This window comes from Mesorhizobium caraganae, assembly GCF_016836705.1.
Lineage (GTDB): Bacteria > Pseudomonadota > Alphaproteobacteria > Rhizobiales > Rhizobiaceae > Mesorhizobium > Mesorhizobium caraganae.
Genome location: NZ_JAFCGY010000011.1, coordinates 1 through 110,567 on the forward strand (window position 1 = coordinate 1; position 110,567 = coordinate 110,567).

111 protein-coding genes, 1 tRNA gene and 1 riboswitch (1 of these 113 running past the window's edge) are annotated in these 110,567 nt (G+C 63.4%); of the genes, 58 read left to right on the forward strand and 54 right to left on the reverse strand.

Features of this window, described 5'->3' with window-relative positions; all coding sequences use genetic code 11:
• Nucleotides 1–222 precede the first annotated feature (222 nt).
• Together JQK88_RS19210 and JQK88_RS19215 are read right to left on the reverse strand one after the other, a co-directional pair.
• Nucleotides 223–2,310, reverse strand: a complete 2,088-nt coding sequence (locus tag JQK88_RS19210; RefSeq protein WP_203279115.1) for a hybrid sensor histidine kinase/response regulator — start codon at nt 2,308–2,310, stop codon at nt 223–225.
• 116 nt (nt 2,311–2,426) lie between these two features.
• On the reverse strand, nt 2,427–3,203 hold the full coding sequence (locus JQK88_RS19215) for a response regulator (RefSeq protein WP_203279116.1): 777 nt from the start codon (nt 3,201–3,203) through the stop codon (nt 2,427–2,429).
• Nucleotides 3,204–3,248: 45 nt separating this feature from the next.
• Here JQK88_RS19215 and JQK88_RS19220 point away from each other — a divergent pair, with 45 nt between their 5' ends.
• Complete coding sequence (locus JQK88_RS19220; protein ID WP_192258351.1) at nt 3,249–3,953, forward strand: response regulator transcription factor; 705 nt, start codon at nt 3,249–3,251, stop codon at nt 3,951–3,953.
• Nucleotides 3,954–4,024: 71 nt separating this feature from the next.
• Here the strand turns inward: JQK88_RS19220 and JQK88_RS19225 are convergent, their stop codons facing one another.
• A complete protein-coding gene (locus JQK88_RS19225; protein WP_192258350.1) occupies nt 4,025–4,195 on the reverse strand; it encodes a hypothetical protein in 171 nt (56 codons plus the stop codon).
• Between JQK88_RS19225 and JQK88_RS19230 the strand changes: the two genes are divergently transcribed.
• Both JQK88_RS19230 and JQK88_RS19235 read left to right on the forward strand, forming a co-directional pair.
• The gene (locus JQK88_RS19230; RefSeq protein ID WP_192258349.1) at nt 4,173–4,595 is read left to right on the forward strand and encodes a hypothetical protein; all 423 of its coding nucleotides are present in this window, start codon (nt 4,173–4,175) and stop codon (nt 4,593–4,595) included. The genes JQK88_RS19225 and JQK88_RS19230 overlap by 23 nt on opposite strands.
• 310 nt (nt 4,596–4,905) lie before the next feature.
• Complete coding sequence (locus JQK88_RS19235; RefSeq protein ID WP_192258348.1) at nt 4,906–5,367, forward strand: L,D-transpeptidase; 462 nt, start codon at nt 4,906–4,908, stop codon at nt 5,365–5,367.
• Between the two features lie 146 nt (nt 5,368–5,513).
• On the opposite strand, the gene JQK88_RS19240 is transcribed toward JQK88_RS19235, so the two are convergent.
• Together JQK88_RS19240 and JQK88_RS19245 are read right to left on the reverse strand one after the other, a co-directional pair.
• Nucleotides 5,514–8,597, reverse strand: a complete 3,084-nt coding sequence (locus JQK88_RS19240) for an efflux RND transporter permease subunit (RefSeq protein ID WP_203279117.1) — start codon at nt 8,595–8,597, stop codon at nt 5,514–5,516.
• Nucleotides 8,594–9,910 (reverse strand): efflux RND transporter periplasmic adaptor subunit, encoded by a 1,317-nt coding sequence (locus JQK88_RS19245; RefSeq protein ID WP_203279118.1) that lies wholly within the window; start codon nt 9,908–9,910, stop codon nt 8,594–8,596. The genes JQK88_RS19240 and JQK88_RS19245 overlap by 4 nt, the downstream gene beginning before the upstream one ends.
• A 150-nt stretch (nt 9,911–10,060) precedes the next feature.
• Here JQK88_RS19245 and JQK88_RS19250 point away from each other — a divergent pair, with 150 nt between their 5' ends.
• The 3 genes from JQK88_RS19250 (at nt 10,061) to JQK88_RS19260 (ending at nt 13,469) form a co-directional block, all read left to right on the forward strand.
• Nucleotides 10,061–10,597 carry a TetR/AcrR family transcriptional regulator gene (locus tag JQK88_RS19250; RefSeq protein WP_192258345.1) on the forward strand — a complete coding sequence of 179 codons (537 nt, stop codon included), beginning with the start codon at nt 10,061–10,063 and terminating at the stop codon, nt 10,595–10,597.
• Nucleotides 10,598–10,747: 150 nt separating this feature from the next.
• Nucleotides 10,748–12,349 carry an inorganic phosphate transporter gene (locus JQK88_RS19255; RefSeq protein WP_203279119.1) on the forward strand — a complete coding sequence of 534 codons (1,602 nt, stop codon included), beginning with the start codon at nt 10,748–10,750 and terminating at the stop codon, nt 12,347–12,349.
• 94 nt (nt 12,350–12,443) lie between these two features.
• On the forward strand, nt 12,444–13,469 hold the full coding sequence (locus JQK88_RS19260) for a CorA family divalent cation transporter (RefSeq protein WP_203279120.1): 1,026 nt from the start codon (nt 12,444–12,446) through the stop codon (nt 13,467–13,469).
• Nucleotides 13,470–13,531: 62 nt separating this feature from the next.
• On the opposite strand, the gene JQK88_RS19265 is transcribed toward JQK88_RS19260, so the two are convergent.
• Together JQK88_RS19265 and JQK88_RS19270 are read right to left on the reverse strand one after the other, a co-directional pair.
• Nucleotides 13,532–14,692 (reverse strand): patatin-like phospholipase family protein, encoded by a 1,161-nt coding sequence (locus tag JQK88_RS19265; RefSeq protein ID WP_192258342.1) that lies wholly within the window; start codon nt 14,690–14,692, stop codon nt 13,532–13,534.
• The gene (locus JQK88_RS19270) at nt 14,685–15,473 is read right to left on the reverse strand and encodes an acetoacetate decarboxylase (protein WP_192258358.1); all 789 of its coding nucleotides are present in this window, start codon (nt 15,471–15,473) and stop codon (nt 14,685–14,687) included. Before JQK88_RS19270 ends, JQK88_RS19265 begins: the two co-directional genes overlap by 8 nt.
• A gap of 220 nt (nt 15,474–15,693) precedes the next feature.
• Between JQK88_RS19270 and JQK88_RS19275 the strand changes: the two genes are divergently transcribed.
• The 8 genes from JQK88_RS19275 (at nt 15,694) to JQK88_RS19310 (ending at nt 22,379) form a co-directional block, all read left to right on the forward strand.
• Nucleotides 15,694–16,482, forward strand: a complete 789-nt coding sequence (locus JQK88_RS19275; protein ID WP_112559470.1) for a 3-hydroxybutyrate dehydrogenase — start codon at nt 15,694–15,696, stop codon at nt 16,480–16,482.
• 74 nt (nt 16,483–16,556) lie between these two features.
• Nucleotides 16,557–16,823 (forward strand): metal-sensing transcriptional repressor, encoded by a 267-nt coding sequence (locus JQK88_RS19280; RefSeq protein ID WP_203279121.1) that lies wholly within the window; start codon nt 16,557–16,559, stop codon nt 16,821–16,823.
• The gene (locus tag JQK88_RS19285; protein WP_376740434.1) at nt 16,820–17,854 is read left to right on the forward strand and encodes a cation diffusion facilitator family transporter; all 1,035 of its coding nucleotides are present in this window, start codon (nt 16,820–16,822) and stop codon (nt 17,852–17,854) included. The genes JQK88_RS19280 and JQK88_RS19285 overlap by 4 nt, the downstream gene beginning before the upstream one ends.
• Before the next feature lie 39 nt (nt 17,855–17,893).
• The gene (locus JQK88_RS19290; protein WP_192258340.1) at nt 17,894–18,607 is read left to right on the forward strand and encodes a nickel/cobalt transporter; all 714 of its coding nucleotides are present in this window, start codon (nt 17,894–17,896) and stop codon (nt 18,605–18,607) included.
• A 144-nt stretch (nt 18,608–18,751) separates the two neighbouring features.
• Entirely contained in the window at nt 18,752–19,567 is an 816-nt protein-coding gene (locus JQK88_RS19295) for a chromate resistance protein ChrB domain-containing protein (RefSeq protein ID WP_203279122.1), read from the forward strand.
• A complete protein-coding gene (gene chrA, locus JQK88_RS19300) occupies nt 19,564–20,955 on the forward strand; it encodes a chromate efflux transporter (protein WP_203279123.1) in 1,392 nt (463 codons plus the stop codon). Before JQK88_RS19295 ends, chrA begins: the two co-directional genes overlap by 4 nt.
• Before the next feature lie 45 nt (nt 20,956–21,000).
• Nucleotides 21,001–21,291: a TOBE domain-containing protein gene (locus tag JQK88_RS19305; protein ID WP_203279124.1), complete on the forward strand. Its 291-nt coding sequence runs from the start codon at nt 21,001–21,003 to the stop codon at nt 21,289–21,291.
• 101 nt (nt 21,292–21,392) lie between these two features.
• Nucleotides 21,393–22,379 (forward strand): methyltransferase, encoded by a 987-nt coding sequence (locus JQK88_RS19310; protein WP_203279125.1) that lies wholly within the window; start codon nt 21,393–21,395, stop codon nt 22,377–22,379.
• A gap of 64 nt (nt 22,380–22,443) precedes the next feature.
• Here the strand turns inward: JQK88_RS19310 and JQK88_RS19315 are convergent, their stop codons facing one another.
• Entirely contained in the window at nt 22,444–23,283 is an 840-nt protein-coding gene (locus JQK88_RS19315; RefSeq protein ID WP_203279126.1) for a class I SAM-dependent methyltransferase, read from the reverse strand.
• Nucleotides 23,284–23,426: 143 nt separating this feature from the next.
• Here JQK88_RS19315 and JQK88_RS19320 point away from each other — a divergent pair, with 143 nt between their 5' ends.
• Genes JQK88_RS19320 through JQK88_RS19330 form a run of 3 tightly spaced genes read left to right on the forward strand, consistent with a single transcriptional unit; the run spans nt 23,427 to nt 25,537 of the window.
• A complete protein-coding gene (locus JQK88_RS19320; RefSeq protein WP_203279127.1) occupies nt 23,427–24,680 on the forward strand; it encodes a pilus assembly protein TadG-related protein in 1,254 nt (417 codons plus the stop codon).
• Between the two features lie 55 nt (nt 24,681–24,735).
• Nucleotides 24,736–25,137 carry a TadE/TadG family type IV pilus assembly protein gene (locus tag JQK88_RS19325; protein ID WP_312037305.1) on the forward strand — a complete coding sequence of 134 codons (402 nt, stop codon included), beginning with the start codon at nt 24,736–24,738 and terminating at the stop codon, nt 25,135–25,137.
• Nucleotides 25,138–25,195: 58 nt separating this feature from the next.
• The gene (locus tag JQK88_RS19330; RefSeq protein WP_246749923.1) at nt 25,196–25,537 is read left to right on the forward strand and encodes a TadE/TadG family type IV pilus assembly protein; all 342 of its coding nucleotides are present in this window, start codon (nt 25,196–25,198) and stop codon (nt 25,535–25,537) included.
• A 735-nt stretch (nt 25,538–26,272) separates the two neighbouring features.
• Here the strand turns inward: JQK88_RS19330 and JQK88_RS19335 are convergent.
• Nucleotides 26,273–26,349 (reverse strand) — tRNA-Arg (locus tag JQK88_RS19335).
• Nucleotides 26,350–26,456: 107 nt separating this feature from the next.
• Nucleotides 26,457–27,620, reverse strand: a complete 1,164-nt coding sequence (locus JQK88_RS19340; RefSeq protein WP_192258332.1) for a M20 aminoacylase family protein — start codon at nt 27,618–27,620, stop codon at nt 26,457–26,459.
• Nucleotides 27,621–27,837: 217 nt separating this feature from the next.
• Between JQK88_RS19340 and JQK88_RS19345 the strand changes: the two genes are divergently transcribed.
• A complete protein-coding gene (locus JQK88_RS19345; protein ID WP_203279188.1) occupies nt 27,838–29,016 on the forward strand; it encodes a D-alanyl-D-alanine carboxypeptidase family protein in 1,179 nt (392 codons plus the stop codon).
• Between the two features lie 4 nt (nt 29,017–29,020).
• Nucleotides 29,021–30,148, forward strand: coding sequence for a CobW family GTP-binding protein (locus JQK88_RS19350; protein WP_203279129.1), 1,128 nt, complete (start codon nt 29,021–29,023; stop codon nt 30,146–30,148).
• A 4-nt stretch (nt 30,149–30,152) separates the two neighbouring features.
• On the opposite strand, the gene JQK88_RS19355 is transcribed toward JQK88_RS19350, so the two are convergent.
• From JQK88_RS19355 to JQK88_RS19375, 5 genes are all read right to left on the reverse strand, one after another.
• Complete coding sequence (locus JQK88_RS19355; RefSeq protein WP_203279130.1) at nt 30,153–30,377, reverse strand: sulfurtransferase TusA family protein; 225 nt, start codon at nt 30,375–30,377, stop codon at nt 30,153–30,155.
• A 9-nt stretch (nt 30,378–30,386) separates the two neighbouring features.
• Nucleotides 30,387–31,682: a L,D-transpeptidase family protein gene (locus tag JQK88_RS19360; RefSeq protein WP_203279131.1), complete on the reverse strand. Its 1,296-nt coding sequence runs from the start codon at nt 31,680–31,682 to the stop codon at nt 30,387–30,389.
• Nucleotides 31,683–31,918: 236 nt separating this feature from the next.
• Nucleotides 31,919–32,869, reverse strand: coding sequence for an acetyl-CoA carboxylase carboxyltransferase subunit alpha (locus JQK88_RS19365; protein ID WP_192258328.1), 951 nt, complete (start codon nt 32,867–32,869; stop codon nt 31,919–31,921).
• 98 nt (nt 32,870–32,967) lie between these two features.
• Nucleotides 32,968–33,879 (reverse strand): site-specific tyrosine recombinase XerD, encoded by a 912-nt coding sequence (locus JQK88_RS19370; RefSeq protein WP_192258327.1) that lies wholly within the window; start codon nt 33,877–33,879, stop codon nt 32,968–32,970.
• A gap of 24 nt (nt 33,880–33,903) precedes the next feature.
• Nucleotides 33,904–34,056, reverse strand: coding sequence for a histidine kinase (locus tag JQK88_RS19375; protein WP_192258326.1), 153 nt, complete (start codon nt 34,054–34,056; stop codon nt 33,904–33,906).
• A gap of 215 nt (nt 34,057–34,271) precedes the next feature.
• Between JQK88_RS19375 and JQK88_RS19380 the strand changes: the two genes are divergently transcribed.
• The 3 genes from JQK88_RS19380 to JQK88_RS19390 are packed head-to-tail and all read left to right on the forward strand — an operon-like array spanning nt 34,272 to nt 36,905.
• Nucleotides 34,272–34,883 carry a shikimate kinase gene (locus tag JQK88_RS19380; RefSeq protein ID WP_203279132.1) on the forward strand — a complete coding sequence of 204 codons (612 nt, stop codon included), beginning with the start codon at nt 34,272–34,274 and terminating at the stop codon, nt 34,881–34,883.
• Complete coding sequence (gene aroB, locus JQK88_RS19385; RefSeq protein ID WP_203279133.1) at nt 34,880–36,010, forward strand: 3-dehydroquinate synthase; 1,131 nt, start codon at nt 34,880–34,882, stop codon at nt 36,008–36,010. The genes JQK88_RS19380 and aroB overlap by 4 nt, the downstream gene beginning before the upstream one ends.
• Before the next feature lies 1 nt (nt 36,011).
• The gene (locus JQK88_RS19390) at nt 36,012–36,905 is read left to right on the forward strand and encodes an HlyC/CorC family transporter (RefSeq protein ID WP_192258323.1); all 894 of its coding nucleotides are present in this window, start codon (nt 36,012–36,014) and stop codon (nt 36,903–36,905) included.
• A gap of 15 nt (nt 36,906–36,920) precedes the next feature.
• Here the strand turns inward: JQK88_RS19390 and JQK88_RS19395 are convergent, their stop codons facing one another.
• Genes JQK88_RS19395 through JQK88_RS19405 form a run of 3 tightly spaced genes read right to left on the reverse strand, consistent with a single transcriptional unit; the run spans nt 36,921 to nt 41,756 of the window.
• Complete coding sequence (locus JQK88_RS19395; RefSeq protein ID WP_112562198.1) at nt 36,921–38,465, reverse strand: SpoVR family protein; 1,545 nt, start codon at nt 38,463–38,465, stop codon at nt 36,921–36,923.
• Between the two features lie 11 nt (nt 38,466–38,476).
• On the reverse strand, nt 38,477–39,787 hold the full coding sequence (locus JQK88_RS19400) for a YeaH/YhbH family protein (protein WP_203279134.1): 1,311 nt from the start codon (nt 39,785–39,787) through the stop codon (nt 38,477–38,479).
• Nucleotides 39,788–39,806: 19 nt separating this feature from the next.
• The gene (locus tag JQK88_RS19405; protein WP_112562200.1) at nt 39,807–41,756 is read right to left on the reverse strand and encodes a PrkA family serine protein kinase; all 1,950 of its coding nucleotides are present in this window, start codon (nt 41,754–41,756) and stop codon (nt 39,807–39,809) included.
• A gap of 290 nt (nt 41,757–42,046) precedes the next feature.
• Between JQK88_RS19405 and JQK88_RS19410 the strand changes: the two genes are divergently transcribed.
• Entirely contained in the window at nt 42,047–42,853 is an 807-nt protein-coding gene (locus JQK88_RS19410; RefSeq protein ID WP_203279135.1) for an alpha/beta hydrolase, read from the forward strand.
• Between the two features lie 124 nt (nt 42,854–42,977).
• Nucleotides 42,978–44,531 (forward strand): acetolactate synthase large subunit, encoded by a 1,554-nt coding sequence (locus JQK88_RS19415; protein WP_203279136.1) that lies wholly within the window; start codon nt 42,978–42,980, stop codon nt 44,529–44,531.
• Between the two features lie 5 nt (nt 44,532–44,536).
• On the opposite strand, the gene JQK88_RS19420 is transcribed toward JQK88_RS19415, so the two are convergent.
• A complete protein-coding gene (locus JQK88_RS19420) occupies nt 44,537–44,839 on the reverse strand; it encodes a BolA family protein (RefSeq protein ID WP_192258319.1) in 303 nt (100 codons plus the stop codon).
• Nucleotides 44,840–45,007: 168 nt separating this feature from the next.
• Between JQK88_RS19420 and JQK88_RS19425 the strand changes: the two genes are divergently transcribed.
• The 7 genes from JQK88_RS19425 to JQK88_RS19455 all read left to right on the forward strand — a co-directional run bounded on the left by JQK88_RS19425 (nt 45,008) and on the right by JQK88_RS19455 (nt 51,225).
• Nucleotides 45,008–45,637 (forward strand): J domain-containing protein, encoded by a 630-nt coding sequence (locus tag JQK88_RS19425; protein ID WP_112562202.1) that lies wholly within the window; start codon nt 45,008–45,010, stop codon nt 45,635–45,637.
• Between the two features lie 123 nt (nt 45,638–45,760).
• A complete protein-coding gene (gene cobS / locus JQK88_RS19430; RefSeq protein ID WP_112393311.1) occupies nt 45,761–46,747 on the forward strand; it encodes a cobaltochelatase subunit CobS in 987 nt (328 codons plus the stop codon).
• 75 nt (nt 46,748–46,822) lie between these two features.
• Entirely contained in the window at nt 46,823–47,209 is a 387-nt protein-coding gene (locus JQK88_RS19435) for a hypothetical protein (RefSeq protein WP_246749925.1), read from the forward strand.
• Between the two features lie 9 nt (nt 47,210–47,218).
• Nucleotides 47,219–49,117 carry a cobaltochelatase subunit CobT gene (cobT, locus tag JQK88_RS19440; RefSeq protein ID WP_203279138.1) on the forward strand — a complete coding sequence of 633 codons (1,899 nt, stop codon included), beginning with the start codon at nt 47,219–47,221 and terminating at the stop codon, nt 49,115–49,117.
• Nucleotides 49,114–50,136: an esterase-like activity of phytase family protein gene (locus JQK88_RS19445; RefSeq protein ID WP_203279139.1), complete on the forward strand. Its 1,023-nt coding sequence runs from the start codon at nt 49,114–49,116 to the stop codon at nt 50,134–50,136. Before cobT ends, JQK88_RS19445 begins: the two co-directional genes overlap by 4 nt.
• Before the next feature lie 244 nt (nt 50,137–50,380).
• Nucleotides 50,381–50,752 (forward strand): ArsR/SmtB family transcription factor, encoded by a 372-nt coding sequence (locus tag JQK88_RS19450; RefSeq protein ID WP_203279140.1) that lies wholly within the window; start codon nt 50,381–50,383, stop codon nt 50,750–50,752.
• Nucleotides 50,749–51,225, forward strand: coding sequence for an SRPBCC family protein (locus JQK88_RS19455; RefSeq protein ID WP_203279141.1), 477 nt, complete (start codon nt 50,749–50,751; stop codon nt 51,223–51,225). Before JQK88_RS19450 ends, JQK88_RS19455 begins: the two co-directional genes overlap by 4 nt.
• A 57-nt stretch (nt 51,226–51,282) precedes the next feature.
• On the opposite strand, the gene JQK88_RS19460 is transcribed toward JQK88_RS19455, so the two are convergent.
• The 3 genes from JQK88_RS19460 to rpmB form a co-directional block, all read right to left on the reverse strand.
• Entirely contained in the window at nt 51,283–51,957 is a 675-nt protein-coding gene (locus JQK88_RS19460; protein WP_203279142.1) for a spermidine synthase, read from the reverse strand.
• 3 nt (nt 51,958–51,960) lie between these two features.
• Nucleotides 51,961–52,641, reverse strand: coding sequence for a queuosine precursor transporter (locus tag JQK88_RS19465; protein ID WP_203279143.1), 681 nt, complete (start codon nt 52,639–52,641; stop codon nt 51,961–51,963).
• A gap of 122 nt (nt 52,642–52,763) precedes the next feature.
• A complete protein-coding gene (rpmB, locus tag JQK88_RS19470; RefSeq protein WP_023670682.1) occupies nt 52,764–53,060 on the reverse strand; it encodes a 50S ribosomal protein L28 in 297 nt (98 codons plus the stop codon).
• 261 nt (nt 53,061–53,321) lie between these two features.
• On the opposite strand from rpmB, the gene JQK88_RS19475 reads away from it, so the two are divergent.
• The 3 genes from JQK88_RS19475 to JQK88_RS19485 are packed head-to-tail and all read left to right on the forward strand — an operon-like array spanning nt 53,322 to nt 55,708.
• The gene (locus JQK88_RS19475; protein WP_203279144.1) at nt 53,322–54,122 is read left to right on the forward strand and encodes a DUF3108 domain-containing protein; all 801 of its coding nucleotides are present in this window, start codon (nt 53,322–53,324) and stop codon (nt 54,120–54,122) included.
• A gap of 27 nt (nt 54,123–54,149) precedes the next feature.
• Nucleotides 54,150–55,037, forward strand: a complete 888-nt coding sequence (gene yddG, locus JQK88_RS19480) for an aromatic amino acid exporter YddG (RefSeq protein WP_203279145.1) — start codon at nt 54,150–54,152, stop codon at nt 55,035–55,037.
• On the forward strand, nt 55,034–55,708 hold the full coding sequence (locus JQK88_RS19485; protein WP_203279146.1) for a lysoplasmalogenase: 675 nt from the start codon (nt 55,034–55,036) through the stop codon (nt 55,706–55,708). Before yddG ends, JQK88_RS19485 begins: the two co-directional genes overlap by 4 nt.
• On the opposite strand, the gene JQK88_RS19490 is transcribed toward JQK88_RS19485, so the two are convergent.
• A complete protein-coding gene (locus JQK88_RS19490; protein ID WP_192258310.1) occupies nt 55,683–56,123 on the reverse strand; it encodes a cupin domain-containing protein in 441 nt (146 codons plus the stop codon). The two genes, JQK88_RS19485 and JQK88_RS19490, sit on opposite strands and share 26 nt — an antisense overlap.
• Nucleotides 56,124–56,148: 25 nt before the next feature.
• Nucleotides 56,149–56,916: a hydroxyacylglutathione hydrolase gene (gene gloB / locus JQK88_RS19495; protein ID WP_192258309.1), complete on the reverse strand. Its 768-nt coding sequence runs from the start codon at nt 56,914–56,916 to the stop codon at nt 56,149–56,151.
• A 109-nt stretch (nt 56,917–57,025) separates the two neighbouring features.
• Between gloB and JQK88_RS19500 the strand changes: the two genes are divergently transcribed.
• The 3 genes from JQK88_RS19500 to JQK88_RS19510 all read left to right on the forward strand — a co-directional run bounded on the left by JQK88_RS19500 (nt 57,026) and on the right by JQK88_RS19510 (nt 60,737).
• On the forward strand, nt 57,026–57,808 hold the full coding sequence (locus tag JQK88_RS19500; RefSeq protein WP_192258356.1) for a class I SAM-dependent methyltransferase: 783 nt from the start codon (nt 57,026–57,028) through the stop codon (nt 57,806–57,808).
• Between the two features lie 138 nt (nt 57,809–57,946).
• Nucleotides 57,947–59,770: an ABC transporter ATP-binding protein/permease gene (locus JQK88_RS19505; protein ID WP_203279147.1), complete on the forward strand. Its 1,824-nt coding sequence runs from the start codon at nt 57,947–57,949 to the stop codon at nt 59,768–59,770.
• A 166-nt stretch (nt 59,771–59,936) separates the two neighbouring features.
• Nucleotides 59,937–60,737 (forward strand): DUF1194 domain-containing protein, encoded by an 801-nt coding sequence (locus JQK88_RS19510; protein ID WP_192258307.1) that lies wholly within the window; start codon nt 59,937–59,939, stop codon nt 60,735–60,737.
• 28 nt (nt 60,738–60,765) lie between these two features.
• Here JQK88_RS19510 and JQK88_RS19515 read toward each other — a convergent pair whose 3' ends face one another.
• Entirely contained in the window at nt 60,766–61,701 is a 936-nt protein-coding gene (locus tag JQK88_RS19515) for a glycosyltransferase family 2 protein (RefSeq protein ID WP_112562217.1), read from the reverse strand.
• A gap of 250 nt (nt 61,702–61,951) precedes the next feature.
• Here JQK88_RS19515 and JQK88_RS19520 point away from each other — a divergent pair, with 250 nt between their 5' ends.
• Entirely contained in the window at nt 61,952–62,272 is a 321-nt protein-coding gene (locus JQK88_RS19520; protein ID WP_192258306.1) for a DUF1330 domain-containing protein, read from the forward strand.
• 24 nt (nt 62,273–62,296) lie between these two features.
• On the opposite strand, the gene JQK88_RS19525 is transcribed toward JQK88_RS19520, so the two are convergent.
• From JQK88_RS19525 to metX, 3 genes are read right to left on the reverse strand one after another with little or no spacing between them, the layout of a single operon-like run.
• Nucleotides 62,297–63,283 carry a glycosyltransferase family 2 protein gene (locus tag JQK88_RS19525; protein WP_192258305.1) on the reverse strand — a complete coding sequence of 329 codons (987 nt, stop codon included), beginning with the start codon at nt 63,281–63,283 and terminating at the stop codon, nt 62,297–62,299.
• A 54-nt stretch (nt 63,284–63,337) separates the two neighbouring features.
• Nucleotides 63,338–63,952 carry a methionine biosynthesis protein MetW gene (gene metW, locus JQK88_RS19530; protein ID WP_112562220.1) on the reverse strand — a complete coding sequence of 205 codons (615 nt, stop codon included), beginning with the start codon at nt 63,950–63,952 and terminating at the stop codon, nt 63,338–63,340.
• 58 nt (nt 63,953–64,010) lie between these two features.
• On the reverse strand, nt 64,011–65,180 hold the full coding sequence (metX, locus tag JQK88_RS19535; RefSeq protein WP_192258304.1) for a homoserine O-acetyltransferase MetX: 1,170 nt from the start codon (nt 65,178–65,180) through the stop codon (nt 64,011–64,013).
• Nucleotides 65,181–65,240: 60 nt separating this feature from the next.
• Nucleotides 65,241–65,318: riboswitch (SAM riboswitch) on the reverse strand.
• Nucleotides 65,319–65,437: 119 nt separating this feature from the next.
• On the opposite strand from metX, the gene hisC reads away from it, so the two are divergent.
• A complete protein-coding gene (hisC, locus tag JQK88_RS19540; RefSeq protein ID WP_512699814.1) occupies nt 65,438–66,556 on the forward strand; it encodes a histidinol-phosphate transaminase in 1,119 nt (372 codons plus the stop codon).
• 5 nt (nt 66,557–66,561) lie between these two features.
• Entirely contained in the window at nt 66,562–67,497 is a 936-nt protein-coding gene (locus JQK88_RS19545; protein ID WP_203279148.1) for a prephenate/arogenate dehydrogenase family protein, read from the forward strand.
• Nucleotides 67,498–67,505: 8 nt separating this feature from the next.
• On the opposite strand, the gene JQK88_RS19550 is transcribed toward JQK88_RS19545, so the two are convergent.
• Nucleotides 67,506–68,429, reverse strand: coding sequence for a sugar kinase (locus JQK88_RS19550; protein WP_203279149.1), 924 nt, complete (start codon nt 68,427–68,429; stop codon nt 67,506–67,508).
• 61 nt (nt 68,430–68,490) lie between these two features.
• Entirely contained in the window at nt 68,491–69,489 is a 999-nt protein-coding gene (locus JQK88_RS19555; RefSeq protein ID WP_192258300.1) for a DUF2125 domain-containing protein, read from the reverse strand.
• Nucleotides 69,490–69,611: 122 nt separating this feature from the next.
• On the opposite strand from JQK88_RS19555, the gene JQK88_RS19560 reads away from it, so the two are divergent.
• The 3 genes from JQK88_RS19560 (at nt 69,612) to JQK88_RS19570 (ending at nt 71,915) form a co-directional block, all read left to right on the forward strand.
• Nucleotides 69,612–70,133, forward strand: coding sequence for a gamma-glutamylcyclotransferase (locus JQK88_RS19560; RefSeq protein WP_192258299.1), 522 nt, complete (start codon nt 69,612–69,614; stop codon nt 70,131–70,133).
• Between the two features lie 119 nt (nt 70,134–70,252).
• Nucleotides 70,253–71,200, forward strand: coding sequence for an aldo/keto reductase (locus JQK88_RS19565; RefSeq protein ID WP_192258298.1), 948 nt, complete (start codon nt 70,253–70,255; stop codon nt 71,198–71,200).
• A gap of 163 nt (nt 71,201–71,363) precedes the next feature.
• Nucleotides 71,364–71,915 carry a LysE family translocator gene (locus JQK88_RS19570; protein ID WP_203279189.1) on the forward strand — a complete coding sequence of 184 codons (552 nt, stop codon included), beginning with the start codon at nt 71,364–71,366 and terminating at the stop codon, nt 71,913–71,915.
• A gap of 18 nt (nt 71,916–71,933) precedes the next feature.
• Here JQK88_RS19570 and JQK88_RS19575 read toward each other — a convergent pair whose 3' ends face one another.
• Together JQK88_RS19575 and JQK88_RS19580 are read right to left on the reverse strand one after the other, a co-directional pair.
• Nucleotides 71,934–72,734, reverse strand: a complete 801-nt coding sequence (locus JQK88_RS19575) for a lysophospholipid acyltransferase family protein (protein WP_203279150.1) — start codon at nt 72,732–72,734, stop codon at nt 71,934–71,936.
• Between the two features lie 90 nt (nt 72,735–72,824).
• Complete coding sequence (locus JQK88_RS19580; RefSeq protein WP_203279151.1) at nt 72,825–73,730, reverse strand: LysR family transcriptional regulator; 906 nt, start codon at nt 73,728–73,730, stop codon at nt 72,825–72,827.
• Between the two features lie 115 nt (nt 73,731–73,845).
• Between JQK88_RS19580 and JQK88_RS19585 the strand changes: the two genes are divergently transcribed.
• Nucleotides 73,846–74,478, forward strand: a complete 633-nt coding sequence (locus JQK88_RS19585; RefSeq protein ID WP_203279152.1) for a pyridoxamine 5'-phosphate oxidase family protein — start codon at nt 73,846–73,848, stop codon at nt 74,476–74,478.
• A gap of 5 nt (nt 74,479–74,483) precedes the next feature.
• Here the strand turns inward: JQK88_RS19585 and JQK88_RS19590 are convergent, their stop codons facing one another.
• From JQK88_RS19590 to ftsE, 3 genes are all read right to left on the reverse strand, one after another.
• A complete protein-coding gene (locus JQK88_RS19590; RefSeq protein ID WP_203279153.1) occupies nt 74,484–75,209 on the reverse strand; it encodes a YdcF family protein in 726 nt (241 codons plus the stop codon).
• A 134-nt stretch (nt 75,210–75,343) separates the two neighbouring features.
• Nucleotides 75,344–76,333: a cell division protein FtsX gene (locus JQK88_RS19595; protein ID WP_192258292.1), complete on the reverse strand. Its 990-nt coding sequence runs from the start codon at nt 76,331–76,333 to the stop codon at nt 75,344–75,346.
• A complete protein-coding gene (gene ftsE, locus JQK88_RS19600; protein ID WP_023685344.1) occupies nt 76,326–76,985 on the reverse strand; it encodes a cell division ATP-binding protein FtsE in 660 nt (219 codons plus the stop codon). The genes JQK88_RS19595 and ftsE overlap by 8 nt, the downstream gene beginning before the upstream one ends.
• A 180-nt stretch (nt 76,986–77,165) precedes the next feature.
• On the opposite strand from ftsE, the gene JQK88_RS19605 reads away from it, so the two are divergent.
• The 3 genes from JQK88_RS19605 (at nt 77,166) to JQK88_RS19615 (ending at nt 78,809) form a co-directional block, all read left to right on the forward strand.
• Complete coding sequence (locus JQK88_RS19605) at nt 77,166–77,804, forward strand: hypothetical protein (protein WP_203279154.1); 639 nt, start codon at nt 77,166–77,168, stop codon at nt 77,802–77,804.
• A gap of 26 nt (nt 77,805–77,830) precedes the next feature.
• Nucleotides 77,831–78,373 (forward strand): hypoxanthine phosphoribosyltransferase, encoded by a 543-nt coding sequence (gene hpt / locus JQK88_RS19610; RefSeq protein WP_192258290.1) that lies wholly within the window; start codon nt 77,831–77,833, stop codon nt 78,371–78,373.
• 64 nt (nt 78,374–78,437) lie between these two features.
• Nucleotides 78,438–78,809, forward strand: a complete 372-nt coding sequence (locus JQK88_RS19615) for a response regulator (protein WP_112562237.1) — start codon at nt 78,438–78,440, stop codon at nt 78,807–78,809.
• Nucleotides 78,810–78,815: 6 nt separating this feature from the next.
• Here the strand turns inward: JQK88_RS19615 and JQK88_RS19620 are convergent, their stop codons facing one another.
• On the reverse strand, nt 78,816–79,766 hold the full coding sequence (locus JQK88_RS19620) for a DMT family transporter (protein ID WP_192258289.1): 951 nt from the start codon (nt 79,764–79,766) through the stop codon (nt 78,816–78,818).
• A gap of 228 nt (nt 79,767–79,994) precedes the next feature.
• Here JQK88_RS19620 and JQK88_RS19625 point away from each other — a divergent pair, with 228 nt between their 5' ends.
• Nucleotides 79,995–80,858 (forward strand): LysR substrate-binding domain-containing protein, encoded by an 864-nt coding sequence (locus tag JQK88_RS19625; protein WP_112562313.1) that lies wholly within the window; start codon nt 79,995–79,997, stop codon nt 80,856–80,858.
• 23 nt (nt 80,859–80,881) lie between these two features.
• On the opposite strand, the gene JQK88_RS19630 is transcribed toward JQK88_RS19625, so the two are convergent.
• The 3 genes from JQK88_RS19630 to JQK88_RS19640 form a co-directional block, all read right to left on the reverse strand.
• Nucleotides 80,882–81,253 carry a glyoxalase superfamily protein gene (locus tag JQK88_RS19630; RefSeq protein WP_192258288.1) on the reverse strand — a complete coding sequence of 124 codons (372 nt, stop codon included), beginning with the start codon at nt 81,251–81,253 and terminating at the stop codon, nt 80,882–80,884.
• 41 nt (nt 81,254–81,294) lie between these two features.
• Entirely contained in the window at nt 81,295–83,910 is a 2,616-nt protein-coding gene (locus tag JQK88_RS19635; RefSeq protein ID WP_203279155.1) for a TIGR02302 family protein, read from the reverse strand.
• Nucleotides 83,911–84,047: 137 nt separating this feature from the next.
• Nucleotides 84,048–84,989: a threonine/serine dehydratase gene (locus JQK88_RS19640; RefSeq protein WP_203279156.1), complete on the reverse strand. Its 942-nt coding sequence runs from the start codon at nt 84,987–84,989 to the stop codon at nt 84,048–84,050.
• Between the two features lie 50 nt (nt 84,990–85,039).
• Here JQK88_RS19640 and JQK88_RS19645 point away from each other — a divergent pair, with 50 nt between their 5' ends.
• The gene (locus JQK88_RS19645; protein ID WP_203279157.1) at nt 85,040–85,342 is read left to right on the forward strand and encodes an ArsR/SmtB family transcription factor; all 303 of its coding nucleotides are present in this window, start codon (nt 85,040–85,042) and stop codon (nt 85,340–85,342) included.
• Between the two features lie 20 nt (nt 85,343–85,362).
• On the opposite strand, the gene lysA is transcribed toward JQK88_RS19645, so the two are convergent.
• From lysA to argH, 3 genes are all read right to left on the reverse strand, one after another.
• Nucleotides 85,363–86,631: a diaminopimelate decarboxylase gene (gene lysA, locus JQK88_RS19650; protein WP_203279158.1), complete on the reverse strand. Its 1,269-nt coding sequence runs from the start codon at nt 86,629–86,631 to the stop codon at nt 85,363–85,365.
• Nucleotides 86,632–86,690: 59 nt separating this feature from the next.
• Nucleotides 86,691–86,897 (reverse strand): hypothetical protein, encoded by a 207-nt coding sequence (locus JQK88_RS19655; RefSeq protein WP_112562243.1) that lies wholly within the window; start codon nt 86,895–86,897, stop codon nt 86,691–86,693.
• 69 nt (nt 86,898–86,966) lie between these two features.
• Nucleotides 86,967–88,367, reverse strand: coding sequence for an argininosuccinate lyase (gene argH / locus JQK88_RS19660; protein ID WP_203279159.1), 1,401 nt, complete (start codon nt 88,365–88,367; stop codon nt 86,967–86,969).
• 35 nt (nt 88,368–88,402) lie between these two features.
• Between argH and tlpA the strand changes: the two genes are divergently transcribed.
• Nucleotides 88,403–89,098 (forward strand): thiol:disulfide interchange protein TlpA, encoded by a 696-nt coding sequence (gene tlpA, locus JQK88_RS19665; RefSeq protein WP_203279160.1) that lies wholly within the window; start codon nt 88,403–88,405, stop codon nt 89,096–89,098.
• Here the strand turns inward: tlpA and JQK88_RS19670 are convergent.
• Nucleotides 89,095–91,539 (reverse strand): bifunctional diguanylate cyclase/phosphodiesterase, encoded by a 2,445-nt coding sequence (locus JQK88_RS19670; protein ID WP_203279161.1) that lies wholly within the window; start codon nt 91,537–91,539, stop codon nt 89,095–89,097. The genes tlpA and JQK88_RS19670 overlap by 4 nt on opposite strands.
• A gap of 127 nt (nt 91,540–91,666) precedes the next feature.
• The gene (locus JQK88_RS19675) at nt 91,667–92,710 is read right to left on the reverse strand and encodes an endonuclease/exonuclease/phosphatase family protein (RefSeq protein WP_203279162.1); all 1,044 of its coding nucleotides are present in this window, start codon (nt 92,708–92,710) and stop codon (nt 91,667–91,669) included.
• A 281-nt stretch (nt 92,711–92,991) separates the two neighbouring features.
• Here JQK88_RS19675 and JQK88_RS19680 point away from each other — a divergent pair, with 281 nt between their 5' ends.
• The 5 genes from JQK88_RS19680 to JQK88_RS19700 all read left to right on the forward strand — a co-directional run bounded on the left by JQK88_RS19680 (nt 92,992) and on the right by JQK88_RS19700 (nt 98,247).
• On the forward strand, nt 92,992–94,344 hold the full coding sequence (locus tag JQK88_RS19680) for an extracellular solute-binding protein (RefSeq protein WP_192258283.1): 1,353 nt from the start codon (nt 92,992–92,994) through the stop codon (nt 94,342–94,344).
• Nucleotides 94,345–94,450: 106 nt separating this feature from the next.
• Nucleotides 94,451–95,335: a carbohydrate ABC transporter permease gene (locus tag JQK88_RS19685; RefSeq protein ID WP_203279163.1), complete on the forward strand. Its 885-nt coding sequence runs from the start codon at nt 94,451–94,453 to the stop codon at nt 95,333–95,335.
• Between the two features lie 7 nt (nt 95,336–95,342).
• On the forward strand, nt 95,343–96,257 hold the full coding sequence (locus JQK88_RS19690; RefSeq protein ID WP_192258281.1) for an ABC transporter permease subunit: 915 nt from the start codon (nt 95,343–95,345) through the stop codon (nt 96,255–96,257).
• A 10-nt stretch (nt 96,258–96,267) separates the two neighbouring features.
• On the forward strand, nt 96,268–97,368 hold the full coding sequence (gene ugpC, locus JQK88_RS19695; RefSeq protein WP_192258280.1) for a sn-glycerol-3-phosphate ABC transporter ATP-binding protein UgpC: 1,101 nt from the start codon (nt 96,268–96,270) through the stop codon (nt 97,366–97,368).
• A gap of 75 nt (nt 97,369–97,443) precedes the next feature.
• Nucleotides 97,444–98,247, forward strand: coding sequence for a phosphodiesterase (locus tag JQK88_RS19700; protein ID WP_203279164.1), 804 nt, complete (start codon nt 97,444–97,446; stop codon nt 98,245–98,247).
• A gap of 12 nt (nt 98,248–98,259) precedes the next feature.
• On the opposite strand, the gene JQK88_RS19705 is transcribed toward JQK88_RS19700, so the two are convergent.
• The 3 genes from JQK88_RS19705 to JQK88_RS19715 form a co-directional block, all read right to left on the reverse strand.
• Nucleotides 98,260–99,342: an ABC transporter ATP-binding protein gene (locus JQK88_RS19705; RefSeq protein WP_203279165.1), complete on the reverse strand. Its 1,083-nt coding sequence runs from the start codon at nt 99,340–99,342 to the stop codon at nt 98,260–98,262.
• Nucleotides 99,339–100,910, reverse strand: a complete 1,572-nt coding sequence (locus tag JQK88_RS19710; RefSeq protein WP_203279166.1) for an ABC transporter permease — start codon at nt 100,908–100,910, stop codon at nt 99,339–99,341. The genes JQK88_RS19705 and JQK88_RS19710 overlap by 4 nt, the downstream gene beginning before the upstream one ends.
• Before the next feature lie 154 nt (nt 100,911–101,064).
• On the reverse strand, nt 101,065–102,072 hold the full coding sequence (locus tag JQK88_RS19715) for an iron ABC transporter substrate-binding protein (protein ID WP_203279167.1): 1,008 nt from the start codon (nt 102,070–102,072) through the stop codon (nt 101,065–101,067).
• A 204-nt stretch (nt 102,073–102,276) separates the two neighbouring features.
• Between JQK88_RS19715 and JQK88_RS19720 the strand changes: the two genes are divergently transcribed.
• The 3 genes from JQK88_RS19720 to JQK88_RS19730 all read left to right on the forward strand — a co-directional run bounded on the left by JQK88_RS19720 (nt 102,277) and on the right by JQK88_RS19730 (nt 105,586).
• Nucleotides 102,277–102,813, forward strand: a complete 537-nt coding sequence (locus tag JQK88_RS19720) for a sigma-70 family RNA polymerase sigma factor (protein WP_112562252.1) — start codon at nt 102,277–102,279, stop codon at nt 102,811–102,813.
• A gap of 1 nt (nt 102,814) precedes the next feature.
• Complete coding sequence (locus JQK88_RS19725; RefSeq protein ID WP_192258275.1) at nt 102,815–103,453, forward strand: NrsF family protein; 639 nt, start codon at nt 102,815–102,817, stop codon at nt 103,451–103,453.
• A 252-nt stretch (nt 103,454–103,705) separates the two neighbouring features.
• The gene (locus JQK88_RS19730) at nt 103,706–105,586 is read left to right on the forward strand and encodes a PAS domain S-box protein (RefSeq protein WP_203279190.1); all 1,881 of its coding nucleotides are present in this window, start codon (nt 103,706–103,708) and stop codon (nt 105,584–105,586) included.
• 86 nt (nt 105,587–105,672) lie between these two features.
• On the opposite strand, the gene JQK88_RS19735 is transcribed toward JQK88_RS19730, so the two are convergent.
• The 7 genes from JQK88_RS19735 to JQK88_RS19765 all read right to left on the reverse strand — a co-directional run.
• A complete protein-coding gene (locus JQK88_RS19735; RefSeq protein ID WP_203279168.1) occupies nt 105,673–106,551 on the reverse strand; it encodes a 3-hydroxybutyryl-CoA dehydrogenase in 879 nt (292 codons plus the stop codon).
• 119 nt (nt 106,552–106,670) lie between these two features.
• Complete coding sequence (locus JQK88_RS19740) at nt 106,671–107,600, reverse strand: electron transfer flavoprotein subunit alpha/FixB family protein (RefSeq protein WP_192258273.1); 930 nt, start codon at nt 107,598–107,600, stop codon at nt 106,671–106,673.
• 23 nt (nt 107,601–107,623) lie between these two features.
• Nucleotides 107,624–108,373 carry an electron transfer flavoprotein subunit beta/FixA family protein gene (locus JQK88_RS19745; protein ID WP_192258272.1) on the reverse strand — a complete coding sequence of 250 codons (750 nt, stop codon included), beginning with the start codon at nt 108,371–108,373 and terminating at the stop codon, nt 107,624–107,626.
• A gap of 216 nt (nt 108,374–108,589) precedes the next feature.
• Entirely contained in the window at nt 108,590–109,390 is an 801-nt protein-coding gene (locus JQK88_RS19750) for a rhomboid family intramembrane serine protease (protein WP_203279169.1), read from the reverse strand.
• Between the two features lie 31 nt (nt 109,391–109,421).
• Nucleotides 109,422–110,003 (reverse strand): cob(I)yrinic acid a,c-diamide adenosyltransferase, encoded by a 582-nt coding sequence (locus JQK88_RS19755; protein ID WP_192258270.1) that lies wholly within the window; start codon nt 110,001–110,003, stop codon nt 109,422–109,424.
• A 19-nt stretch (nt 110,004–110,022) separates the two neighbouring features.
• Nucleotides 110,023–110,214, reverse strand: coding sequence for a twin transmembrane helix small protein (locus tag JQK88_RS19760; RefSeq protein ID WP_192258269.1), 192 nt, complete (start codon nt 110,212–110,214; stop codon nt 110,023–110,025).
• A gap of 23 nt (nt 110,215–110,237) precedes the next feature.
• Nucleotides 110,238–110,567: the 3' portion of an SDR family oxidoreductase gene (locus JQK88_RS19765; RefSeq protein ID WP_192258268.1), read on the reverse strand. Its footprint extends 555 nt past the window's final position; 330 of the gene's 885 nt are visible here — the last part of the coding sequence; the start codon falls outside the window, past its right edge; the stop codon is at nt 110,238–110,240.

Here is a 110,567-nt window from a genome sequence, read left to right on the forward strand (position 1 = left end):
CGCTCTTTGACGTATCCATGCCAATGCGAATAAGTTTATCCACGGACGGTCTCCCTTGATGAGATCTGCAACGACCTCATTCTGGCACATCACGATGCCGTCGGGGGCCGTCCACCCCAACACGTACCCAAAAGTACGCTCCGTTCCGGTTCTCAGACCCCATCATTCTCGGTTCGGCCTGACCTGAATCTCAACAGATCCGGGGACAGCCCAGAAAGAAATTCAACCGGCGGCGGCGACCTGGTCAGCGATGGCGGAGAGGACGCCGCGGACGTCGAGCGTCGAGAACGGCTTTTCCAGGATCTGCGGCCGCTGTTGCGCCGGCAAGGCTTCGATCTCGGCCTTGGCGCCGATCAGGTCGCCGGTGACCAGCACGAAGCGTTTGGCGAGCGCCGATTGCTCGGCCAACAGCTCGCGGTAGATGGCGATGCCGCTGATGCCGGGCATGCGCAGGTCGGAAAAGACGATGTCGGGTGGCATGTGGCCGGTCAGGGTTGCCGCTGCGGACGTCCAGGCCGGCACGACTCGCGACTTGATGCCCATCAATTCCAGAATGTCGGAGAGCGAGCCGGCGACGTCGGGCTCGTCGTCGATGATCAGTGCGTGGCGCAAGCCGCTCGAACGGGCCGGGCTGTCGCCGACCGTGGCCGCACCGCTGCTGATCGCTGGCAGCTGGACGACAAAGCGCGCGCCGCGCGGCAGCACCTCCTCGAACCAGACATTGCCATTGTGCCGCTCGATGATCGACTTCGAGATCGACAGGCCGATGCCGGTGCCGACGCCAACCGGCTTGGTGGTGAAATAGGATTCGAAGATGCGGCCGCGGATCGCCTCCGGAATGCCCGGTCCATTGTCCTCGACCGAAAAGCCGGGATTGCCGCGGTCGCTGCGGAATGTCCGCACCTTGATCAGGCGGTCGCCGCCAATGCCAGCCAGAGCATGCTGGGAGTTGATCAGGAAATTGGCGGCCACCTGCGTCACGTGGTCGGCATCGGCCATCGCCAGCAGCGGGCCGGGCGCGAAATCGGTGTCGATGATGATGCCGCTCGAGCGCGCGCCATAGGCTGTCACTTCGAGTGCGGCGCGGATCACCTGGTTGAGATCGGTCTCGGCCTGGGCCGCCGGATGCAGGCGCACCATCGACAGGAAGCTCTTGACGATGCGGCCACAGCGCTCGGCGGCGGCGCGTACTTTTTCGGCGCGCACCTTGGTCTGCGGGTCGGTGGCGAATTCATGCAGCAGCGTCGACTGCGCGACGACCACGGCGAGCGGGTTGTTGAGCTCGTGCGAAACGCCGGCCAGCAGCGAACCCATCGCCGCCATCTTCTCGTTCTGGTGCAGTTTCTCGCGTTGGCGGTTGATCTCTTCCTCGGCGCGCAGTTTGTCGCGCAGGTCGCGGATCGAGCCGAAGATGAGGTGGCGGTCGGCAACCCGCATCTCGGTCGCGGTCAGCTCGATGGGAAACACCTCGCCGGCCGCATTCTGGGTTACCGTCTCCAGTCGCTGGCCGACCATCGGCGCGCCGCGGCCAGACATGTACTCGGCCCCCGAGACATAGCCCTTGCGATAATATTCCGGCACCACCGTGTCGAGCAGGTCCTTGCCGAGAATGTCGCTGCGCTGGAAGCCGAACATCTTTTCAGCGGCCGGATTGAATTCGATGATCGAGCCGGTCTCGTCGATGACGATGATGGCGTCGAGCGATGCCTGCAGCATGGTGCGGCGGATGACTTCGCTGGCGTGGGCATCCGACGGCGACCGCTCGATGGCGTCGCCGATGGCAAGCGCGATGATGTGCAGCGCCGCCTCTTCCTCATCGGTCCACTCACGCTCATTGACGCAGTCATTGACCGCAAGCGTCCCCCACAGATGGCCGTGGGCGAACACCGACACCGACAGAAACGATTTGATGTGCTGCTTTTCGAAATCGGTCCTGAGGAAACCGTCGAGGTTGCGCGTGTGGCCGGCGAAGACCTTGCCTTGCCGCTCGTCCTCGGCAATCCGCTCCAGCAGCGGGTCGTTATCGACGATCGATTGCATGATCACCGTCGGCGAGGCCAGTTCGCCACCGAAGCGCGGGTCGATCCAGTAGGCGGCGACCGACTGGGCAAAACCCTGGCCGGGCAGCTCGCGCAGCCTGAACAGAATACCGCGCTGGCAGTGCATGGCGACGCACAGGGTCTCCAGGATGGTGTCCATCTCGCGCTGCCAGTCGCCGGCTTCGCGCAGCCGGCGCACGACACGCACGGCCGCCATCGCGGCGCCCTGACGAACGCCCTTCAGGTCCATGCGTGCTGGGTCAGCGGTCATGTCAGCCATCTATACAGGGCCGTGGGCGATAGGGCTCTAGAACGGTGCACCCGTTCCATCTCTTTGTTCCGACGCAGTTCCGGACGGAAAACCGCTACGCACTTTTCCTGGAATTGCTAGTGTCCGTCGCCGGTCGGCAGCGAGAAGATATAGCCTTCGCCGCGCACCGTGCGCAAAAATTTTGGATTGGCCGGGTCGGCTTCGATCTTCTTGCGCAGCCGCATGATGCGGATGTCGACCGCACGCGAAGATTCCGGGTCTTCGACGAAGCCGATCGCCTCGGAGATCGCCGCCCGCGTCAACAGCCGGTTGGCACGGGTCAGGAAAACCTCCAGCACGTCGAACTCGCTCTTGGCCATGTCGATGACGGTGCCGTTGGCGCCGGTGACAAGCCTACCGTCGAGGTCAGCCTGGAATTGACCGAAGCTCAGCCGGCGCCCGCCATCGGCTTGCGCCTTCGCGGCCTGCGGCGGGCTCGGTTGCGGAACCCGGCGCAGCACGGAGCGGACACGGGCCAGCACCTCACGCAATTCATAGGGCTTGACGATGTAGTCGTCGGCGCCAAGCTCCAGCCCGACAATGCGGTCGAGCGCGGTGCCGGCAGCCGTGGCATAGATGATGCCGATCGGCATTTTCGAGCGCAGCCAGCGGCCGAGCGACAGGCCATCCTCGCCCGGCATGGCGATGTCGAGGATGGCCAGGTTGAACGCTTCGGTCTCCAGCAAGGTGCGCGCCTCGGCAGCGCTTCCGACCTGGGTCACATCGTAACCATTGGCGCCGAGATACTCGGCGACCGCGTCCCTGAGATCGGGCTCGTCCTCGACGATGACAATTCGTGCCCGCACTATGGCCTCGCTCCCGCTTTCAGCAGAAAGTAGATTGGGTATAAACATGATGTCCAGCACTCATATCCGGTTGCAGGGGCAGGGGAAGAAAATATGGCTGCACGATCCGTCATCGCGCTGGTTTCCGTCGCCGATGTGGTGGCCGGCGATCTCGCCGACCATCTCGACCGGCGTGGCCATGACGTGCGCGAGGCGCGGCAGCCCTGGGAAGCCGAATCCCTGCTCTCGGCCGGAGGCATAGACGTCGTCATCGTTGGTGACAGCGTCAGCCAGGCGGATGGGCGGGACCTGCTCAGGCGTTATGGCGGCGGCAAGAGCGTGGACGGGAAGGCCGGGCCCGATTTCATCCTGATCTGCCGACCGGCCGATCTGGTCGACAAGGTGCTGGCGCTCGAGCTTGGCGCCGCCGACGTCGTTGAAAGCCCGCTCAATGTCCGGGAGCTTGCCGCGCGCATTGGCGGCCTGCTGACGCGACGCGGCAGGTCTGCTCAGGAACTGATCGTGCTGGAAAATGCCACCGTCGATTTGCGGTCGGCCATCGTCATGCACCGCTCGGGTGCGGAAGAGCAGCTGTCGCCGGGCCAGGTGGCGTTGCTCAGGCTGTTTCTGGCCAGCCCGCGCAAGGTGCTGACGCGCGACGACATCATTGCGGCGGCGCCGGCCGAAAATGCCGATGCCTTCGACCGCTCGATCGATTCGCGCATCGTGCGGCTGCGCCGCAAGCTCGACACCGAAACCATCATCACCATACGCGGCGCCGGTTACCGGTTCGATCCGCCGACGCAGCGCGCCGACTGAGAGCAGTAAGGCTGGATTGTTACGCGGCTCGCCCAAAACCGCTGCGCAATTTTGGGCGGCATGCATAGGCGTCAGCGCACCACCAGAAGCGATGGTCCCGACGGCAATTCGCTGGCGACCACAATGTCGCTGGAAGCCTGCGCGCGGGCCTTCAGGAGAACTGTGGCGAGACCGGCAAAGCCGAGCAAGCCCTGTGCGTAGAGCAGTGCCGAAAGCACCGTGGCAGCAGATTTCGTCTTCATCGGTATCCCCAAAAATCAAAAACCGCGGGTGCTTCAGGATAAACCCGAAGTGCCCGCGCCGCCCACGGAGCCCCCCGCTGCGGCGCGGGCCTTCGGTCCTCTCGGCAGCAAGTTGCCGGAGGGGCCGCGCATCCACTTCAACCCAAGGCCGACCCGCCAGAAGGCCCTGAGGCGGTTGATGCGCAGACTGGAGACAATCCAGACCAAGGCTATGAACAGCGCGGCATGCAGCGTCGAAACCTCACCCGAATTCATGACCGCCAGTTTCGTCATCGGGGTGCCGGCTACTGTGCCGATGCCGCCGACAACAAATGCGGCAATGCTGATCCTGAAAAGCCAGGACAGGGTGGTCGATCTGATGCTCATTTTCGTTTGGCGCCGGCTGTTCTCGTTGGGATGACTGTGCGGTTGGCCTGTAACCAGATCATGCCGCCCGGGCCGCACTTTGTTGCAAGTGGGTTTCGAGCGAAGTCAAGCCTCTTTCATATAAGGATATCCGCGCCTTCGTTTGGCGGCATGGCCACAGCCGGAGTGCGCAGGACGGACGAGACGCTCCTCGTTGGCTTCTCCCTTGCCCGCCTTGCTTGTTAACCAGAGGAAACAGATTCGAAACACAAACGAGCATCAAGCGAATTCAGCCTGAAACATGACGCAGGGATAAGGCGGTCATCGAATTGACGCCGGCCGGGCCGGCAAAAAGGGGAGCCATCATGTACAGAGCCATTTCCGCCAAACTCATCAACGTCACCGTCGCCGCTGCCGGCGCCGCGCTCCTGCTTGGCGCCGCCAACAACGCCGCCCATGCTGCGGCAAACCAGATCGTGGCGCGTGTTTCGCTTTCGCAGCAGACCATGGAAGTGCTGGTCGACGGCCGGCCGACCTTCGCCTGGAAGGTCTCGACCGGCGACAGGGCGCATGTCACGCCGACCGGCTCGTTCAAGCCGACCCGCATGCATGAGATGTGGTACTCGAAGAAATACGATAACGCGCCGATGCCGCATTCGGTGTTCTTCAGCGGCGGCTACGCCGTGCATGCGACCAACGCCATCAAGCGCCTCGGGCAGCCGGCGTCGCATGGCTGCGTGCGGCTGCATCCCGACAATGCCGCCGACTTCTACCAGCTGGTTGAAACCTTCGGCCCGACCAACACCAGCATCGTCATCGTCAAGTAGCAGACTGCGGTTGGAGCGGTCGTGCAGCGCGGCTGCACAGCGAGCTCCCGCCTGAAGCTTCACTGAGCTTCGCGGTAATCAATCCAGTCAAAAAAAGAGGCCGGAATTTTCCGGCCTCTTTTGCTGTTCGGCGGGGCCGTCGCAGTTCAGTCGACAGGCACCGGCATCAGCTTCGGGTCCGGCTTCTCGGCGTGATGCGGCAGGTCCTTGCTGGCGATGAAGGTGTAGAACATCGGCACCACGAACAGGGTGAACATGGTTCCGACCAGGATGCCGGTGAAGATCACCAGGCCCATCGAATAACGCGCCGCCGCACCCGCGCCGCTGGACACGATCAGCGGCACGACGCCGAGCGCCATTGCCGCCGTCGTCATCAGGATCGGCCGCAGGCGCACCTTGGCCGAGGCGATGATGGCCTCCCTTCGCGACATCTTGTGCTTCTCGCGTTGCTGGTTGGCGAACTCGACCAGGAGAATGCCGTGCTTGGTGATCAGGCCGATCAGCGTGATCAGGCCGACCTGCGTGTAGATGTTAAGCGTTCCAAGCCCCAGATTGAGCGGCACGATGGCGCCGAAGATCGACAGCGGCACCGCCATCATGATGATCAGCGGATCGCGGAAGCTTTCGAACTGCGCCGCCAGCACCAGGTAGATGACGATCACGGCGGCCGCGAACGCGATCAGGATCGTGTTGCCCTGTTCCTTCTCCTGCCGGGACTGGCCGGAATAATCGATGAAAAAGCCTTCGGGCAAGCTCTCCTTGGCAAGGTTCTCCAGGGTCTGCAGCCCGTCGCCCGTGGTGACGCCTGGAAGCGGCAGCGCTGATATCGTCGCCGAGTTCAGCTGGTTGAACTGCTCGATCGCGGCCGGCGAGGCGTTGGTCGAAATCTTCACCACTGCCGAAAGCGGCACCATCTCGCCGGTCACGCTGCGCACGAAATATTCGCCGAGCTTGTCGGGATTGTCGCGGAATTCCTGCGGCACCTGCGGGATGATGTCATAGCTGTTGGAGTCGCGGTCGAACTGCGCCACTTCGGCGCCGCCGACCAACAGCGTCAGCGTCTGGCCGATGTCGGCGATCGGCAGGTTGAGGGCGGCGGCGCGGTCGCGGTCGATGGTCACCGTCACCTGCGGCGCGTCAAAGGACATCGAGTTCTGCACGACGATGAAGCGGCCGGAGGCCTGCGCCTTGTTCTTGATCTGCTCGGCCGCCTCGTAGACCTCGGCCGAACCGCCGGTCGAGCGAACCACCATGGAGATCGGCAGGCCGCCGCCGGAGCCGGGCAGCGTCGGCGGCGCGAAGACGAAAGCCTCGACGCCGGCGACCTTGGCGAGACGTCCCTGGATGTCTGCCTGAAGCTCCTTTGAACTGCGCTGACGCTCGGCCCAATCCTTGAAGGCGAAGCCGACAAAGGCGCCGTTGGTCGCGCCGCCAAAGGCAACGGCGGAGAATTGCGCCCTGGTTTCAGGAATGTCCTTCACCAGGCCGAGGATCTGGTTGACATAGGTCTCGGTGTAGTCGGATGTCGCATAGCGCGGTGCCGTCACGATCGACAGCAGGAAGCCCTGGTCCTCTTCCGGCGCCAGTTCGCTTGAAGTCTTGGTGAACATGAAGCCGGTGAGCGCGACCAGCGCCACGACCATCAGCAGCGTCACCGGCCGATTTCTCAACGAGGCGGTGACCGCCCGCTCGTAGACATGCTCGACACGGCTGAAGGTGCCGTCGACGATGCGCTGGAAGCGGCCGGGGGCGCCGGCCTTCAGCAGGCGCGCCGCCATCATCGGCGTGATGGTGACGGCAATGACGCCGGACAGCACCACCGATCCGGCCAGCGTCACCGCGAACTCGCGGAACAGCGCACCGGTCAGGCCGCCGGTGAAGGCCAGCGGCGCGAACACGGCGGCCAGCGTAATGGTCATGGCCACGATGGCGGAGAAAATCTCGCGCATGCCGTTGAAGGCCGCCTGCATCGGCGACATGTGGTCTTCCTCCATGTGGCGATGGATATTCTCCACCACTACGATGGCGTCATCGACGACAAGGCCGATGGCCAGCACCATGGCCAGCAGCGACAGAAGGTTGATCGAATATCCGACCGCAAACAAAAGGAAGCAGACGCCGACCAGTGACAGCGGGATGGTCACGATCGGCATCATCACCGAGCGGAACGAGCCGAGGAACAACAGGATGACCACGATGACGATGGCGACGGCCTCGGCGATCGTCTTGAACACCTCGTCGATCGAGGCGCTGATCTGCTCGGTGGAATCGTAGACGATCTCGATGGTCATGCCTTTCGGCAGCGTGTCCTGGATCAAAGGCACGATCTTGTGGATCGCTTCCGCCGTCGTCAGCGGGTTGGCGGCCGGCGTCGGGAAGATGGCGAGGAAGGTGCCGGGCTTGCCGTTGAAGCTCACCCTGGTGTCGGTGCTCTCGGCGGCAAGCTCGACGCGCGCCACGTCGCGCAACCGCACCACCTGGCCGTCGGTCGAACGCAGCGGAAGCTCGGCAAAGGCCTCTGGTGTCTGCAGCGTCGAGCGAACGGTGATCGAGGACACAACATACTCGTTCTCGGTGTTGCCGGGCGCCGACAGGAAGTTGGAGTTGTTGATGGCGGTCAGCACTTCGGCCGCGGTCACGCCGCGCGCGGCAAGCTTGACCGGGTCGATCCAGACGCGCATCGAATATTCTTCGGCACCGAAGATCTGCACATCGGCGACGCCTTCCACCGTCGATACGCGCGGCCGCACCACGCGTTCGATATATTCGGTGAGCTGCTCCTTCGTCATGTTCGGATTCTGCATCGAGATGTACATCATCGCGAATTCTTGGCCGGTACCCTTGACGATGACAGGGTCCTTCGAGGCGTCAGGCAAGGTGCCGCGCACGCCCTGCACCTTCGACAGCACCTCGGTCAGCGCGACATCCGGGTTGGAGCCGAGCTTCATCTGCACAACCACGGTGCTGGAAGAGGGCCGGCTCGACGAGGTGACGTAGTCGATGTTCTCGGTCGATGCGACGGCACGCGCGATCGGGGCGGAGATGAAGCCCTGGATCAGGTCGGCACTGGCGCCGGGGTAGGCGGTCGTGATGGTTATCGCCGTCTCGTCGACCTTCGGATACTGCCGGATCGACAGGTTGAAGATGCCCTGGAAACCCAGGAGCAGGATCATGCAGGCCAGCACGGTGGAGAGCACCGGCCGGCGAATGAAGATATCGGAAACGTTCATTGCTGAGCCTGCTGGTTAGCCGACTTGCTGGGGTCAATGGTGTTGTCGACAGCAACGGACATGCCGTTGAAGAGACGGTTCTGGCCGGCGGTGACGACCTCGTCGCCGGCCTTGATGCCCTCGATGATCTCGACCATACCGTCGTTGCGGCGGCCGGGCTTCACGAACACCTGCGACAGGACAAGCGCCGGCTTCTCCTCGTCAGCGCCGGGTTTGCCGGCGTCAGCAGGAGCGGGCTTTTCGGCGGCCTTGTCCGTGGACTTCGCCGCGTCGGCGGCGGGCTTGACGGCCTCGGCCTGCGGCTTTGCGGCGTCGTCGGCTGGCTTGTCAGCGGCCGGCTTCTGGTCCTCTGCCTTTGCCGGCGGAGCCGCGCCCGCCTCGGCGGGGGCCGGAACGACCACGAAGACGAAGTCGCCATAGAGGCTCGACGTCAATGCGGTCTGCGGCAAGGACAGGATATTTTTTTCCTGCGGCAGCTCGACGCGAACCTGGACGAACTGGCCGGGCGTCAGCTTGCCATCAGGGTTGGCGACTTCGCCCCGGACGGACACCAGGCGGCTAGAAGCGTCGATCTTGGGGTCGATGCCGCGAATGGCGCCGGCAAATGGCATGTCGGCGCCGCCGCCGCTGCCGCCGATGCCGAGCCGCACGGTCTGGCCGATCTTGAGCAGCGGCAGCTGCTGTTCGGGCACCGTGAAATCGACCCGCATGGTGTCCAGATCCTGCAAGGTCACCACCGCGCTGCCGGGCGAGAGATATTGGCCAAGGTCGATCTTGGGGATGCCGACGGTGCCGCTGAAAGGCGCCGTCAGCTGCTTCTGGTCGAGCACCGCCTGCAGTTTGGCCACTTGGGCTTCGGTGGCTGCTGCGGTTGCACGTGCCGTGTCGAGCGTAGCCTCCGGATTAACGCCGCGCTTCTGCAGTTCGATGGCGCGCTCCAGCGCCGTCTGGACGACCGTGACTTGCGCCTTCGTTGCTTCGAGATCGGCGCGCTCGACGGCGTCGTCGAGCTGCAGCAGGACTGCGCCGTCCGCAACCTTCTGATTGGCGTGAAACAGGATCTCCTTGACAACACCGCTGGTCTCGACGGTCAGGTCGACGCCGCGCACGGCGCGCACCGTGCCGATCGCCTCGACGCCCGGCGTCCAGTCGGAAGGCTTGACGACAACCGTCGACACGGTCGTCGCCGGCGGCTTCATGGTGGCAAAATACTGTTTGATGGCGCTGTCACGGAACAGGTTGAAGCCGACGACGCCGACGCACACCAGAGCGAGCAGAAGCAGAATTGCTGTGATAGAGATGAAGCGCTTCACGAACTGTCCCCTCGGCCGGTGTCCGGCAAAATAGCCGAATTTCGGGACACCTATCCACGGGCAGGTCCCGATTACAAATGACGGCGAACTTACTGTACCGTCTGGACGGTCTTGTCAATTCCGCCTAGGCTCATGTGGGGGAAGGGATCGATGAAGACCCGAAGGGCAAATTCGCGCGACAAGATACTCGCCGCCGCTGCCGACGTAGCACGCGAGGCCGGCCCCGGCAGCCTGTCGCTGGATGCCGTCGCCAGCCGCGCCGGCGTGTCGAAAGGCGGCTTGCTTTACAATTTTCCGACCAAGGCCAAATTGATGCAGGGCCTGGTGGAGAATTACCTGCGCGCCTTCGAACTGGCGCTGGAATCGGGCCGCGTCGCCGGCGCCAGCGGCGAGAGCCTGCTTGCCACCTATATCCGGCTCTCCGCGGCTGATTGCGACGAGCCGAAGCCGACGGCCTCGTGGATATTCTCGGCGATCGCCGAGGATCCGGATTTCCTGACGCCGATAAAAGCCTTCAAGTCGCAGCTTCTGCAGCGGCTGAAGAGCGAGACACCGGACCTCAAGACGCTGCTGGTCTGCTTTCTGGCAATCGAAGGGATGCGCAGCATGAACCTCTTCGATTCCGACGTGCTTTCTGCCGACGAACGCCGCTTGCTCGTATCGGCGCTGCTCGAGATTGCGGGATAGTTCCATCGGGGCGATGCAAGCGGGCGGGTCAAATCCCGGCGCTGCTGCGCCCCTTGCGCGATCAAAAAGACCATAGCCGTCACATCAGCTTCATCGTCCAGCCATAGCGTCACCCGTGGTTCTTTGCTGCAGTGCAAACGGAGTGGGACGATGGTGGACGTTGTTTCTAGCGAGGCGGGTATTCCGAGACCGGACCATCCGCTCAATCAATCAGGCGGCGCGAAGTGGTTCCTGCCGGCCTTCGGCGTGCTGGTGCTCGTCGGTGTCATTTATGTCGGCTACGCGCTCAGCCAGGATCTGGCGGTGGCCAAGACCGTGCCGTGGATCCTGCTTGGCATTGCCTTGCTGATTGCGCTGGGTTTCGAATTCGTCAACGGCTTCCACGACACCGCCAATGCGGTGGCGACCGTCATCTACACCCGCTCCATGCCGGCTGAATTCGCCGTCATGTGGTCGGGTGTCTTCAACTTCCTTGGCGTTTTGACCTCGAGCGGCGCGGTTGCGTTCGGCATCCTATCGCTGCTGCCGGTCGAGCTCATCCTTCAGGTTGGTTCTTCCTCGGGCTTCGCCATGGTGTTCGCACTGCTCGTTGCGGCGATCCTGTGGAACCTCGGCACCTGGTTCCTCGGTCTGCCGGCTTCCAGCTCGCACACGATGGTCGGCTCGATCATCGGCGTTGGCCTCGCCAATCAGTTCATGGCGCCGGCCGGCAGCGCCACCAGCGGCGTCGACTGGGGGCAGGCGACCAATGTCGGCATCACGCTTCTGGTGTCGCCGATCGTCGGCTTCTTCGCCGCCTTCATCCTGCTCTATGTGATGAAGCTTCTGGTGCGCAATCCGGCCCTTTACGAAGCGCCGAAGGGCAACACGCCGCCGCCATGGTGGATCCGTGGCCTGCTGATCTTCACCTGCACCGGCGTCAGCTTCGCGCACGGTTCCAATGACGGCCAGAAAGGCATGGGCCTGATCATGCTGATCCTGATCGGCGTTGTGCCGACGGCCTATGCGCTCAACCGCACGCCCGACATCAACTATCTCGAGGCCTACAAGGCGGCTTCGGTCGGCGTCGAGACGGCGCTCGGCAATTACGTCAAGCCGGGCATCACCGTCACCGATGCCAAGGCAGCGGTGCAGGAGGCGGTGCGCACCAAGACCTGGAGCGACCAGACTACCGTGGCGCTGCAGACATACATCCACGACACCACGGCTTCGTTGCAGCCTTACGCTTCGGTCAACAATGTGCCGACTGACCTCGTCAGCAATGCGCGCAACGACATCTATCTGATCGGCGAGGCGCTGAAGCTGATCGACAAGAAGAAGCTGCTGCCGATGGAAGCCGCCGACCTGAAGGCGGTGACCGACTATCACAAGGCTGTCGACAACGCGACGAAGTTCATCCCGCTATGGGTCAAGATCGCGGTGGCGTTGGCGCTCGGCCTCGGCACGATGGTCGGCTGGAAGCGTATCGTCGTCACCGTCGGAGAGAAGATCGGCAAGAGCCACTTGACCTATGGCCAGGGTGCCGCCGCCGAACTGGTTGCCATGATCACCATCGGCATGGCCGACCGTTTCGGCCTGCCGGTTTCGACCACCCATGTGCTGTCGTCGGGCGTTGCCGGCACCATGGCAGCCAACGGGTCGGGCCTGCAATGGTCGACGGTGCGCAACCTGTTGCTGGCCTGGGTGCTGACGCTGCCGTGCTCGATCACCCTCGCCTTCGTGCTGTTCATCATCTTCCGCCAAGTGTTCTGAGCGGGTGACGTGAGTAACGACACTACCGACGGCGCCAAAGTTTGGCGCCGTCTCGTTTTCAGGATCATGATAAGGGCGATCTCGGGCAGCAGTCATGAATGACGCATCGCATCTGACATTGCTTGCCGCTGACGATCAGCATCATGCTCCCGGGCTGGTCTGGGCGTATCACGCTGCTCCCGGACAAAATCCGGCGCCGCTTGCGCCACGCGAGATCAATGCCGCACTCGCGGCACGCGACGGCTGGGTGTGGTTGCATGTCGATCTCGTCGACCGGCGCGCCCATTCGTGGATCAGCCATGCCTGCGCCTTGCCGGAATCGGCGCATGCCATCCTCGAGGGCCATGAGGACAGCATGGCGCTGGTGCATGAGGATGGCGTCGTCCATGGCATTGCCGCCGATCTGCACGGTGAAATCGCCCGCCTGTCGACCACCATCGGCCGACTGCACTTCGCTGTAACGGACCGACTGCTGGTAACGGGCCGTCGCCATTCTCTGGCCGCCGTCGAAGAGGTGCATGCGCAGCTCGCGGCCGGATTGCGACCTGCCACGGCCTTCGAGCTGTTCGGCGCAATCATCCTGGCCTTCTGCAGGAACACCAGCCAGCGGTTAGCTGCGGCCACGAAACAGCTCGATGAGGTCGAGGATCATCTGGTCACCGAACATCTAGCCGACGAAAGGCGCCGGCTGAAGGATGTGCGCCGCCTTGCAGTCTCGCTGCACCGGCCGATCTCGGCGCTGGCAGCACTGTTCCAGGATGAGGACCGTTCCGACTGGAAGCTGTCGGCCGGCGCGCATGAGGTGCTGCACCGGCTTGCCGCCAGGCTGCAGCGGCTCGACCGCGAAGTCGTCACCGTCAACGACCGCGCTCGGCTGTTGCAGGAAGAGGTGGCTGCCGAGCTTGCGGACGAATCGAACCGCAGCTTGAAGGCGCTGGCGGTGATGAGTGCGCTGCTGTTGCCGGGTTCGCTGATCGTCGGTATTTTCGGCATGAACACTGCCGGCCTGCCGCTGACGCAGACGTCGGGGGGATTCGAGCTGGCCCTGATGGTCGCGGCGGCCGCGACCGGCCTGTTTTACTGGCTGCTGCTGCGCGCCGGCGCCAATCTCAGGTTCTGAGGCAACTCAGGCACTGACGAAGTCGGCTTCTGACCGGCAGCTTCTGCCAGGACAGGCAACCGTCAGGTTGGATCCTCGCGATGCAGGTCGTGTATGGTGACGCCGTCGGCATTGGTCGGCAGCATCAGCCACTTCTTGTGGCGCAGCGTGCGTTCCGTATCCTCCAGGCCCATCTCCCAATGCTCGCGCATCGACGTGCCGGAGAATTCATAATCCTTGGCGTGGCCCTCGTAGCCTTTGTGCTGATAGATCAGGTGGACGATGTTGACCACGCCGGCATCCGAATAATCGGCGATCAATTCCTTCTCGCCGTCCTTAAGCTGCTCCGGTGGCACGCGCTTCAGCGCATCGAGCAACTTCATCTTGAGCGCATGGATGCGCTGGAAATTGTCGGTGTTCTGGCGTGTGCGGCTGGAATACATGATGTCCTTGTGGCGCGACAGCACGTCAGCCATGCCGCGCGGCAGCACGCCGCGGGCGCTGAACAGGTCGACCTGGAACACCAGCGAGGAGCGGTCCTCTTCCTGGTCGAGCAGATATTGCAGCGGCGTGTTGGAGACGATGCCGCCGTCCCAATAATATTCACCCTCGATGCGAATCGACGGGAAGGCCGGCGGCAGTGCGCCGCTGGCCATGATGTGCTCCGGCTCGATGCGCACCTTCTCGGTGTCGAAATAGACGAAATTGCCGGTCCTGACATTGACGGCGCCGACGCTCAGCCGCTTCTTGCCGTCGTTCAGCACATCGAACTCGATCAGGCTCTCCAGCGTGTCCTTGAGCTCAGCGGTGTCATAGAAGGAGGTAGCGCCTTCGGCGCCCGACAGCTGGAGCCAGGGATTGGGCGAGCGCGGCTTGAAGAAGCCGGGCTGGCCCATCGCCATCGTCATGAATGACGAGGTCTGGTTGCGGATATCGCGATAGATGTCGCCTTCCGGCGTGTAGGGCCAGATCTTGCGGCCCGAGACCGTCTGCCAGAACTGTTCCAGCCGCTGCAGCCGGCGGCTCGGCTCGTTGCCGGCGATGATGGCGGCATTGATGGCGCCGATCGAGACGCCGGACAGCCAGGTCGGCTCGCAACCGGCGTCAGCCAGCGCCTGATAGACGCCGGCCTGGTAGGCGCCGAGCGCGCCGCCGCCCTGGAACACCAGAGCGATGCGATCGTACTGCGCGGTGATTTCCGCGATCGTTGCTGCAGCTGCCTTGCTGCGGTTACGCTCAAGCACTGACTTTCTCCAGTCTGGTCGCGCCGGCAGCAGACTGGCTGTTTTCGGCGAGGTAATCATGCACGACTTCGCCGAGGCCAAGCGTCAGATCTGCTTTGAAGTGGACGGCCGAGACGATGTCGAGCACCGGCAATTTCGCCACGTCGGCCATCACGTGCGGGCGAAGATCGAGCGCGGCCGGCGCTGTCCAGGCTTCCTTCAGCATGATGTCGGTCAGGTAATAGCGCACCAGCTCGCAGATGCGCGGGCTGCCGTCGACATGCGGGATGATCTTGATCAGGAAGTTCGGCGCGGCAAGCGAGGCGAGCACCTGATCGTGGTCGGCCTCGCGATGCTTGTAACCCATCGTACCGGTGGCGCAGAGAACGCTGCCATAATGCAGCGTGCCGACCACCACTTCGCCCTCATGCACGATCTTGGGGTTGGCGAGCTTTTTGGGAAACCCCCAGAGTTCACGGCCGCCCGCGATCGGCGCATCGTCGTCGAGATACATGGAATGGACATAGCCACCATGCTGGCCCTTGTAGCGGACGGGGATGACCTGGCCGGTCTCGGTGTAGTCGCCGAAGCCGGTTGAGTCAGGCATGCGGATGAATTCGTATTTGACCAGCGGCTCGTCGATCTCCAGCGGCGCCGGCACCACGGCTTCGAGCGCCTCGCGCGTCGTGCGGTAGGTGATGATGACGTATTCGCGATCGAAGAAACGGTATGGGCCGGGCGGGAAGGAAGGGTTGGTCAGCGGCATCGCATAGGCACGCTTCACGACATCGGCGATTTCCAAATTGCTCACCCATCGGTTCAGGAACGATCTTGCGGACGTGCAGGACGATTATGTTGCACGGCAGCATGACAGTGCCATGTCGTGTCAATTCGATGCCAGCGCAAGGCGCGCGTGAAGGATCACAACATTGTAATCGCAATGACATATGGTCATGCCATTGTTATGTTGCGATGCACAAACCATCTGCGTCAAAGCTCCTCCCACCAGTCGCGAGATCTCCATGGGTTCCCTGTCTTCGAAGAATGCGCTCGTCACCGGCTCGACCAGCGGCATCGGCCTGGCCATTGCCCGCGCCTTTGCCGCCGAAGGCGCCAACGTCACCATCAACGGACTCGGCGATGCCGCAGCGATCGAGCAGGAGCGCGCCGGCATCGAGAAGGATTTCGGCGTCAAGTGCCGCTACTCCGGCGCCAACATGATGGACGGCGCGGCTGTGACCGCCATGGTGCACGAGGCTGAAGCGGCCTTCGGCAGCCTCGACATTCTGGTCAACAATGCCGGCATCCAGCATGTAGCGCCGATCGAAGAGTTTCCCGACGACAAGTGGGAAGCCATCATCCGCATCAATCTGCTCGCTGCCTTCTATGCGATCAAGGCCGTGGTGCCGGGCATGAAGGCGCGCAAATGGGGGCGCATCATCAACACCGCCTCGGCGCATGCGCTGGTCGCCTCGCCGTTCAAGTCGGCTTATGTCTCGGCCAAACACGGCATTGCCGGCCTGACCAAGACGGTGGCGCTCGAAGTCGCTCAGGACGGCATCACCGTCAACGCCATCGCGCCTGGCTATGTCTGGACGCCGCTGGTCGAAAAGCAGATCCCCGACACGATGAAGGCGCGCGGCATGACCGAGGAGCAGGTCAAGCACGACGTGCTCCTGGCGGCGCAGCCGACCAAGGAATTCGTAACCGTCGAGGAGCTTGCCGCGCTGACGCTTTTCCTGTGCTCGGATTCGGCCAAACAGATCACCGGCACGACCTTGCCGATGGATGGCGGCTGGACGGCGCAATAGGGCCGTCCCCGAGATCAACTCGCCACCACAGACTGCAGATTGACTCATCCCCCCGGGGAGGATAGTCGACTGGCATGACAGACAACACGCATCGGTCGCATCCCGCTATCGTGAAGCGTCTAAAGCGCGCGCAAGGCCACCTTGCGGCAGTGCTCTCCATGTTCGAAGCTCATCGTTCCTGTGTTGACCTCGCACAGCAACTCCATGCCGTGGAAAGCGCCATAAGCAGCGCCAAGCGAGAACTGATCCACGACCATATCGAACATTGCCTGACCGACACCGCCGAGAGCGGAGCGCACGGCTCGCTGACGGAACTCAAGCAGTTGGCCAAGTATCTATGAGCGATCTCGGCAGGCGCACCCTCGACTGGTTCGGCTTCGGTTCGCATGCCGGCCACGATCACGACCACCACGGTCCGCATGGTCATACACACGGCGTCATCGATGCAACCATCGCGACGACCGATCGGGGCATCTGGGCCATAAAATGGTCTTTTGTGATCCTGGCGGTCACGGCAGCAATGCAGATGGCCGTGGTGGTTGTCTCGGGCAGTGTGGCGCTTCTTGCCGACACCATTCACAATATTGGAGACGCAACCACTGCCATCCCCTTGTGGGTCGCCTTTATGCTGGCGAGGCGCAAGCCGTCATCAACCTTCACCTATGGACTGGGTCGGGTCGAAGACCTCGCCGGTATCGTCATCGTCCTGATCATTCTGTTCAGCGCCATCGTCGCGGGGTACCAGGCTATCGAGCGCCTGATCCATCCGCAGGCAGTGACGCATCTCGGTTGGCTGACGGCAGCAGGCATCGTTGGTTTCCTCGGCAATGAGGCCGTCGCGGTCTTTCGCATCCGCATCGGCAGGGAAATCAACAGTGCGGCGCTCGTCGCTGACGGCTACCATGCCCGTACCGACGGGCTCACCAGCCTTGCCGTGGTCATTGGCGCTATCGGCGTCTGGCTCGGATTTCCGCTGGCCGACCCGATTATCGGGTTCCTCATCACGGTCGCCATTTTTGCTATCGTCTGGCAGTCGGCGCGCTCGGTGCTCACCCGTATGCTCGACGGCGTCGAGCCGGGTGTGATGGCCGAAATTCATCATGCTGGCGAGCATGTGCCAGGTGCTCACATCGTCGATGCCAAGGCCCGCTGGATTGGCCACAAGTTGCACGCCGACATCGCCATCGCTGCGGACGAAACGTTGCGGCTCGCGGAAGCAAACAAGATCACGACAGCGCTGGAGAATGAACTATTCGAACACATGCCTGCGCTCGCGACTGCCAACATCCGGTTTTCGAGCGAACATGGCGCGCACGAGCATCCACATCCTCACGACCACAATCATGGCGAACACCGCGACCACCAACACTGACGTGCGCAGAAAACCACCCGCTTCTGCCGGTCCAGGCTGATGCTCCAGACGCTTGTCGAATTCCAGCGTACCATCTACCTGGCGCTCGCCGATCAGATAAAGCTGCTCTCGGCTGGCGGTGGCTGGCTTGCGTTCCTTGCCTTTCTGCCGATGGGCGTGCTGTTTGGTGCGGCGCATGCCCTGACGCCAGGACATAGCAAGGCCGTCCTGGCCACGTATCTGGCCGGTTCGGACGCGAAGGTTTCACGCGGCCTTCTGGTGTCACTGACGCTCTCCTTCACGCATGTGACGATCGCGGTGCTAATCGCGGCATTCTCGTTACCGCTGGTGTCGATTGCATTGGGAAGCGTCGGCCGAGCGCCGCTGCTGGAAGACGTCAGCCGTGGGTTGCTTGGCCTGATCGGCGTCTGGATGTTGTGGCGCGCATTGAGCCACGGCCAGCATCACAAGCATGAGGGCGAAGCCGTTGGGGTCATGGCCGGCCTTATTCCATGCCCGCTGACCCTGTTCGTGATGACCTTCGCGATATCCAGAGGCGTTCCGCTTGCCGGGGTTCTGTTTGCGGTCACCATGATGGCCGGCGTGGCGCTGACCTTGTCCTGCGTGGCGGTGTTGTCGATCCTGTTTCGGGAACGGCTGGTGCATTTTTTCGACAGCCGGCCACGCTTGTTCGACATAGTGTCCAGAAGCATCGAAGGTTTCGCCGGCCTCATTCTTGCTGGCGTGGCGGTTTGGCAAATTTCTTCACGCTGAAGACGTTGAAACGAAGAGCCGGGTTATGGATTGACAAGCACGAAGGATCATTCCAGCATAGTGACAAGGGGTTCCCTTCGCGACGACCCCGTGAGGCGTCAGCCCAACGATCGCGTCCAAACTCTCACTCTGGAGGTGGACGCCATGCCGTCAACAACCGCAATCACCGTAGCGCAGCTCTCCCGTCTCGTCGGCCTGCCGGACGCGCCTGTCCTTGTCGATGTCCGCATCGACGAGGATTACGACGCCGACCCGCGCTTGCTTCCGGCCTCATCCCGGCGCGACTTCAAGACGGTTTCCACCTGGGCGGCCGAGTTCGCCGGATGCCACGTCGTCGTCATCTGTCAAAGGGGCCAAAAACTCTCGCAAGGCGTCGCTGCCTGGCTGCGCCATGAGGGCATCGCTGCTGAATCCCTGGAAGGCGGTTTCGAGGCCTGGCTGGCGGCCAAGGGGGTTCTGGTCCAGGCCGAGAAGATGCCGCGCCGCGAAGACAGGGGCCGCACGGTCTGGGTGACGCGGGCCCGCCCCAAGGTCGACCGCATTGCTTGCCCATGGCTGATCCGCCGCTTCGTCGACCCCTCTGCGGTGTTCCTGTTCGTCGAACCGGCCGAAGTGCTGGCTGCCGCCGACCGTTTCGCGGCGATCCCCTTCGACATCGACGATGTGTTCTGGAGCCATCGCGGCGAGCGCTGCACCTTCGACACCATGATCGAGGAATTCGGGTTGCGATCCGAAGCGCTCGACCGTCTTGCCTTGATCGTGCGTGCGGCCGACACGGCGCGCCTCGATCTTATTCCGCAGGCGGCGGGGTTCCTCGCGGCATCGCTCGGCCTGTCGCGCATGTTCCGCGACGATCTGGAACAGCTCGAGGCCGGCATGCTGCTCTATGACGCGTTTTTCAGGTGGTGCCGCGACGCCACCGACGAAACCCACAACTGGCCGAGCGGGGGCAAAACATGAGCGCCGTTGCCGCCGGCGAAAAGGCTCATGGTGTCGAGGCGCCCCCAGCGCCGACCTTCGGGCAAGCCACAAAACTGTGGGCGAAGATCGGTCTGCTCTCCTTCGGCGGGCCGGCCGGACAGATCGCGCTGATGCACAAGGAACTGGTCGAGGAGCGGCGCTGGATCGGCGAGCAGCGTTTTTTGCATGCGCTCAATTATTGCATGCTGTTGCCCGGACCCGAGGCACAGCAGCTGGCGATTTATATCGGCTGGCTGCTGCACCGGACCGCCGGCGGCCTCGTTGCCGGCATCCTGTTCGTGCTGCCCGGCGCCCTGGTCATGCTGGGTCTCAGCATCTTCTACGTGCTCTACAATGATGCCCCTGTCATCGATGCGCTGTTCTTCGGCATCAAGGCAGCGGTGCTGGCCGTCGTCGTCGAGGCGGTCATCCGCATCGGCAAACGGGCGCTCAAGAACCGGGTGATGGTGGCGATCGCGGTGATCGCCTTCCTTGCCATCTATGTCGTCAGGCTGCCGTTCCCGCTCATCATCCTGTTTGCAGGGCTGACCGGCTGGATCGGCAGTCGCCTGGCGCCCGCGCGTTTTTCCGGAGCCGCACACGGCAAGGACAATTCGCCTGATGTCAGAGGCGCGGTCGACCTGATGTTCGAGCGCGGCGAACTTACCCATACCAGGCCGACGAAATGGCACGCGCCGCGCACCATCGCGATCTGGCTGCCGATCTGGCTCGGACCGGTCGTGCTGATCCTGGCGCTGACCGGCCCTGCCAGTGTGTGGACACAGCTCGGCGGCTTCTTCAGCCTGATGGCGGTGGTCACCTTCGGCGGCGCCTATGCAGCGCTCTCTTATGTCGCACAGGCGGCCGTAACGTCATTCGGCTGGCTGGCCCCCGGCGAAATGGTCGACGGCCTTGGCCTTGCCGAGACGACGCCGGGCCCGCTGATCCTCGTGCTGCAGTTCGTCGGCTTCGTCGCCGCCTACCGGCATGCTGGTGCGCTGAGCCCGCTCGTCGCCGGATCGCTCGGCGCATTGCTGACCCTCTGGGTGACGTTCGTGCCCTGCTTCTTCTGGATCTTTCTCGGCGCGCCCTACATCGAGGCGCTGCGCGGCAACAAGGCGCTGTCGGCGGCGCTGACCGCGATCACGGCGGCTGTCGTCGGCGTGGTAATGAACCTTGCTCTGTGGTTTGCGCTGCATGTCGTTTTCGGCGTGGTGCACCGTGTCGGCCTCGGGATGGAGGTGCCGGTGCTGTCGTCGCTGGACTGGCGCGCCGCACTGCTGGCGGCAGCCGCGATGGTCGCCATGCTGAAACTGAAGATCGGCATGCTGCCGACATTAGCCGGCTCGGCACTGGCCGGACTGGCGCTGCTGGCCTTGCCTGCGTAGCGCTCGGCATCATCCTGCTCTATGCCGTCCAGCTCGCGCAGCGCGGTGGACGGTAAGAGCGCGGTGCGGGCGCGTGACAGCACGCTTTTGCCGATCGGCCCGGGGTTTAGCGCGGCGGAGGGAAAGCAGGTGCGCTACGGCTTCCGGCCGGAGCATCTCAGTCTCTCTGCCTCCGGCAAGGGGATTGTCGCAGCGATCGACGTGGTCGCGCCGACGGGTTCCGAAACCCAGGTCCATCTGACGATGGCCGGCGTGCCGGCGGTTGCCGTGTTTCGCGAAAGGATCAGCGTGCGTCCGGGCGAAACGCTTTATGTCGAACCCGAACCGCCAAGCTGAACTTGTTCGACGCGGAGAGCGGGCGAGCGCTGGTAAGCTGATTTGACGAGGTTAGCCGAGCTGTTTCAAAGTCGGTCCCGGATCGCGCAACGGGATATGACATGGTGGATTTTGATCGGATCGACAAGCTGATCGCAGGGGTGCCCCCGGCCTTGGCGCTTCGCGCCGGGCTGGATCTTGGCATCTTCACCCGGCTCGGCGGCAACGCGATGACTGCCGACAGCCTTGGGGCGGCGCTCAAGGTCGAGCCCGATCGTCTGTCGCGGCTCCTCTACGCGCTCGCCAGCATCGCTCTCCTCGAAGTCGAGGATGGTCAATTTCGCAACGGAGCCGAAGCGTCGGAATTCCTCGACGCGTCCAAGCCGACCTATCGCGGCGGCGACCATGCGCTGCTGCGCGAGCTCTGGGGAGCCGACCTTTTGACCGCCGAGTCGTTGCGACAGAACCGGCCGGCTGCGCTGCACGACTTTTCCGAAGCGGGGCCTGAGTCCGCGGCGGCCTTCAGCCGGATGCTTGCCCCGGGCGGGGTGATTTTCGGCCGACATCTGGCCCGCGCGTTGGACCTCTCGGCGATCGGTTCGGTGATCGACATTGGCGGCGGCGCCGGGACCATTCTCGTCGGACTTCGCGAGCGGTGGCCGCACATTGCGGCGACGCTGATGGAACTGCCAACGGTCGCAGCGGTCGCGCCAGCCATCCTGTCGGAATATGGTGCCGACGACGTGGTCGTAGAAGAAGGCGACATAACTGTCGCGCCATCGATCGGTCGGCACGATCTGGCGATCCTGAAGGCCGTCGTCCAGGTCCTGCCGCCGGATCAGGCGCGCAGTTCGATTCTGAACGCCGCGCGTTGCCTCACACAAGGAGGCGAGATCGCAATTGCGGGGTGGGGTGTCGTCGATGACGACCGCCTCGGCCCGCCCGAGGGTGTCTTTCTCAATCTCACGTTCCTGAACCTCTATCGCGCAGGCGAATCGTACACGGAAGGTCAGTATCGGACGTGGATGACCGAGGCTGGATTCCAGGATATCTCCAGGTCGCGCCTGGCGGACGGCTGCACGTTGTTTCGTGCGCGCCTCGCGGGCTGATCGTGACGGAATGGCTGGTTTCGGACGGAAAGTCTGTCCGAGGCGGGTCCCGTCGCCGTGGCTCTCAAAGCCAGCCCTGGATGGATTGCACAAAGGTCCTGAGGCGGCGGGAGCCGATCTTTCCCCTTACCGGGCAGCGCGGGGTATCAGCAGTCTTCTTCACGATGAGTTGTTTGGTACGCGAGATCTCTTGAAACTCTTGCGCGTAGGCGACCAGGAAGCCATCGACGGCGGACGTGGGACGCTCCCAATTTGCCTTGTCGTCCTTATAGTCGGTGTAGTCGTCCCAAATGAGCATGCCGCCAAGCTTGAGCATCCCCCATGCCAGGACGCTATCCATCATGACGCTTTCGCGCTCATGACAACCATCGATATAGACCAGGTCAAATTCCGCCCCTGCCTGGCGCAGCCTGATCAGCGCCGGCAGCGAGAAGTCGCGAATCTTCGTCACCCGATCGGCGTAGCGCTTCAAATTCCTGTCGAACCGTTTTCCCCGTTTGTGGAAGGGATCGACGCAGGTGATGACGGCCTTTCGCAAATAGCTGGCAAAGAAGAGCGCGGAGCGACCTTCCATGGAGCCAATTTCCAGAATCGAAAGCGGCGTGTCCCTTAGCGGTTCAAGAATGGGCATCCACGTCGACAGCTTGTTCGTCACGTAGTCGCGCTCGGCAAACGAAGCTGAAGCGTTGATGCTTTGCCAATCAAAATCCATTCCTGTCAGGCGCCCCTTCAGTGTACCCGTGATTGTCGTTCCGGCCTCGCCGCACATTTGAACAATTTTGCGTCTTGAAACCATCCCCCCTGTCTTCCTCGATAGCTTCGTCTCAGACAGGTAAAATGTCATTTCGGCAACAAAGTTCGCGATAGCGGCATATGACCTCTCCATGAAAACGATGTTTCGCATTCATCGTTTCTGGGGCGATACCTCCGACGTCAAGCGGCGGCATGAGGCGCGATCGCGGCAATTGCGCCCAGCCCGTCGGACTACGTCGAATCGGAATGGAGTTTTTAGACATTCGTTTATCTATTCGTGGTTTCTAATAATGCATGGCATTCAATGCGTTCACCTGGATGTGGTTTGTTGTCGGCCGCCTAAAACGCGCCGCGAACGGTAACGTTGCCGTCACCTTTGCCTTCACCTTGCCGGTCGTTGTCGGTGGCGCGGGACTTGGTGTCGAGACCTCCCTCTGGTACTACAACAGTCTGAAGCTGCAGGCGGTGGCCGATGCCGCGGCCTATGCCGGCGCGCTCGAGAAGGTCGCGGGTTCCGACAACCCGACCATCATCGCCGCCGCGACGCAGTCGGCGACCTCGAACAATTTTGCCACGCCGGGCACGATCGAGGTCAACACGCCGCCATTGTCCGGCCCGAACACCGCGAAGAAGGCGGTGGAGGTCATCGTCAAGCAGAACCTCGATCGCTACTTCACGGCGATTTTCAACCAGGCGCCCGTTGCCGAACAGGCAAGGGCGGTGGCGCTGATCACCGACGCCTCCAAGGCCTGCGTGCTGGCGCTCAGTCCGTCGGCCCCCCAAGCTGCGCTCTTTTCCGGCAACACCACCGTCAACCTCACCGGCTGCTCGGTCATGTCGGACTCGATTGCCTCGGACGCGATAAAGACGCAGGGCTCGGCGGTGCTCAAGGCCGACTGCCTGATCACGGTCGGCGGCATGGTGCTGAACAATCCAGCGACCACGGTCTGCAAGTCCAACATCACCCAGGCCCTGCCCGCATCCGATCCCTACTCCAGCCTGCCGACGCCCGCGGCCACGAACCCGTGCAGGAACGTCAACGGCAACAAAACGTCGCAAACGCTCCAGGCCGGCACCTATTGCAGCGGCATGGATCTGAAGGGCAATGTCGCGCTTACTTCCGGCACCTATGTCGTGCAGGGCGGTTTCAAGATCAACGCCAACGCGGTCGTCACCTGCGCCGCGCCCTGCACCGGGGTGACCATCTTCATGGCCGGCAGCAACACCGTCAGCATGAACGGCAACGCCAAGGTGACGCTGAGCGCACCGACATCCGGAGCCTATTCCGGCGTGCTGTTCTACGGCGACAGGACGGGGACTGCGGCGCAGAGCACCTTCAATGGCACCGCGGACTCGCTTTTGACCGGCGCCATCTATTTCCCCAGGCAGCAGGTCAACTACCTCGGCAACTTCTCCGGGAACGGCGGCTGCACTCAGGTCGTCGCCAACACCATCCAGTGGTCCGGCAGTACGACCATCAAGCAGGACTGCACCAGCCTCGGAATGAAGAACATTCCGGCGACGCAGTCCGTTCAGCTCGTCGAGTAGCGGGATGGGCAGGCGGGCCTTGCGCATTGTCCGGGACAAATCCGGGATAGCTGCCGTGGAATTTGCCATGGTGCTGCCCGTCCTGCTGCTCGTATGTTTCGGCATCGCCGACGGCTGGTCCTACGTGACGAGCTACCTGCAGATGCGCGCCAGCGTCAAAACCGCGGCCAATCTGGTGATGGCCGGGGCGGGCAGTGACGCGGCCAAAGACACGGGAACGCAGGCGGTTGCGCTTTCGAGCTGGAACAACAAGCCCGATGACGCCGCGGTCGTGCTGGTCCGCTCCTATTTGTGCGGCACCACGGTCGTGGATGAGACCACCGTCTGCGGCGGAACGAAGCTGCCGACCATCTTCGTCCAGATAACTGCGACAGGCACCTGGGTGCCCCCGTTCAACTTCGGCGTCTTCCCGGACCCGCGCGCGATCAGTCATCAACAGGTGATCCGTGTCCGCTGAAAGGATCGGGTCCAGATGGCGCCGTGACTGTTCCGGCGGAGCAGGGCTGGAATTCGCCTTGATCGCGCCGATCCTGGTGATGCTTTTGTTCGGAATCTTCGCCTTCGGCTGGGCCATGAACGCTGTGTCGACCGTCCGCTATACGCTGGAGACCTCTTCTCGGGCGCTGCAACTGAACAACACGCTTTCGGAGAGCGACATCCAGGCCATCGCTACGGAGAAATTGGCGAACCTGGGTCTGCAGAACGTCGTTGTGACGATCGCGATCGACCCTGCCAGCGGCGGCTTCAAGATGGCGCATCTGACCGCCAGCTATGCCTTCGTCATCGCCTTCCCGTATTTCGACCAGTATCCGATAAATTACGCTACGACCGTCACCGTTCCGCTGGTTGCCAGCTAGGCTACGGCCGGCTTTCGTTGAGTTGGCGGCGCCCAACTCAGACCGTAACGGAACCACCGGGAGCCATAGCCGCCCCATCCGAGTTTGTACTTGCAAGGCGGTCGATTCCCTTCGTGGATGTAGCCGCTTAAAAGCCCGCTGCTGAAACCTCGGTGGTGGGCTTTTCTCTATCGGACTAAAGTCTTGCTGCTTGCTTTCGAAGGTCTGATGTAACCGCTTTGGTTCTGTTCCTGTCCATTTGATGTTCCGAACTTTTTAGTGAATCCTCATACATTTTCGTCGGTCTGGATAATGCTACCCAGCCTTAGGTCCAAGTGGCCCGAAGTCTCTGGGAGATGCTTCGCAACTTTCCGCACGTCGAACCGTACAGGTTGGAGGTCGCTCCGTTGTAGCCTCATGCCGGGGTGGCTGGCTCGCTGGGAATTCGGGGTGGGGTGTTCTCGGTGAGCCTGCAGGGACAGAACCCACGGAAGACCGGGGACTTCAGTCTTAGTTGAGCAATGGCTGACGTGCCAATAAGTTGGGCGTTGCGGCCCGAACCCCGTCCTCTAAACCATCCGCAAATGGCCCGACGCGCGTCCAGGTTCTGTCGACCTGCGTCGAGCGCGTCGGGCTGTTTCCTTCGCGACGATGCAGGTCTATCAGGTGAGATCCAAGGAGATCACGCCGACATCGAAGAAGCGTTTGCAGATACGCCAGCGCGGGTCACCGAACATTAAGCAAGCGTGATTTCGTTGGTGATCCCGACAGGAATCGAACCTGTGACCTACAGATTAGGAATCTGCCGCTCTATCCTACTGAGCTACGGGACCACGCGGCCAGACACATAGCCGCTTCGGATCGTTTCGCCAAGAGGCTCGCCGAAGGCAAATCAAGAGGCCGGCCGAAGGCAAATCGGCCGGCCTTTCGGCGGCATAGGTCAGGCGGCGAGCGCCGTTTCGGCCAGTTTCACCCAGTAGCTCATGCCGTGCGGGATGACTTCGTCGTTGAAGTCGTAGGCCGGGTGGTGGAGGCCGGCGGTCTCGCCATTGCCGATGAAGATGAAGGCGCCGGGCCGGGCTTCCAGCATGTAGGAGAAATCCTCGCCGCCCATCACCGGCTGGATGGCGCGGTGGACCTGGGTGTCGCCGGCCACACTTGCCGCGACATCGCTGGCAAAGACGGTTTCTTCCGGATTGTTGAAGGTGACGGGGTAGTTGGCGTCATAGTCGACAGTGATCGTCGCGCCGAAGGCGGTGGCGATGCCGTCGCAAATGGCGCGGATGCGCTCCTCCGACTTCTTGGCGATCTCCTTTTTCAGCGTGCGCACCGTGCCGGCGATCTCGGCGGTCTCGGGAATGACGTTGTAGGCGTCGCCGGCGTGGAATTTGGTCACCGACACCACCACCGCCTCGACCGGATCGGTGCTGCGCGAGGCAACCGTCTGCAAGGCGCCGACGAGTTGGCTGGCGATGACGATCGGGTCGATCGTGCCGTGCGGCATAGCCGCATGGCCGCCGCGGCCCTTGACGGTGATGGTGAACTCGGCCGTCGCCGCCATGATCGGGCCCGGCCGGATGGCGAACTGGCCGACCGGCAGGCCCGGCATGTTGTGCATGCCGAACACCCTGGAGATGTCGAAGCGGTCCATCATGCCGTCCTTGACCATCTCGTTGCCGCCGCCGCCGCCTTCTTCGGCCGGCTGGAAGATGACCGCCACCGAGCCGGCGAAATTGCGCGTTTCGGTCAGATATTTGGCGGCGCCCAAAAGCATTGCGGTGTGGCCGTCATGGCCGCAGGCGTGCATCTTGCCGGGGACGGTCGAGGCATAGGGCTTGCCGGTGATCTCGTTGATCGGCAGCGCGTCCATGTCGGCGCGCAAGCCAATGGTCGCGCCTTCGCCCTTGCGGCCATGGATGATGCCGACGACGCCGGTCTTGCCGAGGCCTGTCACCACGTCGTCGCAGCCGAACTCCTTCAGCTTCTCGGTGACGAAGGCGGCGGTCTTGAAGACATCGAAATTCAGTTCTGGCGTCTGGTGCAGATGACGTCGCCAGCCGGCAACTTCATCCTGCATCTCGGCGGCGCGGTTGAGAATCGGCATAATGGTTCCATCTCGCTGTTGGAGCAGACGGTCTGGCCTGCTGCTTTGCAATTGTGATTGCCAGGCACTTTGCCATCTTGGCGTCACATAGGGTAAATAGCACCGCAAACAACGTGATCCGGAAATTGAGGGCCGGATCTCATCATGCTGGCCATCGCGTAACGAAATCTTACGGAGCCAGGGGCGACTACGGCAAGAGGCGATTTCGGATTCCATGATGCGGCACAGCCATATCCTCAAATTACTGCTAACGGGCGCCTTGGCGCTGCCGATGCTGGCTGGGCCGGCTTCGGCCAATCCGATTGTCCTGTTCGACCTGAACAGCGGCAAGGTGCTGCAGCATCAAGACGCCTTCAGTCGGTGGTATCCGGCTTCGCTGAGCAAGCTGATGACCGCCTATGTCACCTTCCGGGCGATTGCGGCCGGCGAGGTCCAGCTCGATTCACCAATCAAGGTGACCAAGCATTCGGCCGGCGAACCGCCGAGCAAGATGGGCTTCAAGCCTGGTTCGGTGATGCGGCTCGACAATGCGCTGAAGATGATGCTGGTCAAATCGGCCAATGACATCGCCATGGCCGTCGGCGAAAACATAGGCGGCTCGCAGGCCGGCTTCGCCATCCGCATGAACGCTGAAGCCGCGCGACTCGGCATGACCGGGACGCATTTCGTCAACCCGAACGGGTTGTTTTCGCCGGACCAGTATACGACGGCGCGTGACCTTGCCTTGCTGGTGATAGCGATCCGCAAGGAATTTCCGCAATACGCGCCCTGGTTTTCGATCGAAGGCCTTGCCGTCGGCAAGAAGGCGATCCCCAACTACAATCTCCTGATCGGCCGCTATCCCGGCGCCGACGGCATGAAAACCGGCTTCGTCTGTCCCTCGGGCTTCAACATGATCGGCTCTGCGACGCGCAATGGCCGCACGCTGGTCGCCGTCGTGCTTGGCGAAAAATCGGCGGTCAGCCGCGCCGAGACCACCGCCAGGCTGCTCGACCAGGGCTTTGCCATGTCGGACCCGAACTGGCTCACGGTCGCGGCCATGCCTTCCTATGGCGACACCATGTCACCCAACGATATGCATGACGAGATCTGCAGGAAGAAGGCGCCGCAAGAACAGTCCGAGGCAGCGCCGCCGGTCGTCGCAAAGGGCGCCGACGTGCCGAAATCACCCTATCAGAAAAAGCTGGACCACGTGCCGACGCTGGTTGCTGTCGGCCTTGGCGGCGCCACCGGGCCGGCGCCGAAGGCGATGCTCGACCAGGGCGGCCAGGACTATGCCGACGTACCGTTGCCGAGCTGGCGGCCCGACGTCCCGGCGCCAAAGGGCTCGGAACCGGCCGTGGTTGGCTCCGCAACCGCCGTGCAGGGCGACCAGCCGGTCAAGGTCGCGAACTAGGGAGATGGCGGGCTTTCCGATACCCGTCACGGTGCTCACCGGCTTCCTCGGCGCCGGCAAGACGACATTGCTCAACCGGCTGCTCAAAGACCCGGCGCTCGTCGATACCGCCGTCATCATCAACGAATTCGGCGAGGTGGCGATCGACCATCTCTTGGTCGAGCAGGCCTCGGACGGCATCATCCAGCTATCCGATGGCTGCCTGTGCTGCACGGTGCGTGGCGAACTGGTCGACACGCTGGCCGACCTCGTCGACCGGCTGCAGACCGGCCGCATCGCAAAGCTAGCCCGTGTCGTCGTCGAGACCACCGGGCTCGCCGATCCGGCGCCGGTGCTGCAGTCGATCATGGCGCATCCGGCCCTTGTCCAGGCGTTCAGGCTCGATGGCGTCATCACGCTGGTCGACGCGGTCAACGGCAATGCCACGCTCGATGGTCATGTCGAGGCGGTCAAACAGGTGGCGGTGGCCGACCGTATCGTGCTGACCAAGGTCGATCTGGCCGGCGACACTGGCGATCTCGAAGCTTTGCGGGCGCGGCTCCGTCAGGTCAATCCGGGTGCCAAAGTGCTGGAGGCCGGTGACAGCCAAACCGGCGTCGCGGCGCTGTTCGATTGCGGCCTCTACAATCCGGCGACAAAATCCGCCGATGTCCAGCGTTGGCTCGGCGAACAAGCCGCGCATGAACATCATCATGATCATGGCGGTCACCATCACCATGGGCACGGCGATCATGATCACGCCGAGCACCGCCACGATTCCCGTGTGCGTTCTTATTCGCTGGTCCATGACGGGCCGGTGCCGTTTTCGGCGATCGAGATGTTCCTCGACCTGTTGCGCTCGGCGCATGGCGATAAGCTGTTGCGCATGAAGGGCGTCATCGAGCTGGCGGAAGATCCGTCACGGCCGCTGGTCGTCCACGGCGTGCAGAGGATCCTGCATCCGCCGGCGCGGCTGCCGTCCTGGCCGGACGGCCAGCGCGGCACCAGGCTGGTGCTGATCACGCTCGACATGCCGGAGGACTATGTGCGCCGGCTGTTTGCCGCCTTCACCAACCGTCCGTCAATCGACACTCCGGATCGTGCGGCGCTGGAGAGCAATCCGCTGGCGATTGCCGGGGGCCAGAGCCGTTAAAGCGCTACGTGCCGCGCTCGACCAGAAAACGATGACCGCCGGATACCGCTGCGGTTTCAATCAGTTGATGGCCGGCGTCGGCGCAAAAGGCGGGAATGTCGATGACGGCCAGCGGATCGGTGGTCTCCAGCCACAGCCGGCTGCCTGGCTGCATCGCCGAGAGGCGCTTTTTTGCCTTGAGAACGGGCAAGGGGCAGTTCAGCCCCTTGAGATCATAGATCGCGGCCAAGGTGAAACCTCAGCCGCCGAACATGCCGAGCAACTTGTTCTTGATCTTTGACAGCCGGCTTTCGTCGGCCTGCGGCTCGGCCGGGGCTGCCTCAACGCTAGCGGTGGCGACCGGCTGCTGGGCGGCCTGCTTGGCTGCTTCCTTTTCGGCCAGCGCCTGGGCCTTGGCCGCTTCCTTTTCAGCCAATGCCTGGGCCTTGGCGGCTTTCGCGGCCTCGATGGCCGCAACCCGCTGTTCCTCGGCCTTGCGCTTGGCTTCTTTCTCGGCGTCGAGCGCGGCCATCTTGCGGCCGGCCGGCGAATCGATGCGGCCCATGCGCGCCGTCTCGGTCACCGTGCCGTCGGGATTGAGCGACGGCGGATCGATCGGCACGCGCTCGCCGCGGGCGCGCCGCTTCGACCAGTCGGAAACGATGCTGGCTTCCTTGATGCCGGCAATGGTCGGCTTGGGCGCCGGCACGCTGGCCTTGACCGCGCCGGTGAAAGCCGCGTCATAGCTGCTCTGATAGGCATTGTAGGCGCTCTTCAGCGAATCCGGCTGCGTGGTGGCGGGGCAGGGGCCGGTCGGATCGAAGGTGGTGCCTTCGGGCGCCACCTGGTTGAAGACATAGCGCTTCTCGCAGACATCGACCTTCGGCGGCACCTTGGTGATCTCGAAATTGTCGTAGCCGACCTTCAGCATCTTCCAGAACTCGTAGTTCGGGTCGTTGCGATAGCGCGCCATGTTGGCGGCGGTCATGCGGAACGGAAAGGCCTGGATCTGGAACTCGGTCTGGCCGCCCTGGAAGGCGTCGCGGCCGAAGGCGTAGATCTGCTCGATCTGCGGATCGGTCATCGAATAGCAGCCCGATGACGAGCAGGCGCCGTGCACCATCAGATTGGCGCCGGTGCGGCCATTGGCACGGTCATAGGCGTTGGGATAGCCGATGTTGAAGGACAGGTGATAGTTCGAGCGCGGATTCATCTGCGACGGGCGAACCGTGTAGAAGCCTTCCGGCGCCTGACGGTCGCCCTCGGTGTATTTCGGGCCGAGCTTGCCCGACCATTTGCAGATGTCGTAGCTGGCGACCATCTCGTAGCGGCCGGTGGTCTTGGCCTTCCAGATCTCGAGTTTGCCTTCTTCCTTGAAGATGCGGGCCATCACCGACGAGGTGCGGACCATGCCCTTGGCCTTCATGTCGGCGAGGATCTTGTCCGGCAGCGGCTTGTTGGCCTCCGGAGCGAAATCCTTCATCGAGGAATCGTTGCAGCCGGCAACGCCAAGGGCGGCGATCAGGATTCCGGTGCGGGCAAGCTTGGCAAACATGGTTACGGCTATGTCTTTTTCCCGGGGCGTGGGCTTCGCAGCCGCAGGCCAACACACTAAACCTTCACGGACCCTAAGCCCGTTAACCTTGAAAATTCCTTACCGCAAGCTCCGGACGGCTGCCCCCACGGCAATTCGCTCGATGTCACGGACTTTTCATTGAACCGAATGCGGCGGCAATTTTGTGGCGAAATTGCTCACTGACGCCACATTGCGGCGCCCGGCCGGCCTTGAAATCAGAGGCTGCGGCCCATCGCCAGGTATTTTTCCCGGCGCTGCTCGCGAAAATCGGTGTTGGCGCCGGCAAAATCCTTCATCGTCTTGGCGATGAGGTCGCCGGTGGCGGCGATCACCGTTTCGGGCGCGCGCTGGGCGCCGCCGAGCGGCTCGGGAATGATGGCGTCGATGATCTTCATTTCCAGAAGATCCTGCGCGGTGATCTTCATGTTGGTCGCCGCATCCTTCGAACGCGTGGTGTCGCGCCACAGGATCGAGGCGGCGCCCTCCGGCGAGATCACCGAATAGATGGCGTGTTCCAGCATGTAGACGCGGTTGGCGGTGGCAATGGCAATGGCGCCGCCCGAGCCGCCTTCGCCGATGACGACCGAGATCGACGGCACTTTGAGGCCGAGGCAGGCCGAGGTCGAACGGGCGATGGCTTCGGCCTGGCCGCGTTCCTCGGCGCCGACACCGGGATAGGCGCCGGCGGTGTCGACCAGCGTCAGAAGCGGGATCTTGAAGCGATCGGCAAGCTCCATCAGCCGCACCGCCTTGCGGTAGCCTTCAGGGCGGACCGAACCGAAATTGTGCTTGAGCCGGCTCGCCGTGTCCGAGCCTTTTTCCTGGCCGATGACGGCCACCGGTTCGCCGCGGAAGCGGGCGAAGCCGCCGATGATCGCTTGGTCCTCGCCGAAATTGCGGTCGCCGGCGAGCGGCGTGAAATCGCTGAACAGGCCCTTGATGTAGTCGACGCAATGCGGCCTGTCGGTGTGGCGCGCCACCTGCACCTTCTGCCACGGCGTCAGCGCCTTGTAGATATCGCGCAGCGCGTCGCGCACGCGCTTCTCGAGCCGGCTGATTTCGTCGCCGACATCGACCGCCTCGCCATTCTCGGCAAGCTTCTTCAGCTCGAGGATCTTGAGTTCAAGGTCCTGCACCGGCTTTTCGAAATCGAGGTAATTGTACATTCTTGAGCGGACCGATGCGTCGGAAGGCAAAGACTGACGGAACCCTGAAAAGCGGGGCGCCGCGCGGTGGAACGTGCCCTCACATAGCGATATGAGGCCTAGTCGGCAAGCGGATGATGATCGTTGACCAGCCGCACCAGCCGCTCTTCCAGCACATGGGTGTAAATCTGCGTGGTCGAGATATCGGCGTGGCCGAGCAACTGCTGCACCGCCCTGAGATCGGCGCCGTTTTGCAGGAGGTGGCTGGCAAAAGCATGACGCAGCACATGCGGCGATATTTTCGCCGCCGCTATGCCGGCCCGCGCGGCAAGGCCCTTGAGGTCGCGGGCAAAGACCTGCCGGGAGAGATAGCCGCTGTCGCCGGCGGCCGGAAACAGGAACGGGCTGTCGGCGAAAGCCGGCACCGTGGCCCGGGCCGTGAGCCATGCCCGCATCGCCGTGCGCGCCTTGGCCGACAGCGGCACCATGCGCTCCTTGTCGCCCTTGCCACGCACCATGAAGAAGCGGTCGTCGCGCTGGGCGACGGTCACCGGCAGGCCGACCAGTTCGGAGACGCGCAGGCCGGTGGCATAGAGCACCTCCACCAGCGCGTGGAGGCGCAGCGCCGCCAGCCGGTCGCCATTGACGCCATCACCTGCTTCCAGGGCCGCGCGGTCGAGCAGCCTGCCGGTATCGGCCTCGCTCATCGTCTTGGGCAGCGGCCGGCCCTTTTTCGGACTGTCCAGCGTGCCGGTCGGGTCGTCGCCGCGCAGGCCCTCGGCGTAGAGAAACTTGAAGAACTGGCGGATCGCCGACAGTTTGCGCGCCTGCGACGTCGGCGCAAAGCCACGCGCGGCGATGTCGTCGAGATAGGCGCGTATGTCGGCCGCGGTGGCGGCGGCAAGCCCGCCGCCAATCTGCTGCGAGGCGTCTTCGAGATCGCGACGATAGGAGGACAGCGTGTTTTCGGCGGCACCGCGTTCGGCGCTCATCATTTCGAGAAAGGCTTCGATGCGAGCCGCGCTGTTCATGTCCCTGCGGTCAGTTTCTTCGGGTCAGTTTTTCTTGGGGTTCAGCTTTTCCGGCGGAATGCGCACGGTGATTTCCGCCTTTTTCGGCTCGACGAACATCGCCAGCGCCACCATCATACCATAGGCAATGCCGGCAAGAATCATCATCGTCACGACAAAGCGGAACAGTGTCGGCATCAATTTTCGCCCGTCTTCTTGTTCTGCGATTCCAAACCCTGTGCCCTTATGGGACGCCAATCCGGCCAATTCAAGGACGAAGGGTTTTGCCTAACGCAGGTCGATGCGGGAAAACCACTGCACTTTCCGAGGCCTGCTCAGGGCGCGATGCTTGACGCAAACCGGCTTTTGATGTCGATACGCCGGCAAAGACGGCTTAGAAACAGCATGGTCTCATGAACGCGTTACCAGCTAATCCTCCTGGCGAGAGCCATGCCGCGCTGCTCGACAGGCTGGGCAGTCGTTCGATTGTCTTTGTCGGCCTGATGGGCGCCGGCAAGACAGCGATCGGCCGCAAGGTAGCGGCCATGCTGTCGCTGCCGTTCATCGACAGCGACCAGGAGATCGAAAGCGTGTCGCGCATGACCGTGCCGGAGCTGTTCGAACGCTATGGCGAGACCGAATTCCGGGCGCTCGAGCAGCGCGTCATCCTGCGCCTCCTGGAAAACGGCCCGCAGGTGCTGTCGACCGGCGGCGGCGCCTTCATGAATGCGCAGACGCGCGACGCGATCGCGTCGCATGGTGTCTCGGTGTGGCTGAAGGCCGAGCTCGATCTGTTGATGGAGCGCGTCTCCAAGAAGCAGAACCGGCCCTTGCTCAAAAACCCCGATCCGCGCGCCGTGCTCGAGCGATTGATGGGCGAACGATATCCGGTCTATGCGACCTCCGACGTCACCGTGGCGACACGCGACGACCGCAAGGAGGTCATTGCGACCGAGGTCGTCGACGCATTGTGCGGGCATTTCGGCATTCCGGCCACCACGGCGCCGGACGAGGTGAGGTCATGAGCGAGCCGGTCACTGTCGAGGTCGGCCTTGGCGAGCGCGCCTATGACATCCTGATCGGCCCCGGCCTTCTGGCGCGCGCCGGCGCCGAGATATCGCGCCGCCTGCCCGGCACGAGGGCGGCGGTGGTCACCGACGAAAATGTCGCGGCGACACATCTCGACGCGCTGAAGGCCGGTCTGGAAACAGGCGGCATCCAGCCTGCTGTCATCACCTTGCCGGCCGGCGAAAAGACCAAGAGCTTTGCCCATCTCGAAGAGGTGGTCGACGGCGTGCTGGCCGCCAGACTGGAGCGTGGCGATGTCGTCATCGCGCTCGGCGGCGGGGTCATCGGCGACCTCACCGGCTTTGCCTCCGGGATCGTGCGCCGCGGCATGAATTTCGTCCAGATTCCGACGTCGCTCTTGGCGCAGGTCGATTCCTCCGTCGGCGGCAAGACCGGCATCAACAGCCCGCGCGGCAAGAATCTGGTTGGCGTCTTCCACCAGCCGAAGCTGGTGCTGGCCGACACCGAGGTGCTCGACACGCTGCCGATCCGCGAATTCCGCGCCGGCTATGCCGAGCTCGCCAAATACGGGCTGATCGACCGGCCAGCGTTTTTCGCCTGGCTGGAAGAGAACTGGACAAACGTATTCGCCGGCGGTGCGGAGCGGGCCGAGGCGATTGCCGAAGCCTGCCGCGCCAAGGCCGATGTCGTTGCCCGCGACGAGTTCGAAACCGGCGACCGCGCGCTGCTCAATCTTGGGCACACATTCGGCCATGCGCTGGAAGGGGCAACACAGTATGACGGCGCCCGTCTCGTCCACGGCGAAGGCGTCGCCATCGGTATGGCGCTGGCGCATCGCTTTTCCGCACGGCTCAACCTGGCCAGTCCGGACGACGCGGCAAGGGTCGAGGCGCATCTGCGCGCCGTCGGCCTGCCTTGGCGCATGTCCGACATCCCTGGCGAACTGCCCGACGCCGAGGCGCTGCTTGGCTTCATCACCCAGGACAAGAAAGTGTCGCGCGGCGCGTTGACCTTCATCCTGACGCGCGGCATCGGCCAGGCTTTTATCGCCAAGGATGTGCCGGCGTCCGAAGTGCTGTCGTTCCTCAGGGAAAACCATCCGGCCAACGGGAAAGCCGGCTGAGATGGACACCGGCTGGATCGTTGTCGCCGTCCTCGCCATCCTCATCCTGTTTTTCATTGCCGTGCGCACGCGCCTGCTTGCCATGTTCGGCTATGAGCTGTCACGCATCGAGCCGCAGCGCTCCACCCAGGATGAGTTGCGCGGTGCGGTCGACGATTTCCGCCGTGACGGCCAGATGGTGCGCGAGGACCGCGACCGTGTCGGCGGCCTGTTCGACCTTGACGAGCTCGAAGTCTCCGACATCATGGTCCACCGCACCAATATGCGCTCGGTCAATGCCGACAATGCGCCGGAAGCGGTGGTGCGCGAGATCCTGCAGAGCCCGCACACTCGCATGCCGCTGTGGAAGGGCTCGCTCGACAACATTGTCGGTGTGCTGCACGCCAAGGACCTGCTGAGATCGCTGAACGAGGTCGGCAACGACTTTACCAAGATCGACGTGATGAAGATCGCGTCCAAGCCGTGGTTCGTGCCCGACACCACGACCTTGCAGGAACAGCTCAACGCCTTCCTGCGTGCCAAGGCGCATTTCGCCATCGTCGTCGACGAGTATGGCGAGGTCGAAGGTCTGGTGACACTGGAGGACATCATCGAGGAGATCGTCGGCGAGATCGCCGACGAGCACGATGTCGACATCCAGGGTGTGAAGCAGGAGGCCGACGGCTCCGTCGTCGTCGACGGCACGGTGCCGATCAGGGATCTCAACCGGGCGCTCGACTGGAACCTGCCGGATGAGGAAGCCACCACCATTGCCGGGCTGGTCATCCACGAGACGCAGTCGATCCCCGAGGAAAAGCAGGCCTTTACCTTCCACGGCAAGCGCTTCGTGGTGATGAAGCGCGACAAGAACCGGATCGCCAAGATCAGGATCCGGCCCGCGGGGGAAGTTAGCTAAGTTCGGCCGTGGATATCACAATTCCCTAGTCGAGCGCTGGCTTAGCGTCGCGCCGGTTTCAGCATCGATCGCAGCCAAGCTGACATCATAACCCCAGAGGCTTCGGATATGGCGAAGCGTCGCGTCACGGCTCTTGCCGTCGAGCATGATGCCGTTCTTGACATTGTGCTGCAGCCGCAGATGCCGGTCGCCCAGCAGATCGACGTCGACGACCTGGATGTCGGGACGGCTGGCGCCGATATCGTAGCTTTGCGCGAGCGCCGACCGTATCCTGGCATAGCCGCGCTCATTGTGGATCGAGGCCACCTCATAGTGTGGCTCGTCGGCACCGTCGGCGAGCACGAAGAGCCGCCATTTGCGGATCAGCGTCGGGCTTAGATATTGGCGGATGAAGGATTCGTCGCGGTGGTTTGCCCAGGCGTCGAGCAAGGTGTCGCGCCAGTCGCCGCGGCCGGCGATGTCGGGAAACCAGTCGCGGTCCTCGGCGGTCGGCGCGGTCGAGATGCGCTGGATGTCCTGCATCATGTCGAGACCCAGCGCATAGGGATTGATGCCGGAAAAGCGCGGGTCGTCATAGGCCGGCTGGAAGATGACGTTGGAGTGGTTGCGCAGGATCTCCAGCATGGCGCCTTCGTTGATGCGGCCGCGATCGAACAGCGTGTTCATGAGCGTGTAATGCACGAAGGTGGCGCAGCCTTCGTTCATCACCTGGGTTTGCCGCTGCGGGTAGAAATATTGAGCGACGACACGCACGATCCTGACGATCTCGCGCTGCCAGGGCTCGAGGACGAGGCTGTTCTTCTCGAGGAAATAGAGCAGGTTTTCCTCCGGCAGATTGAGCGATTTCTTCCGCTCGGCAAGGATTTCGTCCCCTGCTTCCGGCTTGCTCTTGCCCTGCGAGGGCGGCAGTGTCCGCCACAGATCGTTGAAGGAGCGCTCCTCGTATTCGAGACGTTCGCGCAGTCCCTCGCGCTGTTGCTCCGACGACAGTTTCGGCGGCCGGCGGTAACGGAACACACCTTGCTCCATCAGCGCATGCGCGGAATCCAGGATCGCCTCCACGGCGGCCATGCCATGCCGTTCCTCGCACCGGGCTATGTAGCTCTTGGCGAAGTCCAGATAGCTCAGGATGCCGCCGGCATCCGTCCATTGCCGGAAGAGATGATTGTTCTTGAAGAAATGGTTGTGCCCGAGCGCGGCATGCGCGGTCACCAAGGCCTGCAGGGCCATGGTGTTTTCTTCCATGAGGTAGACGATGCAGGGGTTGGAGTTGATGACGATCTCGTAGGCCAAACCCCGCGCGCCCTTGCGGTAGAGAAGCTCGTCGTGGAGAAAACGTTTGCCGAACGACCAGTGCCGGTACATCAGCGGCATGCCGATCGACGAATAGGCGTCGAGCATCTGCTGCGAGGAAATGATCTCCATCTGCACCGGATAGATGTCGAGGCGAAGCTCTTCGCGGCCGATCGCTTCGATCTCGTCATAGACCCGGGACAGTTTGTTGAAATCCCAGTCGGACCCGGAAAACAGCAGTTCGGACTTGCGCGCCTGGCTGACCATTGCCGAAGCCCTCAAGCGCTCTTGCGCAGGTCGGGCTGCCTGGCAAACAGCTCGCGGAAGACCGGGTATATGTCGGCCGGCGCGGCAATGCGCCTCATCTGGAAGTTCGGCCATTTGCCGTCGACGGCGTTGTAGGCGCGCCAAAGCGACGTGCCGTTCTCGGTCGAGCCGAAAATGTGGCTTTCCCGTTCGTCGATGATCTCCACATAGGCGAAATACTGGCAAAGCCGCATGAGCTTGCGGTCGAGCAGTTCTATGCAGCGCTCGGAGTCGGTGGCGAAATTGTCGCCGTCGGAGGCCTGGGCGGCATAGATGTTCCATTCGGACGCCGGATAGCGCTCTTCGATGATGCGATGCATCTCCTCGAGCGCCGTGGAAACGATGGTGCCGCCGCTCTGGGTGTGGTGAAAGAAGGTGTGCTCGTCCACTTCCTGGGCTTCATGGGTGTGGCGAATGAAAACGAGTTCCGTCCGCTCATAACGCCGCGTCAGGAACAGATGCAGCAGCACGAAGAAGCGTTTGGCCAGATCCTTCTCGCGCTCGCCCATCGATCCGGAGACGTCCATCAGGCAGAACATGACGGCGCTGGCATTCGGCCGCGGCTGAGGGTCGAAGCGATTGAAGCGAATGTCGACCGGATCGACATAGGCGATCCGCCTGCGCCGGCGCTCCAGCCGATCGAGCTCTTCGCGCAGAGCCTCGATGCGTTCGCCTGTCTTTGCCCCCGGCGGCCTGGATTCCAGCTCGGCGATCTGCTGGGCGATGGCGTCCACGTCGGCCTGCTTTGGACGCCTGAGCGCGATGCGGCGCCCGTGGCTGTTGCGCATCGTGCGCCCGACATTGATGTTGGTCGGCGCGCCGCTTGCCGCGAAGCCCGCCCGCCTCGGCTTGAAGCTGAGTATCTGCTTGAGGCTGAGCTTGACCAGATCCGGCAGCTCGAGGTCCTCGAAGAAGAGGTCGAGCACTTCCTCGCGCGACAGCACGAAGCGGAAGTCGTCCTCGGATTCCGTGGTCCCCGGAGCCGAGCCGTAGCCTCCGCCGCCGCCAGGCTTGTCGATAAGATCGCCAGGGTTGAACGTCCGGTTGCCGGGCAGGATGTGCTGGCGCCGGCCGCTGTCCTTGTCGTCGCCGAAGGTCGGTTCACCGGTGCCCTTGCGCGGAATCGGCACGGCGTGCTCGCGATCGAGCTCGGCGATGCCGCCGGCGCGGACCTTGTCGCGGATGCTGCGCTTGAGCTCTTCGCGGGCGCGCCTGAGGAAGCGCTGGCGATTCCCAAGGCTTTTGTCCTTCGGGTTCAGGCGGCGGTCGATGAAGATCGGCATGGAACCGTCCCGGCTTTGCTCAACCCGCTTTGTTCACGCGCATGTACCAGTCGACCAACCGGCGCACCTGCCGCTGGGTATAGCCGCGTTCCACCATCCGCTGCACGAATTCGTTGTGCCGCTTCTCCGTGACGCTGTCCTGCTTGGAGCCGAAGCTGATCACCGGCAGCAGGTCCTCGACCTGGCCGAACATGCGCTTCTCGATGACCTCGCGAAGCTTTTCGTAGCTCGTCCAGGACGGATTGCGGCCATGGTTGCGCGCCCGGGCGCGCAAGGTGAATTTGACCACTTCGTTGCGGAAGTCCTTGGGATTGGCGATGCCGGCCGGCTTCTCGACCTGCGACAACTCCTTGTCCAGGACCTCACGGTTGAGAATCTGCCCGGTGTCGGGGTCCTTGTAGTCCTGATCCTCGATCCAGGCATCGGCATAGGCGATATAGCGGTCGAAAAGGTTCTGACCGTACTCGCTGTAGGATTCCAGATAGGCTTTCTGGATCTCGTGACCGATGAACTCGGCATAGCGGGCCGCGAGTTCCGACTTGATGAATTCGAGATAGGCGGCTTCCGTTTGCTTCGGGAATTGCTCGCGCTTGATCGCCTCCTCGAGGATGTACATCAGGTGCACGGGGTCGGCCGCCACCTCCTTGGTGTCGTAATTGAACGTCTGCGACAGGATCTTGAAGGCGAAGCGCGTGCTGACCCCGGTCATGCCCTCGTCGACGCCGGCGGCGTCGCGATATTCCTGGACCGACTTGGCTTTCGGATCGACCTCCTTGAGGTTCTCGCCGTCATAGGCGCGCATCTTGGTGTAGAGCGACGAGTTCTCGTGTTCGGCAAGACGGGTCGAGACGGTGAAGCGGCTGAGAATGTCCAGCACTTCCGGGGCGCAGGGGCTGCTTGCCAGTTCGCTTTCGCGCAGCAGCTTCTCGTAGATTTGCCTTTCCTCGGTGATGCGCAGGCAATAGGGAACCTTGACCACGAGGATGCGGTCGAGGAAGGCCTCGTTGTTCTTGTTGTTCTTGAACTGCTGCCATTCCGATTCGTTGGAATGGGCAACGACGATGCCCTGATAGGGGAAGGCGCCGAAATTCTCGGTGCCGTTGTAGCTGCCTTCCTGGGTTGCCGTCAGCAATGGGTGCAGCACCTTGATGGGCGCCTTGAACATCTCGACGAATTCGAGCAGCCCTTGCGTGGTCCGGTTGAGGCCGCCGCTGTATGAATAGGCGTCAGGATCCGATTGGCTGAAATTCTCCAACTGCCTGATGTCGACCTTGCCGACCAGCGCCGAGACGTCCTGATTGTTCTCGTCGCCGGGCTCGGTCTTGGCGATGGCGACCTGCCGCAGCCGCGACGGCATCAGCTTGACGACGCTGAATTTGGAGATGTCGCCCGACAGTTCGTCGAGGCGCTTGGCCGCCCAGGGCGAAATCAGTCCGTTCAGGCGGCGGCGGGCGATGCCGTATTTATCCTCCAGCAGATCGCCCATGCGGTCGGGATGGAAAAGGCCGAGCGGCGATTCGAAGACGGGGCTGATCTTGTTGCCGACCTTCAGCGTGTAGATCGGGCGCTCCTCCATCAGCTTCTTCAGCCGTTCAGCCAGCGAGGATTTGCCGCCGCCGACCGGACCGAGGAGATAGAGGATCTGCTTGCGCTCCTCGAGCCCCTGCGAGGCGTAGCGGAAATATCCGGCGATGCGCTCGATCGTATCCTCCATTCCGTAGAAATCGGAAAAGGAGGGATAGACCTTGACGGTGCGGTTGGAGAAAATGCGACCGAGCCGCTCGTCCTTGCTGGTGTCGATCAGGTTCGGTTCGCCGATGGCCTCGACCATACGCTCTGGCGCCGAGGCATACATGGATTTGTCCTCGCGGCAGGCAAGCAGATATTGCTGGAGACTGATCTCTTCCTGGGCCGCGTTGGAATAAATCTCCGAAAACAGGTCGAAGACGTCTGATTGATTCTCGCGCATGATGCTTCGCCTCGGAGCCGACCGGCAGCCAATCGGCTCATCGCTCCATCAACTGCCGGAAAGCAGTGTGGTTCCCTTCTCCTGAAGGGACAGTGCACCGCACTCCGACATTGGCCTTCGGGGATGCCCGATTCGGCCGAAAATGCTCGCCTAATAAGATACGTGGTGATTGCTGGCGGAGCGTCAAGGAGAGGATTTGTTTTCGCACCGAAAGTTGTCATTTTTGGTTCGTAGGTGAGGTGCGTGGCGAGCGTCCGCGCGCTGTCGCCTAAACTTGGCCGGAGATGACGATGATCGATCGACGCAGCTTCATCGCGGCATCCATCGCAGCGATGCTGGCTGCCGGTGGAACGGCAGCTAAGCCGCTGCGCCAGCCGCAACCGCAGACGTTCGACTATGGACCGGCCAAGCTCGACGTGTACGCGCCGGCCGGCGCGAAGAACCTGCCGGTGGTGTTTTTCGTCCATGGCGGCGCCTGGCGGTTCGGCAAGCGCAGCCAGGTCGGCGCCAAGCCGGGTTTCCTGCTCGCCAATGGCTTCTGCTTCGTCTCCATCGACTATCGCATGCTGCCGGAGGCCGATGTAGCCACCCAGGCTAGTGACGTGGAACAAGCCTATGCCTATGTCAGGGCCAACATCGCCCGGCATGGCGGCGATCCGGACCGCATCGTCGGCATGGGCCATTCGGCCGGCTGCCATCTGATCGCGCTGACCGGCATGCGCGGCGGACTGCCCGGCGTCGCCGCGCTGATCCTCGACGACACCAGGGCCTATGATCTTGCCGCGCTATCCAGGAATGGCGGCATGGTTCGGGCCTATGCGCGTGTCTTCTCCGACCCGGCACAATGGGCGGCTCTGTCGCCGGCGAGCTATGTCGACGGGCGCAAGCATCCGCCGACCTTCATCGCCTATTCGCGCGCCGATGGCCGCGAAGAGCAATCGACGGCCTTTGCCAAGCGCCTGCGCGCCACCGGCACGGCGGTGACGCTGTTCGACGGTAGCGCATACACGCATATGTCGATCAACCATGACTTTGGCGAGGACGGCGATGCGTTGACGGCCGCAACGCTGGCGTTCTTGAAATCGACGGTCGCCTGATCGCCCAACCCGAGCCGTCCTGGATCAGACCAAAAGCGCCGGCGGGATATTGCCGTGCCGGCACTTGCAGGTGCTATTGCACTCTTCGATCGTGTGCTTTGTGCCGCCAACCGGAGAGAATTTCATGAATGGCGCCGACCTGCTGTGTGACGTGCTTCTGGCCAATGACGTCACGGTCTGTTTCGCCAATCCCGGCACGTCGGAAATGCATTTCGTTGCCGCACTCGACCGCAAGCCTGAGATGCGGTGCGTGCTCGGCCTTTTCGAAGGCGTGGTGACGGGTGCAGCCGACGGCTATGCGCGCATGACCGATCGCCCGGCGGCTACGCTGCTGCATACCGGGCCGGGCCTGGCCAATGGACTGGCCAATATGCACAACGCAAGGCGTGCGCGCAGCCCGATGATCAACATTGTCGGCGACCACGCCTCCTACCATCTGCCGCTCGATGCGCCGCTGACCAGCGACATAGAAGGCCTGGCGGCGCCGATGTCGAATTGGGTCGGCCGCGTCAAAGGCCCGGCCGATATCGTGCCTGCCGCGGAGGCCGCTTTCCGCGCCTCGTTGACCCCACCTGGTGTTACGACGCTGATCCTGCCGGCGGACGCCGCCTGGGGCGAGGTCGACGCAATTTCACCTGGCAAGGTCAGGCTGGCGCCGTTGCCCGCTGTCGACATGGCGGCTGTGCGCAAGGTCGCCGAAGCAATCCGCGCCGAGCCGGGCCGTGTCGGCATGGTGGTGCGCGGGCAGGCGGCGCGGGCCGATGCGCTTGAAATCGCAGGTCGAATCGCGGCGACCGGCGATGTCCGCCTGTTCAGCGAGGTTCTGATCGCCCGCATGCAGCGCGGCCGCGGGCGATTCGCGCCGACGCGCATTCCCTATCCGGTCGATGCGGCGACAACGACCCTCCGGGATATCGACGTGCTGGTGCTGGTCGGGGCGAAGGAGCCGGTGGCGTTCTTTGCCTATCCTGGCAAGCCGGGACGGCTGGTCCGAGACGATTGCCAGGTGCTCTCGCTGGCGGCGCATGGCGAGGATCTGAAGGCGGCGCTGGAGGCGTTGGCCGGCGAGCTCGGCATCAAGCTGACGCAGCAGTTCACCGCTGCAACGGCCTTTCCAGACGAGCCGACGCCAAACGGCAGACTGACGGACGATGCAATCGCACTGTCGGTTGCGCGCAAGCTCCCCGCCAATGCCATCGTCTGTGACGAAGCGGTCACCTCGGCCAGGCGATTCTTTGCGCTGTCGGCATATGCGGCCCCGCACGACTACATGATGGGCACGGGCGGATCGATCGGCGGCGGCATTCCGATGGCAACCGGGGCGGCGATCGCCTGTCCGGACCGCAAGGTGATCAATCTCGAGGCCGACGGCAGTGGCATGTACACGGTGCAGGGACTGTGGACGCAGGCGAGGGAAAAGCTCGACGTGGTCACAATCGTGTTTTCCAACCGGACCTACGCCATTCTGCATGGCGAGATGACGAATGTCGGTGTCAATTCGATCGGCGAGAACGCCAGGCGTATGCTCGATCTCGACCATCCCGCGCTGGACTGGGTTGCACTGGCCAATGGCATGGGTATCGAGGCGGCCCGCGCCGATACGTGCGAACGCTTCGACGCGCTGCTCGACAGCGCGGTGTCGCGACCCGGACCGTTTCTGATCGAAGCGGTGATCTGAAGCGCTTACCAGCGGGTCTTTTCGCCTGGGGCTGCCGGTTCGATGGCCAGCGCATGGACGCCGGCCTTCAGCTCCGCCGCCAGCAGTTCGTTGACGGCGCGGTGGCGGTCGATGCGGCTCATGCCGGCAAAGACGGGCGAGACGATGCGGACACGGAAATGCGTCTCGCCGGTGCCGTCATAGGCGCCGTGATGGTCGGAGCCGTGGTGATGGTGGCCGGCATGGAGATGACTTTCATTGACGATAACCAGCCGCTCCGGCGAAAATGCCTTGTTCAGCTTGTCTTCCATGGTCGCCTGTATGGACATCGCCGTTTCCCTTCACCATATCTGCAAGGCGTGGTCGGGAAATCGGGATCGATCTCGCCGGGCCGCCTCAAAAATCACCATTCGCCCTGCTTTATGCCGCGATTCAGCGGTTAGGGCGATCATCGCGGAAATGTCAATTCTTGTTTCGCACGTGCGAACAGCCCATAAATGGGTGAGATGAAATCGTACCCCAAATATTTCGAGAAGATTCGGATCCGTCCCGAAAAGGACGCGGAGCTGAAGTCGCGCTCGCCAATCTGCCAGTGGGACGGCTGCAAGGAGGCCGGCACCCATCGCGCGCCGGTCGGTCGCATGAAGGAGGGCGAGTATTTTCAGTTCTGCTTCGACCACGTGCGCGAATACAACAAGGGTTTCAATTACTTCTCCGGCGTGCCGGATACCGAGATCGCCCGCTTCCAGAAGGAGGCGATGACCGGCCACCGGCCGACATGGAAGATGGGCCTCGCCGGCGCTTCGACGCGCTCCTCCCCCGATATGGCGCAGATGCGCTCCGGCCGCGCCGGCTATTACAACCGTATGCGCGACCCGTTCGACCTGTTCAAAGGCCCGAAAGACCCGCGCGAGGCGCGCGAACGCAAGGCCAAGCCGCTTGAGGCCAAGGCGCTGGAAACGCTTGGCCTTGATACAAAGGCGACTGGCAAGGACATCAAGGCGCGCTATAAGGAACTTGTGAAGCGCCACCATCCGGATGCGAATGGCGGCGACAGAGGTTCGGAAGACCGGTTCCGCGATGTGCTGCAGGCCTATCGCGTGCTCAAGCAGGCGGGTTTGTGCTGAGCGACCCAACGGTTCGTGTCGCTTTCCAACTTTCATAAGGGTGGAAAAGGCTCTAAGACCGCCCCCGGACAAAATCGATTGCCGGCGAAATCAGTCTTTTCGCCCGTGGAGACGTGGATAGAGATGAACAAGGTCGATCGCGACATCGCCAATTTGCCGGACACGACGGTGTCGGTGAAGGAAAAATTCGGCTTCGAGTCCAAGATGGTGGTGCCGGCCTATTCGGTAACCAGCGAGCATGTGCCGGACATCGATCCGGACTATCTGTTCGACAAGGCGACGACGCTGGCGATCCTTGCCGGCTTTGCCTACAACCGCCGCGTCATGGTGTCTGGCTATCACGGCACCGGCAAGTCGACCCACATCGAACAGGTCGCCGCCCGCCTCAACTGGCCTTGCGTGCGCGTCAACCTCGACAGCCATGTCAGCCGTATCGACCTCGTCGGCAAGGACGCCATCGTCGTCAAGGACGGCTTGCAGATCACCGAATTCCGCGACGGAATCCTGCCCTGGGCCTACCAGCACAATGTCGCGCTGTGCTTCGACGAGTATGATGCCGGACGTCCCGACGTGATGTTCGTCATCCAGCGCGTGCTGGAATCGTCGGGCCGCCTGACGCTGCTCGACCAGAGCCGCGTCATCCGTCCGCATCCGGCCTTCCGGCTGTTTTCGACCGCCAACACGGTTGGCCTTGGCGACACCACCGGCCTCTATCACGGCACGCAGCAGATCAACCAGGCGCAGATGGACCGCTGGTCGATCGTCACCACACTGAACTATCTGCCGCACGACAATGAGGTGAACATCGTGCTGGCCAAGGCCAAGCACTATCGCGACGGCAAGGGCAAGGACATCGTCAACAAGATGGTACGCGTCGCCGACATGACGCGCTCGGCCTTCATCAATGGCGATCTGTCGACGGTGATGAGCCCGCGTACCGTCATCACCTGGGCCGAAAATGCCGAAATCTTCGGCAATATCGGCATGGCGTTCCGGCTGACCTTCCTCAACAAATGCGACGAGCTCGAACGTTCGGTGGTTGCCGAGTTCTACCAGCGCGCCTTTGGCGAGGATCTGCCTGAGAGCGCCGCCAACGTGGTGCTGGGGTAACATCGCTCCATGGGAACCGGTCGGACGTTCCTGTGGGGCTTCTCAATCCTCTGCTTTGGTCTCTCTCAGGCAGCTATGGCCCAGAACGAACCCTTCAAACCTGGGCAGACCTGGACCTATCACGGTGCGACGCCAATATCGTCGCGGGTGATCATAGGCGCAGTCGACAATCTGAAAGGGGAAGATCAACCGATCGTGTCGATTTCAGTTACCGATGCGCCGATGCCGAATGACGGAAAGCCGCTGCAAACAGTTCCCCACCTCCCTTTAGCAGCTGACGTGCTTAGGAAGAGTGTGGTTGAGCTTGAGGGGATTAGACCAGTTCCCGACGGCTTCGGCCATGGATACAGTCTGTGGAGACAGGCATATGACAGTGGCAGGGGTGGCTACTTTACAATCCCGGTGCAAGAGATTGTCGGCATTCTGCGCACTCAGCTCACCCAGCAGCCGGCTGCGAAATAGAGATAGATAATGGCGGGTCCGGGCGACAACACGCGCAACAAGTCGAAAACGGGCTCTGAAGCCGACAGCTTCAAGCGCGCTGTGACCGTCTGCATGCGCGCCATTGCCGGCGACAAGGAGCTTGAGGTTGGCTTCGCCAAGGACCGGCCCGCCCTTGCCGGCAGCCGCGCCCGGTTGCCGGAACTGCCGAAGAAAGCGTCGAAAGAGGACATCGCGATTACCCGCGGTCTCGGTGATTCCATGGCCCTGAAGCGCGCCTGCCACGATCAGCGCATCCACACCAAGCTGGCGCCGGAAGGCAAACTGGCGCGCTCGATCTATGACGCCGTCGAGCAGGCCCGGGTCGAAGCGATCGGCAGCCGCGCCATGCTGGGCGTCGCCGACAATATCGGCTCGATGCTGGAGGACAAATACGCCAAGGCCAATCTCGTCGACGTCAAGGACAAGGCCGACGCGCCGATCGAGGAGGCGCTTGCGCTCATGGTGCGCGAGAAGCTGACCGGACGGCCGATTCCGAAGAGCGGCGAGCGGCTGGTCGAACTCTGGCGGCCCTGGGTCGAGGAGAAGGCCAAGGCCGATCTCGACGGACTGTCAGCCAAGCTCGGCGACCAGCAGGCCTTCGCCCGCGTCGTGCGCGATATGCTTGCGTCCATGGAGATGGCCGAGGAACTCGGCGACGACCAGGAGACCGAAGACTCCGAGGACAATGACGAGAACCAGCCGCAAGGCGAGGAGCAAAGCGAGGAGGGCGGCGAAGACGATTCCGGCTCCGAGCAGTCGCAGTCCGAGGATGCTGAAGCGTCGGCGGACGACGAACAGTCCTCCGAGACGGAGGCGTCAGACGCCACCGCCGACGATTTGTCCGACGATGACGACGCGGACGCCGAAACGCCGGGCGAAGCGCGCCGCAACGACAATCCCTTCACCAATCTGCCGAAGGAAATCGACTACAAGGTCTTTACCACCGCCTTCGACGAGACGGTCGGTGCGGAAGAGCTGTGCGAGGAGGAAGAACTCGACCGGCTGCGCGCCTTCCTCGACAAGCAACTGGCCAATCTCTCCGGCGTCGTCGGCCGGCTCGCCAACCGGCTGCAGCGGCGCCTGATGGCGCAGCAGAACCGCTCCTGGGATTTCGACCTCGAGGAAGGCTATCTCGACCCGGCGCGCCTGGTGCGTGTCGTCATCGACCCGATGCAGCCGCTGTCGTTCAAGCAGGAGCGCGATACCAAATTCCGCGACACGGTGGTGACGCTGGTGCTCGACAATTCGGGCTCGATGCGCGGCCGGCCGATCACCGTTGCCGCGACCTGCGCCGACATTCTGGCGCGCACGCTGGAGCGCTGCGGCGTCTCGGTCGAGATTCTCGGCTTCACCACAAGGGCGTGGAAAGGCGGCCAGGCGCGCGAGAAGTGGCTGAAGGACGGCAAGCCGCCAAATCCCGGCCGGCTCAACGATCTGCGCCACATCATCTACAAATCTGCCGACCATCCGTGGCGGCGGGCCAGGCGCAATCTCGGCCTGATGATGCGCGAGGGCCTGCTCAAGGAAAACATCGACGGCGAGGCGTTGCTGTGGGCGCACAACCGGCTGATCGCCCGGCCCGAACAGCGCAAGATCCTGATGATGATCTCGGACGGCGCGCCGGTCGACGATTCGACGCTGTCGGTCAATCCGGGCAATTATCTCGAGCGCCATCTGCGCGCCGTCATCGAGCTGATCGAGACACGCTCGCCGGTCGAGCTTTTGGCCATCGGCATCGGTCATGACGTCACCCGCTATTACCGGCGCGCCGTCACCATTGTCGATGCCGAGGAACTGGCCGGCGCCATGACCGAGCAGCTGGCCTCGCTGTTTGCCGAGGAAAACGCGCGCGACACGCGCCGCGGCGGCTATCGGCGCGCCGGATGATCTCCTTGCGCGGTGGCTTCAGGCAGACGCTCTTCGCCGCCACTGCCTTGTTTTGCATGGCTCTGCCGGCATTTGCTGCGGGACGTACTCCGGTCGAGTCGGTCGAAGTCTCGGCACGCCCGATCAGCGCCTTCCATATAGGCGGCGCCGACAAACAGTTCGGTCCGCTGGAGTTCGTCGGCGGTCTTGAGATGACCTCGACGACGCGCGATTTCGGAGCGCTGTCGGCGTTTCGCTTCCTCAAACCTGGCGGCGATTTCATCGGCGTCGCCGATACAGGCTTCTGGTTTTTCGGCACCATAGCCCACGACGCCGACAAGCGGCCGTCCGGTATCCAGAATTTCCGCATGCAGCAGATGGTCGATGCCTCGGGCCGGCCGATCGACAAGAAATGGCAGGTCGACGCCGAAGGCCTGGCGGTCAAGGATGGCATCGCTACCGTCGGCTTCGAGCGCGACCAGCGCGTCGCCCAGTTCAAGATCGACCCCGACAATATGAAGGCGCCGTTCAAGCAGCTGAATTTCCTGGTTCCAGCCCGGGAACTCAGGCAGAACCGCGGCTTCGAGACCGTCACCCACGCCAATCCCTACGGCCAGCACGAGGGCGGGTTGGTCGTGGTTTCGGAAAAGAGCCTGGACAAGGCCGGCAACATCTATGCCGCCATCATCGAAGGGCCGCACAAGGGCGTCTTTACCGTCAAGCGCAATGGTGATTTCGATATCACCGACGGCGCCTTCCTGCCGGACGGCGACCTTCTGCTCTTGGAGCGCAGTTTCTCGATGGCTGGCGGGGTGAAGATGCGGCTCAGACGCATCTATGGCGAAAGCGTCGAGAAGGGCGCTGTCGCCGACGGACCGGTGCTGATGGAAGCCGATATGGGCTATCAGATCGACAATATGGAAGGGCTCGACGTCTGGACCCGCGACGACGGTGCGGTGATGGTGTCGCTGATCTCGGACGACAACCACTCGATCCTGCAGCGCAACCTCTATCTGGAATTCATCCTGCACCAGGATTGAGCCGACCGGATTTCTGCTTTCCGTCTGCAACCATGCACGGTTTGGCAACGCCGAATCTGCAAACTGCCGTGTAATCCCGTGCCGCGTCAGTTGCGATCCGGATGGCTGCGCGCCTTACGCTTGCCTTTCCGTTTGTCCCGCCGTTTCCAATCCCTGCCTGGCTTGAGCAGGCTGATCATGCCGCTTTTGTGAAAATACTTTAGTCACGACTTGACAATTTTTCGACATAGTAATACTCAAGTCCATGCTTGACTATTCCGAGATCGACAGCATCCTGCGGGCTCTTGTCGAGCCCACCCGCCGCCAGATCCTGGAAAGGCTGACCCGCGGACCGGCGACCGTCAGCCAACTGGCGGAGCCGTTCGGCATGACCTTTGCCGCAGTGCTGCAGCATCTGCAGGCGCTGGAAGCCTGCGGGCTGATCCGCAGTGAAAAGATCGGGCGGGTGCGCACCTGCCGGATCGAACCGGGCGGGCTCGCTCCGCTCGCCGACTGGATCGCGGAACGCCGCATACCGGCGGAACGCCACCTTGACCGCCTTGGCCAGATCCTCGCCGAGACAGACCCCAAAGACCAATCCCCCAAGAAGAACCAGGACAAGGATCAGAAGCAATGAACCAGACCGCCCCCGTAGACGACCACTCCGTCATCCACTCCACTTTCACCATCGAGCGCACCTATCCGCAGTCACCGGCCAAGGTCTTTCATGCTTTTGCCGACAAGGCGACGGTGCGGCGCTGGCGCGTCGACGGCCACGGCTTCACCATCGCTGAATTCAGCTTCGACTTCCGAGTCGGCGGCGCCGAGGTGTCTCGGTTCAGCTACCAGGGCGGCCCGGAGATCAGGCTCGACGCACAGTTTCAGGACATCGTTCCGGACAGGCGCATTGTGTTCTCCTACCGGATGGCAATCGGGCCGCAGCCAATGTCTGCGTCGCTGACCACCGTCGAGCTGTCGCCATCCGGCGAGGGCACTCGCCTGACTTTCACCGAACAGGGCGTGTTCTTCGATGGTGTCGATTCGGCGCAGGGCCGCGAAGAGGGCACGCGCGGCCTTTTGGAGGCTCTTGCCGCCGAACTGTCGAGATAGCTTCCATCCGCAGCGTGCGGATCCAAGCGATCTCCCGCCTGTTCTCACAGGCGGCCGCTAGAGCCGGTTGGTTGCGATCCAGATGACGTGGCGCGCGCCGCGCTTGCTATTGGCGCGCGTGTTTACCTCGTCCACGGCAAAACCCGCTTGCTTGAGCCGGCGCGTGAAGCCGCTGTCCGGCCCTTGCGACCATACCGCCAGCACACCGCCGGGCTTGAGCGCGGAGCGAGCGGCGGCGAGGCCGGCGGTGCCGTAGAGGGCGTCATTGCCCTTGTAGACGATGCCTTCGGGACCATTGTCGACGTCGAGCAGGATGGCGTCCCAGGCCGCCTTGTCGGATCTTATGATGTGTCCGACATCGGCCTCGCGGACGCTTACACGGGGATCGTCGAGACAGCCGGCAAACAGCGCTGCCAAAGGGCCGCGCGCCCACGCAATGACCGCCGGGACAAGCTCGGCGACTGTGATGCCTGCGTCGGCGCCAAGTTCGGCAAGCGCTGCGCGCAGCGTAAAGCCCATGCCGAGGCCGCCGATCAGGATTTTCGGTCGGCTGTGTCCGGCAATCCTGTCGCAGGACAGTTTTGCCAGCTCTTCCTCGGAACCGCTGAGGCGGCTGTTCATCAGCTCGTTGGTGCCGAGCATGATCGAAAATTCAGTTCCGCGCTGCTTGAGGCGCAATTCCTGGCCGCCGTCCGGCGTTTTGGCCGAGTCGAGCTGGACCCAGGGGATCACAACCTAGACCGCTACGGCCGGCTGGCTCCAGCGAGCGGCGAGCAGCCGGTAGGGAATCAGCGCCACCACGGCGATGATCAGCTTCACCGAGAGGTCGCCGAGCGCCCAGGATACCCAGCGCATGGTCTCGACCGGCAGCACGCCCATCAGCGGCGCCGTCTCCAGCGCAAAGCCGTCGTTCGGGCCGGCAACGGCGAACGCGGCCGAAAAGGCGACGCTGAAGAACACCAGCGTGTCGAACACCGAGCCGACCAGCGTGCCGACGATCGGCGCGCGCCACCAGCTCTGCCGGCGCAGCCGGTTGAACACGGTCACATCAAGCAATTGCGCGCACAGGAAGGCCGCACCGGAAGCCGCTGCAATGCGCACCAGCCGGTCGGCTGCGGTCTCGAATTCGATTAGCCCGTGGCGAAACAGGAAGGGCGGGACGAGGATCGAGCAGATCACCGCGGTCATGAAGCCGACAAAGACGATGCGGCGCGCCACGGTCGGGCCGTAGCGGCGGTTGGCAAGGTCGGTGACCAGGAAGGAGAAGGGGTAGGTGAAGGCGCCCCAGGTCAGGATGTCGGCCAGCGACAGGCCGCCGACCTGGCCCTGCATCGGGAACTGCACGAGAATGTTCGATGCCACGACGACAAGCGCCATGGCGGCCACAAAGGGCAGATATCGCGAGAAGGAAGTCATTTTTTTATCCTGGGTAATGGAACCAGCCAGGCGCTATCCGAAATGCGGATCGCGCTGCCTTGCAAGTTTTGAGCATCGGATCGCTCCGATGCTCAAGGCGGTCGTCCCCCGCCTTAAAGTCTTCAAGCGGCGGGCTGGTCGGCCAGCTTCTTGGCGATCTGCTTCTTCAAGAGGCGCGCACGCTGCGACAATTCCTTGGCGTCGGCCTTGGCCAGGAAGGCATCGAGGCCACCGCGATGCTCGACCGAACGCAGCGCGTTGGCCGAAATGCGCAGGCGCACATTCTGGTTCAGCGCTTCCGAAATCAGCGTCACATTGACGAGGTTCGGCAGGAAGCGGCGCTTGGTCTTGTTGTTGGCGTGGCTCACATTGTTGCCGGTCTGGACTGCCTTGGCAGTGAGTTCGCAGGTACGGGACATGGTTCTAACCTTCAGTTCTTTCTAGGCCTGCCAAACCATTTTCGCCCGCGCCGGGCGGCGCGCGGTTTTAGTCAGGCGGCCTTATGGAAAAGTTGGCGTTCCATAGTTGCATTTCGCCGAGGCGTCAAGCTCCGGCTTCCCTCGGGATGCGGCGGTCCTTTCATATAAAGGCCGAAATTCAGCCTATAAGCGGTCGCATAGGGACATGCCAGGCCGGAGTTGCCCATCTGCGGCTTGAAAATTCAAGGAACGATCCCCGCCATGCTTCGTCCGTCACATGCCGTTGTCGCCGTGCTTGCCGCTGCCTTGCCGACGTCAGCCCTCGCCGCCGCACCGGCAACTGCCCCGCAGTCCTTCAAGGGCGAATACACGGTGTCGTTCCTCGGCCTTTCGGTGGCCAAGGCGAAATTTAACAGCCACTACGAAGGCGATAGCTATTCCATCGACGGCACCGTCTCCAGCGCCGGTATCGCCACTTTGTTCGACGATACGAGCGGCACGATCTCGTCAAAGGGCAAGATCCTGGGCAAGCAGATGCAGCCGCAGGCGTTTCGCGCCGACTACAAGTCCGGCAAGAAGGCTTCCGTGGTCGATATCCGCTTTGCCAATGGCGCGGTTACCGCCACTCAGGTCATCCCCGAACCGAAAAAGCGCAATCCCAAGACCTGGATACCGCTGGGTGGCAACGATCTGACATCGGTGCTCGACCCGATGGCCGCCACCGTCATCCATGCCGATAGTCTCGACAAGGTCTGCGGGCGCAAGGTGAAGTTCTATGATGGCGAGATGCGCGCCGACCTGACGCTGACCTATGCCTCGAAAGGCTCGATCTCGGTCAAGGGCTACAAGGGCGACACCGTGACCTGCAAGATGAGCTTCGAGCCGGTGGCGGGCTACCGAAAGGGCCGCAAGGCGCTGAATTACCTGAAGAACAAGAGCAAGATGATGGTGACGTTTGCACCGCTCGGCCAAACCGGCGTATATGCGCCGATCCACGCCACGGTCGGGACGCAGATAGGCACCTTGACCGTCAGCGCGGGGCGGTTCGAAGCAACAGAATAGGCGCCTGGCGCGCCGCCGGAGACGGGCATGGGGCGCGCAACACTGATCGGTTTCTCCGCGGTTGCCATGTGGGCGCTGCTGGCGCTGCTCACCGACGCCTCGGGCGCCGTGCCGCCATTCCTTTTGTCGGCCATCACCTTCGCCATCGGCACCGCGGTCGGGCTGGTCGCGCAGCTGTTCATGCCGGCGACCGATAAAAGCCAGAAGATCCCGCGCCAGGTCTGGCTGGTCGGCATAGCCGGCCTGTTCGGCTACCACTTCTTCTATTTCACCGCGCTGCGCAACGCGCCGGCGGTGGAGGCAAGCCTGATCGCCTATCTGTGGCCGCTGCTGATCGTGCTCGGTTCAGCGCTGATGCCGGGCGAGAAGCTGGCCTGGAACCATGTCGTCGGCGCGCTGCTTGGGCTGGCCGGCACCGTCCTCATCGTCACCAAGGGCGGCGGGCTTGCCTTCGATGCGCGCTATGCCTTTGGCTACGCCATGGCCGCCGTCTGCGCGCTGCTGTGGTCGTCCTATTCGCTGCTGTCGCGGCGTTTTCCGGCGGTGCCGACGTCGATCGTCACCTGGTTCTGCGCCGCCACGGCAGCCCTTTCGCTCGTCTGCCATCTGCTGCTGGAACAGACGGTGCTGCCCGACGGTCCAGGCCAGTGGCTGGCGGTGCTCGGTCTCGGGCTGATGCCGGTGGGTGCGGCCTTCTACGCCTGGGATATCGGCGTCAAGCGCGGCAATATCCAGGTGCTGGGGGCTGCCAGCTATGCGGCGCCGCTTCTGTCGACCCTGGTGCTGATCGCGGCCGGCGTCGCCGAGCCATCGCTACGCATCCTTGCCGCCTGTGTGCTGATCACCGGCGGCGCGGCCCTGGCGGCGAAGTCGCTGTTCCTGCGCAAGCCGGCTGAGATCGGAGCCAAGGCATGACGATGCCGTTTGCCGGCGGCATCGACGCCAATGCCAATGCGACATTGATTTTTTCGCTGGTGGCTGCGGTGATCTACGCCTTCACCCTCGACATGCGGCCGACGCTGGCCCGCTCGGCGGCAAAGACGCTGGCCGTGGCCATGCTTGCGGTGCTCGCCTTCATGCAAGGTGGTCCATTGCTGCTCATCGCGGCGCTGGCCCTCAGCTCCGTCGGCGACGCCTTCCTGTCGCGTGACGGCGAGAAGGCCTTCCTCGGCGGGCTGGCTAGCTTCCTGGCGGCGCATATCCTCTATGTGCCGCTCTTCCTGCGCAGCGGCGGCGGGCTGGATGTGCTGGGCACCGAGACATGGCGCGGCGCCATTGCACTCGCCATGGCCGCCTTCGTCGTCGTCATGCTGGCGGCACTCTGGCGCCGTGTCGGCCCCGGCCTGCGAGCGCCGATCGCCGTCTATGTCGCCGCCATCCTGGCGATGGGCATTTCGGCGCTGACGCTCGACAATCCATGGGTCATCATCGGTGCCGTTATGTTCATGGCGTCGGACGGGCTGCTTGCCACGGAAAAATTCCTGGTGCCGGCCATCGCGCCCAATCGCGCCGGCATCCGCTATGTCGTTTGGGTGCTCTACTATGCCGCCCAGCTGGCAATTACGCTTGGCTTTTTGCTGAGCTAGGTTCCCAGCCGGGCTCGGCCATTTCGAAGGCGGCGAAGTCGAAGCCCGGCGCCACGGTGCAGCCGACCAGGGTCCATTCGCCGAGGCTGCGTGCCGATTGCCACCAGCCGGCCGGCACCACGATCTGCGGCCGCTCGCCCGCCGCAAGTTCCACGCCGAGCACCTGCTCGATCATGGCACCGCCTTCCTCGCACATCGACAGCGCCAGCGGCGCACCGGCATGGAAATGCCAGACCTCGGCCGCGTCCTTGACCCGGTGCCAAGCCGAAATCTGGTCCTCTTCCAGGAGGAAATAAATCGCCGTCGAATGGCCGCGCGCGCCGCCGGCGCCGTCGCGAAAGGTCTCGGCATACCAGCCGCCTTCCGGATGCGCCTTGAGGCCAAGCGTGGCGATGATTTCAGCGGCGCTGGTCATGGCTGCTCCCGGAATGTCACGATGGTCAGAAATTGTCCTTACGCTTGCGAATCTCGGCAAACACGTCGGCATCGCTGGCCTTTTCCATGCCGAGATGCTTGCGGATCGCCGGGTCGTGCCAGCGCAGGAACGGATTGGTCGACAATTCCTCGCCGATCGTCGTCGGCAGCGTCGCCTTGTTGTCGGCGCGCAGCGTCTCGATCTTGGCGGCGCGCTCCTTCAGCGCCGAATTGGTCGGGTCGACAGTCAGCGCGAAGCGGGCATTGGAAAGCGTATATTCATGGCCGCAATAGATGACCGTGTCGGCCGGCAGTGCGGCGAGCTTCTTCAGCGATTCATACATCACCGGCGGCTTGCATTCGAACAGCCGGCCGCAGCCGAGCGCGAACAGCGTGTCGGCGGTGAACGCCACTTTCGAGGCCGGCAGGTAATAGGAGACGTGGCCCGCCGTGTGGCCGGGCGTGGCGATGACATCGATCCGCTCACCGCCGAGATGGACGACCGAGCCTTGGCCGACGGTCTCGTCGATGCCGGGGATCTTTTCCTTTTCCGCCTCCGGTCCGACGATGCGCAGCTTGAAGCGCTCCTTCAGCGCCAGATTGGCCTCGACATGGTCGACATGGTGGTGGGTGGTCAGGATCAGCGTCGGCTTCCAGCCGGTACGCTCGATCGCGGCCAGGATCGGCGCTTCTTCGGGCGCGTCGATGATGGCGGTCTCGCCGCTCTTGGGGTCATGCACCAGCACGCCGAAATTGTCGCTGCGGCACATGAACTGTTCGATTTCGACCGGCATTTTCATCTCTCCATCTGTCGCCGCAGACATAGGGCGCTTGCCCGCCGATGTCATCCGGAACTTGGCACCTTTGTTGAACTTCAGCGACATCGCAGCTACCGTCCCGCGCATGCATTCCGATATCGTCGACCTTCGTTCCTTCTATTCGACCACGCTCGGCCGCCTGGCCGAACGCTCGATCACCATGGCGCTGTCCTCGATATGGGCTGCCGTGCCCAATGAGCGGCTGGTCGGGCTCGGCTATACCTTGCCGTGGCTGGAGCGGTTCGGCACCGATGCCGAGCGGGTCTTTGCCTTCATGCCGGCCACCCAAGGTGCGGTGGTCTGGCCGGCGAGCGGGCCGACGTCGACGGCGCTGGTCTTCGACGAGGAACTGCCGCTGGTCGATTCCTGCATCGACCGCATGCTGCTGGTGCATTCGCTGGAGCATGTCGAAAACCCGCGCGAGACGCTGAACGAGATCTGGCGGGTGTTGTCGCCGGCGGGGCGTGTCGTCATCGTCGTGCCCAACCGGCGCGGCGTCTGGGCCCGGTTCGAGCACACGCCGTTCGGCAATGGCCGGCCGTTCTCGCGCGGCCAGCTCACCGAATTGCTGCGCGAGGCGAACTTCACGCCGGCTTCCTGGTCCGACGCGCTGTTTTTCCCGCCATCGCCGCGGCGCTTCATGATGCGGTTCCACAATGTGCTGGAGCGCGCCGGCAGGCGGTTCTGGCCGATCTTTTCCGGCGTCATCGTGGTCGAGGCGCAAAAGCGGCTCTATCAGGGTGTGCCGGTGGCGCAGCGCGCCTCGCGCCGCGTCTTCGTGCCGGTGCTGTCGCCGCACGGCGCGACAAGGCTTGGCCGCCGGGCCGATGGGGTGACATCGACCAAGGGTCAGGTGACACCTTCGTGATCATGATGAAAACTGGTGTTGCGTGGGATTTTCCCACCTATCTGTCGCAGATGCATTCGCAGCCCGTTTGAGCGGCGGATGCCTTCAAGTCGCTCCATCCGGTTTCAGCACCGCTGTTGAACGTAAGGACCCCAGGCCATGGCTGATCAACCGGACACCAACGCCACAGTTCAGCCGGTGACCGTCGAAGCCAGCAGCCTGCGCGACCAGGTGACGACGATCAAACGGGCGCTGGTAGGCTCGCCGGTGCGCAAATGGCTGGTGTGGACGTCGGTCGGCATCATGGCCGTCATCGTCGCGACGTCGATCGGCCAGGTTCTGCTCAACCGCTGGAACCAGCCCTTCTACGATGCGCTGGCGCGTCGTGACATGGCGGCCTTCCTGCATCAGCTCATGATCTTTGCAATGATCGCCGGCACGCTGCTGATGCTCAACATCGCTCAGACCTGGCTCAACCAGATGATCCGGCTGAAGCTGCGCGAGGCGCTGACGCTCGACCTGATCGACCAGTGGATGCGGCCGGCGCGGGCCTTCCGGCTGGCCAATGCCGGCGCCATCGGCGTCAATCCCGACCAGCGCATGCAGCAGGATGCCGCGCATCTGTCCGATCTGACGACGGACCTCGGCGTCGGCCTGCTGCAATCCTTCATCTTGCTGGTGTCTTTCGTGGGCGTGCTGTGGCAGCTATCGTCGGGCTTCGTCTTCCACTTCAATAACTGGTCACTGGCGATACCGGGCTACATGGTCTGGGCAGCGTTCCTCTATGCTGGCATCGCTTCCTGGCTGAGCTGGCTGGTCGGGCGGCCGCTGATCCGCCTCAACAGTGATCGCTACACGCGTGAAGCCGAGCTGCGCTCCTCGATGGTGCGGGTCAACGAAAATGTCGATGCCATTGCGCTTTACCACGGTGAGGCCGACGCCAAACGACGGCTCGAAATCGACCTCGGTACTGTGCTGGGCGCCATGCGGCGCATCTACACCGCGCAGATCAACCTGTCCTGGGTGACCGACACCTATGGCTGGATCACCGTCGTGGCGCCTATCCTGGTGGCGTCGCCGGTCTATTTCTCGGGCGATATCAGCTTTGGCGGGTTGATGATGGCGGTTGGCGCCTTCAACCAGGTGCATTCGTCGCTGCGCTGGTTCATCAACAACATCGGCGGCATCGCCGACTGGCGCGCGACGCTGATGCGCGTTGCCGACTTCCGCATCGCGCTCGATGAAACCGATGTGCTGCACGACAAGGAAAAGCGCATCGAATTCGGCGACAACGCCAATGGCAGCCTGACGTTCGAAAAGCTCCAGGTGGCCTCGCCCGAGGGCTGCACCAAGCTTGCCGACAGCCACGTCGAAATCCATCCCGGCGAGCGCGTCATGATCACCGGCGAGCCCGGCGCCGGCAAGACGCTGTTCTTCCGCGCCATTGCCGGCCTGTGGCCATGGGGCAGGGGGCGGATCGGCCTACCGGCTGGAGAAACCCTCATCTTCGTGCCGCGTGTCCCATATTTGCCGGCCGGCACGTTGCGAGAGGTGCTCAATCATGCGAACGGGCATGCGCCCGCTAACGATGCCGACATTTCGGCCGTGCTGGCCGAGGTTGGTCTTGAACGGCTGTCATCGTCGCTCGACCGCGTGGGGCGCTGGGACCATGAGTTGGCCGATGACGAACAGCGCCTACTGGGCGTGGCCAGGCTCGCGTTGCGGCAGCCGAAATGGGTGATCATCGACGAAGCGATGGATGCGTTTGACGGACCCTCGCTGAGGCGAGTGCTGGCGATGTTGGAAAAGCATCTGAAGGGAGCCGCGATCATCAATATCGGGCGCGGCCAGCACAACACTCAGTTCTTTCCGCGCGGCCTGACGATCGTGAAGGATTCCGGTGCGCCGGCGCTGAAGCCCGCTTGCGTCAGGGCCGGCGCCATCGACCCGCCGCCGAGAGGGGCTCGCCCGCGAAAGGAGTAGCCTAAAGCTCGTCGCCTTTGAACGGATTCACGCGACGCGCTTTAGGTCTTTGTTTCATGCATGTCGTTCTCTCAAAACCGGGGCCACTTTTGAGCGACATGCATTAGGCTTTATTTCGCCGCGATCGCGGCGAAGATTCGCGGATCGAAACATCCGTGGTGCGGCCATGCTCGATGCGCTCAGCCTGCTTGCCTGCCTTGCCTGCACTCCGGTCACGCCCGTGGCTGCCCCGGCCAATGCCGTTGCCGTCGATGTTGAGCTGGTGCTGGCCGTCGATATCTCGCAGTCGATGGACGAGAGGGAGTTCGCGCTGCAGCGTGCCGGCTATGTCGAGGCGCTCAGGCATCCCGACTTCATCAAGGCTGTGCGCTCGGGCACAACCGGCCGCATCGCGCTTGCCTATTTCGAATGGGCAGGCGTCGTGCGCGAGGATGGCGTCATCGCCTGGCAGGTCATCGACAGCGCAGAAAGCGCCGACGCCTTCGCCGACAAAATAGCCGCGCGGCCGTTCCGCAGCTTTCGCGGCACCTCGATTTCCGGCGCGCTTGCCTTCGGCGCCGGGTTTTTCGACGGCACCGGCTTCGACGCACCACGCAGCGTGATCGACATTTCCGGCGACGGTCCCAACAACACCGGGCTGCCGGTCGCCACCACACGCGACGCCGCGGTGGCCAAGGGCATCGTCATCAACGGCCTGCCGATCCTGATCAGCCCGTCACCGACCTTCAGCCATCTCGACCAGTATTATGACGATTGCGTCACCGGTGGGCCCGGCTCCTTCGTGCTGCCGATCTACGCGGCCTCCGAATTCGCCACCGCCATACGCCGCAAGCTTATCCTGGAGGTGAGCGGCATTGCCGATGCGACCGTGGTCACGATCGACGCGGAAGCGCCCATGGACTGCCTGCAGGGTGAACGCGACCGGCGGCTTTATTCCGACCCTTATTTCCCGGAACTCGACAAATGAGGCCTAGAGACAGTTCCCGAGGGAAGCTCTAGGCGGGCCGCGCACCGTATTTGTCGCGAAATTCGGCGTAGAGATCGCGGCGCCAGCGCCGGCCGCCGACATAGCCGCGAAACAGTTGCGGCAGCGAATAGCCGAGCGCCTTGGATGACCGGTTGGCCAGATAGCCGGAGAACGCCTGCGAAACCCTGCCTTTGAGCGCATCGGCGATGAGCTGCCGGGCGATCATGTAGGGCGGAATGTGGGGGTAGCGGTCGGCGATATAGGGGTGCTTGTCGATCAAACTGGCATAGGCTTCGACATAGCCATCGCGCTGTCCGGAGATGGAATTCTCCGAATTGTATTTTTTCCAGTCGATCACTTCGGACAATTGCGCGCCGCTGCGCCGGGCAAAGCGCAGCAACAATTCGCGATCCTGCATGCGCGTGACGTCGCTGTCGTAACCGCCGATGGCCAGCAGTGACTCGCGCCGGGCGGTGATTGCCGACCCGGCAATGAAGATGGTCTGCGCGACAAGGGCCCGTTCCAGCGAGTCGCGGCTCAGCAGAGCCTCGCGGTTGACGCAATTGGTACGGCGATTGCCCTTCAGCGACACGAAGGAACTGATCAGCACTTCGAGCGAGGGATTGTTGTCGAACTGCTCCAGCGTCCGCACCAGCCGATCCGGCAAATAGACGTCGTCGGAATCGAGGAATGTGACCACCGGCGCCCGCGCCCGCTCGATGCCGGCATTGCGGGCGGCATTGGCGCCACGCCATTTCGAGCCGACATAGATCAGCCGTGGATCGCGGATTTCGGCGAGTGCCGCGGCCGTGCCGTCGGTCGAGCCGTCATCGACGACGATGTGCTCGAACCGGGCGAAATTCTGCGCCAGCACGCTCTCGACGGCGCGCACCACCTTGCTGCGGCGATTGTGCGTCGGCGTGATCACCGAGATCAGCGGAGCGAGGTCGGTTGTCTTGGACATGTTGCTTCGATTATGCCCCGAAATCCCTGAAGGCCGGATGCTTTGATGGGTCGCCGTCCAAACCTTACCTCGGGATGGCATTCGATTCGACGCTACAAAAAACCAGCGGCAATGTCATCACAAACTGTTGAGCCAGGATGCCCGTAAGCCGGCCGATTACCCCTGACGTAATCGACCGATGGCCGTCATTTCTGCAGATTTGGGTCAACGGAGCCGGTTGTTGTGCTTCGATCGAACAGGCAGTTCAGCCATGACCGCCTACGCCGTCGCCCTTATGCGCCAAGTCACAATGGGCCCGCAGATTGTCGAGTATCTGCAGAGGATCGACGCCACGCTGGAGCCGTTCGGCGGGCGCTTTCTTGTCCATGGCGGCGACCTGGACGTGATCGAGAACGAATGGCCAGGGCATCTGATCGTTATCGAGTTTCCGGACAGGGAGAACGCGCGCGGCTGGTACAATTCATCAGCCTATCGGGAGATTCTGGCCTTGCGCACCGACAACTCCCACGCCGACGTGGTGCTAGCCGAGGGTGTTCGGCATCCACACAAGGCCATCGACGTACTTGGATAGGGATGACGGCGTTATTCTCGGTGCCTAGCTGTGCCCAACATAGTCCGGCACGGTTTCGATCTCGTCGCGAACGAGCCCTATCGCCAAGCTGAAATGGCCGAAAAACGCCAGGGCGTAAAATGTGAGGCCGACAAGCAGCGAAAACGGAACCTGCCAAAGCGGCATGCCCGTTTGCGGCGCATGACGTATCACGCGCCGCGTCGTGCGCCACGACATGGTGCCCCAGCGGCTGAAGGACTTGACGATGCGCTGGACGCGATTGGGCGAATGGAGTTCGACAAATTTCCTGTCGGCATCCCGGCCGGTTACCAATGCGCGCCATAGAAAGAAGCGCCAGCCTCGCGGCGGGTAGTGATAGGCACGCGCGTCGACATTCACGATTTTACGACGCTCCCGCCAAAGCTGATGCATCAGCAGGGTGCAAGAAACCTTAAAGCCGTTGTGCTTTGGGAAGGGATGATCGGCTATCCAGTCGCGCCGGAAGGCGATGTTGTTGGCATTGATGGCACGTTTCGAGGCGAATCTTTCGTCTCCCCGCGCCATCGGAAAGAACCAGATCAAAGCGAAGGTTCTCGAAAAGAAATCATCGTGCATAAGATAGGTATGGCCATTCACGCAGATGGTTTCGGGATCTTGAAAGGGGCTCAGAAGGCTCGAGAGCCAAGTCGTCTGGGGAACCGTGTCGGAATCCATGAAAACGACGATATTCCCTTCGGCCAGAGGAATCGCATGGTTCTTGAGGTCGTAATAGCGGCCGCCGGGGCAGGCTGCAAAGACCAGGTCAGCTACCTGCTGCAACTCCGGCGCTTCGGCTGCGAAACTAGTTCTCAGCGCACCGGCGTCCGATTCCTGCCCTCCATGCGAGACAATGACCTTTGGCCTCGCCAAGCCGGTTGAGGAAACGACAACGATCTCGCGCGCCAGCGCTTTTAGTCCGACACCGATTTCATCCCAGTCGATGGATTTGGCATTCTCCATCTCTAGTACAATTGAATATTGCTCTGGAATCATTTTTCGCCTCGACCGGAAGGATGAATAGCAAAAAGGCCGAGTCGAAGACACCTTCTATCGCTTCAGCAAGAACACCGCCTGCTGGCCGAAGAAATTCCAGAACCACCATGGCATCGACAGGCCGATCTTCTGGCCATTGCCGTCGAGGGCGGTGGCTTTCTCGACCGAGGCGCCGAGCTCCTCGACCAGATTGACGAAGTCGCGGATGGTGCAGAAATGGATGTTGGGCGTGTCGTACCAGGAATAGGGCAGGTCCTCGGTCACCGGCATCCGTCCCTTGAAGAACAGCGACAGCCGCACCCGCCAGTGGCCGAAATTGGGGAAGGAGACGATGGCGCGGTTGCCGATTCTGAGCAGTTCGTCGAGCACCAGCTTCGGGTTGCGGGTGGCCTGCAGGGTCTGCGACAGGACGACGAAGTCAAAACCCTTGTCGGGATAGAATTCGAGGTCGGTGTCGGCATCGCCCTGGATGACCGAGAGGCCGCGCGCCACGCATTCATTGACGCCGCGCTGCGACAGTTCCAGCCCGCGGCCGTCGACCTGCTTGGTCTCCTGCAGGAGTTCCAGGAGCAGGCCGTCGCCGGAGCCGACGTCGAGCACCCGCGAGAGCGGCGGAATGAGGCCGGCAACGACTTCGAGGTCGACGCGCTGGGCGCGGTTGACACTCATGGCTTCGCCCCTTGGATGGCGCATGATCCCGGTGCGAAAAGTCTGCAACTTTTCGGGGTCATGCGCGGAGCCCCCTGGCGCGGGCCGCCGAGCCGATGAAGCCATTGATGGCGGCGAACAGTTCCGGCTCGTCGAGCAGGAAGGCATCGTGGCCGCGGTCGGTGTCGATCTCGACGAAGGAGACGGACGCGCCGGCAGCGTTCAGCGCATGCACAATCGAGCGGCTCTCCTCGGTCGGGAACAGCCAGTCCGAGGTGAAGGAGACCAGGCAAAAGCGCGTCTTGGTGCCGGCAAAGGCATCGGCCAGCCGTCCGCCATGGTCGGCGGCGAGATCGAAATAGTCCATCGAACGGGTCATGTAGAGATAGGAATTGGCGTCGAAGCGGTCGACGAAGGTCATGCCCTGATGGCGCAGATAACTCTCGATCTGAAAGTCGGCGTCGAAACCGAAGGTCAGCGCTTCGCGGTCCTGCAGATTGCGGCCGAACTTGCGGTGCAGTGCCGCTTCCGACAGATAGGTGATGTGGGCAGCCATGCGCGCCACCGCCAGCCCCTTTTCCGGGCGCTTGCCGTGCTCGAAATATTTGCCGCCATGCCAGTCCGGGTCGGCCATGACGGCCTGGCGACCGACCTCGTGGAAGGCTATGTTCTGCGAGGAATGGCGCGCGCCGGTGGCGATCGGCAGCGCCGAGAAGACGCGCTCGGAATAGCACGACGCCCATTCCAGCACCTGCATTCCGCCCATCGAGCCGCCGAGCACGCAAAACAGCTTTTCGATGCCGAAATGGTCGACCAGCATCAATTGCGCCCGCACCATGTCGCGGATTGTGATGATCGGCAGGTCGAGCCCGTAGGGCTTGCCGGTGGCGGGGTTGGTCGAGGCCGGACCGGTCGAGCCGAGGCAGCCGCCGATGACGTTGGAGCAGATGACGAAGAAGCGGTTGGTGTCGATGATCTTGCCGGGGCCGATCAGCACTTCCCACCAGCCAGGCTTGCCGGTCACCGGATTGGTGTTGGCGACGTGCTGGTCGCCGGTCAGCGCGTGGCAGACCAGAATGGCGTTGGAGCGGGCGTCGTTCAGCGTGCCGTAGGTCTGGTAGGCGATCTGGAACGGCGACAATAGTGTGCCGGCGTCGAGCTTGAGCGGCTTGTCAGGGCCAAAACGCAACACCGGGCTCGACGGGTTGTCGGCCTCATTGTTGGTTTTTGCGGCGCGGAGCGCGGTCATGTGACTCTCCTTGCCCGCCGTCAGGCAATAAAAAACCGGCAATGCGATCGCAAAGCCGGTTACGTCACGCAAACGGCCCTTTAGCGAGTTGTTTAACGTGGCTGCAAGCCGACCGGCCAAATCACCACGGAACTGTTCCGTTCTTCTAGAACTCGCGCGGCCCGGCGTCAACGGCCAGCTATTGCCCGGGCCTCTCGACATTCGGAGCCACGGCTTGTATTTCCGCTGCGGCCTCCGGACGGAGGCATTCTCGACGGATTTGCGACATGAACAAGACAACGGACAAGGCACGGCCGACGCCCCGCGCGGGCATCATGGACATCGACGCCTATGTGCCGGGCAAGAGCACGGCGCCGGCCGGCGTCGCCAAGGTCCATAAATTGTCGTCGAACGAGAACCCGCTCGGCCCGTCACCGAAAGCAATCGAGGCCGCGCGCGAGGTCGCTGCCAAGCTTGATGTCTATCCCGATGGCACCGCCCGTCGGCTGCGCGAGGCGATCGCCGAAGTGCATGGCCTGAACCCGGCCAACATCATCTGCTCCAACGGTTCTGACGAGATCCTCGGCCTGCTGGCGCAGACCTATCTGGCGACCGGCGATGAGGCCATCATCACCGAACACGCCTTCATGATCTACAAGATCTACATCCAGTCGGCCGGCGGGACACCGGTCACGGTCAAGGAGACCGACGAGCGCGCCGATGTCGACGCGATCCTGGCAGCGGTGACGCCGCGGACCAAAATCGTCTTCCTCGCCAATCCCAACAATCCGACCGGCACCTATCTGCCGTTCCAGGAGGTCCGCCGCCTGCATGCCGCCCTGCCTGGCAACGTGCTTCTGGTGCTCGACGCGGCCTACGCCGAATATGTTCGGCGCAACGATTATGAAGCCGGCATCGAGCTGGCCGGCAGCGCGCAGAACGTTGTCATGACCCGCACCTTCTCCAAGCTCGGCCTTGGCGGCGCGCGCATCGGATGGATGTACGGTCCCCTGCACATTGTCGATGCCATCAACCGCATCCGCGGCCCTTTCAATGTCAACGCGACGGCGATCGAGGCGGGCATTGCCGCCATCCGCGACCGCGCCCATGTCGAGCGCAGTTCGTTGCACAACGAGACCTGGCTTACCTGGCTGAATGAAGAGCTGACAAAGCTTGGTCTCAGGGTGACGCCGAGCGTCGGCAATTTCGTTCTCATCCATTTCCCTGAGGACAAGAAGCATTCGGCAGAGGCGGCGGACGACTATCTCACCCAGCGCGGCTTCATCCTGCGGCGCGTCACCGGCTATGGCTTCCCCAACGCGCTGCGCATGAGCGTCGGCACGGAAGAAGCCAATCGCGGCGTCATCGACGCCCTCACGACATTCCTGAAAAGCTGAAGCCCATGACGTCACCGATGTTTGGAAAGATCGCGCTGGTCGGCATCGGCCTGATCGGCTCGTCGCTGGCCCGCGTCATCCGCCGCGAAGGCCTGGCCGCCCATGTCGCCATCGCGACGCGCAGCCCGACCACGCTGGCGCGTGCGAAGGAACTCGGCCTGGGCGAAAGCTACACAACAGACGCCAAAGAAGCGGTTCGCGATGCCGATCTCGTCATCGTCTCGGTGCCTGTGGGATCGTCGGGCGAGGTGGCGCAAGAGATCGCGCCGGCGCTGAAAAAGGGCGCCATCCTCACCGATGTCGGCTCGACCAAGGCCTCTGTGATTGCACAGATGCAGCCTTATGTGCCGGACGGCGTGCATTTCATCCCCGGACATCCGCTGGCGGGTACGGAAAAGTCCGGCCCGGATGCCGGCTTCGCCGAACTGTTCGAGAACCGCTGGTGCATCTTTACGCCGCTGCCCGATACCGATCCGGCCGCGCTGGAGAAGCTGTCGGAATTCTGGCGGCGCTGCGGCTCCAACATCGACACGATGGACCCGCAGCATCACGACATGACGCTGGCGATCGTTTCGCATCTGCCGCACATCATCGCCTACAACATCGTCGGCACGGCCGACGACCTGGAATCGGTGACCAAGACAGAAGTCATCAAATATTCGGCCTCGGGTTTCCGCGACTTCACCCGTCTCGCGGCTTCGGACCCGACCATGTGGCGCGATGTGTGCCTGCACAACAAGGATGCCATCCTGGAAATGCTGGCGCGCTTTTCGGAGGACCTCGCCTCGCTGCAGCGGGCGATCCGCTGGGGCGACGGCGAAAAGCTGTTCGACCTGTTCACCCGCACCCGTGCCGTACGCCGCTCGATCATCGAGGCCGGTCAGGACATCGATGTGCCGGATTTTGGTCGCCAAGCGGTGGAACACCCCGCCAAGAGCTAAAATCCGTTTCAGGCAGGCCAGGTCGCCGCGACCATGGCCAGCGTCTCGTCTCTGTTTGGCGCACCGAGCCGGCCACCAAAACGCTGGCATTTGAGCGCGGCGGCGGCACTGGCAAAGCGCAAGGCCTGCTCGATAGGTATGGCTTCGGCGAGCCCAACGGCAAAGGCGCCGTGGAAGATGTCGCCAGCGGCCAGCGTGTCGACGGCCTTGACCTTCGGCGCCGCGATGTGGCGAACGCAGCCTGAGGACCGGTCATGCCACCAGCTTCCCGCCGCTCCGCCGGTCACCGCGACGAAGGCATCGGTGCGGCTGGCGAGATCGGCGCAGGCGGTCTCCGAATCCAGGGCGTGGCCGCAGACAATGCGCGCCGCTGTCTCCGAAGCGACGATGTGCGACGCCAGCGGCAACAGAACCTCCAGCACTTCGAGTGGCGCTGTGTCGGCATCGAGGATCGCCGGCCTGCCGGCGTCGCGCGCGGCGGTCAGGGCAAGGGCGGCAGCGCCCGGCCAGCGCACATCGACGAGAACGGCGTCGAAGCCAGAAAGATCGGCGACAGGCAGCGCCTGAGGGTCGGCCTGCGCCTTCGGGTCGTAGAACGGCACGATAACGCGCTCGCCATGGGCGTCGACGAGGATCGAAGCCAGCGCCGAACGCGCACCTTGAACGCGGCGGACAAAACTGCAATCGACGCCCTCGGCCTCGATGCCGGCCATCAGCTGGTCGCCGATGGTATCGTCACCCGCACTTGCCCACAGGAACACCTCGGCGCCGAGACGGCGTGCGGCACAGGCCGCACTTGTCGCCATGCCCGCAGCGATCTGGATGCCGTCCGAAGCGATGAACTTGCCTTGGTGCGTGGGCAGGGTTTCGAGGCGCAGGATGGTGTCCAGCGTCAGCGCGCCGACACTAAGCAGTTTTACTGGCCGGCTCATGCGTTGGCTTGGCTAAGCATGGATCTTCCCCCAAAGCGGTTCCTGCCTTTGGGATCATGCTCTAATCGAGCGGCTTGATCTTGCCCAGAGGAATGAAGCCGAGCGAGGCCTTGCCCTTCACCACCTTGAGCGGCATCGACGGCTCGTTGCCGAGCAAAGCCAGGCCGGCAAAGCCTTGTTCGATCTGGCTCTTCTGCTCGGGGATGGCGGTGGCGAGGATTGCCGCCACGGCTTTGGGATCCTTGAGCTTGATCGTCAGGTCGGCGTTGACCAGGCCATTGGCGTCGACCGACACCGGGCCGGAGACTGTGATGCGCGCGGTTCCCGACGACAGATCGAGCTTGTGGATGTCGGCGGCCTGGCCGCGCACGCTCTTTGCCTCGGTCTTCATCAGCGCCACGCCGTTTTTCAGCGTCGCGTCACCGCTGCCGTCGAGTGGCGGCAGCACGCGCCCGCCGATCGCATCGGCATCGATCTCAAGATCAGTGAAAGTTCCGACATAGCCGATGTCCTGGCCGTCGGGACGCAGTTCGCCCGCTGCGGTTCCGGCGCTGAACAGCGAAACCGGGTCGGTATCGTCGGCCGGATCGGTCTGGCCGGACAGGCCTTCGGCCTGCAGCGAAATGCTGCGCGGCAAGGGCCAGGACAGCTTTGCACCGGCCTGTAGATTGTCCCAGTCGATCCAGAGAGGGGTCATCCCGGGCATCGATGTGCGCAGCGGTCCGCGCAACTCGGCGGCGGGCGATAGCGGGCGGATGAGTTGGGCCACGAAATTGAAACTGCCGGTCGAGGCGGCGACGTTCCTGGTGTCATCCTCGTAAGCCAGATTGTCACAGGAAATGGCGAAGCTCAGGGGATAGCCGCTGACGGTGAGGTTGGCGCAGCCGGCCTCGATGCCTTTGGTATTCAGCTGCGCCACCGCCTTGTCGGCTTCGCTTCTGACGCGGCCGGCAACATAGAACCAGACCGCGCTGTAGGCGCCGAACAGCATAACGGCCAAAGCGGCGAGCCAGAACAGCCGGCGGCGAAACTTCGACGGGCGTTCGTCACTTGACGTCATGCTGCGGCTTTCATTAACGCGGCGTGTTGCGGGTGGACTGTGGTTTACGCAACAAGCAAAAAGACAGAAGGGCACCGATTCCGATGCGGCGGCGTCACTCTCGTGCAATCAGGCTTGGCGATATGGGCGATTTTTGGGTTTTTGGCTACGGCTCGCTGATCTGGCGGCCGGGATTCGCGCATGTCGAGACCCGGCGCGCCCGCCTTTACGGCTACCGCCGGTCGCTCTGCGTCTACTCCTTCGTGCATCGCGGCACGCGCGAGCGGCCGGGCCTGGTGCTCGGCCTCGACCGTGGCGGCTCCTGCATCGGGCTGGCGTTTCGCGTGCCCGGTGAGTTGCGCGATGAGGTGCTTGCCTATCTGCGCGAGCGCGAGCTGGTGACCAGCGTCTACCTTGAGCGTGTGCTCGACATCCGCCTCGACGGCGGCAAAACGGTCCCAGCGGTTGCCTATATCGTCGACCGCCAGCATGAGCAGTATGTCGGCGGCCTCGACGCAGCGCATGCGGCAAACGTCATCCGCGGCGCCATCGGCCAGTCCGGAAACAATGAGGACTATGTGCTGAGCGCGGTCGAGCACCTCGAAGCGCTCGGTATCAGCGATCACTGGCTGGAAGAGGTGGCGAAACGGGTCGCGCCTTTGTGAAGTGCTGGCCCGCCGGAAAATTGGCTGAGGCCTTTGACCTCGGCGCGGCGAGACCTAGCTTAGCTGCGGCCCGAAGCATTCGGGTTCGCCCGCCGCCGCCAGCATCATGGAGCCCGATCTTGCAGAAACGCCGTCTCGGTCAAACCGACCTTTCCATCGCGCCGCTGGTTCTGGGCGGTAATGTCTTCGGCTGGACCGCCGACGAGAAGACCTCCTTCGACCTGCTCGACCGGTTCGCCCGCGCCGGCCTCAACGCCGTCGACACGGCGGACGCCTATTCGCGCTGGGTGCCCGGCCACAAGGGCGGCGAATCCGAGGCGATCATCGGCAAATGGATGAAAAGCCGCGGCAATCGCGACAAGATCGTCGTGGTCACCAAGGTTGGCTCGGATATGGGGCAAGGCAAGAAGGATCTGTCCGCCGCCCATATCGAAAGGGCGGTCGAGGCGTCGCTCAAGCGGCTGCAGACCGATGTGATCGACCTTTACCTGTCGCACTGGGCGGACCCGGCCACGCCTTACGAGGAGACGCTCGGCGCTTACGAGAAGCTGCTCGCCGCGGGCAAGGTCCGCCATATCGGCGCCTCCAACCTCGACGCCGGCCAGTTGCGTGCCGCACTCGATGTGGCCAGCCTGCGCGGGCTGCCGCGCTATGCCGTGCTGCAGCCGGAATACAATCTCTACGATCGCACGTCTTTCGACGGGCCGCTGCATGATCTGTGCGTGGCGGAGGATATCGGCGTCATCACCTATTTCGCTCTCGCCAAAGGGTTTTTGAGCGGCAAATACCGCAGCGAGGCCGATCTTGGCAAAAGTGAACGCGGCGGTGGCGTGAAGGGCTATCTCAATGCGCGCGGAATGCGCATTCTTGCGGCACTTGACGCTGTGTCGGCGCGGCATTCGGCCAGCCAGGCCGAAGTCGCGCTTGCCTGGGTGATGGCGCAGCCCGGCATCACCGCACCGATCGCCAGCGCAACAACGCTCGACCAGGTCGACAGCCTGGTGCGCGCGGCGTCGCTGAAGCTCAGCGCGGAGGATCTCGCGGCGCTGGACAAGGCCAGCGCCTAGCGAAGGCTGCCGATCAGGTTCGGCACGATCGTTCAAGACGTCGGCAGTCCGGTTCGCCACACTGCTCTCCAGCATCGTGGGAGAGGGAGCAGCATGGCCATAGAGATCCTCTCACAGGCTCTGGCAGCAATTGCTGGCGCTGGTGCTGGCGGCAACCGTCGTCATGGGCAGTCCGGGCCCGGCGACGATCAGCGTCACGGCGATAGGCGCCGCCTTCGGCCTGCGCAATTCGCTCCGCTATGCCTGGGGGATCATTCTCGGCACGGTTGCGGTGCTGCTGGTGGTGGCCACCGGCATCACGGCTATCCTCAGCTCGATGCCGTGGGTGGCGCCCATGCTGGCGGTCGCTTCCGCCGCCTACATCCTCTATCTCGCCTTCCGAATAGCGACGGCGCCGCCGCTGGCGGCGCGTGAGAGCGGGGCGGTGCTGCCAACCTTCCTCGGCGGCTTCCTGCTCGCCGTCGCCAATCCGAAGGCCTATGTGGCGATTGCCGCGGTCCTTGCCGGCTCCGCGACGGCGGCCGGCGCCGATGCTCTCGGCGTTCCGGCGAGGCTCGCGGTTCTCACCTTGATGATCGTCGCCATCCATGTGCTGTGGCTTCTGGCCGGCGCGGCCTTCGCCCGCACCCTGCGCCAGCCGCTGGCGTCGCGGATCATCAATCTGGTGTTCGCCGCAACGCTGGTGGTGACCACGGCTTTGGTAGCGTGGCCGTAAGTCCGAGTCGTGTCGAGATCAGGCCTGGGTCTTCGTGGCCGCAGCGAGTTCGGCCAGTCGCTTGACCGCCGTCGGCGGCATTGGCGGCGGGTTCGGCGCGCGGGAAGCTTCGATCAGCAACTGATCGCAGGCGGCTTCGGTCTCGCCGATCAGCCGGCCCATGAATTCGTCCTTGCCGAGCCCGGGCGGGATCGGCGGCAGGAAGCGGGCCTTGATGGTGCCGGGAAAGCGGATGAATTTGCGGCGCGGCCAATAGAGGCCGGCGACATGGGCAACCGGCACCACCGGAACGCCGAGCTGCGCGTAGAGTTCGACAATGCCGTATTTGTAGGCCGGCTCGTCGCCCGGCGCGCGACGCGTGCCTTCGGGATAGATGATCAGCTGGCGCGGATTGCGTGCCATTTCCTGTCTGGTCGAGGCAACGACCTGCTTCAGCGCCTTGGAGCGGCTGCCGCGGTCGACCGGGATCATCCGCATCTTCATGATGTACCAGCCGAAGAAGGGGATCCAGGTCAGTTCGCGCTTGAGGATGTAAAGCGGGTCCTGGAGAAGCGGAAAGAAAGCGATCGCGTCCCAGAATGACTGGTGTTTCGGCGCCAGGATGAAGGAACCTTCGGGCAGGTTTTCCAAACCGGTGATGTCGCTCCTGGTGCCGGCGATCTTGTCGTGGAGCCACAGGCTGGTGCGCGACCAGAATTTCGGCACGAACCAGGCACGGTGGCGCGGCGACAGGAAATAGTACGGGGTCCAGAGGATCATCTGGACGATCAGGTTGACGTAGAAGACGAGGTTGAACGCCAGCGAGCGGATATAGAGCATGCGGGGAAGGGCCCGTTGAGGAGGTGTGCGTTGGTTACACCAAGCGCGGGCAAAAAGGAAACGCCGCAATGGCCGCAGCCAGCCTTCAGCTCACCACGCCGCCTGCAGCAGCCGCTGCTTCAGCCGCGGTGCGGCGAAATCGAGGAATGCCCTGAGTTTGACCGACAGCAGGCCCTGGCCGGCATGGACCAGGCTCACCGGCCATGGCTGTGGCTCGAAGGGCTGCAAGACCGGGACGAGCACGCCAGAGCGTACCGCGTCGGCGATCTGGTAGGACAGCACGCGCGTCATCCCGGCGCCGGCAATCGCGGCATCGATCGCCGCTTCGGCGGTGTTGACGCGCAGCCGCGAGCGTATCGGCACAATTCGTTCGCCCTTGCCGCCGGCAAAGCTCCAACTGGCGAGAGCGGAGGGCCCCTCGAAACTGATGCACTCATGAGCGGCCAGATCTTCCGGGGCCTGTGGCATGCCGTGCGTGGCGATATAGGCGGGACTGGCGCACACCACACGGCGGATCGCGCCGACGCGGATGGCGACCAGGCTCGACGGCGCAAGCTCGCCGATGCGGATGGCGAGATCGAGATGCTCCTCGGCCAGTTGGGTTATCCGGTCGGCCAATGTCAGGCGGATGTTGACTTGGCTGTAGGCCGCGAGGAACTCGGTGACGACGGGCAGCACGTGCAGGCGGCCAAAGACGATCGGGGCGGTGATGAACAGGTCGCCGGTCGGCGTGCTGTATTCGCCGGCGGCGGTGCGCTCGGCCTCGCCGACCTCGCCCAGGATACGGCGGCAGGCGGCGAGATAGGCCTGGCCGGCATCGGTCAGCGTCAGCTGCCGGGTCGAACGGTTCAGCAGTCGCGTCTGCAGATGCTTTTCAAGGTCGGAGACCTTGCGGCTGACCGTCGCCAGCGGAATTCCGAAGCGGCGGCCGGCGGCGGAAAGGCTGCCAGCCTCCACAACGGCGACGAACAGCGACATGGCTTCGAAGCGATCCATCATTGCTTCCGGAAAATGGAAGGAGAGGTTGCGAATATGCCATCTACATCCGAAAGATGGAAGCCTCTATATCGGAGCACACAATGGCCAGAGATTTGGCCTCGAGGAGGCTTTCATGAACGCGCATACCTTCACCAGCGACGTCGCCTTCACGCCGACGGTCAAGGCGATCCAGACCCGCAAGGGGTCGCGCAAGGGTTATGCCAGCGCCGAGGAGCGCGGCGGATGGCGCGCCCATATCACGCCGGACCTCGCCGACTTCATCGCGGCGCAGACCAGCGTCTTCCTGTCGACGGCCAATGGCGAGGGCCAGCCCTATATCCAGCACCGCGGCGGGCCTGCCGGCTTCCTCAAGGTGCTGGACGAGAAGACCATCGGCTTTGCCGATTTCTCGGGGAACAGGCAGTTCATCACCCAGGGCAATCTTGCCGACAACAATCAGGCATTCCTGTTCCTCATCGACTATGCGCATCGGCAGCGCGTCAAGATCTGGGGCACGGCGCGCGTTGTCGAGGACGATGCCGAGCTTTTGGCAAAGCTGATGCCGCAGGATTACAAGGCTCGCCCCGAGCAGGTCATCCTGTTCATGGTCTCGGCCTGGGATGCCAATTGCCCGCAACACATTCCGCAGCGTTTCGAGGCCGCCGACGTGGCGGCTGCACTTGCCGAACGCGACAAGCGGATTGAGCGGCTCGAACAGGAGATTGCGCGGCTGCGCGGCGCCTCGGACGGCGTGGCCAAGGGGTAATCGACTCAGTCCTTTGCGGTCGAAACCTCGGCCAGCGCGACGCTGTCGGCGGTCTGGCGGACCGGGACGATGCCGCGCGCCAGCGCCAGCAGGTATTTGCTGTATTCGGTCAGAAGCACGCGCAGTGCTTCCGGTTTGGTCAGCCAGTCGCCATTGTCGAGGTTGGTGTTGACCACCGGATAGGGCTCAAGCTTGGCGCCGTGCAACAGACGGCCCATCTCCAGCAAGCTGCGCGGCATGTGATAATTGTTGGTGACGAGGATGACGCTTCCATAGGCGTGGCTCTCCACCCATTTGGCGCTCTCCTGGGCATTGCCGATCGTGTCGAGCGCGGCGCGGTCGATGTCGACGCAGCAGGAAAACAGCGCCTTGTCACTGCCGGTCGCAGCCTGTAGCTGGCGGCGGCTGGCGGAGGGATGGACGCCTGAGATCAGCAACCTCTCGCCCTTGCCAGAGGCAAGCAGATCGAGTGCGGCGTCGAGGCGCGCCTGACCGCCGGTCAAGACGATGATCGCATCGGCCTTGGCCGGATCCGCCGGGGTGGTCATGTGGCTGACCTTGCTGGCGAACCAGCCGAAGCCGCCGGCAAACAGCGCCACCAGCAGCAGGAGACAGAGGGAGGCGAGACGCAGCACAGTCCGCAAACGACCCGGGCCGGTGCGCACACGTGAACGCGCACCCACCACTGGCATCTGTCCAGCCGTCCCGGTCGAGTTCCGCGCGTCCATCATCCTATGGTTAATCCTGAAATGCCGTTTTGATAAGGAAAAAAGCGCACATTGCGTTACGTCGGTTTTCGATCCGTGATCGCTCCGTTATTCCTGTCCCTGGCCCCCAAACTGTTTTTCGCTCCTGCCCTCATGGTTCAGCCCGCATCCGGCTGGCGGACATCGATGTCGCTGAGATAGGCGACGACGGTGGCGTGCGAGGTCGCCGCCGTCAGCCCACCGATCACCAGCACCATCAGGCCGACGCCGAGATAACCGGCCGATCCGATGGCGAAATTGCCGAACAAAGCGGTCGCTTGGTCGGCCTGCGGCGTTGCCATGTTGCGCGACGACCACCAGGAAAAGACGATGAAAACGAGGATCGCGGCGGCGCCGCCGGCGGCAGCGCCCTTCATGCCGGTGACCAGGAAATGCCAGCGGAATTCGCGCGCGATGAAGCGCGCCTCGGCGCCGACAAAGTGCAGCACCTCGATGATATGGCCATTGCCGGCCATGGCGCCGCGCGTGGCGAACACCACCGTCAGCACCGTCGCCGACAACATCAGCACCAGCACGGCGATGCCGATGGTGACGGTGGTGCGGGCCATGGCGACCAGCCGGTCGACCCAGGTGCGGTGATCGTCGAGCGAAGCACTGGGCAGCTTGGGCGTGATCGCTGCGCGGATGGCGGCAAAGTCGGGCGGGCTGGTCTCGTCGATGGTGACGATGATCAGCCGCGGCACCGGCAGTTCGTCGATGTTCAGCCCCGAGCCCAGCCACGGCTCCAACAGGCGGGCCGTCGCATCGCGGTCGATGATCCTGGTCGCTTTCACGCCGGGGAACTCGCCGGCGATCTGCGAGGCCTGAGCAAGGGCTGCCTCCATGTCGAGGCCGTCGACAGGCTTGATCTGGATCGTCGCCTCGCGCGAGATCTGGTTCTCCCAGACCGAGGCGGTATCGCGCACCAGCGTGACGGCGCCGAAGGTTAGGCAGGACAGGAAGGTCATGATGGCGATGACCAGCACCAGAGCGCGGCCGGCAATGTTCTGCGCCGGCACGATCGGCGCCATGCGGCGCTGGACGCGCTGCGGCGTAGCGGCCTGCTCCGCGGCCGCTTCATGCAGCTGTTCGGCGGATAGCTCAGTCATAGATATCCAGCCTTCCGCCGGCCAGGATCATGCGGCGCGCGTCGACCTGCTCCATCAGGCCGAGATCGTGGGTGGCGATCACCACCGCGGTGCCGAGACGGTTGAGCTCGATGAACAGCCTGAGCAGCCTACGCGCCAGTGGCGGGTCGACATTGCCGGTCGGCTCGTCGGCGAGCAGGATCTCGGGCTGTTCGATCAGCGCGCGGGCAATCGCGGCGCGCTGCTTTTCGCCGCCCGAGAGGACCGGCGGCAGCACATGCATGCGCTCGCCGAGACCAACCCATTTCAAAAGTTCGGTGACGTCGGTGCGGTAGCTCGCTTCCTCGCGGCCGCGCACGCGCAGCGGCAGGGCGACATTCTCATAGGTGGTCATGTGGTCGAGCAGGCGGAAGTCCTGGAACACCACGCCGATGCGACGCCTGAGATGCGGCAGTTCTGCGCGCGAGATACGCGAGCGGTCCTTGCCGAAGATGGTGATCAGCCCGCGCGTCGGCTTCAGCGACATGAACAGAAGGCGCAGCAGCGTCGTCTTGCCGGCGCCGGAGGGCCCGCTCAGGAACTGGAAGGAGCTCTCCGGAATGTGCAAGGAGATGTCGCGGAGGATTTCCGGACCCATGCCATAGCGGAGGCCGACATTTTCGAAGCGGATCACGTGCGGCGACCTGAAATGTGTGGCGGCGGCGTGCCAGCCCTTTCTGCCAAACGACCATCGGCCGCCATGGTTAACCGTCGGTTAATTTTCGCTGTTTTTGAATACGTCACAAGGGTTCCGGTGGGGAAGCGTTAACCATTTCCATTTACGCAAAAGAAACGAAGAGCGAACAGCGGGGCCATGATGGCTGAGCAACGAACCGCGCGCCCGGTTTCCGGCGAAATCATGACCGGGACAAGTGTCGCGCCGGAATTGCGTCCTATGGCGACCGATATCGTCGATGCCGATTATGAGGTGCTGCCACGCAGTGTCTCGAGGGCGGACGCCATCCAGCCGCCTGCGCGCAACGTGGCCACACCGTCGATCGAAGGCATGGACATGCTGCGCAAGCCGGAAGCCGCAACCGTGCGGCCGCCGGCTTCGCGTGGCGGGCCGATCTTCTGGATCGCCGGCGTCGGTGCAGCGCTGGCTGCCTTCTGGGTCTCGGGCGGCCACGCTTTGGTGCGCCAGACGCCGTTCTTTGCGGTTGAGCAGCCGGCGGGCGCCGTACTCAGCATTGCCGGCGTCACCTCTCGTGTCGACGCTTCCGGGTCCACCCCGGTGCTGTTCGTCGATGGCGAGGCCGTGAATGACGGTGTGAAGGCGGGACCATTGCCGCTGCTGGAGATTCGCGTCACCGGCAATGACAGCCGCATCACGCGCTATACGTTGGGGACATCCAGCCGTTCGCTGGCGCCTGGCGAAAGATTCGGCTTTTCCAGCCGTCTCGACGTGCCTAGAAACGGTGTAAAGGCCGTCTCGGTCACTTTCGCCGGTTAGGCGACGATCTCTCGGAAAGGTTATTGATGCCAGTTGTGCGCGGCAAGGACATCGAAGTCCTGTTTTCGGCGTCCGCGATCGCGCGGCGCAATCTGGAACTCGCCAAGGAGATCGCCGAGCGCGACTATCACGACCTGCTGGTGATTTCGGTGTTGAAGGGCTCCTTCATCTTTGCCGCGGATCTCATTCGCGCCATGCACGATGTCGGGCTGTCGCCGGAGGTCGAATTCATCTTCATTTCCAGCTATGGCGCCGGCACCACCAGCGGCGAGGTGAGGGTGCTGCGCGATATCGACAATGAGGTCGCCGGCCGCGACGTGCTGCTGATCGACGATATTCTCGAATCAGGCAAGACGCTTTCCTTCACTCGCAATCTGATGCTGTCGCGCGGCGCCAAAAGCTGCGCCATCGCGGTGCTGCTCGATAAGCGCATGCGTCGCCAGACCGAGCTCAATGCCGATTATGTCGGCTTCGACTGTCCCGATTATTTCGTCGTCGGTTACGGCATGGACGTCGCCCACGCTTTCCGGGAATTGCCATTCGTCGGTGTCGTCAAAGGCGACGCCTGAGAAAAGGTCTTCGACGTTTCAAATTTTCAGAAAAAGTCAACTTTTGCCCGCCAAATTCCGGCCCATGGCAAAGCTTCTGATCGTCGAGGACGATGAGTCCGTCCGTACCCTCGCTGCCCGCGCGCTCGAACGCGCCGGGCATTCAATCGACATTGCCGCCGATGGCGCGCAGGGGCTGGCGATGATCAGCGCGGCGGGCGGCGGTTACGACCTCGTCGTCTCCGATATCCGCATGCCGGAGATGGACGGCATCGAGATGGCGATCGCGGCGGCCAGGCTTTTTCCGGCGATGAAGATCCTGCTGATGACCGGCTATGCCGACCAGCGCGAGCGCGCCGAGGAGTTGAACGGCATCATTATCGATGTCGTGCAAAAGCCTTTCACGCTGGCCGAAATCCGTTCCCGCGTCGAACAGGCGCTGGCCTGCTTTGCCTGACGCTATTCAAGCCGCATCCTGGCTTGCAGCAAGGGCAGGCGCCACGCTCCTGCGCCGTTCGGTGTTGAGCGCGAGCAGGCCGGCGCCGATGATCAGCGCCGCACCGATGGCGGTGGTCGAGCGCGGCACCTCGTTGAAGAACAGAAAGCCCCACAGCGGCGACCAGATGATCCCCGTGTATTCGAAGGTGGCCACGCGGTTAGCCGGCGCCAGCCGGTAGGCCTGCGACAGAAGGATCATGCCGGCCGAGGCGACGAAGCCGCAGGCGGCCATCTTGAGGAAATCCGGTGTCGTCGGCCAAACCCATGGCCGCACCAGGAATTCGAGGCTTGGATGGACCGCGTGGGTTATGCCCGCAAGCCAGAATGTGCCGGCAACCGCGGCTGCGCCGACAAGATAGGCGCCGTTCTGGTAAAAGGCCATAACGGTTGAGGATTCGGTGTCGCCGATCTTGCGCGCCATCAGCTGCGAAAAGCCGTAGAGCAGCGCCGAACCCAGCGACAAGAAGGCCGCCCAGTCGAACAGGCCGGCGCCCGGGCGCAGCATCACGACCACGCCCAGCATGCCGATCAGCACGGTGGCGAGCGCCTGCCAGGACACGCGTTCGCCGAGATAGGGTCCGGCCATCGCCATGATGAACAGCGGCGCCATGAAGTAGAGCGCCACCGCGTCGGCGAGCGGCAAGGCGGCGATTGCCAGATAATAGACCGTATAGGAGCTGAACTGGATGAAGGCGCGGATCGTCAGCAGGCCAAACCGCTTCGAGGCGATGGCCGGCAGGCCGACATCGGCGCGGACGAGAACGATCAGGATCGGCAAGGCGACGATCGAGCGGATCCACATCACCTCGGTGACTGGATAGCCGCCCGACACCGCCTTGACGAGCGGGTCCTGGAGCGAGAACACCAGCACGCCGAGGCACAGGCTGATGATGCCGAGAACGATCCGGTTGCGCATGTCGTTGCTGCCGGCCCCTTGCCTGAAGTGCCCGCAGCCGCCCGGCTGCGGGGTAAAAAGAACCCGCCACCGTTTCGGGCAGCGGGTATGAGTGAGGACTCTTCGATTGGTCCGCAGCCGATTTCGCGGCCGCATATCCAATGGGTAGGCTGACTATCGTCCGGCGTTTGACATGTTGCAAACGAATTGGAATGATACCTGCGATCAAATTTGCTTATGACGGATTCGATGCGACCAACCCTCGACAGCGATCTTCTGCGCACCTTCGTCGCCATTGCCGAAGCTGGCAATTTCACCCGGGCGGCGGAGCAGGCCGGCCGCACCCAGTCGGCGGTGTCGATGCAGATGAAGAAGCTCGAGGAGCTGGTCGGCGACAGCCTGTTCGAACGCGGTTCGCGCGGCGTAGCCCTGACGCGCCGTGGCGGCGAACTGATCGTCAATGCCCGCCGCATCGTCTCGCTGCTCGACGAGACGGCGGCGTCGATGGCGGCGGCACCTCTCGGCGGGCCGGTGCGGATCGGCATTCCAGAGGAATATGGCCACGCCATCCTGTCGCGGGCACTCGGCGCCTTCTCCAAGCGCCACACCAAGGTTGAGGTCACGGTGCGCTATGCGCATTCAGGCGCGCAGCTGGCGGCGCTGGCTGCCGGCGAGCTCGACCTCGCCGTGGTCTTCGAATGGCAGGATCCCGGCGGCGGCGAGGTGCTGATGCACGATCCGACGGTGTGGGTGACATCGAGCCTGCATCACATGCATGAGGAGCGGCCGGTGCCGATCGCGCTCTACAACCGGGCCGGCTGGTGCAAGGACTTCGCCATCAAATCGCTGGAACAGCGCGGGCTGGCCTACCGAGTCGCCTATACCAGCGACACCACCGGCGGCCTGAAGCTCGCCGTCACCTCTGGCCTGGCGATCGCGCCGATCTCGCACAGCAACATTCCCGATGGCTGTCGCGAGCTCACTGCCGCCGACGGGTTCGGCCACATCGACTCCTCGAATGTGGTGATGCATCGCAACCCGAACGCGTCGGGCGAGGCGATCGACGGCATGCAGGAAGCGATCCGCGACGCATTCGTCAACAGGTCCGATTAGAACAGCTCCTTCCGGGAAACTGCCTAGCCTGCCGCATCCTCGTAGAAATGCAGGCGGTTGCCGAAGGGATCACCGACCGTCACTTCGCGGGTCTGCCACGGCGTTGCTTCGAGACCCGGCCGGGCGTAGCGGTATTTCTTGCCGATCAGTTCGCGGTGCAGCGCGGCGATATCCTCGACCTTGATGCGCATGGCCACGCCCGGCGCGCCGTCGCCGTGATGTTCGCTCAGATGCAGCACGCAGCCGTCGCGGATTACACCCATGTAGAGCGGCGCATTGTCGTCGAAGCGATGTTCGAACTCGACTTCGAAGCCGAGGAAGTCGAGGTAGAATTCGCGCGCCTTGGCGATGTCGAAGATGCGCAGGATGGGCGTTACGGCACCGAGTTTCGGCATGGCGCTGATACCATTCAGTTCGACGGATGTTGCCTTGGAGGCTACTTCAGCTCCAGCAGCCGCTCAAGATAACTGCGCTCGATGTCGGGGCTGAGCGCGTTGCCGAGCCGCTTGCGAATCGCTTCGAGGATCTGGCGGGCGCGCTGCACGTCGATCTCGTCGGGCACCTTCACCGAATCGCCGAAATCGGGTCCGCGGCTGGCGCGTGGCCGGCCCAGCGGATCGCGGTCGGCGTCCTGCTGGCGGCCGCCTTCCTGGCTACCGCCCTGGTCGCCCTGCATCGCCTGCAGCTGCTTCATCATCTCCTTGGCGCCCTTGCGCAGCGCTTCCAGCGCGCGGCCCTGGTGGCCGACTGCCTGGTCGCCTTCACCTTCGCCAAGCGACTTTTCGGCATTGCCCATGGACTTGCCGGCCTCACCAAATCCTTCATTGGGCTGCATGCCCATGCCTTCCAGGCCCTTCTTCAGCTTGTCGAGCTCGCTTTGCAACTGGCCCTGGCCTTCCTGCAGCTGCTTCATCGCATCGGCGAATTCCTGCGCCGTCATCTGCTTTTTGCGGGCAAGCGGATCGCGGTCGTCACCGGGGCCGGGTTTGTCCTGATCCTGTCCGCCGAGCTGCTGGTCGCCATCCTGTTGCTGCTGGTCTTGATCTCGCTGGCCTTGACCGCGCTGCATCTGGTCCATCCGGTAGGTGTCGTTCATCATCTCCTGCTGGCGGCGCATGATCTCGCCCAGCTTGTCCATCTGCTGGCGCATTTCACTGTCCTGCTCGCCGCCTTGTTGCTGACGGCCGGCCTGCAGGTTGTTCATCATGTTTTCCAGCTGCGACAGCAGCTCCTGCGCCTTGTCGCGGTCGCCTGATTTCGCCAGGTTCTCGATCTGGTCCATCATGCGGTCGATGTCGCTCTGGCGCAGCTCGCGGCCGTTCTGCTGCATCTGCGGCGCGTTCGGGTTCTGCTTGGCGCGCTCGGCGAACTCCTGCAGGAATTCGTTCATCGCCTCGCGCAGTTCCTTCATCGCCTTTTCGATCTCTTCGTCGCTGGCGCCACGCTTGATGGCATCCTGCAGCGCCTGCTGCGCCTGGCGCAGGCGCTTTTCCGCCGCGGAGAGATTGCCTTCCTCGATGCCGAGCGCGATTTCCCAGAGATAGGCAACCTCGCTGCGCAGCTGGTCGTCGCTGTCGGACATCTTCAGCCGGCTGCGGGCGCTCATGATGGCGAGGTAATGCGACATGTTGTCGAACGTGTCTTCGGGCCGAAGCGTGATGGCGTCCATCAGGTCGAGCACGCGCGGCTTGGCGTTGGCATCGAGCGCCAGCAGGCGGCGCTGCTCGATCACCGCCCGCGCCAGCGGATTGGCGAAGGGCCGCTCGGGCATCACAATCGTCTTGGTTTCGCTGGTCGCGGTGTGCCCGGCATCGTCGGTGGCGACAAGCGACAGCTTGATGCTGGCGCCGGCCCAGACATGTTCGGTGAGGTCCTTGGTGGTCTTGGCGGCGTTCGCCTTGCCGCCGCGGCGCGGTAGCGCCAATGGCATTTCAGGCGGTCCGTAAAGCGGATGCGCACCGGGCGCCGCCGGATCGACCAGCGCGAAAACCGCCTTGGCGGTGGCCGCGCCATAGTCGTCGTCGATCTGGTAATTGAGCTCGAAGGCGCCGTTGACGGCGCGCTTGGGCTCGCCGACGAAGCGAATGGTCGGCGGCTTGTCGGGGATCACCGCGAAAGCCCATTGGCCGAGATCGGCTTCGCCCGATTTCAGCGTCAGCGTGCCGTCAGCCGTCAGCTTGCCGGTGAACTGGCGCAGCTTGGGTGTTGCCGGGTTGACCGCCGCTGCCTTGATCGCTGCTGCCTGCGGTCCGGTCGGGTCGATGGCGCGGGCATTGCCGCTCTTGTCGGCGAAGCTGAGCGTTTCCTCGCCGGAGCCGCCGGTGACGCGCAGAGAGACGTCGCTGCCTTGCGGCACGGTAAAGGTGGCGGCTGCCTGCTTGGCATTGTTGTCGATGGCTGGGGTGGTCAGGAAGATGGGCGGCTTGCCGGTATAGGCCGGCGGGGTCACCCAGGCATCGATGCGCGGCGGAACGATGTCGCGCGCCGCATGGGCGCGGAAACCATCGGAGAGCCTGCCGCCGGACGGTCCGAAGGAAAAGGCGAAAGCGGTGACCAAAAGCAGCGCCGCCACGGCGCGGAGCCCCCACGGGTCGCGTTCCGGCACCCGGGCACGCGGCAGATCGGCGCCAAGATCGCCGAGCTTGTCGGCCATGCGCTTTTGGTGCTCGCGCCACAGCGCCTGGGAAAAGATGCTTTCCTTGCCGCTCGGACGGTCGGTCTGCACCAGCACCGGGCTGTGCTGCAACTGGTTGGCCGCCTCGATGCGGCGGTCGACCTCGGCGGCGGAGGGAAGCTCGAAGAAACGCAGCGGATAGAGCGCTGCAAGCGCGGCAAGGCCGAAAGCCGCGACCAGGACAATGCGCGCAACGTCAGGCAGGCGTGGGAAAAGTCCGAGCCAGGAGAGGCTGAGGAACAGGCTGGCGACGATGAGCAGCGGCAGAAGCAGCGGCCAGCCGCGCTCGACCGTCATCGAGACCCGTGTCGCCAACCGGCTTAGAGCAAGCCGTCCGGCCAGGCTGCGATCGCCGCTGGAAATGGGGCTTTCCGTCATCGGCCCTTCCTGCCCGGGCGGGATAGCCCGGACTCAACAAGCAGAAGTTTACCAGCAAACACGGCAAAGGCGAGGCGGTTCCGGAAAACTTGAAGAGCTTTGGCGGGTTTCCACCCGCAATTCAGTCAAAGCAAGACTCAGAATTTCGCTAGATCGGTGTTCGAGCCGCAGACCAGGACCGCGATCCGTTCGCCCGGCGCCGGCGTGTAGCGGCCGGACAACAGCGCTGCGAAGGCCGCGGCGCCGCCCGGCTCGGCGATGATCCGCACCCGCTCCCACAGTGCCTTCTGCGCGGCGATGATGGCATCGTCGGTGACCAGGATGGAGCGCTCGACGAAGGCCTCGGCGATCGGGAACATCATTTCGCCGACGCGCTTGGGCGCCAGCGAATCGGCGGCGACGCCTTCGGCTGGCGCGTCGACCGGGTGGCCGGCCTCGAAGGCACGATGCAGCGTCGGCGCGCCCTCGGGTTCGATGGCGATGATCCTGATGCGGCCGGCAAACCAGGCGGCGATGCCACCGATCAGGCCGCCACCGCCGACGGCGACCAGCAGCGTGTCGATTTCAGGCAAGTCTTGCTCGATTTCGAGGCCAAGCGTGCCTTGGCCGACGAGTGTTTCTTCCTGGTTGAAGGCGTGGATCTGCAAGGCGCCGGTCTTTTCGGCAAAAGCCTCGCTGGCAGCGAGCGCCTCGGCATAGCGGGCGCCGCCGACGATCAGTTCGGCGCCGTAGCCGCGGATGCGCTGAAGCTTGGCCGGCGGGCTGACTTCGGGGACGAAGATCGTCGCCTTGTGGCCGAGCCGCATGGCGGCATAGGCGACAGCGGCGCCATGATTGCCGCCCGACGCCGCGACGACGCCGGCCGCGGGCACCGGCCGTTCCAGCAGATTGGTGAAGGCGCCGCGCGCCTTGAACGAGCCGGAATGCTGCAGGCATTCGAGCTTGAGGTCGACCGCCAGTGGCGGCCGGCCAAAATCGGCCATGTCGACGCGCAACACCGGCGTGTGTCTGACATAGGGGCGGATGCGCGGCTCCATCGCGGCAATGCGTTCGCGCGTGATGCTGTTGCCGTTGGTCATGACCATCTCCTTGGGATTGACAGCAATTAGTAACTTGGCAAAATGGCTAAATGCAAGAGGTTGATGTCTTCAAGGCGATCGCCAACGAACGCAGACTGCAGATCCTCGACTGGCTGAAGGATCCGCGGGCGCACTTCCCGGTCCAGGCAGACGGCGATCTGGTCGAGGACGGCGTTTGCGCGCTGCTGATCGCAGAGAAGCTCGGCATTACGCAGGCGACGCTCTCCGAGCATATGCGCGTGCTTACCCAGGCCGGCCTGCTGCGCCCCAAGCGCATCAAGCAATGGACGTTCTACCGCCGCGACGAGGACAAGATCGCCGACACAAGGATGCTCATCCAGAACCGGCTATAGCGCAGCCGGCGCGGCGGCTTCTATGCAAGCCAGTCGGGCACCGAATCCAGGCCGATCAGCTCGTCATAGGTCTGGCGCTGGCGCACGACATGAAAGCGGTCGCCGTCGACCAGAACCTCAGGCACCAGAAGCCTTGTGTTGTAGGTGCCGGATTGCACCGCGCCATAGGCGCCGGCTGTCGAGACGGCAATCAGGTCGCCAGACTTCAGCCGGGGCAGGTCACGGTCGAGGCCGAGATAGTCGCCGGTCTCGCAAACCGGGCCGACGACATCGACCGCCATGCGCGGCGTGTCGGTCGGCGGCTGCACCACCGGCTTGATGTCGTGGAAGGCATCGTAGAGCGTCGGCCGGATCAGATCGTTCATGGCGGCGTCGACGACGAGGAAATTCTTGGCGTCGCCTTCCTTCACGAAGATCACTTCCGAGACCAGGATGCCGGCATTGCCGACGATCAGCCGGCCCGGCTCGAACATCACCTTCACCCCAAGCTTTGTCAGATGCTTCCTGACGGTCTCGGCATAGGCATCGGGCAGAGGCGGCGGGCTGTTGTCGGTGCGGTAGGGGATGCCGAGGCCGCCGCCGAGATCGACATGCTCGACGGCGTGGCCATCGGCGCGCAGCGCGCCGACCAGTTCCGCCAGAAGCGCAAAGGCGTCGTCAAAGGGCTGCAACTCGGTGATCTGGCTGCCGATATGGGTGTCGATGCCGATGGGCTTGATGCCCGGCAAGCCGGCGGCACGGGCATAGACGTGGCGCGCCCTTTGCCACGGAATGCCGAACTTGTTCTCGGCCTTGCCGGTGGAGATCTTCCTGTGCGTCCTAGCGTCGACATCCGGGTTGATGCGCAGCGAGACCGGCGCCACCTTGCCGAGTGCCGTGGCGCGGGCCGACAGCAATTCCAGCTCCGGCTCGGATTCGACGTTGAAGCAGAGAATGCCGGCCTCGAGTGCGAAATCCATTTCGCGCGCGGTCTTGCCGACACCGGAAAACACGATCTTGTTGGCCGGGATGCCGGCGGCGAGCGCGCGGCGCATTTCGCCTTCCGAGACGGTGTCGGCGCCGGCGCCCAGCCTTGCCAGCGTGCGCAGCACCGCCTGGTTGGAATTCGCCTTCAAGGCATAGCAGACCAGCGTGTCGAGCCCGGCGAAGGCCCCGGCAAAGACACGGAAATGCCTGGTCAGCGTTGCCGTCGAATAACAATAGAACGGCGTGCCGACGCTTGCGGCGATGTCTGGTATCGCCACGTCCTCGGCATGGAGCACGCCGTCGCGGTAGTCGAAATGGTTCACGAGAGTGTTTCCGGAAGTTGGAGCAAGAGACCAGATAAACTAAGCCGGTCTCGTCGGCTCTAGAGCAGCGGGTCGAGGATGAACTTCTTGTCCACGACCGGTTTTTCCGGCTCCGGCGGCACGGGCTGCTTGGCGCGCTCGGCGTCCTTGCGGGCCTGGACGGCTGCTTCATAGGGCGTGTCAAGACCGGCCTTGCGGCCGCAGGCGGTTACGGCGACCATCGCCGTCAGCAGCGTCAGCGTCACCAAAATCCTGCGTGCGGTCATCGATCCATCCGTCCGAAACTTTTATGTGCTGCGCTTTTAACCGAGTTTTCGGCGCATTGCACCCCGGCATCATGCCTTGGCGATGCGCTTTTTCCAGGTACGGATCTGCTTCCTGACTTCCGACGGCGCGGTGCCACCGAAGCTTGTGCGGCTCTTGACCGAATTCTGCACCGCAAGCACCGAGAAGATGTCCTGGGTGATGCCGGGGTTGATCGACTGCAGGTCCTCCAGCGAAAGCTTCTCCAGGCTGACCTTCTTCTCTTCAGCCAGCGCCACCGCGCGGCCTGTGACATGATGCGCCTCGCGGAAAGGCAGGCCCAGCGTGCGCACCAGCCAGTCGGCAAGGTCGGTCGCGGTCGCGTGGCCTGAGCCAGCGGCTTTTTTCATGGCGGCGGCGTTCACCGTCATGTCGCGCACCATGCCGGTCATCGCCGCCAGCATCAGATCGAGCGTTTCGGCGGCGTCGAAGACGGATTCCTTGTCTTCCTGCATGTCCTTGCCGTAGGTCAGCGGCATGCCCTTCATCACCATCAGCAGGCCGACCAGATGGCCGGTGACGCGGCCGGTCTTGCCGCGTACCAGTTCGGCGGCGTCCGGGTTCTTCTTCTGCGGCATGATCGAGGAGCCGGTGGAGAAGGAATCCGACAGCCTGATGAAGCCGAACTGCGGCGTCGACCAGATAATGATCTCTTCGGCGAGCCGAGACAGATGCGTAGCGCAGATCGCTGCCAGGGCTAAGAACTCCAGCGCGAAATCGCGGTCGGAAACGCTGTCCAGCGAATTGCGCATCGGTTCGCGGAAGCCGAGCGCTTTTGCGGTCTGGTGGCGGTCGATCGGGAAGCTGGTGCCGGCAAGGGCTGCCGCGCCCAAGGGGCTTTCATCCATCCGCTCGATGGCGTCGCGGACGCGCGACAGGTCGCGCGAAAACATCTCGACATAGGCCATGCAGTGATGGCCAAAGGTCACCGGCTGCGCTGCCTGCATATGGGTGAAGCCCGGCATGACGGTTGCCGCATGCTCCTCGGCCCGCTCGAGGAAGGCTGATATCAGACCCTTCAGCGCTTCGGCGACACGGAAGCACTCGTCCTTGACCCAGAGTCTCAAGTCCACCGCGACCTGGTCGTTGCGCGAGCGGGCGGTGTGCAAGCGGCCGGCGGCCGAGCCGATCAGATCGGAGAGGCGTGCCTCGACATTCATGTGGATGTCTTCCAGACGGGTCGAGAATTCGAACGTGCCGACCTCGATCTCTTTCAGGATCGTGTTCAGGCCGTGAGCGATTTTTTCTTGATCGGCCGCCGAAATAATGCCCGTTTGCGCCAACATCTCGCTATGGGCGATCGAACCTCTTATGTCCTGCGCATAGAGTTTGCGGTCGAACGAGATCGACGCGTTGATCGCTTCCATGATGGCGGCCGGACCCGAGGCAAAACGTCCGCCCCACATCTGGTTACTGGCCTTCTTGTCGCTCATCGCTATAACCCGTGCTCCGGAGCAGTTTTAGAATAATGGCAGACGGCAATAGATACTTCCCGGCCCCGCGCCTGATCCTTGCCGCTTTGGTGGCGGGCGTGCTGGCGGGCGCGGTCGCGGTATATGTCAGCGACAGCGGTTCTGGCAACAACGCAGCCTCCGGCAGCACGCCGGCGCAAGCTGCCACTGGCGGCGGCAAGGACGACGTCGCCTGTGCCGCCAAGAGCGACCGTGCCAAGAAGGTCGCCGCCGCGGCCACGGGCCAGGTTGCCGCATTGCTGCCCGCCGATCCGCCGCAATCGCTGAAAAGCCTGGCCTTCAACGGTCCCGACGGCAAGCCGATGACGATCGCCGACCATGCCGGCAAGACGGTGCTGCTCAATCTCTGGGCGACATGGTGCGCGCCTTGCCGTGCCGAAATGCCGGCGCTTGATGCGCTGCAGAAGGAAAAGGGCAGCGACGCCTTCGAGGTGATCGCGGTCAATGTCGATGCCGGCGACGATGTGAAGCCGAAGAAATTCCTTGGCGACATCGGCATCGAGAAGCTTGGTTTCTATCGGGATTCGACGCTGGCGTTGTTCAACGACGTCAAGACGCGCGGCCTGGCGCTTGGCCTTCCCGTCACCATGCTGATCGACGGCGAAGGCTGCCTGGTCGCCCATATGAATGGTCCGGCCGAATGGTCGGGACCGGATGCCAAGCGGCTCGTCGAGGCCGTACTCGCGCCTTAGGCTGAGCGAAGCGCCGCCGCCGGTTCGAGCATCAGGATGCTGCCGCTGCGCGGTTTGATCGGGGCGTCGTCCCCAGCTGGTGCAGTGACGCCGGTCAGTTCGCTGAACGCCTCGATCGGGCTCGGCCGGCCAAGATAATAGCCCTGGCCAATCTCGCAGGCCTCGGCGTCGAGGAATTTCAGTTCGCCCAGCGTCTCGACGCCCTCGGCCAGAACCGGCAGGCCAAGACCACGGCCAAGCCCCAGAACGGCGCGCACGATGGCCGCCACCTGGCCGTTGCTGTCGACCGATTTGATGAACGAGCCGTCGATTTTGATCTTGTCGAAGGGGAAGGCGCGAAGGTTGGACAGCGAGGAGTAGCCGGTGCCGAAATCGTCCATCGCCACACGCACGCCCAGCGCTTTGACCTGCCGCAAGGTGGCGAGCGCGCGCGGCATATCCTTGACCAGCGCCGTTTCTGTGATCTCGAGTTCGAGCCTGCTGGGCGCTAGCCCGGAGGCGAGGAGGACCTCGTGGACCTTGCGGCTGAAATTCGGGTTGTGGAGCTGCACCGCCGAGACATTGACCGCGACGGTGAGAGGGCTCTTCCAGCGGGCAGCCTCGGCGCAGGCTGTCGCCAGCACCCATTCGCCGATATGAATGATGACGCCGCTGTCTTCGGCCACCGGGATGAAGGTCGCCGGCGACACGTCACCGCGCTGCGGATGGCGCCAGCGGATCAGCGCCTCGAACCCGACCATCCGCCCGCTGCTGATCTCCTTTTGCGGTTGGTAGACGAGCCGAAACTCATTGCGCGCTATGGCCTGGCGCAGCTCGTGCTCCATCACGCGCCGGTCGCGCGCCTCGGCGCCCATCGAGGCCTCGAAATAACGGTAGGTGTCCTTGCCTTCGGCTTTGGCGCGATAGAGCGCGGTGTCGGCGTGGCTGACCAGGGCTGTCGGTTCATCGGCGTCGAGCGGATAAAGTGCAATGCCGATGCTGGCCGACACCAGGCCGCCGCCGACCGACTGCCGGTTTTCCTCGCGCATCGACGCCAGCACCGCCTCGGCGATGCGGCCGGCTGCCTGCGGATCAGAAAGGTTCGGGGCGATGATGGCGAACTCGTCGCCGCCGAGACGCGCCAGCATCTGCCCCTGGCGGAGCACGCCGGAGGCGCATAGCGCCACCTTCTGCAGCATGGCATCGCCGGCGCCGTGCCCGAACAGGTCGTTCACTTCCTTGAAGCGGTCGAGGTCGAGCAGCAACAGCGCAAGATGCCCGCCCTTGCCGCCGCGGCTCATTGCGGCAATTTCGGCCTCGAGCCGGCCGGAGAAACTGCGGCGGTTGGGGAGCCCGGTCAGCGGGTCGAAGTGGGCGAGGCGCAGGATCTCCTGCTCGGCCTTCTTGCGTTCGCGGATGTCGCGTACTGCAACGACGCTGTGCCGCTTGCCGCAATAGTCGATGCTCCTGGCGATCAATTCGACGGGGATGGCGGTGCCGTCATGGCTTCTCAACTCGGCCTCCAGTGCCTGTCCGCTGCAGTCGGACATGCTGGCTGCGGTGCGTTCGCCGAAAAGGTCGCCGAGCAGCATCGCGTTCAGCGCTTCCGGCGCCATGCCGGTGAGAGCGGCGATGCTGTCATTGGCGCTGACGATGCGGGTGCCGTCGCAGACGATCAGGCCCTCGACGGCGGCGTTTGCGAGGTCGTGCATACGCTCGGCCTCGAGCTTGTGACGACGGAAGCGCAGGTCGATCCACAGTGCCGCGGCTGAAAGCACCAGGATCGCCAGGCTGACTGCAGCGGCGGCGAAGGCCTGCGATACCGGCTCGACCGTGAACTGCGATATCTCAATGGAGGAGTCCGGGAAGATCGACACCGCGCCCATGGCGATGAAATGCAAGGTGCAGATCGCCAGCGTCAACAGGACGGCGGCGCCGATGGTCGCCTGCATGGACGGGCGCCGCAGCACGACCAGCAGCGCCAGCGCGGCGAGGGTGACGCCTGCCAGCAGCGAGACGGCGACCAGAAGCGAGTTCCAGACGATGCGCCCTTCGACTTCGAAAGCGGCCATGCCGATATAGTGCATAGCGGCGATGCCGGCACCGAGGATCGCGCCGCCGACCAAAGCGTAGTCGATGCCCCGGCGCAAGGTGGCAATCCACATGCCGGCGGCTGTCAGGGCGACGGAAGCGGCGAGCGAAAGCGCCGACAGTTCCGCATTGTACGCGTTGGGTATTCCCGGAGAAAAGGCAAGCATGGCGATGAAATGCGTCGCCCAGATACCGAAGCCCGTGGAAGTGGCTGATATCATCAGCCAGGTATAGCGGTTGCGCTCGCTTGAGCGGTCGACATGGCGAAGCAGATTGACCGCCGAGAACGAAGAAATACCGCAAATAAGGGCTGCCAGTGCGACCAGTTTCAGATCGTGTTCGTGCACGATGCAATTATAGACCGTCAGCATCTCGCCCCACCTGCTCTCCCGCAGCAATCAAGCCATCGACTTGATTAGTGCGGGACGCTTGAAGAATCGGTTATGCGCGCCACAACTACAGCGGGTTTTTCGGGTTGTACCTTGCGGCGATCTTTTCTCATACCAAGCGCACGGTCACGAGCAGCGCTTCGTGATCGGAGCTTGGGCGGCCATCCGGAAGCACCGCGGGCAGAACTGAAGGGGCGCTTGCCGCAAGGCCACGGGTGAAGAACCAGTCGATGCGGCCGACTGGTGCCGGATTGCCGGCCTCGCGCCGCTGTGTCGGCAAATCGAGATTGTTGGCGGCCTGCCAGCCATAACCGCGCCCGGCAAGGACGGCGAACAGTGGTTCGTGGCGTTCGACGTCATCGATCAGCCGGCCGGGCTCGGCCGCGATGCGCGCTCGCCATGCGACAGGATCGTCATTGCGTTCCTCATGGGTGGCGGTCAACGTGTTGAAGTCGCCGCCGATCAGCACCGGCGCCTCGGGATCGTATCTGTCGATGGCATCGAGGAGATGGCGGGTCTGGTCGGCCCTGCCGGCAGGATCGGTGCGGTTTTCGAGATGCACCGAGACGACCGTTACCCGACGGTCGCCGAGCTGCACCTGGCCGCCGATCGCCATGCGGCCGCCAATGCGCGGCTGGCCGCACTCCGGCCGGAACCAGCCGCCGGCCGCGTCGAGGCGCACCAGAAAGGGCCGCTGCAAGGGCACGACGCTGGTTACGGCGTTGCCGTGAAAGCCCTCGCTGTTGGCGGCTTCGCCAGTTTTTGCGCGCTCAGCCTCGTTACCGCCGCCGAGCTCGACGAACTCGACGCCATAGGCATAGGCGTGGCCGAGCCGGTCAGCCAGCGTCCGCAATGGATGGCCATTGCCGGAGCGCGCCATGCCGTTGTCGACCTCGGACAAAAGCACCACGTCGGGAGACTGGGCGGCAAGCGTTGCGGCGATGGCATCGCCGTAGCGAAGCCGCTCAACGTTCCAGGCCACAACGGTCAGGGCCTCGCCAGCCTTATCGCGCGACGCCGTGCCGCCGATCTCGATCTGGCCGAGCGCGGGAATGGCGGCTGCATGACGCAGATGGGTAGCGCTGTCGCGCGGGCCTTCGCGCATCGCCTGGCGGTCGGCGACGGGCACATGCGTCAATTGCTGGACCAGCATTCGTCTCTCCACTCAAGTCCGCCATCTGGCGCCGTCATCTGGCAGGATACATTAGCCGGATAATCATTCTTTCGGCAGGGTCTTTTCGCCGTTCCGAGGCGCCCTAGCTACCTAGAGCGTCGATGTGACGGTTTCATGCCGGCGTGGCCGTCGAGGAGGAGAGACTGGCTGTCCACAGGCCTGAAAGGGCACAACAGAACTGTCACATACCTTCTCTATGAGAGCGGCAAGGGACTTGCGCAAAGCCTGATGTCATCAGCCACTCAAGAGGGATAAAATCCATGTCGATCTTCAAGCAGGGCCTTGCGGCCCTTGCCGCCGGCGCCTTCAGCATCGCGCTGGCGCAGCCGGCTGCCGCGGAGCCGGTCAAATTCGATTTCTGGTTCGGCCTGTCGGGCGACCTCGCCCGCGTCGTCGATACGTTGTGCAAGAACTTCAACGCTTCGCAAGCCGACTATGAAGTCGTCTGCACCAGCCAGGGCAATTACGACGCCACGCTGCAGAACACCATCGCCGCCTTCCGCGCCGGCAAGCAGCCTGCCGTCGTGCAGGTCTATGACGTCGGCACCGCCACCATGATGCTGTCGGGCGCCTACAAGCCCGCAGACAAGCTGATGGAAGAAAACGGCTACAAGATCGACTACGCCGACTATTTCCCCGGCATCGCCCGCTACTATGCGACGTCGAAGGGCGAGATGCTCTCGTTCCCGTTCAATTCCTCGACCCCGCTGATGTACTGGAACAAGGACGCCTTCGCCAAGATCGGCAAGACAGAGGCACCGAAGACCTGGGAAGATGTCGCCACCGACCTCAAGGCCCTGAAGGACGCCGGCTATGAATGCCCGATGGCGATCAACATCTCGGCCAATGAAAGCTGGCAACTGATGGAGCAGTTCTCGGCGCTGCACAACCAGCCGATCGCCACCAAGAACAATGGCTATGACGGCCTCGACGCCCGTCTGGAAGTCAACAAGACCAAGTTCGTCCAGTATGTCACCGATCTGAAGAAGTGGTATGATGCCGGCCTGATCAAGATCAAGTCCAAGGACCTCGGCCAGGATATGGTGCAGTCCTTCGCGACCGGCACCTGCCAGGTCATCCTGACCTCGGTCGGCGACCACGGCACCGTCGGCCGCACGCAGAAGGAAGGCATGAACTGGGATGTCGCCGAACTGCCGGTCTATGCCGGCACCGAGCGCAAGAACTCGCTGGTCGGCGGCGCGTCGCTGTGGGTGCTTTCCGGCAAGTCGGACGCCGAATACAAGGGCGCGGCCGCGTTCCTGAACTTCATCCACGACCCCAAGACCGCTTTGTTCTGGTCGACCAACACCGGCTACATCCCGGTGACCAAGTCGGGCTTCGACTACCTGAAGTCCCAGGGCTTCTATGACAAGGCGCCCTACAAGGGCCGTGAAGTCGCGATCGCCAGCCTGACCGCGTCGGAGCCAACGGAAATCACCCGCGGCATCCGTCTGGGCAACTTCACCCAGATCCGCGCCGAGTTCGGCACCCAGATGCAGGCGATCTTCGCCAACAAGGTCAGCGTCCAGGAAGGCCTCGACACGCTGGTCAAGAATGGCGACGCCATCCTTGAGCGCTTCCAGCAGACCTATCCGGGCAAGACCCTGCCCTAACCCCGGATACCGGTATGGCCGCCCGCCAAGAATCGACGGGCGGCCATTTCGCATCTAGTCTCGATGCAGGAAAACGGGCCGGCGGTTCAACGGCCTGGGCGGATCAATGGAAAAACGCGTTACCTTCAGCAGGTGGACTATCGGCATCCTCTTCGCGGTGCCGCAGCTGCTTTTAATCTTCACCTTCTTCTACTGGCCTGCCGGCCAGGCGGTGTACTGGTCGTTGACGTTGCAGCAGCCATGGGGCGGCGGCAACATCTGGGTCGGGCTCGACAATTTCCGCTCGATCCTGTCCAACGCAGATTACTGGAATTCGATCAGCGCCAGCCTCATCTTTGCCGGTATCAGCACCGGGCTGGCGATGTTCATCGCGCTGGTGCTTGCCGCGCTCACCGATCGCCAGCTTGCCGGCTCGCGCCTTTACCGAGTGGTGCTGATCTGGCCCTACGGCATCGCCGCGCCTGCGCTGGCGCTGGCGTTCCGCTTCATCTTGGCGCCGGAAGCCGGCTTCATGGCCGTCGTCAACCAGGTCTGGCCCGGCTTCTGGGATCCCGGCCTTGATGGCGCTGATGCCATGGCGTCGATCATCGTCGCCTTTTCCTGGAAATATGTCGGCTATAACTTCATCTTCTTCCTCGCCGCATTCCAGGCCATACCGCGCTCGCTAATCGAGGCGGCGGCGATGGACGGGTCCGGCGTCATCAGGCGTTTCTGGGACATCCAGTTCCCGCTGATCACACCGACGATCTTCTTCCTGCTCGTCATCAACATCACCGAAAGCTTCCAGGATTCCTTCGGCATCGTCGACATCATGACCTCGGGTGGCCCGGCCAACGCCACCAATCTGATGGTCTACAAGATCTATTCCGACGGCTTCAAAGGGCTGGACTATTCCGGTGCTGCCGCACAGAGCATCATCCTGATGATGCTGATCATCGTGCTGACCATCTTCCAGTTCCGCTTCATCGAGCGGCGCGTGCACTACAGGTGAGATGATCATGGTAGAGCGCACCCCGTTCCTGAATTTCTTCACCCATGTGATCCTGTTCGTCGGCTTCGTATTTTGCATCGCGCCGTTCGTGATCGTAGCCATCGCCGCATCGCACAACCTCAAGGACGTCAACGACGTGCCGATGTCGCTGCTGCCGGGCAGCGACTTCTGGGTCAACATCAAGACGGCTTGGGCAACGGCCGACCTCGGGCCGAAGCTGCTCAACAGCTTCATCATGGCAACCGGTGTCGCCGCCGGCAAAGTGATCATCTCGGCGCTCACCGCCTTCTCGATCGTCTATTTCCGCTATCCCGGCCGCACCTTCATCTTCTGGCTGATCTTCGTGACGCTGATGCTGCCGCTGGAGGTGCGCATCGTGCCGACCTATGCGGTCGTCGCCAATGTGCTCGAACCCTATCAGACGATCATGGATCTGACCGGTCTATCCTGGCTGATCGAGAAGGTTTCGGGCGTGCATGTCGCGCTCAATCTGGGGATGCTCAATTCCTATCCCGGCCTGATCTTGCCGCTGATCGCCACCGCCACCGGCACCTTCCTCTACCGGCAGTTCTTCCTGACCGTTCCCGACGAGTTGACCGAGGCAGCGCGCATGGACGGCGCCGGACCGCTGCGCTTCTTCATCGATATCCTGTTGCCGCTGTCGCGCAACAATATGGCCGCGCTCGGCACCATCATGTTCCTATGGGCGTGGAACCAGTATCTGTGGCCACTGCTCATCACAACCGACCAGTCGCATGCCACCGCGGTGACCGAACTCAAACAGCTCATCCCCAATGTCGGCGGCGCCCCCGAATGGCACATTGCCATGGCCGGCACGCTGATCATCATGCTGCCGCCGCTGGTCGTCGTGGTGCTTATGCAACGCTGGTTCGTGCGCGGCCTGATTGCCACCGAAAAATAAGGAGCAAACAATGGCCTCCATCACCATTCGCGACGTCACCAAGAGCTACGCCAAGATGCAGGTCGTGCACGGCGTCAGCCTCGACTTCGCGTCCGGCGAGTTCGTCGTCATCCTGGGGCCATCCGGCTGCGGCAAGTCCACACTGCTGCGCATGATCGCCGGGCTGGAGGATATTTCCGGCGGCACGATCGCCATCGACGGCACGGTGGTCAACAAGCTCGAGCCACGCGAGCGCGGCTGCGCCATGGTGTTCCAGAACTACGCGCTCTACCCGCATATGAGCGTATCGCAGAACATCGGTTATTCGCTGAAAGTATCGGGTGTTCCCGCCGCCGAGCGGACGCAGCGCATCCAGGCGGTTGCGCGCACGCTGGAGCTCGAGCATCTGCTCGACCGCAAGCCGATGGCGCTGTCCGGCGGCCAGCGCCAGCGCGTCGCCATGGGCCGCGCCATGATCCGCGAGCCGAAGGTGTTTCTGTTCGACGAGCCGCTGTCCAACCTCGACGCCAAGCTGCGGGTGCAGATGCGCTCCGAAATCCGCAAACTGCACCGCCGGCTCGCCGCTACCTCGGTGTTCGTCACCCACGACCAGGTCGAGGCGATGACGCTGGCCGACCGGCTGGTGGTGATGAATGGCGGCCGCGTCGAACAGGTCGGAACGCCGGCCGAAGTCTATAGCCGCCCGGCGAGCCGTTTCGTCGCCACCTTCGTTGGCGCACCCGCAATGAACATTCTCGAAGGCACGGTGACGCTCGACGGCCTGTCGCTGCTTGGCGACAGCCGCAAGCTCAACGTTTCGCGCACCGGCCTGCCGGTCGGCAGCAAGGTCGCGGCCGGCATCCGGCCGGAGTCCGTACGTCTGGTTGCGGCGGGCACGCCGGGCGCTCTCGAAGCGACCGTCGATCTGGTCGAAGAACTCGGCGCCGGACGCGTCGTCTATGTCGATCTCGACGGCGCACCATTCTCAGTGGTGACGTCAGAGACAGTGCATCCGGTGCCGGGCAGCACGGTCGGCCTGCAGTTCTCTGAAGCCGACCTGCACTTCTTCTCGTCCGAGACCGGCAGTCGCCTCGACGTGTTCAAGGCTTCGGTGCCGGAACCGGCACTCTGATTTTTGCAGCCATCGGCAAGCGCATTCCCGTCCGCTTCGGACGGACGGCTAAGCAATCTCCCAAGGAAAAGTCGCATGAAAATCATCCAGGTCACCGATGTCCATCTGGGACGACGCGGCGAGATCCGCTATGGCGCGAACCTGCATGAGCGGCTCGACCGCTGCATCGACCACATCAATGCCCGCCATGGTGATGCCGCCCTTTGCGTCTTCAGCGGCGACCTGACCGAGACCGGGGTGCCTGAAAGCTACGCCGATCTCAAATCGGCCTTGAGCCGGCTTTCGCTGCCATACCGGCTGCTGCCGGGAAATCACGACCGGCGGGCCAATCTGGTGGCGGCATTTCCCGAAAACCCGATCGACGACAATGGCTTCGTGCAGTCGGTCGTCGATACGTCGGAAGTGTCGCTTTTGTTCCTCGACAGCCTGGCCGAAGGCCGCGTCACTGGCGAACTCTGCGACAAGCGGCTTGCCTGGCTCGACGCGCGGCTCACTGAAGCGGCGGGACGACAGGCCTATATCTTCCTGCATCATCCGCCGGTCGAGCTCGGCCTGCCGCTGCTCGACCCGCTCGGGCTGGAACAGCCCCAGCGTTTCCTCGAGGTGCTGACGCGCCATGGTAATGTCGGCCATATCTTCTTCGGCCATGTCCATCGCGACATTGCCGGCATGGTCGCCGGCATCCCGTTCACCGCGCAGCGCGGCCTGCATGCCCGCTTCATGCTCGACCTGGTCGGCGAGGAGGTTGTCGAGCAGGCGCCGCCGACCTACGGCATCGTGCTCATCGACGCCGCCGCGCGACGCGTGGTCGTGCACAACAACGACTTCCTCGAGACTTGGCCGCTTTGGTCGCCGGCGACGGGCGAGAGGGTTGACTAGGAGCTGATCTCGCTAGGCGAAGACGTGCGCCTTGCCGGAGACGGTCAAGCGCACGATCTCGCCGACGGCAGGCGTGTCGATGCCAGGCTTGCGCAGGATCAGCGGCGTGTTGCCGATCGCGGCTGCGTCAGGCGGATCTGGGTTGTTCAACAGCCGCACCGCAATCGTGCACATCGAGCCGGCGAACTCCGAGTCCGTCACCTCGGCGAAGATCGTGCCCGGCGGGCCCGACATGCCTTCGCGCGACGTGCGGTTTACCTGCACCTGCTCCGGTCGCAGCATGATGCGGGCGATGTCGCGGCGCTCCTTCGAGTCGACGGCGATGCGGCCGAGCGAGGAGGTGGCGAAGCCGCCTGAAACCTTTGCCGGCAGGATGATGGCGTCGCCAAGGAACTCGGCGACCATCCGGTCCTTCGGCTGCAGATAGAGTTCACGCGGCGTGCCGACCTGCGAGAACTTCCCGTCACGCATCACCGCGACCTGGCTGGCGAAGGACAGCGCCTCGGCCTGGTCGTGGGTGACCAGGATGGTGGTGATCCCGGCAGCTTCGAGCAATTCGGCAACTGCCTTGCGCATCGAGGCGCGCAGGCCGGTGTCGAGCGCCGAGAACGGCTCGTCGAGCAGCATCAGCCTGGGTTTCATCGCCATGGCGCGGGCCAGCGCCACGCGCTGCTGCTGGCCGCCCGAGAGCTGGTGCGGGCGGCGTTTGAGGATCGCCTTGTCGAGCCCGACCGTATAGGCAAGCTCGGCGATCCGCTCGGTGCGCTGGTCCTCGCCGCGGGCCATGCCGAAGCCGATATTGTCGGCGATGCTGAGATGCGGAAACAGCGCGCCGTCCTGCGCCACCAGGCCGATGCCGCGGCGATGCGCCGGCACGGCATGGCCGCCATTGGCCAGCACCTGGCCGTCGAGCACGACGCGCCCCTGGTCGGGCGCCTCGAAGCCGGCGATCAGTCGCAGCAAGGTGGTCTTGCCACAGCCGGACGGCCCGACGATCGCAGTGCGGCTGCCGCTGGCGGCGCTGAGGTCGATGCCGGCAAGGGCTGCGACCGGGCCGTAATGCTTGGTGAGGCCGCTGATTTCGAGAAAGCTCATCGTCCGACCATCCGTTTCGACTGGACATAGAGCAGCCAGGTCAGCGGCAGCGACATCGCCACCATGATGAAGGCGTAAGGGGCGGCGGAGGCATAGTCGATCTCGCCGCTGTAGGACCAGAACGCCATGGCCAGCGTGCGCGTGCCGTTGGGCGCCAGCATCTGGGTGGCGGTCAGCTCGTTCATGATGCCGAGCGCCACCAGCGCCATGCCGGCGGCGGCCCCAGGCGCCGAAAGGCGGATCGTCGTCGACCACAGCGCTTTCAGCGGCGGCCGGCCGAGGCTGGCGGCGGCACGTTCGAGCTCGATCGGCGCCTGCGCGATCGAAGCGCGGAGGCTGATCAGAGCGCGCGGCAGGAACATCAGGGCATAGGTGACCAGGATGGTGAACAGCGTCTGGTAGAGCGGCATGGCGATGCGCACGGTGATGGTGACCAGCGCCAGTGCAATGACGACGCCGGGCAGCGAGCCGACAATGTAGTTGCAGCCCTCGAGCAGCCGCTGCAGCGGCCCCGGCGCCCGGATCGAGATCCATGCCATCGGCATGGCGGCGATGGTCGCAAGCAGGGCGCCGGCGAGCGCCAGGAACAGCGTCTGGCCAAGCGCCAGGCCGATCTCGTCGAAACGCCAGACATCGGCGCCGCCGGCGACCAGCCAGCGGCCGATGGTGACGAAGGGCACGCCGATGGCGAGTAGCGTAATGATGGCAGGCAGAGCCAGGCAAGGCAGCGTGGCGCGTCCGAGCCTGCTGCGCTGCCAGTGGCGCGCCGCACCTGAGCCGACGCGGGCATAGCGCTCTTCGCCGCGCACCAACACCTCCAGAGCGAGCAGCACGAAGCAGCAGGTCACCAGGACGCCGGCCAGCATGTTGGCGGCGGGTCCGTTGAAGGTCGACTGGAACTGGTCGACGATGGCGGTGGTGAAAGTGTCGAAGCGGATGAAGACATAGAGGCCATATTCGGCCAGCAGATGCAGGCCAACCAGCAGCGCGCCGCCGCAAATGGCGAGTCTCAGCTGTGGCAGCACGACGCGTGCGAACACGCGCCACGGTCCGAGGCCGAGCGCTGCGGCTGCGTCTTCCAAAGCGGGATCGAGCCGGCGCAGCGACGCCGCGATCGGCAGATAGAGGAACGGGAAATAAGCGAGGACCGACACCAGCACGCCGGCCCAAAGGCCGTGCAGTCCCGGCACCAGGGTAATCCAGGCATAGGAGTGCACGAAGGCGGGGATGGCGAGCGGCGCCACCGACAGCCAGGCCCAGAGGCGAGCGCCGGGCAGGTCGCTGCGCTCGGTCAGCCAAGCCAGCGCCATCGACACGACGATGGCGATGGGGACGGTGAGCGCCACCAGAAGCACGGTGTTGATCAGGAGTTCGCCGACGCGCGGCCGGAAGACCAGGGCCGAGACGGTATCCCAGCCGGTCTGCACGGCGATCCAGATGATGAAGGCAAGCGGCAGCAGCGACAGCAGCGAGACGATTATGGCGGCAAGAGCGATCCAGGACATGGGCTGCCGGCGGGACCGCCTGGCTGCCTGGCCTGAACGCGCGAGATCGACCGCAGATTGCATCAGCTCGGCCGCGCCACTGCCGCCGGAGCGGGGGCGCCGCAGGCGCGGCCGGAAACGCAATGTGTCGTCATGGACAATGCCATCCCGAAAACAGAGCGCTCCTGCGGAAAGCCTCGCAGGAGCGCAAACGTTGCCCTTTTAGGACGAACGCGGACTAAAGCAAGCCGGCTGCCGTCATCAGATCGGTCACCTTCTTGGAGTTCAGCTTTGCCGGGTCGACCTTCGGCGCCTGCAGATCGGCCAGCGGCACCAGCTTGGGATTAGAGTCGGCGCCTTTGCCGACCGCGTACTCGAAGGACGTGCCGGTCTTCAGCACGTCCTGACCGCCCTTGCCGGTCACCCATTTCAGGAACGCCTGGGCTTCCTTCGGATGCTTGCTCGAGGCCAGCACGCCGCCGCCAGAAATCGAGACGAAAGCGCCGGGATCCTGGTTCTTGAAATAGTGCAGCTCGACGTTCTTGCTGTTCTCGCCGGTCTTGGCCTGATCGCCGAAATAGTAATAGTGGTAGATGATGCCGCCTTCGATCTCGCCGGCATTGACCGCCTTCATCACCGTGCCGTTGCCCTTGTAGGCGGTGAAATTCTCCTTCATCGCCTTCAGCCAGTCGGCGGTGGCGGCTTCGCCCTTGAGCTCAAGCAGCGCGCTGACGATGGCCTGGAAGTCGGCGCCCGACGGCGAGGCGGCCCAGCGGCCTTTCCAGCTCGGATCGGCGAGATCGAGCATCGATTTGGGCAGCTGGTCGGCGGTGAGCTTGGTCTTGTTGTAGGCAAAGACGGTGCTGCGCGCCGCGACACCCACCCATCTGCCGCTGCTCGGCTGGAATTCAGCCGGAACCTGGGCCAGCGTATCGGCGTCGACCGGCGCGAAAAGGCCCGCCGCTTCGACCAGGGTCATGGCCGGGGAGTTCTCGGTCAGGAACACGTCGGCTGGCGAAGAAGCGCCCTCGGCGACGATCTGGTTGGAGAAATCGCTGTCGCCGCCATTGCGCAAAGTGACCTTGATGCCGGTTTCCTTGGTAAAGCCATTGACCCATTCCTTGGCCAGGCTCTCGTGCTGGGCGTTGTAGACGATAATGCCGGCATCTTCCGCCATCGCCGGACCGGCGATCAGGCTGATTGCCAGCGCGGTGGCGCCGACCAGGGTGGAAAGAGCATATTTCATGGTGTCATCCTCGATCTCGGCGGTTCTGGTTTTGCACGGCTGCACCTACCAATACCTGATTACCATAGTCAACATTGGTGGGCTGCTTCAATCCGTCGCTCGCCCGCAAACTTTCGTGATTTTGCGGCACTTTGGCTTGGACATTATTTCGTTGGCCACGTAACAAATCAGCGCCGAAGCGCGAAGATCGGGGAGTGAACTCTTGTGAGCGGCAAGGATGAGGCCGAGCTTTCCCGGCTGATGCGGGCCGCGATCGCGGGAGACGAAAGGGCTTACGCCGACTTTCTGCACCGGATCGCCGCACTGGTTCGCGGCTTTGTCAGGCGCAAGATCGTACAGGGCGGGGTCGATCCCGAGGATGTCGTGCAGGAAACCTTGCTGGCCATTCATGTGAAACGGCATACCTGGCGCCAGGATGCGCCGGTGCTGCCGTGGATCTATGCGATTGCCCGCTTCAAGCTGATCGATGCCTTCCGACGGCGCGGACGGCGCATCGAGATCGAGATCGATGAGATCGCCGAGACCTTTGCCGAGCCGGAGACCGAGACCGTCAGCGAACGCGACATCAACCGGGCTCTGGACGGCTTGCCGCCGGCGCAGCGTTCGGTAGTCTCGGCCATATCGGTCGATGGCCGCTCGATCGGCGAGACAGCGGCCAAGCTCGGCGTCAGCGAGACGGCGGTGCGGGTATCGCTGCATCGCGGGCTTGCCGCGATCGCCAAACGCTTCGGGCGGCAGTGACATGAGAACCGAAGATCTCATCAGGGCACTCGACGCTGATATCAGCAGCAAGGCGATGCCGCTGCGCTCCGCCTGGTGGATGGCTGCGGCTGCGGCGGTGGTGATCGCGGCGGTGGTTTTCTTCCTCACCATCGGTCCGCGTCCCGACATCATGATCGCCATGCACACCATGCGCTTCCTGGCGAAATTCGTCTTCACCATCGTGCTTGCCATCACCGCCTTTGGCCTAATCCGGGCACTGTCGACACCGGGCGCCTCGACGGCGAGAGCCGCAGCCTGGATGGCGGCTGCGCCGCTGCTTGTGGCTGTGGCCGTGGCTCTCGAACTGTTCATGGTGCCGGAGCCGATGTGGAGCACCCGCATGGTCGGCTCCAACATGATGATCTGCATGGGCTTCATCCCGCTGATCGGCATCGGGCCGCTTGCCGTTTTCCTATGGATGCTGCGCTATGGCGCGCCGACGCGGCCGGTCTTTGCCGGTGCGGTCGCGGGCCTGCTCGCCGGCGGCCTGGCGGCGACCTTTTACGCTGCGCACTGCTTCGACGATTCGCCGCTTTTCGTCGCCACCTGGTATACGCTCGCCATCGCCGTCCTCGCCGGGCTCGGCGCGCTCGGGGGACGGTTCTTCGTGCGCTGGTAACCGGCCCGCCTGAGATAGCCCGCAATAATCACCGATCCTTAATCATGCCGGCAATTGTTTGCGGGTTAACCGTGTTGCCGATGGCTCCGGCGAAACCTTTCCTTAAAATCGATCATCCAAGGCTTCTCGCAGAAATGTGTTGCGCACGGGGTGGCATGCACAGTGACGCGGTGGAAACGAAAAAGCCTGCGGGCTGACGGTCACGTGGCTTTGGTGTTCGCGGCCGGAGGATTTTGCGCCGCCGTCGTGGCGATGCTGCTGTCGCGGCTCGACGTCAGTGCCGAAGTGCTGAAGCTCTGTCTGCTGATATCGGTGCCGGTCGCCGCCGTGGCGCTGATGCTCGCCGCCCTCTTCATTTACCGGATACTGGACGACCGTCGGCAGATTGCCGAGAGCGAGCAGCGCTTCCGCCGCGCCATGGAGGATTCGGCGATCGGCATCGCCATTGTCGGCGTCGACGGCCGCATCCAGGAAACCAATCCGGCCTTCGCCGCCATGCTCGGCTACAGCAAGGAAGAGATCGAGGCGCTGACCTTCTTCCAAATTACGCATCCCGACGATGTGCAGATCGGCCGTGAGACCATGGACGGCATCCGGGCGGGCACCGTCAACGCCTTCCAGTTCGAAAAGCGTTACCTCAAGAAGGACGGCACGCCGGTATGGGCCTATCTTGCCGGTTCCGTCATTCGCGACGAGAAGAGCGGCCGTCCGCTCTACCTCGTCTCGCAGATCGAGGATATCGACGCGCGCAAGCAATCCGAGGCACGCATAGCCGAGGCCGAAACGCGCTGGAACTTTGCCCTGGCCAGCGCCGGACAAGGCGTCTGGGACCTCGACATGCGCAAGGGCGGCACCACCTATTCCGCCGCCTGGGTGAAGATGCTGGGCTATGCCGAGGGCGAGCTGGACGGCGACCCCGACCGCTGGCTGACGATGATCCATCCCGACGACCGCGAGAATGTGGCCGAGGCCGATCGCGCCCATCTTGAGGGCAAGACGCCGTTTTTCGAAGCCGAGTTCAGGATGCGTCACAAGGACGGCCACTGGGTCTGGATCCTCGATCGCGGCAAGACGCTCGAGCGCGACAGCGAAGGCCGGCTGATCCGGGCCATAGGCAGCCTGACCGACATCACCCAGCGCAAGCAGGCCGAGGAAAGCCTGATTGTGTCGGCGGCGGCGCTGGCGGATGAGAAGGAACGGCTGAGGGTGACGCTGCAGTCGATCGGCGACGCCGTCATCTGCACCGATGCCGCCAACCGCATCACCTTCATGAACCCGATCGCCGAAAAGCTGACCGGCGTTGCCGGCGCAGAGGCGCTCGGCAAGACGCTTGGCCATGTCTACTGGGCGGTGGATGAGGAGACCGGGCAAAGGATCGGCATGACGCGGCCGGCGCTCGGCGGCCCCAGCCCCGCCGATCAGAACAGCCGCGCGGTGCTGATCCGCCGTGACGACACGCGCTGCAGCATCCGCCAGGTGGTGTCGCCGATCATGAACGAGCGCCAGGAATTCTGCGGCCTGGTCATCGTCTTCCAGGATTTCACCGATGCGCGCGCCTTGCAGCGCCAGCTCGCCTACGCGGCCGCGCATGACGCGCTGACCGGCCTTGCCAATCGCTCAAGCTTCATCCGCACCATGGAAGAGCTGGTCGACCGGAGCTGCAAGGCCGGCTCGGCAACACCGGCGGGCGAGCATCATTTCATGTTCATCGACCTCGACCATTTCAAACTGGTCAACGACACCGGCGGCCACGCCGCCGGCGACGCCCTGCTGAAGCGGGTTGCCGAGGCTATTCGCGGCGCGCTTGGGCCGGAGGATATCATCGCCCGCCTCGGCGGCGATGAATTCGCGGTCATCCTGAAATCGGGGTCGAGCGCGGGCGCCAGGATTGCCGCCCGCTCGATCATCGATGCCATCCGCAGCCTGCAGTTCAGCTGGGACGGCCGGCCGCATGCGATCGACGCCAGCATCGGGGTGGCGCCGATCCGCAGCGGCGAAGTCGACGAGATCATCGCACGCGCCGATGCCGCCTGCTATGCGGCCAAGGCCGCCGGCCGCGGCTGTGTTTCCGTGGCGCCTGACGATAACGGGTCAAAGGGCCAAGCCGAGCCGCCGCTCGCGGCAGCGTCCTGACGGCGCTCGAAGCATTTGTTTTTACGCAATTCCGGACGGAAAACCGTTACACACTTTTCCTGGAATTGCTCTAGCGTTCTGATGGGTTAGCGCGTCGGAACCGGGTGTTCGCCGCGATAGTCGTAGAAGCCGCGTCCGGTCTTGCGGCCAAGCCAGCCGGCCTCGACATATTTCACCAGCAGCGGGCAGGGGCGATATTTCGAATCCGACAGGCCGTCATGCAGCACCTGCATGATCGACAGGCAGGTGTCGAGGCCGATGAAGTCGGCAAGCTGCAACGGCCCCATCGGATGGTTGGCGCCAAGCTTCATGGCGGTGTCGATGGCGTCGACCGAGCCGACGCCCTCGTAGAGCGTGTAGATCGCCTCGTTGATCATCGGCAGCAGGATGCGATTGACAATGAAGGCCGGGAAATCCTCAGAGACGGTGATCGTCTTGTCGAGCTGCTTCACATAGTTCTTGGCTGCCTCGAAGGTCTGGTCCTCGGTGGCGATGCCGCGCACCAGTTCGACCAGCTTCATCAGCGGCACCGGGTTCATGAAATGTATGCCGATAAAGCGCTCGGGACGGTCGGTCTGCGCGGCCAGGCGGGTGATCGAAATCGACGACGTGTTGGTCGCCAGGATCGCTTCCGGGTTGAGTTGCGGACAGAGCTGGGCATAGATCTTGCGCTTGACCGTCTCGTCCTCGGTCGCCGCTTCGATCACCAGATCGGCACCGGCGAGATCGGCCATGGCGGGAGCCGCCGAGATGCGCGCCATCGCATCGTTGCGCAGCTTTTCGTCAAGCTTGCCGGAGCCGACCTGGCGGGCCATGTTGCCGCTAACTGTGGCAATGCCCTTCTCGATACGGTCGGGCGAGATATCGTAGATCAGCACCTTGAAGCCCGAAAGCGCGGACACATGCGCGATGCCGCCGCCCATCTGGCCGGCGCCAATAATGCCGATCGTCTCGATCTTGGCCATTTGCAGCGATCCCGTCGAAAAGGCCTTAGCGGCCTGCTTTTTGTGCAGTGCAAACTAAAAGGGTGGGGCAGCTTCGTCTACCCCACCCTTCACAATTTAATACGCTTTGGCAGAGAGCGTCAAAGCGCCTTTTGCAGCTCCGGCAGGATGACGAACAGGTCGCCGACCAGGCCGTAATCGGCAACCTGGAAGATCGGCGCCTCTTCGTCCTTGTTGATGGCAACGATGACTTTCGAATCCTTCATGCCGGCAAGGTGCTGGATGGCGCCGGAAATGCCGACGGCAATGTAGAGGTCGGGAGCCACGACCTTGCCGGTCTGGCCGACCTGCCAGTCGTTCGGGGCATAGCCGGCATCGACGGCAGCGCGCGAGGCGCCGACGGCGGCACCGAGCTTGTCGGCGACCGGCAGGATGACTTCCTGGAATTTCTCCGCCGAGCCGAGCGCGCGGCCGCCCGAGATGATGATCTTGGCCGAGGTCAGCTCCGGACGGTCGGTCTCCGACAGCTTGTTCTCGACGAAAGAGGACAGGCCTGGGTTGGCCGTTGCCTTGACGGTCTCGACCGCGGCCGAACCACCTTCGGGCGCCGCCTGGAAGGAAGCGGTGCGCACGGTGATCACCTTCTTGGCGTCGCTCGACTGCACCGTCTGGATGGCGTTGCCGGCATAGATCGGACGCTTGAACGTATCCGGCGAAACCACCTCGATGATTTCCGACACCTGCGCGACATCGAGCAGGGCCGCCACGCGCGGCGCGATGTTCTTGCCCGACGAGGTCGCCGGGGCAATGATGGTATCGTAGGCGCCGGCCAGCGAGACGACGAGTGCCGCCGTCGGTTCGGCGAGGCGCTCGGCCAGTTCGTCGGCCTCGGCCAGCAGCACCTTGCTGACGCCCTTCAGCTTGGCGGCGGCATCGGCAGCACCCTTGGCGCCCTTGCCGGCAACCAGCACATGCACGTCCGAACCGATCTGCAGGGCAGCCGACAGCGCCTTGGCGGTCTGGTCGGAAAGGCTTGCATTGTCGTGTTCTGCGATGAGGAGAATGGTCATTTTTCTGTTCCTTTCCCGATCGCTTACAAAACGCCGGCTTCGTTCTTGAGCTTGTCGACCAGTTCGGCGACGCTCTTGACCTTGACGCCCGCCTTGCGGCCACTCGGCTCCTCGGTCTTGATCACCTTGAGGCGCGGCTTGACGTCGGCGCCGTAATCGGCCGGGGTCTTTTCGTCGAGCGGCTTCTTCTTGGCCTTCATGATGTTGGGCAGCGAGGCGTAGCGCGGCTGGTTGAGGCGAAGATCGGCGGTGACGATCGCTGGCATCTTCAGCTCCACCGTCTGCAGGCCGCCATCGACTTCGCGCGTCACCTTGGCCTTGTCGCCGTCGAGCACCACCTTGGAGGCGAAGGTGCCCTGTGCCCAGCCGAGCAAAGCGGCCAGCATCTGGCCGGTCTGGTTGGAATCGTCGTCGATCGCCTGCTTGCCGAGGATGACGAGGCCGGGCTGTTCTGCCTCAACAACGCCCTTCAGCACCTTGGCGACGCCCAGCGGCTCGGTCTGTTCGTCGGTCTTGACCAGGATGGCGCGGTCGGCGCCCATGGCGAGCGCGGTGCGCAGGGTTTCCTGCGCCTGCTGCGGACCGATCGAAACGACGATGATCTCTTCGGCCTTGCCAGCTTCCTTCAGCCGGATCGCCTCTTCCACCGCGATCTCGTCGAACGGGTTCATCGCCATCTTGACGTTGGCGAGTTCCACCGCCGAACCATCAGCCTTCACGCGAACCTTGACGTTCGCATCCACAACCCGCTTCACGGGCACAAGGATCTTCATTTGCCTGTCACCTCTCCTGAGATATTCGGGCGCGCTATAGCAGCGTGCGCCACTGCAGAGTTGTCGAAAGCCGACATTCCTGACTGAATTCCGGCATTACGGAATTCTGGCCGGACGGAATTCTTGTCTTCTGCCGCCTAACGGTGGCGTCCTCCGTAGTTGTGGCAGCGCAACACGTCAATATGCTACGGCAGCGGCCAAACCACTCAAATCGGTTCAGTCCTGACCGGAAGCGCTGCCGCGGCCCCAGCGCGTCGCCGGTTGCGTGGACGCGGGATCGGCCGGCGCCGGCCCGGTGGAAACGGCGGGCTGATCGGCGGGTTCGGGCTCGCCGTCGTCACCGGCAAGCAACGGCACGCCGCGGCTGCGCATGATGAGCACCAGCACGCCGCCGGCAATGATGCCGCCGATATGGCAGGCCCAGGAAATCTGGTTTTCGCCGCCGGCGGCAAACATCACCACCTGGAAGCCGATCCACAGGATCAGCGGGATGAAGGCCGGGATGCGCAGCGGAATGCGGGCGAAGACCAGCACCCACACTTTCACCCGGGGATAGAGGACCAGGTAGGCGGCGACGACGCCGGCGATGGCGCCGGAGGCGCCAATCAGCGGCACTTGCGAATCCCAGGCGACGAGCCCCTGGAAAAAGGCTCCCGCGATGGCGCACAGCAGGTAGAAGATGAGGTAGCGGATATGGCCGAGCGCGTCCTCGACATTATCGCCGAACACCCACAGGAACAGCATGTTGCCGCCGAGGTGGAAGATATCGGCGTGCAGGAAGGCATAGGTGAGGTAGCTCAGGCTCTCCGGAATGACGACGAACTGGGGCGAGAGTTCGGCCGTGTTGTGGACGACCGAAGGAATGAAGCCGAGGCCGAGCACGGCTGCGTTGTTGAAATTTTCACCGCCGATCGTGGTGATAAGAAAGACCAGCGCGTTGGCCGCGATCAGGCTGATCGTCACATATTGCAGCCTTATGTGGCGCAACCTGTTGGTGTCATAAAGCGGGATAAACATGCCCCAGGTCCTCTCCCGCCTTCGAGAAAACTCAGCGGTTCTTGCCGGGCACCCATAACACGTCGGCATTTCCGTTGTCATTGACCGCACGGGCGGCCACGAACAGAAAGTCGGAGACGCGGTTGATGTATTTCAGCCCCTCGCGGTTGACGTGCTCGGCCGGGTCCTGCGCCAGCGCCACCATGATGCGCTCTGCCCGCCGCGCTACGGTTCGGGCAAGATGCAGGGCCGCGGCCGCCGGCGTGCCGCCGTTGAGCACGAAGGATTTCAGCGGCTTAAGCTCCTTGTTGAGGAGGTCGATGTCTTTTTCGACGCGGTCGGTCTGCGAGGCGATGATGCGCAGCGGCTCGTAGTCCAGCGGCTTGCCGTCGTCAGGCACGGCGAGATCGGCGCCGAGATCGAACAGGTCGTTCTGGATGCGGGACAGCATCGCGTCGATCGCGGGATGGTCAGCGGCGGTGTGCAGGCGAGCGATGCCGATGCAGGCATTGGCTTCATCGACGGTCCCATAGGCATCGACGCGCAGGTCGGATTTCAGCCTGCGTTCACCGGTGCCGAGGCCTGTGGTGCCGTCGTCGCCGGTGCGGGTGTAGATCTTGTTGAGCTTGACCACGTCGCCTCCCGAACGGCCGTCACTTGCGGGTGAAATACACCACCAGCAGGATCAGCGCCAAGGCCACGGCCTGCAATAGCACACGGGCCTGCATCAGCTTGTTGGAGGTGACGCCGTCGCCGCCGCGCATCATGTTGATGAGGCCGCGGACGAGCACGATCAAGACCGCGGCCATGGCCACAATGGCGAGGATTTTGAAGACGGTGATCATCTAACGGCTCCAGTTCGTTTCGCTCAGGCGCGCCTGGCAAGCACGCGGTAGAGCATCGATGCCGGCAGGATGCGCTTGAGCATGACGCCGATTCTGGCCGGCACTGTTACCACATAGTGTGGGCGTGGGCGCCGCGACAGAAGTGCATGGCGCAAGGCCGTGTAGACCACCTCGGGCCCCGGTTTCAGCCGCGATGAGCTGCCGCCGGCCGTGAGCCGCGCCAGTTGCGCGGCATAGGCGACGTGGTGGACGGAATTCTCGTGGTCGATGTTTTTCAGAAACCAGAACAGGCCGTTGCTGGCGATCTTCGACGTCACCGGTCCCGGCTCGATCAGCGAAACATGGACGCCGCT

What these genes read in the sequence shown, in the direction of transcription:
- JQK88_RS19585 (WP_203279152.1), top strand. Translation starts at nt 73,846, where the DNA reads ATGAACGCGCATACCTTCACCAGCGACGTCGCCTTCACGCCGACGGTC.
- argH (WP_203279159.1), bottom strand. Translation starts at nt 88,367, where the DNA reads ATGAGCGACAAGAAGGCCAGTAACCAGATGTGGGGCGGACGTTTTGCC.
- JQK88_RS19365 (WP_192258328.1), bottom strand. Translation starts at nt 32,869, where the DNA reads ATGTACAATTACCTCGATTTCGAAAAGCCGGTGCAGGACCTTGAACTC.
- JQK88_RS19715 (WP_203279167.1), bottom strand. Translation starts at nt 102,072, where the DNA reads ATGAAATATGCTCTTTCCACCCTGGTCGGCGCCACCGCGCTGGCAATC.
- JQK88_RS19615 (WP_112562237.1), top strand. Translation starts at nt 78,438, where the DNA reads ATGGCAAAGCTTCTGATCGTCGAGGACGATGAGTCCGTCCGTACCCTC.
- JQK88_RS19655 (WP_112562243.1), bottom strand. Translation starts at nt 86,897, where the DNA reads ATGACCGCACGCAGGATTTTGGTGACGCTGACGCTGCTGACGGCGATG.
- JQK88_RS19640 (WP_203279156.1), bottom strand. Translation starts at nt 84,989, where the DNA reads ATGACCAACGGCAACAGCATCACGCGCGAACGCATTGCCGCGATGGAG.
- JQK88_RS19215 (WP_203279116.1), bottom strand. Translation starts at nt 3,203, where the DNA reads ATGTTTATACCCAATCTACTTTCTGCTGAAAGCGGGAGCGAGGCCATA.
- JQK88_RS19235 (WP_192258348.1), top strand. Translation starts at nt 4,906, where the DNA reads ATGTACAGAGCCATTTCCGCCAAACTCATCAACGTCACCGTCGCCGCT.
- JQK88_RS19465 (WP_203279143.1), bottom strand. Translation starts at nt 52,641, where the DNA reads ATGACTTCCTTCTCGCGATATCTGCCCTTTGTGGCCGCCATGGCGCTT.
- JQK88_RS19485 (WP_203279146.1), top strand. Translation starts at nt 55,034, where the DNA reads ATGACGATGCCGTTTGCCGGCGGCATCGACGCCAATGCCAATGCGACA.
- JQK88_RS19415 (WP_203279136.1), top strand. Translation starts at nt 42,978, where the DNA reads ATGAATGGCGCCGACCTGCTGTGTGACGTGCTTCTGGCCAATGACGTC.
- JQK88_RS19620 (WP_192258289.1), bottom strand. Translation starts at nt 79,766, where the DNA reads ATGCGCAACCGGATCGTTCTCGGCATCATCAGCCTGTGCCTCGGCGTG.
- metX (WP_192258304.1), bottom strand. Translation starts at nt 65,180, where the DNA reads ATGACCGCGCTCCGCGCCGCAAAAACCAACAATGAGGCCGACAACCCG.
- JQK88_RS19290 (WP_192258340.1), top strand. Translation starts at nt 17,894, where the DNA reads ATGCTCCAGACGCTTGTCGAATTCCAGCGTACCATCTACCTGGCGCTC.
- JQK88_RS19390 (WP_192258323.1), top strand. Translation starts at nt 36,012, where the DNA reads ATGGACACCGGCTGGATCGTTGTCGCCGTCCTCGCCATCCTCATCCTG.
- JQK88_RS19550 (WP_203279149.1), bottom strand. Translation starts at nt 68,429, where the DNA reads ATGAGCCGGCCAGTAAAACTGCTTAGTGTCGGCGCGCTGACGCTGGAC.
- rpmB (WP_023670682.1), bottom strand. Translation starts at nt 53,060, where the DNA reads ATGTCCCGTACCTGCGAACTCACTGCCAAGGCAGTCCAGACCGGCAAC.
- JQK88_RS19545 (WP_203279148.1), top strand. Translation starts at nt 66,562, where the DNA reads ATGACGTCACCGATGTTTGGAAAGATCGCGCTGGTCGGCATCGGCCTG.
- JQK88_RS19275 (WP_112559470.1), top strand. Translation starts at nt 15,694, where the DNA reads ATGGGTTCCCTGTCTTCGAAGAATGCGCTCGTCACCGGCTCGACCAGC.
- JQK88_RS19725 (WP_192258275.1), top strand. Translation starts at nt 102,815, where the DNA reads ATGAGAACCGAAGATCTCATCAGGGCACTCGACGCTGATATCAGCAGC.
- JQK88_RS19315 (WP_203279126.1), bottom strand. Translation starts at nt 23,283, where the DNA reads ATGCGAAACATCGTTTTCATGGAGAGGTCATATGCCGCTATCGCGAAC.
- JQK88_RS19670 (WP_203279161.1), bottom strand. Translation starts at nt 91,539, where the DNA reads ATGCTGACGGTCTATAATTGCATCGTGCACGAACACGATCTGAAACTG.
- JQK88_RS19515 (WP_112562217.1), bottom strand. Translation starts at nt 61,701, where the DNA reads ATGTCCAAGACAACCGACCTCGCTCCGCTGATCTCGGTGATCACGCCG.
- JQK88_RS19435 (WP_246749925.1), top strand. Translation starts at nt 46,823, where the DNA reads ATGGCCCAGAACGAACCCTTCAAACCTGGGCAGACCTGGACCTATCAC.
- cobS (WP_112393311.1), top strand. Translation starts at nt 45,761, where the DNA reads ATGAACAAGGTCGATCGCGACATCGCCAATTTGCCGGACACGACGGTG.
- chrA (WP_203279123.1), top strand. Translation starts at nt 19,564, where the DNA reads ATGAGCGCCGTTGCCGCCGGCGAAAAGGCTCATGGTGTCGAGGCGCCC.
- JQK88_RS19740 (WP_192258273.1), bottom strand. Translation starts at nt 107,600, where the DNA reads ATGACCATTCTCCTCATCGCAGAACACGACAATGCAAGCCTTTCCGAC.
- JQK88_RS19705 (WP_203279165.1), bottom strand. Translation starts at nt 99,342, where the DNA reads ATGAGCTTTCTCGAAATCAGCGGCCTCACCAAGCATTACGGCCCGGTC.
- JQK88_RS19250 (WP_192258345.1), top strand. Translation starts at nt 10,061, where the DNA reads ATGAAGACCCGAAGGGCAAATTCGCGCGACAAGATACTCGCCGCCGCT.
- JQK88_RS19735 (WP_203279168.1), bottom strand. Translation starts at nt 106,551, where the DNA reads ATGGCCAAGATCGAGACGATCGGCATTATTGGCGCCGGCCAGATGGGC.
- JQK88_RS19285 (WP_376740434.1), top strand. Translation starts at nt 16,820, where the DNA reads ATGAGCGATCTCGGCAGGCGCACCCTCGACTGGTTCGGCTTCGGTTCG.
- JQK88_RS19410 (WP_203279135.1), top strand. Translation starts at nt 42,047, where the DNA reads ATGATCGATCGACGCAGCTTCATCGCGGCATCCATCGCAGCGATGCTG.
- JQK88_RS19710 (WP_203279166.1), bottom strand. Translation starts at nt 100,910, where the DNA reads ATGCAATCTGCGGTCGATCTCGCGCGTTCAGGCCAGGCAGCCAGGCGG.
- metW (WP_112562220.1), bottom strand. Translation starts at nt 63,952, where the DNA reads ATGAGTGTCAACCGCGCCCAGCGCGTCGACCTCGAAGTCGTTGCCGGC.
- JQK88_RS19455 (WP_203279141.1), top strand. Translation starts at nt 50,749, where the DNA reads ATGAACCAGACCGCCCCCGTAGACGACCACTCCGTCATCCACTCCACT.
- JQK88_RS19675 (WP_203279162.1), bottom strand. Translation starts at nt 92,710, where the DNA reads ATGCTGGTCCAGCAATTGACGCATGTGCCCGTCGCCGACCGCCAGGCG.
- JQK88_RS19220 (WP_192258351.1), top strand. Translation starts at nt 3,249, where the DNA reads ATGGCTGCACGATCCGTCATCGCGCTGGTTTCCGTCGCCGATGTGGTG.
- hpt (WP_192258290.1), top strand. Translation starts at nt 77,831, where the DNA reads ATGCCAGTTGTGCGCGGCAAGGACATCGAAGTCCTGTTTTCGGCGTCC.
- JQK88_RS19590 (WP_203279153.1), bottom strand. Translation starts at nt 75,209, where the DNA reads ATGATGGACGCGCGGAACTCGACCGGGACGGCTGGACAGATGCCAGTG.
- JQK88_RS19380 (WP_203279132.1), top strand. Translation starts at nt 34,272, where the DNA reads ATGAACGCGTTACCAGCTAATCCTCCTGGCGAGAGCCATGCCGCGCTG.
- JQK88_RS19445 (WP_203279139.1), top strand. Translation starts at nt 49,114, where the DNA reads ATGATCTCCTTGCGCGGTGGCTTCAGGCAGACGCTCTTCGCCGCCACT.
- JQK88_RS19625 (WP_112562313.1), top strand. Translation starts at nt 79,995, where the DNA reads ATGCGACCAACCCTCGACAGCGATCTTCTGCGCACCTTCGTCGCCATT.
- JQK88_RS19400 (WP_203279134.1), bottom strand. Translation starts at nt 39,787, where the DNA reads ATGCCGATCTTCATCGACCGCCGCCTGAACCCGAAGGACAAAAGCCTT.
- yddG (WP_203279145.1), top strand. Translation starts at nt 54,150, where the DNA reads ATGGGGCGCGCAACACTGATCGGTTTCTCCGCGGTTGCCATGTGGGCG.
- JQK88_RS19360 (WP_203279131.1), bottom strand. Translation starts at nt 31,682, where the DNA reads ATGTTTGCCAAGCTTGCCCGCACCGGAATCCTGATCGCCGCCCTTGGC.
- JQK88_RS19280 (WP_203279121.1), top strand. Translation starts at nt 16,557, where the DNA reads ATGACAGACAACACGCATCGGTCGCATCCCGCTATCGTGAAGCGTCTA.
- JQK88_RS19700 (WP_203279164.1), top strand. Translation starts at nt 97,444, where the DNA reads ATGAAAATCATCCAGGTCACCGATGTCCATCTGGGACGACGCGGCGAG.
- JQK88_RS19260 (WP_203279120.1), top strand. Translation starts at nt 12,444, where the DNA reads ATGAATGACGCATCGCATCTGACATTGCTTGCCGCTGACGATCAGCAT.
- JQK88_RS19450 (WP_203279140.1), top strand. Translation starts at nt 50,381, where the DNA reads ATGCTTGACTATTCCGAGATCGACAGCATCCTGCGGGCTCTTGTCGAG.
- cobT (WP_203279138.1), top strand. Translation starts at nt 47,219, where the DNA reads ATGGCGGGTCCGGGCGACAACACGCGCAACAAGTCGAAAACGGGCTCT.
- JQK88_RS19690 (WP_192258281.1), top strand. Translation starts at nt 95,343, where the DNA reads ATGGTAGAGCGCACCCCGTTCCTGAATTTCTTCACCCATGTGATCCTG.
- tlpA (WP_203279160.1), top strand. Translation starts at nt 88,403, where the DNA reads ATGGCAGACGGCAATAGATACTTCCCGGCCCCGCGCCTGATCCTTGCC.
- JQK88_RS19730 (WP_203279190.1), top strand. Translation starts at nt 103,706, where the DNA reads ATGCTGCTGTCGCGGCTCGACGTCAGTGCCGAAGTGCTGAAGCTCTGT.
- JQK88_RS19525 (WP_192258305.1), bottom strand. Translation starts at nt 63,283, where the DNA reads ATGATTCCAGAGCAATATTCAATTGTACTAGAGATGGAGAATGCCAAA.
- JQK88_RS19500 (WP_192258356.1), top strand. Translation starts at nt 57,026, where the DNA reads ATGCATTCCGATATCGTCGACCTTCGTTCCTTCTATTCGACCACGCTC.
- JQK88_RS19560 (WP_192258299.1), top strand. Translation starts at nt 69,612, where the DNA reads ATGGGCGATTTTTGGGTTTTTGGCTACGGCTCGCTGATCTGGCGGCCG.
- JQK88_RS19490 (WP_192258310.1), bottom strand. Translation starts at nt 56,123, where the DNA reads ATGACCAGCGCCGCTGAAATCATCGCCACGCTTGGCCTCAAGGCGCAT.
- JQK88_RS19580 (WP_203279151.1), bottom strand. Translation starts at nt 73,730, where the DNA reads ATGGATCGCTTCGAAGCCATGTCGCTGTTCGTCGCCGTTGTGGAGGCT.
- JQK88_RS19555 (WP_192258300.1), bottom strand. Translation starts at nt 69,489, where the DNA reads ATGACGTCAAGTGACGAACGCCCGTCGAAGTTTCGCCGCCGGCTGTTC.
- aroB (WP_203279133.1), top strand. Translation starts at nt 34,880, where the DNA reads ATGAGCGAGCCGGTCACTGTCGAGGTCGGCCTTGGCGAGCGCGCCTAT.
- JQK88_RS19520 (WP_192258306.1), top strand. Translation starts at nt 61,952, where the DNA reads ATGACCGCCTACGCCGTCGCCCTTATGCGCCAAGTCACAATGGGCCCG.
- JQK88_RS19225 (WP_192258350.1), bottom strand. Translation starts at nt 4,195, where the DNA reads ATGAAGACGAAATCTGCTGCCACGGTGCTTTCGGCACTGCTCTACGCA.
- JQK88_RS19505 (WP_203279147.1), top strand. Translation starts at nt 57,947, where the DNA reads ATGGCTGATCAACCGGACACCAACGCCACAGTTCAGCCGGTGACCGTC.
- JQK88_RS19475 (WP_203279144.1), top strand. Translation starts at nt 53,322, where the DNA reads ATGCTTCGTCCGTCACATGCCGTTGTCGCCGTGCTTGCCGCTGCCTTG.
- JQK88_RS19680 (WP_192258283.1), top strand. Translation starts at nt 92,992, where the DNA reads ATGTCGATCTTCAAGCAGGGCCTTGCGGCCCTTGCCGCCGGCGCCTTC.
- JQK88_RS19375 (WP_192258326.1), bottom strand. Translation starts at nt 34,056, where the DNA reads ATGCCGACACTGTTCCGCTTTGTCGTGACGATGATGATTCTTGCCGGC.
- gloB (WP_192258309.1), bottom strand. Translation starts at nt 56,916, where the DNA reads ATGCCGGTCGAAATCGAACAGTTCATGTGCCGCAGCGACAATTTCGGC.
- JQK88_RS19395 (WP_112562198.1), bottom strand. Translation starts at nt 38,465, where the DNA reads ATGGTCAGCCAGGCGCGCAAGTCCGAACTGCTGTTTTCCGGGTCCGAC.
- JQK88_RS19370 (WP_192258327.1), bottom strand. Translation starts at nt 33,879, where the DNA reads ATGAACAGCGCGGCTCGCATCGAAGCCTTTCTCGAAATGATGAGCGCC.
- JQK88_RS19310 (WP_203279125.1), top strand. Translation starts at nt 21,393, where the DNA reads ATGGTGGATTTTGATCGGATCGACAAGCTGATCGCAGGGGTGCCCCCG.
- JQK88_RS19575 (WP_203279150.1), bottom strand. Translation starts at nt 72,734, where the DNA reads ATGCTCTATATCCGCTCGCTGGCGTTCAACCTCGTCTTCTACGTCAAC.
- JQK88_RS19760 (WP_192258269.1), bottom strand. Translation starts at nt 110,214, where the DNA reads ATGATCACCGTCTTCAAAATCCTCGCCATTGTGGCCATGGCCGCGGTC.
- ugpC (WP_192258280.1), top strand. Translation starts at nt 96,268, where the DNA reads ATGGCCTCCATCACCATTCGCGACGTCACCAAGAGCTACGCCAAGATG.
- JQK88_RS19605 (WP_203279154.1), top strand. Translation starts at nt 77,166, where the DNA reads ATGATGGCTGAGCAACGAACCGCGCGCCCGGTTTCCGGCGAAATCATG.
- JQK88_RS19345 (WP_203279188.1), top strand. Translation starts at nt 27,838, where the DNA reads ATGCGGCACAGCCATATCCTCAAATTACTGCTAACGGGCGCCTTGGCG.
- JQK88_RS19295 (WP_203279122.1), top strand. Translation starts at nt 18,752, where the DNA reads ATGCCGTCAACAACCGCAATCACCGTAGCGCAGCTCTCCCGTCTCGTC.
- JQK88_RS19240 (WP_203279117.1), bottom strand. Translation starts at nt 8,597, where the DNA reads ATGAACGTTTCCGATATCTTCATTCGCCGGCCGGTGCTCTCCACCGTG.
- JQK88_RS19340 (WP_192258332.1), bottom strand. Translation starts at nt 27,620, where the DNA reads ATGCCGATTCTCAACCGCGCCGCCGAGATGCAGGATGAAGTTGCCGGC.
- JQK88_RS19320 (WP_203279127.1), top strand. Translation starts at nt 23,427, where the DNA reads ATGGCATTCAATGCGTTCACCTGGATGTGGTTTGTTGTCGGCCGCCTA.
- JQK88_RS19210 (WP_203279115.1), bottom strand. Translation starts at nt 2,310, where the DNA reads ATGACCGCTGACCCAGCACGCATGGACCTGAAGGGCGTTCGTCAGGGC.
- JQK88_RS19425 (WP_112562202.1), top strand. Translation starts at nt 45,008, where the DNA reads ATGGGTGAGATGAAATCGTACCCCAAATATTTCGAGAAGATTCGGATC.
- JQK88_RS19405 (WP_112562200.1), bottom strand. Translation starts at nt 41,756, where the DNA reads ATGCGCGAGAATCAATCAGACGTCTTCGACCTGTTTTCGGAGATTTAT.
- JQK88_RS19745 (WP_192258272.1), bottom strand. Translation starts at nt 108,373, where the DNA reads ATGAAGATCCTTGTGCCCGTGAAGCGGGTTGTGGATGCGAACGTCAAG.
- JQK88_RS19595 (WP_192258292.1), bottom strand. Translation starts at nt 76,333, where the DNA reads ATGACTGAGCTATCCGCCGAACAGCTGCATGAAGCGGCCGCGGAGCAG.
- JQK88_RS19750 (WP_203279169.1), bottom strand. Translation starts at nt 109,390, where the DNA reads ATGTTTATCCCGCTTTATGACACCAACAGGTTGCGCCACATAAGGCTG.
- JQK88_RS19685 (WP_203279163.1), top strand. Translation starts at nt 94,451, where the DNA reads ATGGAAAAACGCGTTACCTTCAGCAGGTGGACTATCGGCATCCTCTTC.
- JQK88_RS19510 (WP_192258307.1), top strand. Translation starts at nt 59,937, where the DNA reads ATGCTCGATGCGCTCAGCCTGCTTGCCTGCCTTGCCTGCACTCCGGTC.
- JQK88_RS19350 (WP_203279129.1), top strand. Translation starts at nt 29,021, where the DNA reads ATGGCGGGCTTTCCGATACCCGTCACGGTGCTCACCGGCTTCCTCGGC.
- JQK88_RS19420 (WP_192258319.1), bottom strand. Translation starts at nt 44,839, where the DNA reads ATGTCCATACAGGCGACCATGGAAGACAAGCTGAACAAGGCATTTTCG.
- JQK88_RS19255 (WP_203279119.1), top strand. Translation starts at nt 10,748, where the DNA reads ATGGTGGACGTTGTTTCTAGCGAGGCGGGTATTCCGAGACCGGACCAT.
- JQK88_RS19635 (WP_203279155.1), bottom strand. Translation starts at nt 83,910, where the DNA reads ATGACGGAAAGCCCCATTTCCAGCGGCGATCGCAGCCTGGCCGGACGG.
- JQK88_RS19570 (WP_203279189.1), top strand. Translation starts at nt 71,364, where the DNA reads ATGGGCAGTCCGGGCCCGGCGACGATCAGCGTCACGGCGATAGGCGCC.
- JQK88_RS19630 (WP_192258288.1), bottom strand. Translation starts at nt 81,253, where the DNA reads ATGCCGAAACTCGGTGCCGTAACGCCCATCCTGCGCATCTTCGACATC.
- JQK88_RS19645 (WP_203279157.1), top strand. Translation starts at nt 85,040, where the DNA reads ATGCAAGAGGTTGATGTCTTCAAGGCGATCGCCAACGAACGCAGACTG.